The organism is Streptomyces sp. NPDC002092, assembly GCF_053593775.1.
In genome coordinates this window covers 54980-148764 of sequence record NZ_JBSFDG010000003.1, presented here as the reverse complement: position 1 = coordinate 148764, position 93785 = coordinate 54980, and the positions used below count along the sequence as shown (strand labels likewise).

The following is a 93785-nucleotide window of genomic DNA, read 5'->3' as shown; positions in this document are numbered from 1 at the left end:
GTATCTGCTCGTACTTCCTGGTCGGCCACTACTGGGAGACCCCCATCGGCCCGCACCGCACCGCTCAGCTCAGCGTCTTCAACGCACTGGCCGAGTACGGCTCAAGCTCATCACTCCGCCCGGCCAACACCTTCGCCGCCCACTCAGGATCCTGCAGCAACGCCCGCCCGACAGCGACGAAGTCGTACTCCTCCCGCTCCAGCCGGTCCAGAAGGTCATCGATCCCCCGGATCGGCGATCCCTCTCCGGCGAACCCGCGGATGAAGTCCCCGTCGAGCCCCACCGACCCGACGGTGATGGTCGGCCGGCCCGTCAGCTTCTTCGTCCACCCGGCCAGGTTGAGGTCGGAGCCCTCGAACTCCGGCAGCCAGTACCGCCGCGTGGAGGCATGGAACGCATCCACACCCGCGGCGGCCAACGGCGCGAGGATCGCCTCCAGCTCCTCCGGCGTCTCGGCGAGACGCGCGTCGTACGCCTCCTGCTTCCACTGCGAGTACCGGAACAGAATCGGGAACTCCGGCGACACAGCCTCCCGTACGGCCGCCACGATCTCCGCCGCGAACTTCGTACGGGCCACGGCGTCGCCGCCGTACGCGTCCGTACGCCGGTTGGTGCCGGCCCACAGGAACTGGTCGAGGAGGTAGCCGTGCGCGCCGTGCAGTTCGATGCCGTCGAAGCCGATGCGCTCGGCGGCGACCGCGGACTCGACGAACGCACCGATGACGGCGTCTATGTCGGCCTGCGTCATGGGCGTCGCGTCCTCGACACCGGTGACGCGCAGACCGGAGGGGCCGTGCGAGGGGGCGTCCGGGTAGGGGCCGTCGCCCTCGTTGCGGACCGTGCCGATGTGCCACAGCTGCGGAACGATCGTGCCGCCTGCCGCATGCACCGCCTCGGCGACCTTCTGCCAGCCCGCGAGCTGCTCCTCGCCGTGGAACCGGGGCACGCGGCGGCTGTTGCCGGCCGACTCGTGGCCGACGTACGTGCCCTCGGTGACGATCAGGCCGACACCGGCGGCGGCCCGGCGGGCGTAGTACGAGACCACGTCCTCGCCGGGGATGCCGTCCGGGGAGAACATGCGCGTCATGGGCGCCATGACGATGCGGTTGGGGACGGTCAGGCCGTTGATCGCGGTGGGCCGGGAGAGGACCTCGGCGGCGCGGGAGGGGGCGGTGGTCACGTGGGTGGGCTCCTCGTGCGGTGGCTGCGTTAACCGACAGGTATGTGCACACGCATTGTTGCACCCACTTAAGCAAATCTCCTATGACCTCGAACACGCCCGAGGGCGGCACCCCCTGTCTCCAGGGAGCGCCGCCCTCGGTTGGAACCCGGATCAGCCGGAGGCCGATCAGAAGTCCATGTCACCGCCCGGCATACCGCCACCGGCGGGCGCGGCGGCCTTCTCCGGCTTGTCGGCGATGACGGCCTCGGTGGTGAGGAAGAGCGCGGCGATGGAGGCGGCGTTCTGCAGGGCAGAGCGCGTGACCTTCGCCGGGTCGATGATGCCTTCCTTGACCAGGTCGACGTACTCGCCGGTCGCGGCGTTCAGGCCGTGGCCCGGGGTCAGGTTGCGAACCTTCTCCACCACGACGCCGCCCTCGAGGCCGGCGTTGACGGCGATCTGCTTCAGCGGAGCCTCGAGCGCGATGCGCACGGCGTTGGCGCCGGTCGCCTCGTCACCCTCCAGGTCCAGCTTCTCGAAGACCGAGGACGCCTGGATGAGCGCCACGCCACCACCGGCGACGATGCCCTCCTCGACGGCGGCCTTGGCGTTGCGGACGGCGTCCTCGATGCGGTGCTTGCGCTCCTTGAGCTCCACCTCGGTGGCGGCACCGGCCTTGATGACCGCGACACCGCCGGCGAGCTTCGCCAGGCGCTCCTGCAGCTTCTCGCGGTCGTAGTCCGAGTCGCTGTTCTCGATCTCGGCACGGATCTGGTTGACCCGGCCCTGCACCTGCTCCGTGGAGCCGGCACCGTCGACGATGGTGGTCTCGTCCTTGGTGATGACCACCTTGCGGGCGCGGCCCAGCAGGTCGAGGGAGGTGTTCTCGAGCTTGAGACCGACCTCCTCGGAGATGACCTCGCCGCCGGTGAGGATGGCGATGTCGTTCAGCATCGCCTTGCGGCGGTCGCCGAAGCCGGGGGCCTTGACCGCGACGGACTTGAAGGTGCCGCGGATCTTGTTGACGACCAGGGTCGACAGGGCCTCGCCCTCGACGTCCTCGGCGATGATCAGCAGCGGCTTGCCCGACTGCATGACCTTCTCCAGGAGCGGGAGCAGGTCCTTGACGGAACCGATCTTGGAGTTGGCGATCAGGATGTACGGGTCGTCGAGCGACGCCTCCATCCGCTCCATGTCGGTGGCGAAGTACGCCGAGATGTAGCCCTTGTCGAAGCGCATACCCTCGGTGAGCTCCAGCTCCAGACCGAAGGTCTGGGACTCCTCGACGGTGATGACGCCTTCCTTGCCGACCTTGTCCATCGCCTCGGCGATGAGCTCGCCGATCTGGGTGTCGGCGGCGGAGATGGAGGCCGTGGAGGCGATCTGCTCCTTGGTCTCGACATCCTTGGCCTGCTCGAGCAGGGCACCGGAGACGGCCTCGACGGCCTTCTCGATACCGCGCTTGAGGGCCATCGGGTTGGCGCCGGCGGCTACGTTGCGCAGGCCCTCCTTGACCAGGGCCTGGGCGAGAACGGTCGCGGTGGTCGTACCGTCACCGGCGACGTCGTCCGTCTTCTTGGCGACTTCCTTGACCAGCTCGGCGCCGATCTTCTCGTACGGGTCCTCGAGCTCGATCTCCTTGGCGATGGAGACACCATCGTTGGTGATCGTGGGGGCGCCCCACTTCTTCTCGAGGACGACGTTGCGGCCCTTGGGGCCGAGCGTCACCTTCACGGCGTCCGCGAGCTGGTTCATGCCGCGCTCGAGGCCGCGCCGCGCCTCCTCGTCGAACGCGATGATCTTGGCCATGTGAAGTGGTCCCTCCAGGACTGGGGGTGATTCCTTCGGACCGCGCCCGCGCCCGCGACGGACGGCTCGCCGACCCGTGGGTTCCTTGCCCCACCCGGCCTGCGGGCCTCACCGACCCGGTCCATCTTTGTCACTCTCACCTTCAGAGTGCTAACGCCAATGATTAGCACTCGCCCCCGTCGAGTGCAAGCGCCCCTCGGAGGCTGGGCCCGCCCGCCCGACCCGGCCCGGGACATGCCGAAGGGCCCGTACCCAGGAGGTACGAGCCCTTCGATCAAGAACAGAAGAACGTCGCTGCAGTTAACCCGGCGCGTGCTTCAGCTGGTCGCCAGACGGACCATGTCCGCCTGCGGCCCCTTCTGGCCCTGCGAGATCTCGAAATCGACCCGCTGACCCTCTTCCAGGGTGCGGTAGCCGTCCATCTGAATCGCACTGTAGTGGACGAAAACATCCGCACCACCGTCGACCGCGATGAAGCCGTACCCCTTCTCCGCGTTGAACCACTTGACGGTGCCCTGAGCCATGCCTAACTCCCCTATTACTGGCCCTTGCACAGATCCACACTTCGCGGATCCGGGTCAGACCTCACCCCCCACGGTTGGGGGCGTGCGCCGGAACGCGTCGACCGCGGCTGAATGTATCTGTCCAACTGCCGTCTGCAACAGGTCAATCGGACGAGAATTCCGGGCACGACCGGTCGCGACTTTAGGGAGAATTCGCCCGAATTCAGGGCAAGTCGGGCCCCATAAATGGAGCATAAGACGCAAAAAACCTGCACACTTTGGCTACTTCTCGCTGCCCGAGAAGCAAGAACTCATATGCATGCGGCAAGCGGAGTCGAGCAGGTTCCCCAACTGTACCGTGCTCAACCATGCAGAATTGCCCCCTCCGCTTCTCTCACGGAGGGGGCAATTCGATGAACTCTTCGTAACCGCCGTTACCGACGGTAATAATCGGTCGTCCGACCTGTTTCCGGTCAGCCTCCGGCGACGGCCGGGATGATCGAGACGCCCGCCCCGTCCGGAGTCGCCGTCTCCAGCCCCTGCTCGAACCGCACGTCGTCGTCGTTCACATACACGTTGACGAACCGCCGCAGCTTGCCCTGGTCGTCGAGAACCCGCGCGGCGATCCCGGTGTGGTTCTTCTCCAGATCGGCGATGACCTCGCCGAGAGTGCCGCCTTCAGCGGTGACCTCGGCCTGCCCGCCGGTGTAGGTACGCAGGATGGTGGGGATACGAACGTTGACGCTCATGCTTTAAGACCTCCGGTCAGGTGGAGCGCCCCACAGGGGCGCGGGGCTGTGTCCATTTGCGGCTCCGCCGCGGGGCGCGACCAGCCCCCGCGGCCCGCAGACGAACAACTACCTACTTACGCCAGCCCAGCCTCACGGAACGACTCCAGGCTGGGGCGAATCGTCGCCGTAAGCCCCGTACCCGCCACCGCGTCCAACGTCTTCAGGCCGTCACCGGTGTTCAGGACGACCGTCGTCAGGGTCGGGTCCAGCAGACCGTTCTCGATCAACTTGCGGGTCACACCCACGGTCACCCCACCGGCGGTCTCCGCGAAGATCCCCTCGGTCCGGGCGAGCAGCCGAATCGCATCGACGATCTGCTCGTCGTTGACATCCTCCACCGCCCCACCCGTACGGCGAGCGATGTCGAGGACATAAGGACCATCCGCCGGGTTACCGATCGCCAGCGACTTGGCGATCGTGTTCGGCTTCTGCGGCCGTACGACGTCGTGCCCCGCCTTGTACGCGACGGAGACAGGGCTGCACCCCTCGGCCTGCGCCCCGAAGATCTTGTACGGCTTGTCCTCGACGAGCCCGAGCTTGATCAGCTCCTGCAGCCCCTTGTCGATCTTCGTGAGCTGCGAGCCGGAGGCGATCGGCACGACCAGCTGGTCCGGCAGCCGCCAGCCGAGCTGCTCGCAGATCTCGTACGCCAGGGTCTTGGAGCCCTCCGCGTAGTACGGCCGCAGGTTGACGTTGACGAAGCCCCAGCCCTCGCCGGCCGGGTCGCCGATCAGCTCGGAGCAGAAGCGGTTCACATCGTCGTAGTTGCCCTCGATGCCGACGAGCTCGCCGCCGTAGACCGCGGCCATGACGACCTTGCCCTGCTCCAGGTCGTGCGGGATGAACACGCAGGAACGGAAGCCGGCGCGGGCGGCCGCGGCACCCACCGCACCGGCCAGGTTGCCGGTGGACGAGCAGGACAGGGTGGTGAAGTCGAAGGCGCGCGCGGCCTCGATGGCCTGGGCGACGACCCGGTCCTTGAAGGAGTGCGTCGGGTTGCCGGAGTCGTCCTTCACGAAGAGCTTGCCGGCGTCGACGCCCAGCTCGCGGGCGAGGTTGTCGGCCTTGACGAGCTTGGTCCAACCGGGGTTGATGTTGGGCTTGTCCGCCACGTCCGCCGGGACGGGCAGCAGGGGCGCGTAACGCCAGATGTTCGCGGGACCCGCCTCGATCTGCTTGCGGAGCTCCTCGGTGTCGTAGGCCGAGAAGTCGTACGCGATCTCGAGCGGGCCGAAACACTCCTCGCAGGCGAAGACCGGGCCGAGGGGCACCTGGTGACCGCACTCGCGGCAGGAGAGCGCCGCGGCGGGACCGAGGTCGACGGTCGTGGAGTCGGTGGTGCTTGCAACAGTCTGCGCAGCCATGTGAGGCGAGGCCCTTTCTCCTCATCTTCCTCACGACGCATCTCGCCGTGAGACGGATTTGGCACCTTCCCTAGCCGGGAGCCTCGCGGAACGATCAGCATCGATCGGTACGAGACCGGCTGGAGGGTTGCCGGGGCTTCATCGGGCCGTATCCCTCTGCCCCTCTGGATGAGCGGTATGCGGTTGTTTGACTCGTTCAACGCGGGACGACCCCCGACATGCGATGGTCACCAGCGTTGTTCAAGACTGTAACCGAAGGCCAGGACAGTTGAGATAGTCGTCCGAACCGCGAGATGGATCACACGATGATCCGGTTCTCGCCGAGAGAACGCAGAGGAGCCGCCTACGTGCTGGAAGAAGTCGAGCGCTGGCTGAGCACCCGCTCCTGGTCCCTGACCGACCGCCCCCTCCACCAGATCCTCGCCGCCAAGCAGCGCACGGGACAGTCGGTCAGCGTCGTGCTGCCCGCGCTCAACGAGGAGGAGACGGTCGGCGACATCGTCGCGATCATCCGTCACGACCTGATGCAGCAGGTTCCGCTCGTCGACGAGATCGTCGTCGTCGACTCCGGGTCCACCGACCATACGTCCGAGGTCGCCGCGGCGGCCGGGGCCAGGGTCGTCCACCGTGACGACATCCTGCCCCGCATCCCGACCGTCCCCGGCAAGGGCGAGGTGCTGTGGCGCTCGCTCCTGGTCACCGGCGGGGACATCGTCTGCTTCATCGACGCCGACCTGAAGGAGTTCTCCTCCGACTTCGTCTCCGGGATCGTCGGCCCGCTGCTCACCGAGCCGGGGGTCGACCTGGTCAAGGGCATGTACGACCGTCCGCTGGCCGGCGCCCAGGGCCAGGGCGGCCGGGTCACCGAGCTGATGGCGCGCCCGCTGCTCAACATGCACTGGCCGCAGCTGGCGGGCTTCGTGCAGCCGCTCGGCGGCGAGTACGCGGCCCGCCGCAGCCTGCTGGAACAGCTGCCGTTCCCCGTCGGGTACGGCGTCGAGCTGGGCATGCTGGTCGACGCCCTGCACCTGGTGGGCCTCGACGCGCTCGCCCAGGTCGACGTCGGGGTGCGCAAACACCGCCATCAGGACGGGCAGGCGCTGGGCCGGATGTCCGCCGCGATCTACCGCACGGCACAGCTGAGACTGGCCCGCGGTCATCTCATCCGTCCCTCCCTCACCCAGTTCGAACGGGGCGAGGACGGCTTCGAGCCGCGCACCTACTCCGTGGACACGGAGGAGCGGCCGCCGATGGTGGAGATCGCGGAGTACGCGTCGCGCAAGGTCGCCTGAGGCGGCGCGTTACGGGGTGCAGGCGGTGTATACGGTCCACCCGCAGAGCGCAGACGTACGTTTGAGCGTTTACGGGCCGGGCTAGGTTGAGGCGTATGGCTTCCACGCACGGCGCAGGTCACCACGCTGGTCATCAGGTGCTGGTCGCATCCAACCGCGGCCCGGTCTCGTACGAGGTGCAGGAGGACGGCTCGCTGGCCGCCAGGCGCGGCGGCGGCGGGCTGGTCTCCGGCCTGTCCGCGATCGGGCCCGACGCGGACGCCCTGTGGGTGTGCTCGGCGCTGTCCGACGGCGACCGCGAGGCGGTACGGCGCGGGGTCGGCGAGGACGGGGTGCGGATGCTCGACATCCCGGCCGACGTGCACGCCGACGCGTACAACGGCATCGCGAACTCAGTGCTGTGGTTCGTGCACCACATGCTGTACCAGACGCCGCTTGAGCCGGTCTTCGACGCGGAGTTCCGCCGGCAGTGGGCGTCGTACGAGACCTACAACCGGGCCTTCGCCGAGGCGCTGGCCCAGGAGGCGGCCGAGGGCGCGGCGGTGCTGGTGCAGGACTACCACCTGTGCCTGGTGCCGGGCATGCTCCGCGAGCTCCGTCCCGACCTGCGCATCGGGCACTTCTCGCACACGCCGTGGGCGCCTTTGGACTACTTCCGGATGCTGCCGGACGACATCGCCGAGCAGCTTCTGCAGGGCATGCTGGGCGCCGACCGGCTGGGCTTCCTGACCCGGCGCTGGGCGGACGCGTTCACGGCGTGCGCCACGGCGGTGGTGGGCGGCCTCGGAGGCACGGAGATCGGCGTGCACGGCCTGGGCGCCGACGCGGACTTCCTGCGCAAGCGCTCGCACGAGGCGGACGTCGACGAGCGGATGGCTGCCTTGCGGGCACAGATCGGCGAAGGCCGGAAGACGATCGTGCGCGTCGACCGCACCGAGCTGTCCAAGAACATCGTGCGCGGGCTGCTGGCGTTCAAGCAGCTGCTCGACGACCACCCCGAGTGGCGGGAGCAGGTCGTGCACGTCGCCTTCGCCTACCCGTCGCGGCAGGACCTGGCCGTGTACCGGGACTACATGGCCGAGGTGCAGAGGCTAGCGGAGGACATCAACTCCCGGTACGGAACGCCGGATTGGACCCCCGTCGTGCTCCACCTCAAGGACGACTTCGCCCGCTCGCTGGCCGCGTACCGGCTGGGGGACGTGGCCCTGGTGAACCCCATCCGGGACGGCATGAACCTGGTCGCGAAGGAGGTGCCGGTCGTCTCCGACGAGGGCTGCGCGCTGGTCCTGTCGCGGGAGGCGGGGGCGTACGAGGAGCTGGCCGAGGATGCGCTGACGGTGAATCCGTACGACGTGATGGCTACGGCGGAGGCGCTGCACACCGCGTTGCGCCTGCCGGCGGCTGAGCGGGCCGAGCGCAGCAAGCGGCTCGCCGCCGCGGCCACGGCGTTGCCGCCGGCGCAGTGGTTTCTTGATCAGCTGGAGGCCTTGCGAGGCTGAGGCCTGGGGGCTGCCGCCCCCAGGCCCCCGCTTTCTCGGCCCTCAAGGGGCCTTGTCCTCAAACGCCGGACGGGCTGAAAGATCTAGCTGCCCCGCCAGGGCTCGCAGCAGGCGTACGACTCCCTCCGGGCCGTCCACCACCAGGTCCGCTCGTTCCCGTAGTTCCGTCACCTCGTCGCTGCCGCTGCAGACCAGGAGGCCGGGGGTGCCGTCGGAGCGGAGTTTGTCGACGGCGGCGAAGGCGGGGAGGTCGCCGAGGTCGTCGCCGGCGTAGAGGACCGCCGAGGCGTCGATCTCGCGGACGTACTCCAGGAGGGCCACGCCCTTGTCGGTGCCCGGGGGGCGCAGTTCGAGGACCAGACGGCCGGGTTCGACGATCAGGCCGTGGCGGGTGGCGAGGTCGGTGAGGGGGTCGCGCAGGGCCTCGAAGGCGGCCTGGGGGTCCACGGCGCGGCGGGTGTGGACCGCTACGGCGCGGCCCTTCTCCTCGATCCAGGTGCCCTGCCAGGCGCCGATGCGGTCGAGGAAGCCGGGGAGTTCGGCGCGGACCGCGGCCACGCCGGGGTGGGGGGCGGGTGCGCTGACGTTGCCGCTGACCGCGTCCCAGCGTTCGGCGCCGTAGTGGCCGAGGACGACCAGGTGCTCCAGGCCGGGGACGCCCGCGAAGCCGCCGTGCCGCACGGCGACGCCGGCCGGGCGGCCGGTGACCACCGCGACGGAGGCGATCCGCGGGGCGAGGGCGGCGAGCGCGGGCACCGCCTCCGGGTGCGCGCGGGCCTGCTCGGGGTCCGCCACGATCGGGGCCAGGGTGCCGTCGAAGTCCAGGCCGACCACCGTCTTCGCGGGGTTCGCGAGGATCGCGGCGAGCCCGTCCCGGCCTGCCTGCGTGGCGGGCGTCGGCAGGGGGTCCATGGAGTGCGTCGAGTCCGTGTCCGTATGGGTGCCCATACGGTGACCATAACCGCGCAGGGCAGGGCGCACCCATGGCTCAGGGGAGCGCCGGCCGTCAGCGTTCCGCGCGGCGGGTCTCGCGCACCCTGCGCAACCTGTTCACCGTCACCGGGTCGTGGGCGAGGGCCCGCTCGTCGTCCAGCAGGGCGTTGAGCAGCTGGTAGTAGCGGACGGGAGCCAGGCCCAGCTCCTCGCGTATGGCGCGCTCCTTGGCGCCGGGGCCCGCAAAGCCCCGGCGTTCGAGCGCGAGGACTGCCCGCTCCCGGTCGCCCAGAGGCTCGCGCGGCTCGCGGCCTCCCCGCTGCTCCTGGTCCATGTCCTGAACCGTAACGCCCGCCACTGACAGCGCCCGCGCCTAGTGCGAGTTCTCCGCCATGGACGCCGTCGACTCCAGCTGCGCGAGGGTGGCCGCGGGGTTGCCGCCGGGGGCCACCGCGTTGCCTATGTGCTTCTTGACGGCCGCGGCGACCGAGGCCCACGAGGTCTTGTCGACGGGGTAGAGCTCGGACAGCGGCAGCTGCTTCAGGAACGGCTCCAGGGTGGCGTCCTGCTTGCCCGTGCTCATCACGTCGGAGGCGGAGGTGGTGACCGGCAGCAGATCGTACTCGCGGGAGAAGGCGAGCACGTTCTTCTGGCTGTAGACGAAGTCGAGGAACTTGCCGACCTGCTCGGCGTGTCCGTTCTTCTTGAAGGCCATCATCCAGTCGGCGACACCCATCGCGTTCTTGCTCTGGCCGTCCTTGCCGGGCATCGGCACCATGCCGAACTTCACGCCCTTCTGCGCGGCGATCTTCATCAGCGAGGGGTGCCCGTTGAGCATGCCGACCTCGCCCTTGGCGAAGGCGGCGAAGGCGGTCGCGCGGTTGAGGCTGCCGGGCGCGACGGGACCGGTCAGGCCCTTGTCGACCAGGTCGTCCTTGAGCCAGTTGAAGGTGTCGACGTTCTGCGCGGAGTCGATGCCGTAGGTGCCGACGGTGTCGGTGTAACCGCCGCCGCCGCTCAGCAGCCACTGCATCGTCTCGGCCTGCGCCTCCTCCGGGCCGAGCGGCAGCGCGTACGGGAACTTCACACCGCGCGCCTTGAGCACCTTGGCGTCGGCGGCGAGGTCGTTCCAGGTCTTCGGAGGGGTGAGGCCGGCGTTCTTGAAGAGGGTCTTGTTGTAGAAGAGCAGCCGCGTGGAGGCGGCGAACGGCAGACCGTACTGCACGCCCTTCACCTGCCCGGCGGTGGCCAGCTGCGAGGCGAAGTCGGCCTGGGTGCTGATGGAGAGCATGTCGTCGGCCGAGTAGAGCAGGCCCTTGTTCGCGTAGTCGGCGTACGCGCCTATCTGCGCCATGTCGGGCGCCTTGCCCGCGTCGACCAGCTCCTTGACCTTGCGGTCCACGTCGTTCCAGGAGTACACGGTGACGTCGATCTTCACACCGGAGTGCTTGCTCTCGTACTCCCTGACCAGGCGGTCCCAGTACTTCTGGGAGCTGTTGGCGGCGGAGTCGCCGTAGTCCGCGGCGATCAGCTTCAGAGTGACGTCCCCCGAGCCGCCGCCGGTCAGGCCGCAGCCGCCGAGGACCGCCGTCATGCCCAGTGCGGACACCGCCGCGATCGTTCCTGTCCTGCCCCGCCGCTGCACTGCTGTTGACCCCAACCCTACTGTCTCGCTGTTCAACATGTGGACACGATAGGTCTACACCACGTGAGTGGACTAGACCTCTTGCGGGTCCTCGGGCCACACTGTCCCCCGTGAGACATGTCATCGCCCTGGATGTGGGCGGCACCGGGATGAAGGCCGCGCTGGTCGCACAGGACGGCGCCCTCCTCCACCAGGCCCGCCGGGCGACCGGCCGCGAGCGCGGGCCGGAAGCGGTCGTCGAGGGCATCCTCGACTTCGCCGCCGACCTCAGCGCGCACGGCGCCGAGCACTTCGGCGAGCCCGCGTCCGCCGCCGGCGTCGCCGTCCCCGGCATCGTCGACGCCGACCGGGGCGTCGCCTCCTACGCGGCCAACCTCGGCTGGCGCGACGTCCCCCTGCGCGACCTGCTCGCGAAGCGGCTGGGCATCCCGGTCGCCCTCGGCCACGACGTACGCACCGGCGGTCTTGCGGAGGGCCGCATCGGCGCCGGGCAGGGCGCCGACCGCTTCCTCTTCGTCCCCCTCGGCACCGGCATCGCGGGCGCGATCGGCATCGCGGGCCGGGTGGAGGCGGGCGCGCACGGCTTCGCGGGCGAGATCGGCCACATCGTCGTACGGCCCGGGGGCAGCCCCTGTCCGTGCGGCCAGCGGGGCTGCCTGGAGCGCTACGCCTCCGCGGCGGCCGTGACCGAGGCCTGGGCGGCGGCGTGTGGAGATCCGGATGCGGACGCCGCCGACTGCGCGAAGGCAGTCGCGTCCGGCGACCCGAACGCCGTACGGGTCTGGCAGCACGCGATCGACGCCCTGGCCGACGGTTTGGTCACCGCCCTCACCTTGCTGGACCCCCGCACCCTGATCATCGGCGGCGGGCTGGCGGAGGCCGGGGAAACCTTGTTCACACCGCTACGGGATGCCGTCCGCGTCCGGGTCACCTTCCAGAAACTGCCGACCATCGCCCCCGCGGCCCTGGGGGACACGGCCGGTTGCCTCGGTGCCGGGCTACTGGCCTGGGATCTCCTAGCCACTACTGACAGCACGGAGGAGCCGACGTGACGCCACTCCCCTCAGGGGCGCGGGGAACTGCGCGACAAGCCACACACAACCCGCAGCCCGCGACCGGCACAGCCCCCCTCGTTCTGTCCGGCGCCAACGTAGTCCTCCCCACCGGAACGGTCGAACACGGCCGAGTGGTCATCGAGGGCACGCGCATCGCCGGAAGCGCCCCAGAGAACGCCCAGGTCATCGACCTGTCCGGCTGCACGCTAGTGCCCGGCTTCGTGGACCTCCACAACCACGGCGGCGGCGGAGCCTCCTTCTCCGGTTCTCCGGACGACGTCCTCACAGCCATCCGCACCCACCGCCACCACGGCACCACCACCCTCGTCGCCTCGACCGTCACCGACGACATGGACTTCCTGGTCAAGCAGGCCGGGATGCTCAGCGAGTTGGCCGAGCAGGGCGACATCGCCGGCATCCACTTCGAAGGGCCGTTCATCTCGCCGTGCCGCAAGGGCGCCCACTCCGAGGCGCTCCTGCGCGACCCCGACCCGGCGGAAGTCCGCAAGCTGATCGACGCGGCGCGCGGGAAGGCCAAGATGGTCACCCTCGCCACCGAACTCCCCGGCGGCATCGACTCCGTACGCCTCCTCGCCGAACACGGCGTCATCGCGGCGATCGGCCACACCGACGCGACGTACGAGCAGACGGTGGAGGCGATCGAGGCGGGCGCGACGGTCGCCACGCACCTCTTCAACGCGATGCCGCAGATCGGTCACCGCGCGCCCGGCCCGATCACCGCCCTCCTCGAAGACGACCGCATCACCGTCGAACTCATCAACGACGGCACACATCTGCACCCGGCCTCCTTCCAGCTTGCGTTCCACCACGCGGGAGCGGACCGCGTCGCACTGATCACCGACGCGATGGACGCGGCCGGTGTCGGCGACGGCCGCTACCTCCTCGGCCCCCTGGAGGTCGAGGTCAGCGAAGGCGTCGCCCGGCTTGTCGAAGGTGGCACCATCGCCGGCTCCACGCTCACCCTCGACCGCGCCTTCAAGCGCGCGGTGACGGTCGACGGGCTCGCGGTGGAGGACGTCGTCGCCGCCATCTCCGCCAACCCGGCGCGGTTGCTCGGCATGGACGACGCCATCGGCTCCCTGGAGCCCGGAAAGTACGCCGACCTGGTGGTTCTGGACCATCAATTCGACCTCAAAGGCGTGATGCGCCGGGGCGAATGGGTGGTGGATCCCCAACTGGGCTGAAGTGTCCCGCTGTTGGAGGCGGCGGCTGTCCTGCGAAACTAGGACGGCCGCCGTCCGTTTCGGCGCGCGTACAGCATTGGTCTTCGGGGGAGGTCGGCCCAGGTGATCCTCACGGTCACGCTGAACACCGCTCTCGACCTCACCTACCGCGTACCGGCGCTCAAGCCGCACTCCTCGCACCGGATCACCGACGTGACCGAACGGCCCGGCGGCAAGGGCGTGAACGTGGCGCGCGTGCTCGCGGCCCTCGGCCACGAGGTGACGGTCACCGGCTTCGCGGGCGGCGCCACGGGCCGCACGGTCCGGGACCTGCTGGCCGCCACCCCCGGTCTGGTGGACGCCCTCGTCCCGGTCGCGGGTCCGACAAGGCGCACGATCGCGCTGGTGGACGACCGGACCGGCGACACCACGCAGCTCAACGAACCGGGCCCCACCATCAGCCCCGCCGAGTGGTGCGCCTTCCAGGAGGCCTACGAGGGCCTGCTCGCGCCGGCGTCCGCGGTGGCCCTGTGCGGCAGCCTGCCGCCCGGGGTGCCGGTGGGCGCGTACGCCGGGCTGATACGGCTCGCGAAGGCGGCCGGGGTGCCCGTGCTCCTGGACACCAGCGGCGAGCCCCTGCGCCGCGGAGTCGCGGCCCGCCCGGACATGGTCAAACCCAACACCGAAGAACTGGCCGAACTCACCGGCTCCCACGACCCCCTGCGCGGCGCCCAGGACGCCCGGCGCCGGGGCGCCCGGTCGGTGGTCGCCTCCCTCGGCACGAACGGCCTCCTGGCGGTCACCCCGGAAGGCCGCTGGCACGCCACCCCACCCGCCCGCCTCCACGGCAACCCGACGGGCGCGGGCGACTCGGCGGTGGCGGGCCTGCTGTCGGGCTTGGCGGAACAACTCCCATGGCCGGACCGGCTGTCCCGGGCGGTGGCGTTGTCGGCGGCGACCGTACTGGCGCCGGTGGCGGGGGAGTTCGACCGGGGGGCCTACGAGGAGCTGGTGGGGCGGGTGGCGGTGACCGGGGAGGTCAGCGCGGCTTGAAACCGGCGCCTAGTTCTTGACGTGGCCCTTCTTCAGGTACAGCTGGTCGAGCAGGATGTTGCACTTGTCGCCGGCCTGGCAGGTCAGGGTGAGCGTATTGGAGCCCTGCTTGAGGTCGGGGTACGCGAAGCTCGTCATCCAGGCCTTGGCCGGGTCGGTCGCGCCCGTGAAGTTGCGGAAGTTGAACTTGCTGCCGAACGTCTTGCCGTTGACGGTGAGGGTCATCGACTGATCGTCGCCGGCGTTGTTGAACCGCGCGAAGAGCGTGTACGCGCCGCCCTCGGCAAGGTTGTCGATGGTCCAGGTCACCGAGGCGCCGACGTTGTTGAGATTGCCCACATACGTTCCGCCAGCCGCCAGGGCGCCCTGGACATCCGACGCCTTCGCCGCGCCACCGCCCAGCTGAAGATCCTTCGCATCGGACTTCGGCAGCTCCGCCGAAGCGCTGCTGCTCGCCGACTGACTCGGCTGCGAGCTCTGCGAAGTGGACGGCGTGCCGGAGGAGCCGCCGCCCGCCTTGTCGTTCTTGGAGTTGTCGTTCATCATCGCCACGCCGATGCCGATCACGACCGCGGCGACCACCGCGATCGCGCCGATCAGCAGGCCCTTGGTGTTCGGGCCGCGGCGACCGCCACCGCCGCTGTACGCCGGCTGCTGCGGGGCCGTGGGAGCGCCGCCGCCGGGAAGGGTCTCCGGCGCCGCGTAGTGCGCGCTCGGCTGGCCGTAGGCGGCCTGCTGCTGCGGCGCCTGGCCGTAGGCGGCCGTCTGCTGGACCTGGGCCGGCTGGCCGTACTGGCGCTGGCCGACCGCGCGGTTCCGGTTGACGGAGCCCGGGTAGCCGTAGCCGCCGCCACCGGACGGGGGCTGCGCGCCGTTGGCCTGCCCGTCGGCGTAGAGGTAGCCGAACGGGTCGTCGTCCTCGGGCGTGCTGGCGCCGTTGTTGCCGGACGTCATCTCCGTGGTACTCCTCAGCGGTGCGGGTCGAACGCGATACGTGGGGTCAGAATGGCGAGCCTACCCGCTCCCGCTGCCCCAAACGGGTGACTCGGATCGCATCGGTCCGCGGACCCGGCCCCTGACCTGGAGATCAGCCCGCGCGTCTGTGCTGTTTGGGACGAGATCGTTTCTCTACGTACATCCGCTCGTCGGCAGACTTCAACACTTCGTCCGCGGTCATGCCGCAGTGCGCCCACCCGATGCCGAAGCTGGCGCCCACGCGGACGGCCCGTCCCTCGGCGCGGATCGGCTGGATGATCTCGTTGCGCAGGCGTACGGCCAGGTCCTGGGCGTCGGCACGGCCGAGCCCGTCGGCGAGGATGACGAACTCGTCACCGCCGAGCCGCGCGACCGTGTCGCCGTCGCGCACCGCCCGCGACAGCCGCCGGGCGACCTCGATGAGAACTGCGTCACCCGCGTTGTGCCCGAACCGGTCGTTGATCGACTTGAAGCCGTCGAGGTCGCAGAAGAGGACCGCGAGCCCCTTGGTGCCGTCGTCGTGCTCGCTCTGTGGGGCGGCGGTGTGCACATGGTGGTCGTAGCCGTCGAACACCTCGACGCCGCCGCCGGGCCGGAAGTCGAAGCCGTGGCCGCCCGCGTCGTAGACGGGATGGCCGTACGCCGCGTCCAGGGACTCCAGGGCGCCGGGGTGCCCGGCGCGCTGACAGAGGCGGGAGGAGAGGCGGGAGCGCAGCTCGGCGGAGTTCGGCAGGCCGGTGAGCGAGTCGTGGGAGGCACGGTGGGCGAGCTGCAGCTCGCGCCGCTTGCGATCCTCTATGTCCTCGACGTGGGTGAGCAGGAAGCGGGGCCCGTCGGCGGCGTCCGCGACGACGGAGTTACGGAGGGAGACCCAGACGTACGTGCCGTCTCGACGACCGAGCCGGAGCTCCGCCCGTCCGCCCTCCGCCGAGGTCCTCAGCAGGGTGCCGATGTCCTCGGGGTGGACGAGGTCGGAGAAGGCGTAGCGGCGCATCGCGGAGGCGGGGCGGCCGAGCAGGCGGCACAGTGCGTCGTTGGTCCGCAGGATCCGGCCGTGCTGGTCGCCGCCCATCTCGGCGATCGCCATGCCGGAGGGGGCGTACTCGAAGGCCTGCCTGAAGCTTTCCTCACTCGCCCGCAGGGCCTGCTGGTCCCTTTCGAGTCTGACCAGTGCCCGCTGCATATTCGCACGTAGACGCGCGTTGCTGATCGCGATGGCGGCCTGGAACGCATACATCTGGAGCGCTTCGCGACCCCATGCGCCGGGCCGCCGGCCGTTGCGCGGCCGGTCCACGGACAGGACGCCGATCAGCTCACCGCAGCTGCCGCCGGGCGAGGGGGGCGTGTACATGGGGGCGAACAGCCGGTCCGAGGGGTGCCACTCGTCGTCGAAGCGGGGCGCGGGGCCGTCGGTGTACCACTGCGGGACGTCGTCGTCGTCGAGGACCCAGCCCTCGGTGTGCGGTATGAAGACCAGGTCGTCCCAGTGCTCGCCCATGCTCAGGCGGCGCTCCCAGGACTCCCGGGAGCCGACCCGGCCGGTGATGAGCGCCTCGGCCGCGGGGTTGCCGGCGAAGGCGGCGACGACGAGGTCTCCGTCCGGACGTACGAGATTGACGCACGCCAGCTCGTAACCGAGGCCTTTGACCACGCCGTCGGCGACCGTCTGCAGTGTGTCCGCCAGACTTCGGGCCGTGTTCATGTCAGCCATGACCTGGTGAAGTTGTCGCAGGGTCGCAAGACGGACGTACGGCTCCGACTCGGTCTCCATGCTCGCCCTCCCCCCGAGACCTCGCAGCGAATCAAGGGTTCTCATCGGCGTATCGTCATTGGCAGCTTCCCAGCCACTGAATCACAGCGCGCTGCCCACTCGGTACACAGGGTCAACAATTAGTGCCTCTTGTGACTCAAGTCACAGCTAAAGATGAACAATTGAGTGGTGTTTCTGCGTTTTCCCTATGCGTTTACTGAACGCAAACTTTGTGGGGATGTGAAGAAGCCTCCGCCGCTGGTCCTAGGTCCGGTATCGGCCCGGGGCCCGATGCGGCGGGCACAGGGCGGACACTAGCGTCTCGGAACGTGCCGAACACTCCCGCAGCCACGTTCCCGACCACTGCCCCGCCCGCCTCCGGGCATGCTGAGGGGGTGAGCAACGAGGAGTTCCGCGCCGCCATGTCCCGGCTGGCCGCGGGTGTGGTCCTGGTGACCGCGCAGGAGCCGCCGCTCGACCCGGAGGACCCGACGGCCCCGGGCGGCGAGGACGTCGGCATGACGGCGACGGCCTTCATGTCCGTCTCGCTGGACCCGCCCCTGGTCCTGGTCAGCCTGCGCGAGGGCTCCCGCATGGACGACCTGCTCGACGAGCAGCCCCTGTGGGCGGTCTCGGTCCTCTCCGAGAGCCAGCGTCACATCGCGGGCCGCTTCGCCATGAAGGGCCGCATCAGCGACCGCCTGCTCTTCGAGGACATCCCGTACGTCCGCGGGGAGGCGACCGGCGCCCCCTTGGTGGGCGGCGCCCTGGCCACACTGGAATGCCGCACGGAACAGCGGGTCCGGGCCGGCGACCACACGCTCGTGATCGGCCGAGTGCTGACAGCGGGGGTACCGAGCGCGGACGGGGGCCCGCTGGCTTACTTCCGGGGGCGGTACCGGCAGTTGGGCTGAACCGGGCACTTGGCGTGCGGCATTTCAGCCCGTCCGGCGTTTGAGGACGAGGCCGTTCAGGCAGACCTCCCCTGGTCCACCAGGGTGACGTCCTGCTCCGCCACCCGTGCAGCGTCCAGCACGATGTCGATGACAGCGATCCGGTCCCGTACGAACGTGAAGGCCAACGTCCGGTCCAGCCGCCCTTCGATGAACACCGCCAACCCGGTGACACCGTCGACCAGCGCAGGCCGCGAAACCGCTGCGAAGTGTCGGAAGCTGGACGCACCCTTGGCGACCGCTGCCGCCCCCGTAGTCACACCGACATCGGTGCGCGCGACGACGTCCGGGTCGAGCAACTCGACCAGGGCGTCGAAGTCACCCTCCCGCGCGGCCGCCAGAAACGCGTCCACGACCTCCCGCTGCCGCACCCGGTCGGCATCGTGCGCCTCAGCCCCCTGCACCCGCCGCCGCGCCCGACTGGCCAACTGCCGCGCCGCCGCAGGACTCCGCCCCACGATCTCTGCGACCTCCTCGTACGACACGGCAAACAGGTCGTGCAGCACGAACGCCAGCCGCTCAGCAGGCGTCAACGTCTCGAGTACGACGAGCAGCGCAACCCCGACCGAGTCGGCAAGCAGCGCATCCTGCTCGGGATCGCCGGCGAGGACCTCCCGCACGCGCGCGGTGCCCGTCCCGCCCTCCAATGGCTCCTCCGCCCGCGATTTGCGCGAGCGCAGCATGTCCAGACAGACCCGGCCGACGACGGTCGTGAGCCAGCCACCCAGATTGTCCACCTGCCGTGCGTCGGTACGACTGAGCCGGAACCAAGCCTCCTGCACCGCGTCATCAGCCTCGGCGCCGGAACCGAGCATTCGGTAGGCGACGGCCCGCAGATGACTCCGATGTGATTCGAATCGCCGGGCAAGAAATTCCTTCTCCGCCGGAAGGTCGTTCGGAACTTCGCTTTCGCTCATCGCCACAGCGCTCCCCGCTCACAGGTCCGTTGCCGGTTCTCACCGACATGACGGACGGGGAGGCGGGGATGTGACAAAGGACGTTCTACGAATAAGTGGGGGCCTTTCCGCGCCCGACCCTACGACCAGTCCCGCCCGGACCGCCCCCGCTTCGTATCGGAGCGCTGCTTCTTCTCCCGCAACCGCCGCTCATTGATCCCGCGCGGAATACGGGTCGGCCGCCGCGGCTTGGGCGGCGGCGCGCTGGCCTCGGCGAGGAGGGCCGCGAGCCGTACGGCGGCGGTCTCGCGATTGCGCCACTGGGACCGGTGCTCGGAGGCGCGTACGACTACAACCCCGTCGACGAGCCGGCCGGCGAGCCGCTCCAGCGCCCGCGCCTTCCACACCTCGGGCAGGGCTTCGGTCCTCGCGAGGTCGAAGCGCAGCTCCACCTGCGAGTCACTGGTGTTGACGTGCTGCCCGCCGGGCCCTGACGACCGCGAGAAACGCCACATGAGCTCGGCCTCGGGGAGCGAGACGGAGCCGCGGATGAGGTAGGGACCGGACATGCCGTCCATGGTTGCGCAGCTGACCGGCACACGTCACGCGAATAACGTTCACCCCGTGTTCGGTAAAGAAAGTAAAGACACGTGGAACCTTCGGCGCCCCTCTTGGCGTTGGTACAGGTAGCTGTAGCTTCAAGCCCGTACGTCGTACCGCCGTACGCAAACGAGGGAAAGGACTCCCAACCATGGCTGTAAGCCTGTCCAAGGGTGGCAACGTCTCGCTCACCAAGGAGGCTCCGGGCCTGACCGCCGTCACCGTGGGCCTCGGCTGGGACGTCCGCACCACCACCGGCACGGACTTCGACCTCGACGCCTCCGCGATCGCGGTCAACGCTCAGGGCAAGGTCTTCTCCGACGCCCACTTCGTCTTCTTCAACAACAAGCAGACCCCGGACAACACCATCGTCCACACCGGTGACAACCGCACCGGCGAGGGCGAGGGCGACGACGAGGCGATCAACGTCAACCTGGCGGGCCTCCCGGCCGACATCGACAAGATCGTCTTCCCGGTCTCCATCTACGACGCGGAGAACCGCTCGCAGAACTTCGGCCAGGTCCGCAACGCCTACATCCGCATCATCAACCAGGCCGGCGGCGCCGAGATCGCCCGCTACGACCTCTCCGAGGACGCGGCCACGGAGACGGCCATGGTCTTCGGCGAGCTCTACCGCAACGGCGCGGAGTGGAAGTTCCGCGCGGTCGGCCAGGGCTACGCCTCTGGTCTGGTGGGCATCGCGCAGGACTTCGGCGTGAACGTCTGACGCACGCCGCAGAGCGGTCTCGGGGTCCTCGGTCGTCGATACCGAGGGCCCTGCCGCACCCCTGCGTCTAGAGATCCTCGGGCAACAGCCGGAACGCCTTGTGCCCGGTCAGAGGCCGCAGCATGCGGAAGTGGCCGTCCGAGGTGAACATGACGTCCGTTCGGTATGCGGCGGCAAGGGCGACGTTCATCGCGTCTGTCAGGCCAACTCTCCTGCCGCCGTCGGCATCCCGGTAACCCTCAGCAACAGCGACGGCGGCGCTCAAGTGCGTGCTCACATGCGGCACTTCGAATCGTCGGGTCACCACGTTGCGTTCGATGAACCGTGCCGCCACGACAGCTTTCTCGGCTCCGGCCCGCGTAGCGATCAGGTAGTCCAGCTCCGCCAGGACCATCGGGGAGACGATGAGGTGGCTGATCGAAGCCAGGGCCTTTTTATGCTGGTCATGGCCGGCCAGCCTCGGGTCCAGGAGCCGGTACAGGGCATTGGTGTCGGCGATGGCGACGAGGCTCAATCTCCCATCCCCCTGAGCGTGTCCACGATCTCGTCGTCGGTGAGGTCGGGAAGGCCGAGGTCAGGAAGGTCGATCTCCCCCATCGGATCAGTCGGATACGCCGGGATGTCATCCGCCTTGATCGGCACGACCCGAGCAACGGCTACGCCGTTCTTCGTGACGGTGATGGTCTCCCCGCGTGCGGCCGCAGCGAGTATCTGCGAGGACTTCTGGTTGAACTCACGGGCGGTCGTCTCCATGTAGTACAGGTTACTACCTCCTCGTCAACCAGACCGGCGGAGCCGAGATGCTCCGGCTCCGTGCCCGTCAGGCCTGCACACGAAGGCGGACCAGGTGGTCGGGCTGACGGTGAGGCGGGGGCCGTCGAGGTTCTTGGAGTCGCGGATGTGGATGGTGCGGGGGGCTACCGCGATCTCGACGCAGGACTCGCCGTCGGTGCCGCTGCTTTGACTGCTCTTGAACCGGTCCAGCGCCACTTCGACGCAGGAGTTGCCGTCATTCCCAAGACCCTCACCGCCCGCTTCCCCGAGGCGCGACCCGTATCGCCGCCGCCCTGCGCGAACTGGAAGCCAACGGCTACCTGCGCCGCGAACGCACCCGCACCCCCGGCGGCCGTATCGTCACCCGCACCGTCTCCTGCAACCAGCCGGGCCGTCACGGCCGAGCCGACCACCTCCGCGCCCCGCCAGACCCACCCGCCCGAAAAAGACCCCACCCAACCCCCTCCCCCCGGTACCGCAGCCGTCCTACGCCTCCCCCACCCTCATCCAGCAGGCCACCGACGTCCTCGCGGATCTCCACCGCCACGACCGGGCCCTTGCTGCCCACGATCGCCGACTGGACGATCTCCACGGACGACCTGCCCCGCTACCAGCCCATCGGCCGGTAGTACCCCAGCACCGCCGCCAACTGCGCAAACCACTCCCCCAGCTGCGCCCTCGGCTTCGCCTGCACCACGCACTCGTAGAACTGGCCGCTCGGCAGCACCACCGCCACCATCAGAGCCTTGCCGTTCGGGCTCGCCTTGTAGTGGATGCTGCCGATCTCCTGCCAGGAGAACTCGATGGCCGCACCGTGATCCTCGAAGGCGACGCCCGCGAAGTCGACCACGACCGAGTTGTGGACGTCGACCGCCATGAACTCCGGCCCTTGCGCAGGCGGTTGGGGTTGCGGATTCGGGGCGGCGTACTGAGGGGGCGGCGGGCCGAAACCGGCCGGGGCCGTGGCAGGTGGGTGCGGCGGCGGGGGCGGTGGCTGCTGACCGTACTGGGGCTGATGGCCGTACGGCGGCTGCGGCGGTGTCGTCATGGTCTTCCGTCCCCGGAATCGTGGTGTGGCTTCCGGGAAATCTTCCCAAAGGTCAGCACATGGTCTTCGACCCCGCCCGCATGAGCCGCACCGCGCCCGTGCACCATGCCGAGGTGGACTGGACGACCTTGGCCGGAACCGGACTCGGCGCGCTCATCGGCGTCGGCTCGACCCTGCTCGCCGACCGCGCTCGCTGGCGACGCGACGCGACGGAACGCGACCGTCAGGAACGCAGGGACATCTACGTGACCTGCCTGACGAAGTACCGGCTGGCCTACGAAGCCATGCACGCAACCGCACGCGCACACCAGCGACGGGACACCCTGGACACGGCCGTACGGGAGGCGTTCCGCACCTCGGGCTGCGACGAGGTCCGCGAATCGGCCCTGATCTGCGCGCCGCAGGAGATGTCAGACGTCCTGGAAGCCGTCTACGGCACTCTGCGGGAGCTGCAGGATATCTTCGCCACAGGTGACCCGGCCCTCGACTCCCCCGAGTTCCAGGAGCAACGGCTCAAGCACGGCCGGGCGGTCTGGGCGGCGCGGGCGGCGATGCGGGCCGATCTCGAGCGACGGGTGTGACGGCCGGATCGTCCCTCTCTCGGCCTGCTCTCGTGGACTCCTCAGGGGCGGTCCGGCTTCCCCTCCCCGTACAGCCAGTCCTTCCAGATCTCCTTGAAGTCCTTGTCCGGTGCCTTCTTCTCGACGTACGCGGTGAAGTCGTCGGTGTCCGCGTTGCCGTGGCGGTGGGCGGCGGCCCAGCCCTGGATGATGTCGTAGAAGGTGTCGTCTCCGACGGTCTGCCGGATCTTGTGCAGGACCATCGCGCCGCGCTCGTAGACGGGGCTGTCGGAGATGTGCGCCGCATCGCTCGGCTCGGCCGGCGGGAAGGCCCACATGTCCTTGTCGCCGTCGTTGTAGCGGGACTCGAAGGTCTCCTGGCAGGTGTCGCCGCCGTGGTCCTCGTCCCACAGCCACTCCGCGTACGTCGCGAAGCCCTCGTTGAGCCACATGTCCCGCCAGCTCTTCGGGGTGACCGAGTCGCCGTACCACTGGTGGGCCAGTTCGTGGACCAGGGTCCCGGTGTCGGGGGCGCCGGGGAAGACCGGCCGGTTCTGGGTCTCCAGGGCGTACCCGGCGTCGTCCGGGCGGTCGACGATCGCTCCCGTGGAGGAGAAGGGGTACGGCCCGAAGTTGTCCTCCTCCCACTCGATGATCTCGGGGAGCTGCGCGAGCACCTTCCGGCTCGCGTCCGCCTCGGTCGGGTCGACGGCGACGTACACGGGCAGGTGCTTGCTGCCGACGGTGTACCGGCTGATGTCGTAGTGGCCGATGGCGAGGGTGGCGAGATAGGTCGCCATCGGTTCGGCGGTGTGCCAGGTGTAGGTCGTACGGCCGGCGCTGCTCGTCTCGCCCGTCAGTTCCCCGTTGGACACGGCCTGCAGGCCCTTCGGGACGGTGACGGCGAGGTCGTACGACGCCTTGTCGGAGGGGTGGTCGTTGCCGGGGAACCACGCCATGGAGCCGGTGGGTTCGCCGAGTGCGAGCGCGCCGTCGGCGGTGCGCAGCCAGCCCTCCTCCGACTCGTCGGGGTCGGTGATGGTCACCGGGCTGCCGGAGTAGCGGACGGTGATCCGGAAGGTCTCCCGGGCGCGGAGGTCGTCGTGCGGGCGGACGGTGAGCTCCTGCCCGGTGCGGTTCCAGCGGGCGCGTCTGCCCTCCACGGTGACCTCGTCGACGTGCAGTCCCTTGAGGTCGAGGTTGAAGGCGGAGAGGTCCTGGGTGGCGCGGGCGGTGATGGTCGCGGTGCCGGTGAGGCGGTGCCCGCCGGCGGGGTCGTAGGCGAGCTTCAGGTCGTAGTGGCCGACGTCGTATCCGCCGTTGCCCACCTTCGGGAAGTACGGGTCACGCAGGCCGGAGCCGCCCGGAGTGCCGTGGACGCCGCCGTCGCACGCCGTCACGGCCGGGACCAGGAGCACGGCGAGGGCGCAGAGAACTGCGGGGGCTCGACGGACCATGGGGGCGCGGAGAGCTGCGGGGACAACGGGTACGGGTCTGGGCACGCCGGTGATCCTATGGCGGCGTGACACCATCTCGTACGTGCTCGACATCGGCTATGCCCTCTCCAACCGTTTCCCGGATCCCCCGCAGACGGACTACCGCCGCGCGGACGTCCATGCCCTGCGGCACGACCTGTTCTGCGGTGACGTCTATCTCGCCGACACCAAGGCGGACCGGGAACTGTCCACAGCCTGGGGATGGGTGCCGGTGCTCGACTTCGCGTGGGCGCTGTGCGACATCGTGGAGCGCATCGACCGCGACCCGGCGGGCTCCCGCGCGTCGCGGCCCCAGCGGGCCGAGCTCGACTTCACCGAGTCGACCGACCGCATGCTCTTCGAGCGGCGCTTCGGGTGGGTGGACGTGGAGGCCGACTGGATGCCGGCGGAGGAGCCGCCGCTCTCCTTTGCCCACAGTGAACTGCGGCGCGAAGCGCGGGATTTTCTGCATGATCTGATTGCCGATCTGGTCGATCTGCATGAGGATCTTGGGGAGAATCCGGCGATCTGGACGCTGCAGGCCCGGTTTCCCAGGTTGCCGTGAGCTGGCGCGGCCGTCCTGGGGGCTGCCGCCCCCAGACCCCCGCTTTCGGCCTGAACGGCCTTGTCCTCAAACGCCGGACGGGCTGAAAGATCAAACCCCCGCCCGTGAAGATCAAGCCCCCGCGGGGAAAGACCGAGCCGACGAACCCCGAAAAGTCCCCGTCCCTCAGCCCTCCACCCGAATCCCCATAGCCGCCGCGAGCACCGGCGCCAGGTCCACCAGCTGCCCCGGACTGATCACCGCCCCCGCCAGCCGGTCCACCCCCCGCGCGATGCCGAGTTCGGCCGCCGCTCTGAGGTCCACGTCCTTCAGTTCCGCCGCGGTGAGGTCCGCCTCCTTCAGGACGCAGTCCACGAACTCCACGCGCTCGAGGCGGGCGCCCCCGAAGTCCGGCTCCACCAGCACGCAGCTCTCGAAGACGACGTCCTTGAGTCTGGCCGCGCGCAGGTTCAGGTAGTCGATCTTGCCGCCGCGGATCACCACCCGCTCCAGCACCGCCCCGTGCAGCTGCACGCCTCCGAGGCGGGCGTCGACCACCTCGACGTCACGCAGGGTGGCCTCGGCGAGGTTGGTGCCGACCCCGCGCAGCCCCGTCAGGACCGAGTCGAGGATCCGGGCGTGCTGCAGCCCCGTCTCGTCCAGCGCGCACCCCGTCAGCGCGCAGTCCATGAAGCGGGCACCCCCGCCGTCCTGCCCCGCGAGGTCCGCCTCCCGGAACTCCAGCCCGTCGTAGTCCCCGTCCGGCTCCAACTCGCCGCCCTCGAAAGGCTCCAGCGCAGGCAGCCGCACCTCCGGCCGCCGCGCCCCCTTCACCGCCGTACCGCTGGAGCCGCCCATCCCGCCCGCCTCTCTCCTCGCCATGCCCCCCATGGTGCACTCCACCACTGACAACGGCTCTGACCAGGCAGAACGCCGCCCATGTCACATTCCGGGGGCCCGATCCGTCGTATCCACAGAAAGGCGGACCGAAGCGAGGGAGACCCGAACGGCCGTACGGGCACCCTCGACAGGCCGGGCACCGGTGTCACTGGCGCTCGGCCGCCGGGCCACCGGCCCCCTTGACCTCAAGAATGCTTGAGGTTGAAGGCTGGGGTGCCTGACAAGCAATCGATGGGGGATCCAGCATGCACGCCATCCGGCTCCACGCCTTCGGCCCCGCCGAGAACCTCCGCTACGAGGAGATGGCGGACCCGCTGCCGGGTCCGGGCCAGGTCCGTATCGCCGTAGCGGCGGCGGGAGTGCACCTGCTCGACACCGCCCTCCGTGAGGGCGAGCAGGGACCGCTCCCCGAGCCGACCCGGCTGCCCACCGTGCCGGGCCGCGAGGTCGCCGGCTTCGTCGAGTCGCTCGGCGAGGGCGTCGCCGCGCTGTGGCTCGGCAGGCGCGTGGCCGCCCACCTCGGATTCGCCCCGGGAGGCTACGCCGAGCTGGCCGTCACCGAGGTCGACCGCGTGCACGAGATCCCCGCCAACCTGGACTTCGCCGCGGCCGTCGCCATGATCGGAACAGGGCGTACGGCGATGGGGATCGTGCAGTTCGCGGAGCTCGGCCCGGACGCCGTGGCCGTGATCCCGGCCGCCGCGGGCGGCATCGGCACCCTGCTCGTGCAGTACGCGAAGAACGCCGGCGCCACCGTCGTCGGTCTGGCGGGCGGCCCGGAGAAGACGGCGCGCGTGGCGGCCAACGGCGCCGACCTCGCCGTCGACTACAGCGACCCTGGATAGCCGGACAAGGTCCGCGCCCATCTGGACGGACGTCCCGCCACCGTCGTCCTCGACGGCGTGGGCGGCGAGGTCGCCCGCCACAGCACACGGCTCCTCGGCCCCGGCGGCAGACACCTCGTCTTCGGCTGGTCGGCCGCGGGCATCCGCGGCGGCGGGCCCTATCTCGTGGACGGCGTCTCCGAACGGGTCCTCGGCCCCGTGATGATGCGGAAGGCCGGCGGCCCCAACCCCGTACAGACCCTGGAACTGCGCGCCCTCGCCGAAGCAGCCGCGGGCAGGCTGACCCCCGCCGTGCAGCGCTTCCCGCTCGCCGAGGCGGCGGCCGCGCACCGTGCGCTCGAGACGCGCGGAACGACCGGAAAGGTGGTACTGGAGCCATGACCAGGCACAAGGCATCCGCAGATGCGATACGTACCGATTCATGGTCTTCTGACCGAGTGAGCGTCACCCGTACAGGCGAAGCCACCCCTCCCGTGGACGCCGACCCCCGCCGCTGGTGGGGCCTGGTGATCATCGCGCTCGCGCAGCTCATGGTCGTCCTCGACGCGACCATCGTGAACATCGCCCTCCCCTCCGCACAGCGCGACCTGGGCATGTCCGACGGCAACCGCCAGTGGGTGATCACCGCCTACACGCTGGCCTTCGGCGGTCTGCTCCTGCTCGGCGGCCGCATCGCGGACCTGGTGGGGCGCAAGCGGACGTTCGTCTTCGGGCTGATCGGCTTCGCCGCCGCCTCCGCGCTCGGCGGGGCCGCCACCGGTTCCGGCATGCTCTTCGGCGCCCGCGCGCTGCAGGGGATCTTCGCCGCCGTCCTCGCGCCCTCCGCGCTGTCCCTGCTCACCACGACCTTCACCGACCCGAAGGAACGCGGAAAGGCCTTCGGCATCTACGGCGCCCTGGCCGGCAGCGGTTCGGCGATCGGGTTCATCGTCGGCGGGCTGCTCACCGAGTACCTGAACTGGCGCTGGTGCCTGTACGTCAACGTGCCCATCGCGATCGTCGCCGTCTTCGGTGCCTTCGCGCTGCTGCACGACCGTCCGGGCCACAAGGGCGCCCGCCTCGACGTGCCGGGTGCGGTGCTGGGCTGCGGCGGACTGGTCGCGATCGTCTACGGCTTCAGCGAGGCCGAGCCGAGGGGCTGGACCGACCCCCTGGTGCTGGCGCTGTTCGCGGTCGGCGTCGCACTCCTGGTCGCCTTCGTGTGGTGGCAGAACCGGGCCCCGATGCCCCTGCTTCCGCTGCACATCGTCAAGGACCGCAACCGGGCGGGCTGCTTCCTGACGATGATGCTCGCCGTGATCGGCATGTTCGGGCTGTTCCTGTTCATGACCTACTACCTGCAGGTGGTGCTCGGCTACTCGCCGGTGAAGACCGGTCTGGCCTATCTGCCGCTGACCGCCGCGATCATCACCGGCTCCACCCAGATCTCCGCCCGGCTGCTGCAGCACGTGGCGCCACGGATGCTGATGGTCCCCGGCATGGTCCTCGCGTCCGGCGGCATGATGCTCCTGACCCGGATGACCACCCACTCGTCGTACGCGACCGAGGTCATGCCCGGTCTGATCCTGATGGGTCTCGGCATGGGTCTGACCTTCATGCCGGTCTTCGCGACCGCGACCGCGGGCGTCGCCCCGCACGACTCCGGTGTGACCTCGGCGACCGTCAACACCTCGCAGCAGGTGGGCGGTTCCATCGGTACGGCCCTGCTGAACACCATCGCCACCACCAGCAGCACCGCCTACATCGCCGCCCACCTCCACAACCCGGCGCAGAAGGCCCTGATCGCCAAGGAGGGCGTCGTGCACGGCTACACGGTCGCCATCTGGTGGGCCGCCGGGATCATGCTGCTGGCGGGGCTGGTGGCCGGGCTGATGGTGACGGCAAAGGCCCCGAAGCACGGGGCGCCGGCCCAGGAAGCCGTACCGGAGCCGGTGGCGTAGGACCGCCCGCTAAAGCGGGGAGGGGCCGCTCGGACCGCGGGCCCCTCCCCTTACCGCCGCCAGCGGGAGCGCCCCTTCAGGGGCGCGGGGCTGTATCGATATGCGGCTCCGCCGCGCGGGCGCGACCAGCCACAACGGCGCCGCAGACAATCAACGACCCATCGCGGCACCCCAGTGCGGAGCGCTACCGCAACCGACGCACGTCGATGGCCCAGATCCCCCGCCCATGCGTCGCCGCATACAGCCGCCCGTCCGGACCGGTCCGCAACTGCGTTCCCGTGAATGCAATCAGAGGGTGAAAAATCCTCAGTGCCGCCCCGCCACCTTATCGGCGAACTGCGCCAGCTTCGAGGACTCCGCGCTGTACGTGGCGCGTTCCCGCCGGTCGGCGGCCCGGTAGGTGGCGTACATCCCCTGCACCCCGAGCCACCGCAACGGCTCCGGCTCCCACTTGCGCACCTTGTGCCCGACCCATGGCAGATCGGTCAGCTCCGTCCGGCCGCCCTGCCCCGAGTCGAACTGCACCAGGTCCCTGAGCGTCCGCGCCGCGAGATTCGTCGTCGCCACCCCGGAGCCGACATAGCCGCCCGCCCAGCCGAGCCCCGTCGACCGGTCCAGGGTCACCGTCGCGCACCAGTCCCGCGGCACCCCGAGCACCCCCGACCAGGCGTGCTCGATCCCCACCCCCGCCAGCGAAGGGAAGAACCGCACCAGGATCTCCCGCAGCGCCTCGACCGTCTCCGCCTGCGTCCGCCCGTCGTTGTCGGTCCTCGAACCGAAGCGGTACGGCACTCCGCGCCCGCCGAGCGCGATCCGCCCGTCGGCGGTCCGCTGCGCGTACATGTAGGCGTGCGCCATGTCCCCGAGCGTCTCCAGCCCGTTCCAGCCCACCGACTCCCACTCCCCGGCGGTGAGCGGCTCGGTCGCGATCATCGAGGAGTTCATGGGCAGCCAGGTGCGCCGCTGCCCCTTCAGGCGCGCGGTGAAGCCCTCCGTGCAGCGCAGGACGTAGGGCGCCCGGACCGTCCCGTACGGCGTCACCGCATGCTTGGGCCGGATCTCCGCCACCGGCGTCAGCTCGTGGATCGTCACCCCGAGCGCCTCGACGGCGGCCGCCAGCCCCTTCACCAGCTTCACCGGGTGCAGCCGCGCCCCGTGCGGGGTCCAGGTCGATCCGACCGCGTCCGCGACCCGGATCCGCTCGGCGGTCTCCCCTGCGCCGTACAGCTCACGGTCCTTCTCCCCGTACGACAGTTCGAGCTCGTGAAAGGCCTTGAGCCGCGCCAACTGGGCGGGTGTGGTGGCGACTTCGAGCACGCCGCCCTTGTGGATGTCGGCCTCGATGCCCTCCTCGCGCGCCGCCCGGACGACCTCGTCCACGGTCTCGTTCATGGCCTTCTGCAGCCGTACGGCGGCCTCCCTCCCGTGCAGTTTCGCGTACCGGTCGCGCCCGGCGATCCCGTTGTACAGCCAGCCGCCGTTGCGCCCAGAGGCCCCGTACCCGCAGAACTTCTGCTCCAGGACGGTGATACGGAGGAAGGGCGCCGCCTTCTTCAGGTAGTACGCGGTCCACAGTCCCGTGTACCCGCCCCCGACGATCACGACGTCGGCGGACGCGTCACCGCCGAGCGGCTCCCGCACCGCCGGGAAACCGTCGTCCGCGTACCAGTGGGAGATACCGCCGTTCACGACACTGCTCACCGAGCTGCTCATGGCCGGAAAGCTAACCCCTGAGGTCCGAAACTGTCTCCCTCGGATCCCACGCGGGCCCCCGTCCCATGACCAGCGGATAACACGCGAGCCCGATCAGCACCGACACGAAATGCCCGAGGTCGGTGAAGGTCGGCGAGTCCGCGAGCGGTTCCCCGTACACGAAGAACACCCCCGCCAGATACAGATACCGCCAGGGCGCCGCGATCCGGTAGGCCAGCACCCCCACCACCCCTGCGAGGGCGTAACTCACCCCGATATCAAGAGTATTGACGGCCGAGTGCTTCACCACCCCGTCCTGCACCGCCCTCAGCAGGGCTCCCTCGCTGATCAGCGTCGCCAGCACATGGGCGGCCACGCACACCATCAGCCACCGCAGCGTCCCCAGCCACCGCTCGGCCTGCGCATGGAAGACGGTGTACTGGAAGGCCACGTAGAGGAACTCATACGGAAACCAGTCGCCCCCGTCGATCCACATCGCGCTCTGCAGGAGCACCCGCCCGGGGTCGTTCGACAGCTCATGGATGTTCGTGGACCGCTGCCGCAGGAACTCCTGCTCGAAGTGCGGCGACATGTGGTGCAACGCGACGGTGGTGACGAACAGGACGGCCAGCCAGAGATACGTGCCCGGCGCGCTGCAGACGTAGGCCCACACCCTCTGCCCGAGCCCCCGGTCAATTCGCATGAGGCGATTCACGCACGTAAGTATCGTCGCAAGGGTGATCGACATTCCGGGTGAGCTGGCAGCGGCACAGGAGAAGTTCAACGGCGCTGCGGGACGGGCCTTCATCGCGGGCCTGCCGCGCCTGGCAGAGGAGTTCCTCGATCTCTGGGAGCTACGACTGGACGGGCGCCCCATGCACGGAGTCACCGCCCTCGTCCTCCCGGTCCTGCGCTCCGACGACACCCCTGCCGTGCTGAAGCTGCAACTGCTGGACGAGGAGAGCGTGGGCGAGCCGGTGGCCCTGCGCCTGTGGGACGGCGACGGCGCGGTCCGCCTCCTCGCCCACGACGAGACGACCCACAGCATGCTCCTGGAACGCCTCGACCACACCCGCATGCTCGCGCGGCTCCCCGACACCCGCGAGGCCGTCCTGGTCATCGCCCGCCTGCTGGCCCATCTGACCGCCACCCCGGCCCCGCAAGGCATGCGCCGCCTCGGCGACATCACCCAGGCCATGCTGGACCGGACCCCCCGGGCACTGAAACGCATCCCGGACCCCGAAACCCGCAGCCTGGTCGCGGACTGCGCGGCCGCCGTACGAGAAGTCGTGGACGAACCGGGCGACCGCCTCCTCCACTGGGACCTGCACGACGAGAACGTCCTGGCCGCGGACCGCGCCCCCTGGCTCGCCATCGACCCCAAACCCCTGGCGGGCGACCCCGGCTTCGAACTCTGGCCGGCCCTCGCCAACCGCTTCGACACCGACGAGATCCGCTGGCGCTTCGACGCGATGACGGACGTACTCGGCCTGGACCGCGCACGCGCGCGTGCCTGGACGCTGGGCAGACTCCTGCAGAACACCCTCTGGGACGTGGAGGACGGCCGCGCACCGGAGCCCAGCGACCTGGAAATAGCCAGGCGGCTGCGCACCCAGGCCTGAAGACGACCCACGCGTACCCTCACGGATGTGATCCGCGAAGCAAACCCCGCAGACATCCCCGTCATCCACACCCTGATCCGCGAACTCGCCGCCTACGAGAAGGCCCCGGACGAGGCGAGGGCCACCGAGGCCCAGCTCCGCGACGCCCTCTTCGGCGACCACCCCGCCGCCTACGCCCACATCGCCACCGACGACACCACCGGAACGCCGGTCGGCTTCGCCCTCTGGTTCCTCAACTTCTCCACCTGGCGCGGTGTCCACGGCATCTACCTGGAGGACCTCTACGTCCGCCCCACCGCCAGAGGCGCCGGCCACGGCAGAGCCCTCCTCACAGAGCTGGCCCGCATCTGCACGGAGCGCGGCTACGAGCGCCTCGAATGGTCCGTCCTGAACTGGAACACCCCGGCCATCGCCTTCTACGAGTCCCTCGGCGCCCGCCCGCTGGACGAGTGGACGGTGTACCGACTGACGGACGACGCGCTCAAGAAGCTGGCCGGCCGGCACAGCTGACGCCGGGAAGGGCAAAAGCCCAGGCCGGATTGCTCCTGACCTGGGCGAGAAGCGGCAGCGCGGCTGCTCAGAGGGCCTTGCTGTTGCAGCCCATGTCCGAACCGAGGTGGGAGGGCTGGGCACCCGGGTCGCCTTCGCCGTTCAGCGCGCCGCCCAGCAGGCCGTTGAGGGCGCCGAGGCTGCCGATGACGTCGACGTTCATGTCGTGCGAGCGGCACTCGATGTCCTGCGTGACGTCGATGTCGTGCCCCGGCTCGCCGTGTGCGAAGGCCGGGCCGACCCCGAAGGCGCCGATGCTGCCGAGGACAGCGGCGCCCACGATGGCGGCCTTCTGAAGCTTGCGCATTTCTTCTCCATTGATCGAGCGGAAGTGATCTGCAGCAGATCGAGTTGGGACGACGGACAACCAGCGGGAGGCCATCAGCCGAGTCGGGGCAGACCCAGGTTCCCGACGGGAGGAGCCGCAACCTGTCCGAGACCGAGCCCGGGCACCTGCGGTGCTGCGCTGGCGGGCGAGACCAGCGGGTCGATGAGCGGGTTCACCTGGGGGTTGAACTGCGGGTTCACCTGGGGGGCGACATGCGGAGCCGGCTCGGGGTTGAAGACCTGGGGCATGGCGACCTGCGGGGCGACCTTCGGCATGACCTCGGGCGACGACTGCGGGGCGACCTGCGGCTGAACCAGCGGCTGCTGCTGCGGCGCGGCCTGCGGGGCGGACGCCGGCGCACCGGCCTGCGCACCACCCACGGACGAGGCGACGGCGGTGGCCTGGCTCGGCTGCGGCGCGGCCTGCGGGGCGGGCGCCTGGGGCACGTACTGCGGCGCCGGCTGGGCGTAGGACTGCGGGCCACCGGACTGCGCGGTGCTGTCCGCGGTGGACGCGGCAACGGCCCGCGCCGGAGCGCTCTGCGGGGGTGCCGGGTAGTACTGGGGAGCCGGGGCCGGGTAGTACTGCGGGGGCGGTGCCGGGGCCGGGTAGTAGGCGGGCGCCGGGGCCGCGTACTGCGGCGCCGGGTAGTACGCGGGCGCCGGGGCCGGGTAGTAGGGGGCAGCCGGAGCGCCACCGGGGTACCCGGGGTAAGCGTCGGCATGGCTGACGCCGGCGCCGATGGCGGACAGACCGCCGGCCGCTGCTACGACGAGCGCGGCCTTGTGAATCTTTCGCATGGAACCCTCGGCCCTTCAATACCTGTGCAGGGAAATCCGTTGTATTCAGTGCTGTGTTGCGTGCGCTCAGTCTGATGTTCACGCCGGAGCCGACAGCGGATCCCCTTGCCCCTCTCACCGGTTCATGGTCGCTGCCCTCTCCCTGCTGGCAACGACATTTCCTTCTGCGCGGTCACGGGATCGAGAATTCCGTCACCCATTTGGAATTGATCGGATAACCGGTCCGCCGGGGGCGAATGGGTGACTGCTCCCCGACTGCCGTGACTGGCCCGGAACTTGCTTCGTTCCCCACGGGGACAGAGCGAAGACCCATCACCCACCGCAGCCGCCCAGGGCAGCAAGAGCAGCCACAACTCCACTGGCTCATCTGCTATTTCAGTACGTCCATGCCAGGTCAATGAAGGGCCGAAGGTTCCATGCGCAAGTTCCAGCACGTCGCGCTCGTCGTAGCAGCGGCCGGCGGTCTGTCCGCCATCGGCGTCGGCCCCAGTGTCGCCGACACTCCCGTCGCCTACGGCAACAGCGCCCCGCCCCCGGGCCCCGCCATGGCCGGCGCCTTCACCGCCACCCAGGCCACCGCCCACGCCTCCGGTGGACCCGCCCAGCGACAGGCGGCCCCGGCGCAGCCCGCCGAGGTTGCCCCGCAGGTCAATCCGCAGTTCAACCCGCAGATCAACCCGCACATCTCCTCGCCGTCGGCCCCGGCGCAGTCCGGCGGCAACGCCGACCAGCTCAACCTCTTCCGCCCGGCCCAGGAGTGCAGCCCGCAGTCCGTGCTCAACGCGAACCTCCCGGTCGCCGTGCTCGCCGCCGCCGAGACCAAGGGCGTCGCCTGCACCCAGGCCAACAGCCAGGCGAACGCCCTCGCCAAGGCCCACTAGGAGAGACCTCGGCCCACCGGGATCGCCGTACGACTTCAGGGAGCTGCCGCAACAAGATCACAGGACACGGCGCGTCGCTAGGTGATTGTCGGTTATTTCCTATTATTCTCCGTAACTGTAAGAAGTCGATCTGTTACGGATCGCACCCACTCACTCCACCGGAGATGACATGCACCAGCTTCGCAAGGCTGCCGTCCTGGTCGCCGCCCTCAGCACCGTCGGACTCCTCGGTGCCGGCACCGCTCAGGCTCACGACGACGGGGGCAAGGGCGGCAAGGGCGGCGACAAGTTCAACGTGCTGCAGAGCTCCAACTGCAAGTCGCACGACCTGAACGTCGACGTCCTCGGCCAGGTCGGCATCCTCAACGGCCTGCTCGGCAACGCGCTCAACGGCGAGGGCAACGCCGGAGGCCAGGACACCCACATCGGCTCGAGCATGGGCTGCAACAACAGCGCCTTCTAGTCGAATGACGGTCGCATAGACGGCCGAGAGCGGGAAGCAGGTCCCGGCACCGAGCTCCAGACTCGGTGCCGGGGCCCCATTTTTTTGTCACGCCAGTGATATTTCCGGGCATCGACCAGGGCAGTGAGGATCATCCCGAATTCGGCGCGCCGCACAGTCTTTTACGGGTATTTCTTATTAGCCTCCGTAACTGCACGAAGTCGATCCGTCACGGATCGCATCCACTTCACTCCACCGGAGATGTCATGCACAAGCTTCGCAAGGCTGCCGTCCTGGTCGCTGCCCTCAGCAGCGTCGGACTCCTGAGCGCCGGCGCCGCCCACGCCGATCAGGGCGGCTTCGGCTCGGGCGAAGGCGGCCATCGCGGCGGTGGCGTCAACATTCTGCAGAGCACCACCTGCCGTTCGCACGACGCCAACGTCGACGTCCTCGGCCAGGTCGGCATCCTCAACGGCGTCGCGGGCAACCTGCTGAACGGCGAGGGCAACCCGGGCGCCCAGGACACCCACCTGGGCTCGGACATGGGCTGCAACAACAGCGTCGGCAAGTAGCCGGCAAGTAAGCCGGAAAGTCAGAACAGTCCTCGGTGCCCCGGCCGGTCGGCCGGGGCACCCGGGCTTTCACAGGGCCGGAATGCCGAAATGCCGGATCGGGAGTCGCCCCGGTCCGGCACTCGTCGATCGCACCTCAGAAATCGAAGTGCGGGGTCGTGACACGGGGCGCCGTGACATGAGGCGCCGTGACATGGAACGCCCTGATGTGGGGCCGCTTGAACCCCTTGGGCGTCGGGGCCTTGTTGGTGCAGTCCACCACCGGCCCGACATGCGTCGACCCGTTGTTGAGCATGCCGTCCTCGGGCAGCACCAGTCGCGGGCGCGAGATCGTCGAGCAGCTCTGCGACTGCTTGACGACGAAGGTGCCGTGCTTGCCCTTGTGGATGCTCTCGCTCTTGTGCACGCAGACGGTTTCCCCTGCCGCGTTGGTCTTGCAGTCACGCGGGTTCTCGTCCGCCTGCGCGTGCACGGCCCCGACACAGATCACGGCGAGACTTCCGAGGATTCCCGAGACGGTTGCGATTTTCTGCCGACTGAACATGCGCTGTGTTCCTTTGATCGATATATCGGTACAGCCCGGACGCGCACCCTGATGGGTTCACTGCGCGTCCGGGCTGCCTTTGCCGTTGAGGGTTTTGTTCAGGTCGTTGCGCCAGGGGCTTCTTTACCTGGAGCCGTACGGGGTGGCGTACTGCGGCGCGTACTGCGGCGCCGCCTGGGGGGCGGCGTACTGAGGCGCGTACTGCGGCGCGGCAATGTACTGGGGGGCGACGTACTGGGGCACGAAGTACTGGGGCGCGGGCTGAGGTGCGGCCATCGGGGCGGCCTGCGGCGCGGCCGGCGGCGCGAAGTTGACGTTCATCGGCGCGAAGTACGGAGCGGCCTGCGGGGCAGCATACGGAGCCGCCTGCGGGGCGTCGTGCGGAGCCCATCCCCCGCCGCCGCCGTAGGCCACAGCGTTGGCCTGCGAGGAAGCCACCGCGGTGGCCCCGCCGCCCCAGCCGTCGGTGGCGCTGCTGACGCCGGCCCCGAGGGCGGAGAGCCCCGCGACCGCTGCAATCACTGCCGCGGCGCGCTGAAACTTGCGCATGATTAGACCCTTTCCTAGCTGGGCGGGAAGCCCTGGCTCGACTACTTAATGTGAGCATATACACACGAAACGTAGTCATTTGGGATCTTGGGCCCTTCTGTGCACCGTGTCGGCTTATGCCAAAGCAGCCTTCCGCCCGCTCGGCCGCGGACTCGGAGAGGGAAAGGGATGTTGCAGGACGGGCAGTTGATGATGCGGTTCGGTCGCGCACTCGGCGCTCTCCCGTAAAACGACGATTCCCCCGGCCCAAGTCACGGGCGGGAAGCGGCAGTCACCCATCTGCCGCGGGCAGAGATAAAACGGCACAGAAAAAGCGGACGGCCGGTCCGGGTCGCCCCGGTCCGGCCGTCCGCCGCTTGGAAGTGCGGGCCTCAGCCCAGCAGGCCACCGGGCAGTTCCGAGGGGGTGTCCTTGTCGTCGACCCCAGCAGCGTTGGGGGAACAGGTCACCTCGGGGCCGATCTTGGTGCTCCCGCTGTTCAGCAGGGGGATGACGGGCAGCTCCATGGGCGTCTGCGGGGTGCAGGTGTTGGCCCGGCGGACGATGAAGTCCTCACCGTCGGACGTCTTGCCCGCGAACCGCTGGACACACGTGACGTCGCCCGACGCGCTCACCGTGCAGGCTCCCGGGCCCGCCGCCGCATACGCCTGAGTGGCTCCGGTGCAGGTCACGGCGAGGCCGCACAGAAGCCCCGAGACGGCCGCGATCTTCTTCCTACTGAGCATGTGATCCGTTTCCTTTGTGAGGGGCACCCGGGCGCCGTGCGCCGCGGACCGGCCCGTTTCGCCTACGAAGTGAAGGGCTGACCTGCCGAAGGAACTTCCAGTGCCATCACGAACGCATGCGGGCCACCGGCGCGGCCTCGCGCTCCGGGCGGCCACACGTGAACGGGCCCCTGCGGGGGGTGACCCCGAGGGGCTCGCGGAAAGCGTCGCGCACGATTACGAAGTGAAGGCGTTGTTGAACTGACCGCAGGTGGTGTCGAAGGTCTCGGAGAGACCGAGCACGCCGATCGGGAGGTCGCCGTCGGCCACGGTCTGCGGACTGCACTCCTGGTACGGCCGGTAGTGCTCCGTCACCTTCGGCTTGGTGTCGCGAACGTGGCCGTGGCCGTGGGCGTAGGCGGTGCCGGCGCCGGCACCGATGACGGAGAGACCGCCAGCCGCCACTGCTGCTGCGATCATGGCCTGTTGAAGCTTGCGCATGAAACCCTCGGTCCTTCATTGCCTGGATGTCGAGGCAGATTGCCTACTGTGACTGGACGAACACTAGCAGTAACAACTAGGTATTCCACACTGCCGGATATCCCGTGTCCACTCGACGCGCGGCAACTCCGGCTTACGCAAAGTCCGTTCGAAGGAGCGCGTATTCTCCCCGTACGAGAATGGGGGCCACTCGCCCCCGGCCGGGATGAACTCCGGTTTCTCGAGCGCGACTTGTTCGTATGTTGAAATGCCCGGACGAGTGAATAGCGGTGTCCCGCAGACCGATTGGCGCACATCCGCCGATCACTCAATCCACTCAAAAGTGGGAACACCCCATGTTCCGGGTATCTCCTTTCGCGGTCGCGGCATTCCCTTGATCGGGTCCGCCCGATTCGGGCTCCAACTTCGACAGGAGACGCCCGTGCGAATCACCGACATCCAGCGCTGCGAAGTCCGGCCAGGACGGCTCGTCGAGTGGGCGCTCAGTCCGGCGACCGTCACCGTGGCGGCGGCCCTTCCGGAGGACCCCCGGCCGCCGGCGTACGTCCAGGAGTCGCACATCAGGACCGCCCGATCGGTGCACGAGGACGGCCTGTTCGTGCCGACCTGGGTCGGTACGGCATTCGACATCCCGGGCAGGATCGACCTCGACGCCCTGCAGGACGCACTGCGCAGCTGGACGCTCCGGCACGAGACGCTGCGCAGCGGATTCCGCTGGGACGGCGACGAGATGCGCCGTTTCACGCTCGCCACCGAGGACGTGTCCCTCCACCGGGAGGACATCGGCGACTTCCCCGACGCGACGCGGCTCGTCCAGCACCTCCAGGACCGCTTCGATTCCTCCGCGAGCGCGCTGAGCTGGCCCAACTTCCTCTACGCGGCGGTCGTCAGGGACGACGGCGCGAGCCTGTACATCGCCTTCGACCACAGCAATGTCGACTCCTACTCCATCCAGCGCATGCCCGCCGAGATCAACGAGCTCTACACGGCGGCCGCCGAGGGACGCCCCGTGGAGGAGTCACCGGTCGGCAGCTACGTCGACTTCTGCGAGATCGAGCGCGCGGACGCGGACCGGATCGACGGCACCCACGCCATCGTCGGCCGCTGGCGGGACTTCATCCGGCGGTGCAACGGCAAGCTGCCCAACTTCCCCGTCGACCTGGGCGTCGAGCCCGGCGGTGACCTGCCCAGGCAGAAGCTGATGCGCGAGATGCTCGTCGACGCGGACGCCGCCGCGGCGTTCGAGTCGTACTGCCGGCCCTTCGGCGGCAGCCTCGTCGGCGTCCTGGCCGCCACCAGCCTCATCGTCCACGAGATCGGCAAACAGCCCGTCTACCGCGCCGTCGTGCCCTTCCACACCCGGGTGAAGTCCAAGTGGTCCAACTCCGTGGGCTGGTACGTCGGCGGCGCCCCGATCGAGGTCGCCATCGACGAGGCACCCGATTTCCCCACCGCGCTGACCGCCGTGCGCGCCGAACTGCAGGCCAACAGGTCGCTGGCGCGCATGCCGCTCGCCCGCGTACTGCGGCTGCTCGGCGAGGACTTCCGGCCGACCTCGCCCGACCTGTACTCGATCGTCTCGTTCGTCGACGCACGAGGCATCCCCGGGGCCGAGCGCTGGGACGAGCTGGCGGCCTACGGACTGGTGCGGGTGTCCTACGGCGACCAGGTGTGCATCTGGCTGAACCGGCTGCACGAGGGGCTGTGGTTCACCTGCCGCTACCCCGACACCGACATCGCGTACAAGAACATGCGGCTGTACGTCGAGCGGCTGCGGGACGTCATCCTCACCGTGGCCGGCGAGCAGCGCGCCAGCGAACTCGCACCGCACGACCTTGCCGGGTGAACGCACGAACAGGGGCGGCCCCGCATGGGACCGCCCCTGTTCACCGAGCCCCCTGTCGGATTCGAACCGACGACCTTCGCTTTACAAGAGCGGCGCTCTGACCAGCTGAGCTAAGGAGGCCTGCACGCAAGCTTCGCGTGCGTGCCCGTGCAGTGTACCCAGGTCCCGGCCGGCCCCTGTCGAAAATTTCCGCGAAGTTCACAGGCCCGGGGGTACTGACAGATCAGGCGAACGCCAGGTAGCGTCCTGAGCCAGTTCACCCTCGTGGACTACACCACCACCTTCCTACAACGGATCGTCCGGCACGTTCCTGCCGGTAGAAGGGGGCCCATCACCATGGCCACTGTTACGTTCGACAAGGCGACCCGGATCTACCCGGGCACCGAGAAGCCCGCCGTCGACGGTCTGGAGATCGAAGTCGGGGACGGCGAGTTCCTCGTCCTCGTCGGTCCGTCCGGCTGCGGCAAGTCCACCTCGCTCCGCATGCTCGCGGGGCTCGAGGACGTGAACGCCGGCGCCATCCGCATCGGTGACCGCGACGTCACGCACCTGCCGCCGAAGGACCGGGACATCGCCATGGTGTTCCAGAACTACGCGCTGTACCCGCACATGACCGTCGCCGACAACATGGGCTTCGCGCTCAAGATCGCCGGCGTCAACAAGGCAGAGATCCGCAAGAAGGTCGAAGAGGCCGCGAAGATCCTCGACCTCACCGAGTACCTGGACCGCAAGCCGAAGGCCCTCTCCGGTGGTCAGCGTCAGCGTGTCGCGATGGGCCGCGCCATCGTCCGTGAGCCGCAGGTCTTCCTCATGGACGAGCCGCTGTCCAACCTGGACGCCAAGCTCCGTGTGTCCACCCGTACGCAGATCGCGTCGCTGCAGCGCCGTCTCGGCATCACCACCGTCTACGTCACCCACGACCAGGTCGAGGCCATGACGATGGGCGACCGCGTGGCCGTGCTCAAGGACGGTCTGCTCCAGCAGGTCGACTCGCCGCGCAACATGTACGACAAGCCCGCCAACCTCTTCGTCGCCGGCTTCATCGGCTCCCCCGCCATGAACCTGGTCGAGGTCCCGATCACCGACGGCGGCGTGAAGTTCGGCAACAGCGTCGTCCCGGTCAACCGTGACGCCCTGAAGGCCGCCTCCGACAAGGGCGACCGCACCGTCACCGTCGGTGTCCGTCCCGAGCACTTCGACATCGTCGAGGAGGGTGGCGGCGTCGCCGCCACCCTGTCGAAGGACACCGAGGACAAGCCGGCCGGTCTCGCGGTCTCCGTGAACGTCGTCGAGGAGCTCGGCGCCGACGGCTACGTCTACGGCACCGCCGAGGTCGGCGGCGAGACCAAGGACCTGGTCGTGCGTGTCGAGGGCCGCCGGGTGCCGGAGAAGGGCTCGACCCTGCACGTGGTGCCCCGCCCGGGCGAGACCCACGTGTTCTCGACCTCCACGGGTGAGCGTCTCACCGACTGAGGCCACTCGGCCGACCGGCAACTTCCGAAACACCCATCCCGGGTAATTCACCCAGGTTGACGAAGATGGGCCCCGCAGACCCCTGCGGGGCCCCTCTCGTTGTCGATATTTACCCCGGCACATCGGTCATTTCGAGCACCGTGCGTCAACTTCACGCCCGATCCGAAGCGGCTTTTCGTCCCCCGAATTGATTACTAAATGTCGCCAAATCATCACCTGGCGCTACTCTCACTCGCGTGAAGCACTCCACTAACCAACAGACGCGACGCGGCCGGGGCCCCGCCCGCCGGATCGGCCGCACGCTCGCCCTTGTCCTGCCCGTCGTCCTGGTGCTTTCCGGGACCCTCGCGGTCACCCGAGTCAACTGGACGGGAAACCCCTCGGACTCGGTGCTCACCGCCTCCGACGCGTCCGACATCACCTCGGACGCCAAGGCCGCCCACCGCGCCCCCGAGGACGTGCTGCGCGACAAGCTCCTGGGCGAGCTCCAGGAGGAGGACCCGGGCACGGTCCTCACGCACCTGCAGCAGGCCGTGAACGAGCGCCCGTCGCTCGCAAAGCACTGCGTGTCCATCGCCCGGTCCCTGGGCCGCGCCGCGGTCCGCATGTACGGCCCCACACGCGCCCAGTCGTACGCCCGCCCGGTCTGCGACACGTCCTTCGCCTCGGGCGTCGCCGCCGCGCTCAGCTGAGCCGGGACCCGTCCCTCCTCCGCCGTGGACCCTATGGACGGTTCGGAGGAGGGTAACGGCTGATTAAGGAACGGCGGCAGGCTCCGGGCGTGGGCGGGACGCACCGTACAGTTCGGTCATGACCCATCCGAGCGCCGCGTCCCGCCCCGTTCAAGCCGTCGTCCTGGCAGGTGGCCAGGGCTCACGGCTGCGTCCGTACACCGACGACCGGCCCAAGCCGATGGTCGAGATCCCCGGTACGGGGACTCCGATCATCGGCCATCAGCTTGTCTGGCTGGCCGAGGAGGGCGTGACGGACGTGGTGGTCAGCTGCGGCCATCTCGCCGAGGTGCTGCAGGACTGGCTGAACTCCGCCGACCTGCCGGTGAAGGTGACGACGGTCGTCGAGACGGAGCCGCTCGGACGGGGCGGCGGGCTGAAGTACGCCGCCGCCCATCTCCCGCACCCTGACCAGCCCTGGTACGCCACCAACGGCGACATCTGGACCCGGTTCTCGCTGCGGGACATGGCCGACTTCCACACGGAGCGCGACGCGGTCGCGACGCTGGCCCTGGCCCGGCCGCGCATCCCGTGGGGCGCGGTGAAGACGGACGGCTTCGGGCACATCACGGACTTCATCGAGGCGCCGCCGTCGACGTTCGAGATCAACGCGGGTGTGTACGTCTTCTCTTCCGAGTTCGCTGATCTGCTTCCGGAGCGGGGGGATCACGAGCGTACGACGTTTCCCCATCTGGCTCGTGAGCGGCGGCTGGCCGGGTTCACGATCCCGCAGGGGGCGTACTGGCGCGCCATCGACACGGCCAAGGACCTGACCGAGGCGGCGAAGGAGCTGGCCGCTCTGGGGCGGTGAGAGCTCGGGGGGTGCGGTTGTTTTTCGGCTGCCGGGTCGGTGGGGGTTGATCGCGCAGTTCCCCGCGCCCCTTCGGGGCGCTACAGCACCGCATGTCGAAAAGGTCCCGCACGTTTTTGTGCGGGACCTTTTCGTATGGACCCGGTAGCCGTCGGCCTGGTTCAGCCCAGTAGGCCGCCCACCAGGCCTGGCTCGCCGGAGGAGGAGCCTCCGGAACTCGTGCCGCCTTCTCCGCCGCCGGAGGTGGGGCCGGAGCTGGTGCTGGGGGCGCCGCCGGACGGTGAGGAGTGCTGGCGCGGGGTGCGGCCCGCGGTGCCCTGGGTCTGGCTGGGGGCGCCGCCGGTCGCGGTGGCGCCCGGTGTGGTCGCCGCGCCGGAGGGCGTGGAACCGGCGGTGGCGCCGTGGCTCGGCGTCTTCGAGGCCGAGGGCGACTGGCTGTGCCGCTTGTGCGGCTCCTGCGGGAGCGGGGATCCCGGCAGTTCGTTGCGCGGGGCCTCGCCGGGACCGGGGACGATGACACGGTCGGCGTCGCGGACCGCACCGCCGAGCAGTGAGCCCACGAGCAGGGTCAGGCCGGTCACGATCGCCGTGATGAGGGCGCCGCGGCGCAGGACGTAGGCGCGCAGGTCCCAGATGTCGGAGGCGGGTCCCAGACGCCGCCAGGCGCTGCCGGCGAGGCGGCCGTCGACGGAGTAGACGGGGGCGCCGGCGATGATCAGCGGGGACCAGGCGGCGAGGTAGATGATGTCGGGGGCGTCGTAGGCGGGAACGGTCTTCCAGCTGACGGTGACGATCAGCGCGGCCGACAGCAGTGCGCCGAAGACGGCGGCGACCCGCTGCCAGCAGCCCAGCACCGTGAGCACGCCGACGACGACCTGTGCGAAGGCGATGACCAGGCCGGAGCCGACGGGGTGCTGCAGGGCGAACTGCCGCAGCGGCTCGGCGACCTCCCACGGGTGCAGGGTGTTCAGCCACTTGACCATGGAGCCGCGCTTGCCGCCGTCGAAGTAGACGGGGTCGCACAGCTTGCCCATGCCGGCGTAGATGGAGATGAAGCCGAGGAAGATGCGCAGGGGCAGCAGGACGACGCCGAGGTTCATCCGGCGGCCCGGGTAGTAGGCGTGCCGTGCCGGGTCGACGGCCTGGCGCCTGGCGGGCCGGTCGGCGTCCTCCTCGTCGAATTCGCCGAACTCGTCGGAGTCGTCGAACCCCTCGGGGTCGTCGAAGTCCTCGCGGTCGTCGAAGTCCTCGAACTGCCGGCCGCCGTAGGCCTGTTCCTCGTCGTAACCGCTGCCGGCGGTGCGCATGCCGGGCAGGAGGCGGGTGCCGACGACGTCGCCCGCGGGGCGGCCGCGCTGGGCGCCGACGATCGGGGTCTCTACGGTCTGTTCCAGCTCGTCGTAGGCCTCGTCGTAGCCGCCGACCTCCACGCGCGGGATGACCTGGGTGGCTCCCGCGTCGACGGACTGGTCGTCGCCGTGCCGGACGCTGCCGCCGCGCACGGCCTGGAGCAGGCGGTGCGCGCCGGTGTCGTCGGGGGCCGACCTGCCGCTCCAGACGACCGGCCGACGGCGGGCGCCCGCGCCCGCTCGGCTCGCGGCGGTACCGGCGGCGGGCGTGCGGGTGGCGTCCTGGGTGGCGGTCAAGTGCCGTGCGATCCGCGGCGATCGGGTGCGGGCCGAGGCGCCGAGCTGCACACGGAAGCTCGCATGATTGACGATGACCTGCGCCGGATCGCTCGGCACCTTCACCATGCTCAGCGCGGGAGCGTCATCGAATCCCGACGGGCCGTCCCCCGGGGGCGTGCGGGGTGTTCTGGTGTCCACACTCATCTAACCGAGTGACGTGTCGTTAGGACACTGCTTTGACCCGCCGGATGTGTCCGGATCGCGTCAACGTTGTCCGGGACGCCCAGATTGACCCGCACGAGTGATGGCGCGAACGCGTGTTCAGCCGGCGACTCCCGTCAGACCCGCCGCCGAGCCGCCTCGTACAGCACGATCCCGGCCGCCACGCCCGCGTTCAGCGACTCGGCGCCGCCCGGCATCGGAATCCGCACCCGGAAGTCGCAGGTCTCGCCGACGAGCCGGGACAGGCCCTTGCCCTCGCTGCCGACCACGATCACGACCGGGCCATGCAGGGCCTCCAGTTCACCGATCTCGTGCTCACCGTCGGCGGCGAGGCCGACGACCGCGATGCCCTGCTTCTTGTACGCCTCCAGGGCGCGCGTCAGGTTGGTGGCGCGGGCGACGGGCGTACGGGCGGCGGTGCCGGCGGACGTCTTCCAGGCGCCGGCCGTCATACCGGCCGCGCGCCGCTCGGGGACGACCACGCCGTGGCCGCCGAAGGCGGAGACGGAACGGACGACGGCACCCAGGTTGCGCGGGTCGGTCACGCCGTCGAGGGCGACGATCAGCGGGTCCTCGCCCTCGTCGTAGGCGGCGCTCGCCAGGTCCTCGGGGTGGGCGTACTCGTACGGCGGGACCTGGAGGACGAGCCCCTGGTGGTTGAGGCCGTTGGTCATGCGGTCGAGCTCGGGGCGGGGGGCCTCCATGAGGTTGATCCCGCCGCGCTCGGCGGCCAGTTGGAGGGCCTCGCGGACACGCTCGTCGTTGTCGATGAACTGCTGGACGTAGAGCGTGGAGGCGGGCACGCCCTCGCGCAGCGCCTCGACCACCGGGTTGCGGCCCACGACCAGTTCGGACGACGACTTGCCGCCGCGGCCGCGCGGCACGGGACGGCGCTGCGTCTGCTTTGCCTTGGCGGTCGCGATGCGGTTCTTCTTGTGCCCCTTGCGCATCTCGGCGGGCGGGGTCGGGCCCTTGCCCTCCAGGCCCTTGCGCCGCTGGCCGCCACTGCCGACCTGCGCGCCCTTCTTGCCGGACATGCGGCGGTTGTTGGCTGCCATGACCTACCTGTCTGCTCTCAATAAGGGGGAAGTGTGCGTTCGTACGTCTATGAAGTGTGCCGCCCGGACGGCCGGGCGGCACAATCGATCTTCTGATCAGCTGCGCGCTCAGCGGGGGCCGAGGCTCCAGCGGGGACCCTGCGGGCCGTCCTCGATGGCGAGACCCGACTGGCCCAGCTGGTCACGGATGGCGTCCGCGGTGGCCCAGTCCTTGCGGCCGCGGGCCGCCTCGCGCTGGTCGAGGACCAGGCGTACGAGGCTGTCGACCACGCCGTGCAGATCGTCACCGCGGTCGGCCTCGCCGGCCCAGTGCTCGTCGAGCGGGTCGAGCCCGAGGACGCCGAGCATGGCGCGCACCTCGGCGAGGCGGGCCACGGCGGCTTCCTTGTCGTCGGCGGCGAGGGCGGAGTTCCCCTGCCGGACCGTGGTGTGCACGATCGCCAGGGCCTGCGGCACGCCCAGGTCGTCGTCCATCGCCTCGGCGAAGGCGGGCGGCACCTCGGCGGACGGCTCGACGGGACCGGCCTTCTCCACCACGCGCTGGATGAAGCCCTCGATGCGCGCGAACGCCGACTCGGCCTCGCGCAGCGACTCCTCGCTGTACTCGATCATCGAGCGGTAGTGCGGGGTGCCGAGGTAGTAGCGCAGCACGATCGGGCGCCAGGTCTTGACCATCTCGGAGACGAGGACGCTGTTGCCCAGCGACTTCGACATCTTGTCGCCCGCCATGGTCACCCAGGCGTTGTGCACCCAGTACTGCGCGAAGTCGTCGCCGAAGGCCTTGGCCTGGGCGATCTCGTTCTCGTGGTGCGGGAAGATCAGGTCGAGTCCGCCGCCGTGGATGTCGAAGGCGGTGCCCAGGTACTTGTGCGCCATGGCCGAGCACTCCAGGTGCCAGCCGGGACGGCCCCGGCCCCAAGGCGTCGCCCAGGTCGGCTCGCCCGGCTTGGCCGACTTCCACATGGCGAAGTCGCGCGGGTCGCGCTTGCCGGTCTCGCCGGTGCCCGAGGGCTGCTGGAGGTTGTCGAGTTCCTGCCGCGACAGCTCCAGGTAGCCCGGGAAGGAGCGCACGTCGAAGTAGACGTTGCCGTCCACCTCGTAGGCGTGTCCGCGCTCGATGAGGCCCTGCATCATCTCGACCATCTCGGTGACATGGCCGGTCGCCCGCGGTTCGTACGTCGGCGGGAGGCAGCCGAGCGCGGTGTAACCGTCGTTGAACGCGCGCTCGTTCTCGTAACCGATCGACCACCAGGGGCGGTTCTGCTCGGCCGCCTTCGCGATGATCTTGTCGTCGATGTCCGTGACGTTCCTGATGAACGTCACGTCATAGCCGCGGTATTCGAACCAGCGGCGCATGATGTCGAAGTTGAGGCCCGACCGGATGTGCCCGATGTGCGGGGCCGCCTGCACGGTGGCACCACAGAGGTAGATCGAGACACAACCCGGTGTGAGCGGGGCGAAGTCACGGATCTGCCGGGCGTTGGTGTCGTACAGGCGAATGGTCACCACTCCAGGGTAGTGGGCGCGGGGCAGTGCCTTGCGCCCCTTCCGCTCAAGGGGGACGGTTTCGTGACGTTCACCCCCGTCCGGCCCGCACCACCAGTGCCGTCGCGATCGCCATCAGGCCCTCTTCGCGGCCGGGGAAACCGAGCCCGTCCGTCGTGGCGCCCGATACCGACACCGGTGCTCCGGCCGCCTCGGACAGCAGCTTCTGCGCCTCGTCGCGGCGCTTGCCGATCTTCGGGCGGGGGCCGACCACCTGAACGGCGACGTTGCCGATGCGGAAGCCCGCCTCGCGGACGATGCGGGCGGCCTCCGTGAGGAGGGTGACGCCGGAGGCGCCCGACCACTCGGGGCGGCCGGTGCCGAAGTGCTGTCCCAGGTCGCCGAGGCCGGCGGCGGAGAAGAGCGCGTTGCACGCGGCGTGTGCGACGACGTCCGCGTCGGAGTGGCCGGCCAGACCGGGGCCCTCGCCCTCCCACTTCAGGCCCGCGCACCACAGCTCGCGGCCCTCCTCGAAGGCGTGGATGTCGGTGCCGATGCCGACCTGGGGCAGCGGCCCGTCGAAGGAGTCAGAAGCCATCGTTCAGCCTCCGGCGGGCCAGGACCGCCTCCGCCAGGACCAGGTCCAGCGGGCGCGTGACCTTGAAGGCCTCCTCGTGGCCGGGTACGGCCACGACCTGCAGGCCCAGCTGCTCGATCATGCCGGCGTCGTCGGTGACGTCGCCGGTCACGGTCTCGTGGGCGTGGACGAGCGTGGCCCGTTCGAAGCCCTGGGGGGTCTGCACGGCGCGCAGGCGGGAGCGCTCCGGGGTGGCCACCACCGGCTCCGGCTCGCCCGGTGCCGCCGCCGGTTCGACCTCCTTGACGGTGTCGGCGAGGGGCAGCGCGGGCACGACGGCCGGCGCACCTTCCCGGACGGCCTCGATCACGGCGTCCACCGTGTCCACCGGGACCAGCGGCCGTGCCGCGTCGTGCACCAGCACGATGTCGTAGCCGGGCGGCAGGGCGTCGAGGCCGAGTTTCACGGACTCCTGGCGCGAGTCGCCGCCCGGGACGACGAGGAAGTCGGTCCGCTCGGGCAGCGCATGGGCGTCGAGAAGCGACTTGACCTCGGGCGCGCCGTCGGGCGGCGCCACGACGACGACCAGGGAGACCGCGCGGGACGCGGCCATGGCCCGCACGGCATGGATGAGCATGGGCGTGCCGCCCAGCGCGCGGAGCGCCTTGGGGGCGCCCGGACCGAGGCGTACACCCCGTCCGGCGGCCGGAATCACCGCTGCCGTACGGGTTCCGGCGGGCGAAGGGCGCGAATCGTCAGACATCGGTTCCTGTCAGGTTTGTGTGCTGGCCTTGCGTGGGTATGGCCTGGGAAGTGCCGGGCGCGACGCCTTGACCGGACCCTTCCGTGACACCGGTCGAGCCAGCTGCCCGGGCCCGGCACGCCAAGTATCGCGGGGGAACCTCCCCGACTGTGACGATGTACGCAAGGCGCCTGGGTATGAACATGCCGCAGCGCCCGGCGACATGAAATACGTCATCGGGCACCGCGGCATTTCAATGTACTGAGTGCTGAAGCGGGCTTGCGCCTGCTGTCAGGTTCAGGACGCGAGAACCTCGTCGAGCAGAGCCTCGGCCTTGTCCTCGTTCGTGTTCTCCGCGAGGGCGAGTTCGCTCACCAGGATCTGGCGGGCCTTGGCGAGCATCCGCTTCTCGCCGGCGGACAGTCCGCGCTCGCGCTCACGACGCCACAGGTCACGCACTACTTCCGCGACCTTGATGACATCGCCGGAGGCGAGCTTCTCCAGGTTTGCCTTGTAACGACGGGACCAGTTCGTGGGCTCCTCGGCATACGGCGCGCGCAGCACCTCGAAGACCCGGTCCAGCCCGTCCTGACCGACCACATCACGTACGCCGACGAACTCCGCATTGTCCGCTGGCACACGTACCGTCAGGTCACCCTGGGCGACCTTCAGCACCAAGTAGGTCTTGTCCACGCCTTTGATCTGGCGAGTTTCGATGGCCTCGATCAGCGCGGCCCCGTGATGGGGATAGACCACGGTGTCGCCAACCTTGAACGTCATGTGACAGGTACCCCTTCCGTGGCTATCCAGGGTAACACGGAAACCGCGGGTTCTGAATGGCGTTTTCGCAGGTCAGGGCATATCTCGGGGCTTGACAACAGCAACAGGAACGTGCTGCGCGGGCCCCGCGGAAGAAGGTATTCGCAGGTGGGAGCGGCTCTCCGGGGGAGGAGAAACGCGTACGTTACACACATCCGGAGGTCCCTCCAAGGGGAGGAACATCCGCATATGTCCGGTTCCAAGTGTGCGACTTCCGCTACTCCGTTCGGTGTCAGGAGTCGCTTCCGCGTCGATTCCGGAATTGATCACGGGCACCCGACTGCGTGGCCTGTTGTTCTGTGGCTTGTTCCGTGTGGTGATCAATTCCGGGGGTGGCTGCGCATTCCTTCACGGAAATTTTGCGCCCCGTCGGACGGGGTATGCCGGGGGACTTATGCGAATGCCGGACGGGCGTGGCCTACCCCCTGTGGACTACTCGCTGGTGAGCCATGCCGGGGCCACAGGGAGGGTCGGGTGCGGCGACTCGGGGGCGGCTCGGTAACCTAAGGCCGCTGACAGACACTTAGGGCGGCTTTACGGGTCGCCACGCTCGAGTCAAGGAGTTGCCGCCGCCGTGAGCAGCAGCCTTCGACGCGGTGCCCTCGCCGCCGCCGCCATCGCGTTCTCGATCGCCTCGCTCGCCGCGTGCGGCGCGGGCGGCGACGCCCAGACGCTGCAGGTCAAGCCGGACAACGCGGCGGCCAAGGTCGGGAAACTGAAGGTCCAGAACGTCCTGATCATCACGCAGCCCGACCTGCAGTCGACGGGTCCCGCCGCGATCGCCGCGACCCTCTTCAACAATGGGGACACCCCGGAGACGCTGGACTCGATCACACTGCCCGGGACCGGCAAGAGCGCCGAGCTCAAGCCCGCCAAGGGCAAGGGTCCGCTGACCGTCCCGGCCCACGGTTCCCTCGTGATCGGCGGCCAGGGCAACGCCTCGGCCTCCCTGCCCAGCAGCCGCGAGGCCGTCCAGGACGGCAACGCGCAGCAGATCACCTTCACCTTCAGCCAGACCGGCGCGGTGAGCCTGCGGGCGTTCGTGGTGCCGTCCGACAGCTACTTCAAGAAGTGGGGGCCGAGCGAGGTCCCGACGGGCGTGCCGAGCACCAGCCCCTCGCCGAGCAAGAGCACGACGGCGTCCCCGAACCCGTCCGCCTCGAAGCCGTCCACGTCGGCCACCCCGACCGACGCGGCCTCCGCGAGCGTCTCGCCGTCGAAGCCGGCCGCCAGGCACTGAGCACGCGTACGAGTACGACGAAGGGCGGGACCTCACCAGGAGGTCCCGCCCTTCGCCGTAAGGCCCGATGGTCGGCCTACGGCTCGAACTTGTAACCCAGGCCACGCACCGTCACCAGGTACCTCGGCGCCCCGGGGTCCGGCTCGATCTTGGCGCGCAGGCGTTTGACGTGGACGTCGAGGGTCTTGGTGTCGCCGACGTAGTCGGCACCCCAGACGCGGTCGATGAGCTGCATGCGGGTCAGGACCCGGCCGGCGTTGCGCAGGAGCATCTCCAGCAGGTCGAACTCCTTGAGGGGCAGGTCGACCTTGGAGCCCGAGACCGTGACCACATGGCGGTCCACGTCCATGCGGACCGGGCCGGCCTCCAGGGCGGCCGGGGTGACCTCCTCGGGCTCGCCGCGGCGCCGCAGGACGGCCCGGATGCGGGCGACCAGCTCACGCGAGGAGAACGGCTTGGTGACATAGTCATCGGCTCCTATCTCCAGGCCGACCACCTTGTCGATCTCGCTGTCCTTGGCGGTCACCATGATGACGGGGACGTTGGAGCGGCCGCGCAGCTGACGGCACACCTCGGTGCCCGGCAGCCCGGGCAGCATCAGGTCGAGGAGGACGAGGTCGGCGCCGTTGCGCTCGAACTCGTCGAGTCCGTCGGGGCCCGTGGTCGCCACTGCGACCTCGAAGCCCTCCTTGCGGAGCATGTACGACAGGGCGTCGGAGAAGGACTCCTCGTCCTCGACGACAAGCACTCGGGTCACGGAAGGACCTCCGGGGCAGGAAGCGGTTCGTACGGGGATGACTGGGGGGTGTTTCGGTCGGCCTCGTCGTCGAGATCGTCCGGGTCGGGGTGGTGCTGCGCGCGGTCGCGGGCAGCACCCGCCTCCGGCAGCCTCAGGGTGAACGTGGAGCCCTGACCCTCGGAGCTCCACACCGTGACCTCCCCGCCGTGCGAGGCGGCCACGTGCTTGACGATCGCGAGTCCCAGCCCCGTGCCGCCGGTGGCACGGGAGCGGGCGGGGTCCACGCGGTAGAAGCGCTCGAAGATGCGCTCCTTGTCCTTGTCGGAGATGCCGATGCCCTGGTCGGTCACGGCGACCTCGATGTGGTCACCGCCGGGCGCGGTCACCCGGCGGGCTGCTATGCCCACGCGGGTGCGGGCGGGCGAGTAGTTGACGGCGTTCTCGACAAGGTTGCCCAGGGCGGCGGCCAGCTGACCCCTGTTGCCCCAGACGTGCAGGTCGGCGGTGCCGCCGGCGGCCATGGTGATCTGCTTGGCGCCGGCCTGGTGGCGGCAGCGGTCGATGGCCTCGGCGACCAGTTCGTCCACGCGGACGGGTTCGGCGTCCTCGAGGGGGTCGTCGTTCTGCACCCGGGACAGGTCGATGAGTTCCTGCACCAGGCTGGTGAGCCGGGTGGCCTCGATCTGCATCCGGCCGGCGAAGCGCTCCACCGCCTCCGGGTCGTCCGAGGCGTCCATGACGGCCTCGGAGAGGAGGGAGAGAGCGCCGACGGGAGTCTTCAGCTCGTGGCTCACATTGGCGACGAAGTCGCGTCGTACCGCCTCGATGCGGCGGGCCTCGGTGAGGTCCTCGACCAGCAGGAGCACCAGCCGGGAGCCGAGCGGGGCCACGCGCGCGGAGACGGCGAGCGCGTCGCCGCCCCGCCCTGTGCCCCGCCGTGGCAGGTCCAGCTCGACCTGGCGTATCTCCCCGTCCCGCCGGGTGTCCCGGGCCATCTGCAGCATCGGTTCCACGGAGAGCCTGCCACCGCGGACCAGGCCCAGGGCGTACGCCGCGGAGCTGGCCTTGACGACCGCGTCGGCCTCGTCGAGGACGACGGCCGAGGAACGGAGCACGGACAGGACGGTGTCCACACCCGGCGGAAGCACCGGGTCCGTGTGCAGGGAGGTGCGGGTGGGGCGTTTCTGCTCCCGCTCGCTCCAGCGGAACGCCAGCATGGCGATCACGCCGGTGAGCACCCCGGCGATCGCTGCCGCTGCGGCGACCGCCGCGTTCACGTCCATGCAAACAGGTTAGGCATGGGGTACGACATCACCACAGCCGTCGAGGTGCGAGCTCGAACACTCGTCGCCCAGAGTTCACCTTGGAGCCAGTGATGGTTCATTTGGGATGACGGAAACGGACGCGTGCGGGCCGGAACGTGGGAGCGTGGGGTGCGAAGCGCCGTTTTTGAACTGCCGGTTTTCGGCCGACGGACGCACGAGCCCCTGCCCCCGGCAGCCCCGAAGGACACGTAAGAGAGGGATCCCTGATGCGGGACGCGTACCACGAGGAACTGGATTCGATCGGCGACGGTCTGGTGGAGATGGCCCGGCTGGTCGGGTCGGCGATCGGGCGCGCCACGACCGCCATCCTCGACTCCGACCTCAAGCTGGCCGAGAACGTGATCGAGGCCGACAAGAAGGTCGACCAGCTCCAGCACGACCTCGAGGCCCGGGCCATAGCCCTGCTGGCCCGTCAGCAGCCGGTGGCCACGGATCTCCGTATCGTCGTCACCTCGCTCCGCATGTCGGCCGACCTGGAGCGTTCGGGCGACCTGGCGCAGCATGTCGCGAAGCTCGCCCGCCTCCGCTTCCCGGAGCGTGCGATCCCGCACGACCTGCACGCGACCATCCTGGAGATGGGCCAGCTCGCGCAGCGCCTGATGGCCAAGGCGGCCGAGGTGATCATCACCAAGGACGTCGACCTGGCGCTCCAGCTGGAGCAGGACGACGACGAGATGGACCTGCTGCACCGCACCCTCTTCCAGCACCTGCTGGACGACCGCTGGCAGCACGGCATCGAGACGGCGGTGGACGTCACCCTCCTCGGCCGCTACTACGAGCGGTTCGCCGACCACGCGGTGTCGGTCGCCAAGCGCGTGGTGTTCCTGGTGACGGGTGAGCACGCGGACGAGCTGCAGGCCGACGTCCAGCCGGAGATCCAGCCGGTGGGCGGGGGCGACGGGGCGTAGAGCCGAGGGATCCCGGGGGGCGTGAACGCCGACTGCAGGGCGTGTGGACGCCACAGTGCGCCGTTGATGCGCCCGGCAGAGCGGGCATGCAATGGGCACAGGCACCAGCCTCTAGGCCTCCAGGAGGACCCATGGCCGAAGCCCCCACCACGCCCGACCCGACGCAGGAGCGCGAGACGGACCAGCCCGCCGAGATCAAGAGCCTCCCGCTCTTCGGCGCGTGCGGCTGCGGCTCGGGCTGCGGCTGCGGGTGCCAGTCGGGTAATCCCTGTCAGTGCGGTTGACGGCGTACGGCTGTTCCAGCGGTGAAGGGTCCCGGTCTTTGTGCCGGGGCCCTTCTCAGCGTTCGCCCGCGCCGTCGTACGGGCGCAGCATGGAGAGGTCGGAAGGAGGTGCGGCGTCATGGCGCAGTTCATGGACGTACACCACGGGATGAAGGGCATCACGGCCGAGCAGCTGCAACAGGCCCACCAGGCGGACCTCGCCATAGAGGAGGACGAGGGCGTCCACTTCGAAAAGGCCTGGGCGGACCCCGAGTCCGGCACGGTCTACTGCCTCTCGGAGGCCCCCTCGGCGGAGGCGGTGCAGCGCATCCACGAGCGGTCGGGTCACAGGGCGGACGAGGTGCATGCGGTGCCGCTGTCGGTCTGACCTCGACGCGTGATCTGCGAACGGCCCCCTGCCTGCGGGAGTACGCGGGCAGGGGGCCGTGACCGTAGGGGGTGCACCCGGTAGAAAGCGCGGCTCATTCGCCCTTCTGGGTGAACATGGCGATCAGGTCGCGGGCGGTGTTGGCCTCGGAGTCGATCCCGGGCATCTCGCCGCCCTCGAAGGTTGCGGCCTCGGCGCTGCGGGGGAACATGGCCTGTTCGTACTCGGTGAGCGCGGCCTCGGTGTCGTCCGGGTGCGCGGCTATGGCCTTGCCGAGTTCAGCGCCGTCGAGCATGGCGAGGTTGGCGCCCTCGCCGTTGGGGGCCTGGAGGTGGGCGGCGTCGCCGAGCAGGGTCACGCCCGGCACCCGGTCCCAGCGGTGCCCGGTCGGCAGGGCGTGCAGGGAACGCAGGACCGGGGCGGTGTCGCTGTCGGTGATCAGCCCGGTGAGTTCCCGCGCCCAGCCCTCGAACTCGGCCGCGATCCGTGCGGTCGCCGCGGCGGCATCGGTGAAGTCGATCGCGGCGAACCAGTCCAGCGGCTTGGCCAGCGCCACGTACATGTGCAGGGTGTCGCCGCTCTCCCGGTGGGCGAAGATCTCCCTGCCCGGCGAGGGCGCGATCATCATCCCGCCGCCGACCGCCTTCGCGGCGGCGGGATGCCGGGTGTCGGCCTCGTACAGATAGGTCTCGACGAACGACGTGCCGGTGTACGTGGGTGTGGCGTCGGAGAGCAACGGCCGGACCCGTGACCATGCGCCGTCCGCACCGACCAGCAGGCTGGTGACGAGAGTCGTGCCGTTCGCGAAGGTCACCTCGTGGCGCCCCTCGCCGAGGGCACGCGTGCCGCTGACCTTGTGCCCCCACCGGATGGTGCCCGCCGGGAGCGAGTCGATCAGCATCTGCCGCAGCTCGCCGCGCATCGCCTCGGGGCGTCCGCCGTTGCCGTCGTCCTCCTTGTCGAGCAGGACGGTCCCGTCCGGGTCGAGGACCCGCATCGCCTCGCGGCCCTCCAGGACGATGGCGCGGAACTCGTCCATCAGACCGGCGGCCTGGAGGGCGAGCTGCCCGTTGTAGTCGTGGATGTCGAGCATCCCGCCCTGTGCGCGGGCCGACGGGGAGGTCTCCGCCTCGTAGACGGTGGCCGGGATGCCGTGGACGTGCAGAACGCGGGCGAGCGTGAGTCCGCCGAGTCCGGCGCCGATGATCGTGACAGGTGTGCGCATGGTGACTCCTCAGGGATACGGGCCGCCCGGCGAGCTCCGGGCGGCCCCGTCCCTGGAAGGTGTCAGCCCCCGCCGACGTGCCGCCTACATCGCACCGACAGCCACCGACGACTCGCCTGCATCCGCCCGACAGCGATCGGACTGGCCCAGAAAATCGAACACATGCTTGAATTTGGCCATGCGACCGTTTCCCGACGACCTCGCCCAGGCGCAGCAGGACTGGAGCGCCACCTACCGCCGGCTCGCGGAGCACCCCGGCCGCACCGAGTTGCGCCGGCGGCTGCACCGGTTGTCGGCCCAGCTGTACTTCCACCCCTACTGGCAACAACGGCGTCCGAGCCCCGCAGCCTGGTGGGAACTGCGTGACCTGGGACGATCACACGGAACCGCCGGTGAGCGGGTTCCTCGATGACACGCTGGAGTGCAGGCCCGGACATCCCGGATGATCCTGAAGGCATGGCCGGACCGATTCGCGTGATCGTGCACCCACCGTCACCCACGGGAGGCCGACGCGTGCGCGTGGACGGCGAGATCCTCGGGCTGGCGTACAACGTGGCCGACGTCGCGGAGTTCCTCCGCCGGGCGGGGTTGGAGATCGACCCGGCGGACGTGGCGCACTCGCCGTGGATCGACTGGCGGGGAGTGGGGCCGGAACACTGGGGCCCGGAGGCGTGACGGAAGCCGCGGGTGATGAAGAGGCTCCCTGACTGCGCCTACAGCTGTCAGAAGTCGTACGGCTTCTTGGTGCTCCAGTTCAGCACGTCGGCCTCGTTCCAGCTGAACTGCTGCTTCTGGCTCTTCATGACGACGGAGTAGAAGGGGCCGTCGTGACCGCCCGCGCCCCGCAGCGCGATGGCCAGCGACTGCGCCGTGTGGTGCTTCGAGCCGTAGTCGAAGAGGTTCACCGCGCTGTATGCCGTGCCTTTGGGCTGGAGCGTGATGTGCTTGTCGCCGCCCGGGTTGTCCTTCTTCGAGTGCGGCAGCGCGACGTTGTGGACGTTCCAGTCGAGCACCACGTCCGGGTACGAGGTGACCCAGCAGGGCTTGGTGCCCTCGTTCACCGCGTTGATCAGCAGGTGGTCGCCCTGCTGACCGGCGAACCGGTGCACGGCGGTGACCAGCATCTCGTCTCCGCGGCACGGCTGGGCGCCGGCCGTCGTGCCCGTGCCCGCGGTCTCGTCCGTCCCGCCCTGCGCGGACGCCGGGCTCACCCCCTTCTTCGCGTTGCCACCGCTGGCGGCCTGCTCCGCGCTGCCCTTGCCGTCCCCGTTGGACACCGGCCGGCTCTGCGCGGTACCGGCGGCGTGGTCGCCGATCGCCGCCTTCGAGCCGTCGCCGGAGCCGCCGCAGGCGGTCAGGCCCAGCGCCAGCGCGCCGGTGACGGCGGCCAGGACGGCGGAACGGGCGATACGGCGCGTACGGTGCGTGGTCATGTTGAAAGCTCCCCCATGGTCTGCTGTTTCGCTGCACCCCATGAGATGACGCCCCGGCAGGCACCGTTCAGTCGGTTCTGTCCGCATTCGGTAACAGCAACTGAGCCCGGACACACCGGAGTTCAGAACCGGCTGACGCCCCAGCGCCCCCAGCACAGCAACAAGCCCCCTGCCCGCGGCGCGCAACCACAGGCAGGGGGCTTGATGAGTACGGGTTACTTCTTCTTGCCCTGGTTCTTGACCGCCTCGATGGCCGCCGCAGCCGCCTCCGGGTCGAGGTACTTGCCGCCGGGGGTGACCGGCTTGAAGTCGGCGTCGAGCTCGTAGTACAGCGGGATGCCGGTCGGGATGTTCAGGCCCGCGATGTCCGCGTCCGAGATGCCGTCCAGGTGCTTGACCAGGGCGCGGAGGCTGTTGCCGTGGGCGGCGACGAGGACCGTGCGGCCGGCCAGGAGGTCCGGGACGATGCCGTCGTACCAGTACGGGAGCATGCGGACGACGACGTCCTTCAGGCACTCCGTGCGGGGGCGCAGCTCCGGCGGGATCGACGCGTAGCGCGGGTCGGAGGACTGGGAGAACTCCGTGCCGTCCTCAAGGGGCGGGGGCGGGGTGTCGTACGAGCGGCGCCACAGCATGAACTGCTCCTCGCCGAACTCCGCGAGGGTCTGCGCCTTGTCCTTGCCCTGGAGGGCGCCGTAGTGGCGCTCGTTCAGGCGCCAGCTGCGGTGGACCGGGATCCAGTGGCGGTCCGCGGACTCCAGCGCGAGCTGCGCCGTGCGGATCGCGCGCTTCTGGAGGGACGTGTGGACCACGTCGGGGAGAAGGTCGGCGTCCTTCAGGAGCTCGCCACCGCGGACTGCCTCCTTCTCGCCCTTCTCGTTCAGGTTCACGTCCACCCAGCCGGTGAACAGGTTCTTCGCGTTCCACTCGCTCTCGCCGTGGCGGAGGAGGATCAGCTTGTACGGTGCGTCGGCCATGTCCCAGAGCGTAATCCACGCATTCGGGCCACAGGAGGCCCGCCCAGCAGGCGGACAGTTGACGGCATCTGTTAATTGAGTGGCCGGGCCCCTCGGTCCGTGCGTAAGTTGTGTCTGCCGTCTGCGCCACTTACGTCCATGGGGGATCTTGATGCCAGTCGCCAGTCTGAGACGTGCAGCCCGGGAGACCGTCTCCGGACTGCCCCGCGAGTTCTGGTGGCTGTGGACGAGCACCCTCGTCAACCGGCTCGGGGCGTTCGTCGCCACCTTCATGGCTCTGTACCTGACGATCGACCGCGGCTACTCCGCCTCCTACGCCGGTCTCGTCGCGTCCCTGCACGGGCTCGGCGGGGTCGTCTCCTCGCTCGGGGGCGGAGTCATGAGCGACAGGCTCGGGCGGCGGCCCACCCTGCTGATCGCCCAGTCGTCCACTGCCGCCTCCGTCGCCCTCCTCGGGTTCGTGCACGATCCCGTCACCATCGCCGCCGTCGCCTTCCTCGTCGGCATGGCGTCCAACGCCTCCCGGCCCGCCGTCCAGGCGATGATGGCCGACATCGTGCGGCCCGAGGACCGGGTGCGGGCCTTCTCCCTCAACTACTGGGCCATCAACCTCGGGTTCGCCGTCTCCTCCATGTCTGCGGGCTTCATCGCCGAGTTCAGCTATCTCGCCGGGTTTCTGATCGAGGCCGGGATGACCGCCCTCTGTGCGGTTGTCGTCTTTCTGAAGCTGCCCGAGTCCCGGCCGACGGCCACTGTCTCCAAGGGGGCGCGGGAGGATGCCGTCGGTCTCGGTGCCGTCATCCACGACAAGCGGTACATGGGGGTCGTCGGGCTGTCGTTCCTGGTCGCGCTCGTCTTTCAGCAGGGGTCCGTCGGGCTGCCCGTCGCCATGGGAGAGGCCGGGTTCACCCCCGCCGACTACGGCATGGCCATCGCCGTCAACGGCGTGCTGATCGTTGCGCTGCAGATCCCCGTCACACGGCTCATCGAGCGCCGGGATCCCCGGCGGCTGCTCGTCGTCTCGTCCCTGCTGGCCGGGTACGGCTTCGGGCTCACCGCCTTCGCCGGGTCGGTCGGCGTCTTCGCGCTCACCGTGTGCGTGTGGACTCTGGGCGAGATGGTCAACGCGCCGACGCAGACGGGGCTGGTCGTCCGGCTCTCACCTGTGCACGGACGGGGGCGCTACCAGGGCGTGTACACGCTGTCGTGGTCCCTCGCCGCGCTGGTCGCTCCGCTGATGTCCGGTGTCGTCATCGACCGGTTCGGGGCGGAGTGGCTGTGGGGGGTGTGCGCGGTCGTCGGCACGTTCGCGGCCATCGGATACGGCGCCCTGATGCGGCGGCTTCCGGCGTCGGAGCCGGCCGTTCCGGAGCAACCGCCACACGGCGGCCCGGCGTCCCAACCCATGCCGGAACAGAGCGGGCGCCGTTCCTCACTGCCGCCGAGGCCGAGCCCGGACTCGCCGACGGCTCACTGACGGGCGAAGCAGGTCTTCGAGGTTGACCGGCGGGGCGGCTCCGTCGCCGCTGAGGGGCCTGCCGGAGTTGCTTCGCAGGGAATGTGACACTTCGGCGATTATTGTTACGTTTCTGCGCCCACTACCCGGCGCGACGGCGACGTCATGAGGTGCCCGACGGTGCACATCGTGGCTGAGCTGGCGGCAAATGCGGCAACCGACGGCCGCGTACCGGGGCGTGACTTCCGGCTCACGCTCTACGTCGTCGGCGGCACCCTCCGCATCGAGGTCACCGACACACGGGTGACCGGCTGCCACCCGCCCAACTGCCCTCCGTCGACGCCGAGTCCGGCCGGGGGCTCGTGCTCGTCGATGCGCTGGCCGACCGTTGGGGCGCCGCACCGGGGCCGTATCCGCGCAAGACCGTCTGGGCCGAAGTCGCGCTCCCGGAACCAGTACCGTCACCGGAACCCGGCCCCCCGTGCTGCGGTGCCACGGGCGGCCTTCTCCAAGGAACTCGACGGTGAAAGAACCCCACCAAGCCCCAGCCCTCCCGCCCACAGCGCCCGCTAGGAAGAGTAGTCCCCGACGCCGGGCAGATCCCCGCCCCGCACCGAGAGCATCAGGACGCGGGGCGGGGAATCAAGCAACGCCCGGCACTCAGTGTCCGGAAACCTCAGTCGAAGGTTCCCTCGAGCTTGCCGAAGTCGGCGTCCCCCTTGACGTTGCCCACGTCGCTGGTCGGCCAGTCGTCGTGGCCGTCGGCGAGAGCCGGGGCCGCGCCTCCCAGCAGGACTGTCCCGGCGAGCGCGAGGGCGGCCAGCACGGCACGTGCACGCATGAGCGTCTCCTTCGGTAGGTGTGTGCTTGCCGGAGGTATGCCGCTCCGCCGCCGTGCGGGAAGCGGCACATGCCCACAAGCACCCGAATGCGGCCCCATGGCGCCACCCGCATGGGCGTAAGAGCAGCCATGACAAAGCCCTCCACCTGCGGTTGTCCGCCGGTGGAGGGCTTGTCGCCGTGGCTGTCGACCGGTGCCGGCGCTGTCAGGTCGCCGGCCGGTGGTCAGAAGCTGGCGTTCAGGCCGACCTGGTGCGGGAGGGCGCCGAAAGTGCCGCCGAGGGTGCCGAGGGCCGTCGCCTTGAGCGAGTCGAGCTCGGCCAGGGCGTCCGCGCTGCTGAGCGTCGTGGAGCCGGCGGTGAGGGAGACCTGCGGGGCCAGACCACCGGAGACGGCGTCGAGGTCGGCGTCGGAGATCTCGGCGGTCTGAACCTGGGGAGCGGAGTTCATGCTGAAACTGCCCTTCGCATGGATGTGCCAGAGGGGGAGCGGCCCCGCGGGGGGACAGAAGGCGGGGCTCGGTGCGCAGGATCAAACCACGGAGCGTGCCCGGCATCCAGTGCGAAGGCGCCCGGAGCTGAGCAGTTGAAACGGTCTGCCACCCAAGCGTGTGGGCATGCACACGAATTGGAGGCAGCTTCTCTACACCGAGCGCCGCACAGGAAGCCGCCAGGTGTTGCCCCGGCTGCCGCGAACAGGACAACTCCACACCAACGGAACTCATTCGCGCCGGAGTTGCGCATGGTTGCGCATTCACTGTGCAGATTCGGTCACGGATGCATCCGCGCGCCTTTCAGCACCTTGTCCACAGCGTTCTTCGGGCCGTGGACCGCCATCCCCACCAGGTCCAGATCGCGCGTCCCCACGGCCCGTACCGCCGCCCGGTTGTCGCGGTCGTTGCCTGTGGCGAACAAGTCGGACGTGAACAGCGACCGCGGCAGGGCCCGGGACAGCGCGCGCCCGTGGGCCGCCGTCAGCGTCTCCTTCGTTCCCTCGAAGACCAGTACCGGCTGGCGGAACATCGGCAGGTACTGGACGCCGTCCGCGTCCTCGTACGGCTCGCCGATCACCTCGGGAACCGCCGTCCCCAGGCCGCTGACCAGGAACGCGGTCACGTTCAGCCGCTGCCAGGGCTCCAGGTCCTCCCGCAGCAGGACGGCGATCTTGGTGTCGAAGGGCATCGGTTCAGTGCTCATGCACCGAGACTGCCGACCGTCGCACGGCCCCGTCTTGTACGTTCTTTGCATGGCCGCTCAGCGCCCCCGGCAGGAGGTCTCCGCCTGGCGCCCCCGGATACCCGGCGTCGTGGAGGTCTTCCACGCGCACTTCACCGAGTACGCCTACCCGATGCACGTCCACGAGGCGTGGACGCTGCTCATCGTGGACGACGGCGCCGTCCGGTACGACCTCGACCGGCATGAGCACGGCACCCCGCACGACACGGTCACCCTCCTCCCGCCGCACGTACCGCACAACGGCTCCCCCGCCACCCCGCACGGCTTCCGCAAGCGTGTCCTCTATCTCGACGGCACGCATCTGCGCGACGACCTCATCGGGGCCGCCGTGGACCAGCCGGACCTGCGCGACCCCGTGCTGCGCCGGCGCGTCGGGCAGTTGCACACCGCGCTCGCGCACGCCGGGGACGAGCTGGAGGCCGAGAGCAGGCTGACGTTCATCGGGGAGCGGCTGCGCTCCCGGCTGCGGCCGAGCTCCGGTGCCGACACCCCGCGGCCCGATCCCGTCCTCGCCCGCCGCCTGCGCGAACTCCTCGACGAGCGTGTCGTCGACGGCCTCACCCTCGACGAGGCCGCGGGGCTCGTGCACGCCCATCCCGCGCATCTCGTACGGGCTTTCAGCACCGCCTACGGCATCGCACCGCACCAGTACCTGAACTCCCGCCGCGTCGACCGCGCCCGCCGGCTCCTGCTCGACGGCCGGTCGCCGGGGGAGGTCGCAACCGCCACCGGGTTCTTCGACCAGTCCCATCTCACCCGGCATTTCCGGAAGTTGGTGGGAGTGACCCCGGGGCGTTATGCGAAGAAAATGTGACAAGGGCACCCATGCTCCACCCGCGACCGTATCTTCCGGCTCATGGACTGGCATGAGTGGCACCACGCGTACGACTCACCTGACTCCTATTTCGCCCGACGCCTGGCCCTCGTCCAAGAACGCGTCCGGCTCGCCCTCGACGAAGCCCCGCCCGGCCCGCTCACCGCAGTGAGCCTCTGCGCCGGCCAGGGCCGCGATCTGATCGGTGTGCTCCACGACCACCCCCGACGGGCCGACGTCCGGGCCCGGCTGGTCGAACTGGACGAACGCAACGTCACGGTGGCACGGGCTGCGGCGCGCGCCGCGGGGCTGCCGGACGTCGAAGTCCTCGCCGGGGACGCCTCACTGACCGACCACTACGCTCCTGTCGCGCCCGCCGACCTGGTCCTTGTCTGCGGGGTGCTCGGCAACCTGGTCGACGCCGACGTCGAGCGGACGATCGACCACCTCACGCAACTGTGCCGACCCGGCGGCACGGTCGTCTGGACCCGCACCCGGCACTTCGAGCCCGACCTGGTGCCCCAGATCTGCGCCTGGCTGGAGGAACGGGACTTCAAGCGGCTGTGGGTCTCCGACCCCAGCCTCGGCTACGGCGTCGGAGCCCACCGCTTCGCCGGTGAGCCCCGACCGCTGAATCCCGGGCAGCGCATGTTCGACTTCATCGGCTACGACACCCTCCGCAGGGGCTGAGCAGCAGCCCGAGCCGGCCTACAGCTCGCGCTGCGCCTGGTACAGGTTCCGTGGCCGGACCTCGTTCGTCGTGGGATACAGCTCCAGCCGCGCATGCAGGTCCCCGGTGAAGTCCGGCACGTCGGTCTGGTCGAACTCCGTGACCTCGTTGACGCCGACGGTCGCGGAGTACGGCGCGAGTCCGTCGATCTTCACCAGGCCCGCCCTGCCGTTCGTCACGCGGACGTTCCAGTGGGTGAAGCGGGCGCCGTAGAGAGGGCCTGCGTTCGCGTCGCCGCCGTGGCGGCCGTTGTTGTCGACGGTGATGTCGGTGCGGACGTTCGCGAAGGGCAGGCCCCGGTGGGAGTCGAAGGTGCCCATCTGCATGGTGCCGCGCGACCAGACGTTGTAGGAGGACAGGCCCTCGACGTTGATGCCGTGCAACTGCGTCCCGTCCGGGGCCGGGACCGTGCGCTGTTCGATCGTGAAGTCCTCGATCAGGTTGTCGTGCGAGCCCTCCCGGCAGAAGTAGGGGTGGTGCTCGCCGCGGCCGCCGACCCTGGTGCGGCGCAGGGTGCAGGAGGACGCGGCGATCAGGCCGAAGCCGTTGTCGACGTTGCGTACGGTCACGTCGTCCACCCAGCAGTCGTACGCGCACTGCAGGGCGACGCCGTTGTAGCCCTTGTCGAGGAGGTGCGGCGACTGGGGGGTCTCCATCACGTCGAGGGTGAGGCCTTCGACGCCCGATCCGGTCAACTCACGTACATGTGTGGTGAATTGAGGGTCCCATTCGGGGCGCAGGTCGAGCGGGAGCGGGCGCTCCAGCGTGACCTTGCGGCCGCGGACACGGGCCACCCGGACCGGCCACTCATAGGGGACGTACGACAGCAGTTTGGTCTTGTCCTGCCAGTAGTACGCCGCCGGTCCTGGGCCGCCGCCCGACATGTGCTGGAGGAGGGTGTGGCCGGCGTCGTCCCCGACGCGCAGCAGGACCAGGCGGCCGGGGCACAGCCGTGAGGGGTCGGCGACCGTCACCGTCCAGTCCCCTTGCCGCGCGGGCTCCACGGCCGTCAAGGGCTCCCACTCGTCCCGCTTGTTGCCGGTCCAGCCTTCGAAGGGCCAGGCCTGGGCCCTGATGGCGGCGACCAGTGATTCCCAACGGGCCTGTGGGGCCAGCCAGATCAGGCCGCCCGCCCAGGACCAGGCGGACTTGGTGCCGCCGTACCGGGAGCCGTAGACACCGATCAGCTCGGTGAGGCTTTTCGTCGCGTACAACGTCGTACGGCCGCTTCCGGCGCCGCGCAGCACGACGTTGTCGCACCCGATGTGGATGAGGCCGTCGATGCGGAAGGTCCCCGGCGGGATGGTGACGGTGCCGCCGCCGGCCCTCCCGGCGGCGGCGACGGCACGGTTGATCGCGGGGGCGCAGTCGGTCGAACCGCCCGCCTCGGCGCCGTAGTCGCGTACGTCGGCCACGGCGGGGCGGCGGGGGATGCGCGCCGCCCCGCGCAGGCAGCCGGCCCGGCCGACGTAAGGGATCTGCGGGTGGGTGAAGGGGGTGCGGGTGAACTCCCGCCAGATGCCGGGGACCTGGCCGCCGGTCGGGGCGGCGGAGGCGCGTGTGCCGGTCGCCGCGGCGGCGGCCACAGCGGTGGCGCCGGCGAGGAGACTCCGTCTGGTCATGCCCTGGTGCGCCGTGCTCATTCCGTACGTCCTTTCCATGCGGCTCTTCATGGATGTGAACGACGTTCAGATTTGCGTCGGCCGTGAGCATGCCATGAGGGACCGTGGTCGGAAAGGGGGCGTGCGGGAGTTATTCAGCAGTGCGCTGGGTCAGGTGCGTGAACGCGTCCAGGTTGCGCGTCGACTCTCCCCGCGCCACCCGCCAGGCGTACTCCTTGCGGATCGCGGACGCGAAGCCGAGCTCCAGCAGGGTGTTGAAACTGCCGTCCGCCGCCTCCAGGACCTGGCCGAGGAGGCGATCGATCTCGTCAGGGGTGACGGCGGAGTGGGGGAGCTTGCCCGCGACGTAGATGTCGCCGAGCTGGTCGACCGCGTAACTCACGCCGTACAGCTTGAGATTGCGTTCCAGCAGCCAGCGGTGGACGCCGGGCTCGTTCTCGTCGGGGTGGCGGATGACGAACGCGTTGAGGGACAGGGAGTGGCGGCCGACCAGGAGGGAGACGGTCGTCTTCAGCTTCCGGGTGCCGGGCAGCTGTACGACGTAGTTGCCGGGGGCGGGGCTCTCCCATTCGAGTTCGGCGTCCTTCAGGACGCCCTCGATCACCTGGGCGGCTTTCTCTGCATCAGCCATGGTGGGAGCGTACGCGACGCCGGTACGACTGCATCGCGGCCGTGTAGACGTCCGCCGTGGTGGCGGCCGCGGTGTCCCAGCCGAAGGACCGGGCGTGCTTGGCGGCGGCCGCGCCCATGCGGGACGGGAGCGTCGGATCGTCGGCGAATTCGGACAGCACGCGCGCGTAGTCGGCCGGATGGTGGCCTCGTACGAGGAAACCGGTCTCCCGGTCGCTCACGGCCACCGGAAGACCGCCGACCGAGGCCGCGAGCACCGGTGTGCCGGCCGCCTGCGCCTCGATGGCGACCAGGCCGAAGGACTCGCTGTAGGACGGCATGACAAGGACGGACGCGGCGCGGAACCAGTCCGCGAGCTGGTCCTGGCCGACCGGCGGGCGGAAGCGCACCACGTCCGCGATGCCCAGGCGGGCAGCGAGTTTCTGCAGGCCCTCGGGCTTGGCGAGGCCGCTGCCGCTGGGGCCGCCGACGACCGGTACGACGATGCGGGAGCGCAGCTCGGGGCGCTCGTCGAGGAGGACGGCGACCGCGCGCAGCAGCACGTCCGGGGCCTTCAGGGGCTGGATGCGGCCCGCGAAGAGGGGGATCAGGGCGTCCTGCGGGAGGTCGAGGCGGGCGCGGGCGGCGGCGCGGCCGTCGGCCGGGCGGAAGCGGTCCAGGTTGACGCCCGGGTGGACCACGGCGACCTTGCCGGGGTCGGCGCTGTAGTGCCGTACCAGCTCGTCGGCCTCCTCCGCCGTGTTGGCGATGAGCCGGTCGGCCGCCTCGACGATCTGGGTCTCGCCGATCACGCGGGCCGCGGGCTCGGGGGTGTCGCCGTCGGCCAGGTTGGCGTTCTTGACCTTGGCCATGGTGTGCATGGCATGCACCAGGGGGGCGCCCCAGCGCTGGGCGGCGAGCCAGCCGACGTGGCCGGAGAGCCAGTAGTGGGAGTGCACGAGGTCGTAGTAGCCGGGACGGTGGCCCGCCCAGGCCTGCATCACCCCGTGCGTGAAGGCACACAGCTGCGCCGGCAGCTCCTCCTTCGCCAGTCCCTCGTACGGGCCCGCGTCGACGTGGCGGACGAGGACACCAGGGGCCAGCTCGACACTCGGAGGGAGGGCGGCCGTGGTCGCGCGCGTGAAGATCTCGACCTCGATGTTGATCGCGGCGAGGCGCTGCGCGAGCTCCACGATGTAGACGTTCATGCCGCCGGCGTCGCCCGTGCCGGGCTGGTGGAGCGGTGAGGTGTGCACGGAGAGCATGGCGACGCGGCGCGGGCGGCGGTGCAGCCTCAGCCGCGGGGGCGCCTGCTGGGAGCGTCGCCCGAGCCTGCTGACGTACTGGCTCACGTGGCGTTCCTCCTTGTGCGGGCATGCCTGGGGGAGGGTGTGGGGCGCCCTCCAAGGGAGGCAACAGCGCGGGGAGGGGTTCCCATCCCCGGCGGAGCCGATTTTGCCGAGGCGTTACCGGAGATCGCTCAACCGTTCGACGCTGAGGTGCGTGGGGTCGCGTGCCGTCCGCATACCCTCGTAGGCATGACTTCCCGCGCCACGCCCCGCCCTGTGGGAACCGTGACGCGCGGGACGACCAACCCCAACCGGCTGCGCCGCATGGACCGCTGGATCGCGGCCACGCACGGCGCCGAGCTGCGCCGCGCCGCCGATCCCGTCGCCGTCGACCTCGGCTACGGCGCCGCCCCCTGGACGGCCGTCGAACTCCTCACCCGGCTCCGCACGGCGGCGCCCCGCACGCGCGTGGTCGGCGTCGAGATCGAACCGGCCCGGGTGACGGCGGCCAAGCCGTACGAGCGCGACGGGCTCGCCTTCCGGCACGGCGGGTTCGAGATCCCCCTCCCCCAGCGGCCGCATCTCGTCCGCGCGGCCAACGTGCTGCGCCAGTACGACGAGGCCGAGGTCGCCGCGGTGTGGCAGCGGCTGTGCGCCCGGCTGGCCCCGGCGACCGCGCGCTCCCGCGGCGGGCTGCTGGTCGAGGGGACCTGTGACGAGATCGGGCGACGGCACGTGTGGGTCGCACTCGGCCCCGAGGGGCCGCGGACGGTCACCTTCGCCACCCGGCTCGGCTCCCTGGACCGGCCCTCGGACCTCGCCGAACGCCTCCCCAAGGCGCTCATCCACCGCAATGTCCCCGGTGAACCCGTGCACGCCTTCCTGCGTGACTTCGACCGCGCCTGGTCCGCCGCCGCGCCCTACGCCTCCTACGGCGCCCGCCAGCGCTGGATCCGTGCGGTGCGGGATCTGACGGCCGACTGGCCGGTGACGGACGGGGCCGGGCGGTGGCGGCAGGGCGAAGTGACGGTGACCTGGGAGGCGTTGGCGCCCCGCAGCTGACCGGCCTTCACCCCTGACCTGCGGGGAACGATCTCCGTGAGTCGTTCGTCACAAAGGCGGGGAGATCGCGTACGGCACCGGGGAAGGGGGGAAATCCGACGTGCGTGCAGCTCTGTCGGTTTGCGCGTCGGCGTGGCACGATCCCTCAGACATCGTAAGTTACTGACGGTAAATCAGGTTTGGGGGTAGCGGTATGGGTACGGGCAAGCGCGGCCTCATCGCGATGGCCGTGACCGTGGTCTGCGCGGTCACCGTGCTGGCGGCGCCGGGGACGGCGTTCGCGAATGCCGGCCGGACGCCCTCCCCCAGCACCTCTCCCTCCCCGGACCCCTCCGCCTCCGCGACTCCCGTGCCGAGCAAGGACCTTGAGGCGATCCGCGAGAAGCTCGACCAGCTCTACCACGACGCCGCCGTCGCCACGGACGCGTACAACGCGGCCGAGGAGAAGGCCAAGCAGCAGTCCGCCGCGATCGTCGACCTGGCGCAGAAGATCGTCAAGGGACAGCAGAGGCTGGACCAGTTGAAGCAGCGGGCGGGCGCCGCGGCCGCCGCCCAGTACCGCACCGGCGGCCTGCCCGACGAGGCCCAGCTGCTGCTCAGCGACAACCCGCAGCAGTTCCTCGACGGCGCGGGCCGGGTGCTGGAGGGCGAGCGCGCGACCAAGGGCCTGATCGTGGAAATGACCCGCACCCAGCAGGACTTGAAGCAGTACGCCGCGGACGCCGCCGACCAGTGGAACAAGCTGGAGGCGGGCCGCAAGGCGAAGGACGCCGCCCGGAAGAAGATCAAGCAGCAGATCGCGGCCGCCGAGAAGCTCGAGAGCCGGCTGGAGAAGAAGGAGAAGGAGCGCCTCGCCGAGCTGGAGCAGGAGGCCGCCCTCCAGGCACAGACCGCCTGGCTCGACTCCGGGATCCTCGACGAGATCAACGGCAAGGCGTCCGAACTGGGCAAGAAGGCGGTCGCGTACGCCACGGCGCAGATCGGAAAACCGTACGAATGGGGCGCCGAGGGCCCGGAGACCTACGACTGCTCGGGGCTCACCTCACAGGCGTGGGCGGCCGCGGGGCACGCCATTCCGCGCACCTCGCAGGAGCAGTGGAAGCAGTTGCAGCACGTCGGCATCAAGGACATGCGGCCCGGCGACCTCATCATCTACTTCGACGACGCCAGCCATGTCGGGATGTACATCGGCGACGGCGCCATCGTGCACGCCCCGCGGCCGGGGCGGACGGTGACGATCACGGGGGCGGGGTCCATGCCGATCCTCGGGGTGGTGCGGCCGGACGCATAGGGAGGGCTGCCGGGCGGGCGCGTGAACCCCGTCACGTGACCCACTGCACGCTGAACACCCCGGCAAACCCAGGGTGGACGTGACGTTCGTCATTCCTGCCCCGTGCCCCTCCTGTCCAACTGCGATACGGATCGCGGCATATGACAGTGGCGCCTGGCCAAGCAGCGTGTCTCACGCCATTCCTTTACGGCGCCGGCACCCGCTATGGTCCCCGTCGGTGGATCGAGATCTCTCGCTCCGCCTGCCCTCGGGGGGAGGGAAGGAACTCAACAAGATGCCCGTACCCATACCGCGGCAGAGAGCGATCCCGGCCGCGGAGAGTGGTCAGGCGCAGGCCGCGCAACAAGGCGGCACCTCCACGGACCAGACCCCGCGCAAGGAAGCCACGGTCGACAAGAACGCCGCCACCGCCACGAACCTGACGCTGCTGCTGATCGAGGACGATCCCGGCGGCTCCACCGTCATACCCGAGCTGCAGGACTCGGCCGGCCGTCCGATCCGCGTCCGCGCCGCCCGCAACCTCACCGAGGCCGCGCGGCTGCTGACCGACGACGTCCACTGCATCCTGCTGGACCTCGCGCTGCCCGCCCCCGGCCGCAGCGATGACGACGACGAGCTCGCCGTGCTCAAGCACGTACTGGAGCTCGCGCCCCGGCACGCCGTCCTCGCGCTCACCGCGTCCGGTGACGCCGAGCGCGCCGCCGAGGCGGTGCGGGTCGGCGCCCAGGACTACCTCTTCCGGGACGAACTGGACGGCCGGCTGCTGAGCCGGGCGATCCGCTACGCCGTGGAGCGGAAGCGTTCCGACACGGCCGAGCGGCGGCTCGCCGAGGGCCGGGTGCGGGCGCAGGAGAACCGGCGGCTGGAGCGGGGGCTGCTCCCCACACCGCTGCTGGAGGGCTCGTCGCTGCGGTTCGCCGCGCGGTACCGGCCAGGGCGGTCGCGGGCGCTGCTCGGGGGTGACTTCTACGACGTCGTACGGACGCCGGACGGCACCGTGCACGCCATGATCGGCGACGTCTGCGGGCACGGCCCGGACGAGGCGGCGCTCGGCGTGGAGCTGCGGATCGCCTGGCGGGCGCTCACCCTGGCGGGACTGTGCGGTGACGAGCTGCTCGGGACGCTGCAGCAGGTGCTGGAGCACGAGCGGTCCGACGACGAGATCTTCGCGACCCTCTGCACGGTGGACATCTCGCCGGACGAGCGGCAGGCCGGGCTGTGTCTGGCCGGGCATCCGTCGCCGCTGATCGCCCGGCCGGGGCGGCCGGCGAAGCTGCTGCCGTACGACAACAACGGGCCGGCCCTCGGACTGCTGCCGGGGGCGCGGTGGCCTCGGATGCAGGTCGAGTTGGGGCGGGAGTGGAGCCTGATGCTCTACACCGACGGGTTGATCGAGGGGCGGATCGGGGAGGGGCGCCTGGAGCGGCTGGGGCAGGACGGAATGGTGGAGATGGTTCGGCGGCAGTTGGCCGAGGGGCTGCGGGGCGAAGCCTTGCTTCGGGCCGCCGTGAACGAGGTTCGTGAGCTCAATGGGGGCGAGCTGACGGATGACGTGGCGGTGCTGCTGCTGGACCGGGGGGTCTGAGCGGAGGCTCGCCGCGCTCCCCCGACCGGTGGTTGTCAGCGGCCGCCGTTGTAGGGGCCGTACGGGCCGTCGCTGCTGCTGCCGCCCTTGCGGCGCCCGAATCCGCCGCCCGAGACCTGCTTGAGAGCCGGGCGTACGTCCACGAAGAAGACGATCGTGGCGACGAGGCCCGCGATCTGCAGGAAGAGCATCGGCACCAGTAGGTTCACCGCGACCGCGATGCCAAGGATGATCAGCCAGAAGACCTTGTTCTGCTTGTCGGCGGCGCGGTACGCGTCGTCGCGGAACAGCGCGGCCATCACCAGCGCCACAACGGCGAGGACCAGCATGGCCAGAAAGAGCAGCCCCAGGAACCCTGCGAAGCCCTGCATCAGCACTACGTCCACCACCCGACTCGGCTTGTCCCTACGCGGTCACCGTACCCGTTCCCGAACACCGGCTACCCGCACAACGGGCCGGGCGCTCCAGGAGTGCCCGACCCGTTACCGATCACCCGTCCGTGTTACTTCGCGGGCGGCGTCGTCTTCTTGGCGGTGGTGGTGGTCTTGCGGGCCGGCGCCTTCTTGGCGGCGGGCTTCTTCGCCGTAGCGGGGGTGGCCGTGGCCTCGGCCGGCTTGGCGGCGTCCTCCTTGGCCGCGACCGGCTCGGCCTTCGGCTCGACGGCGATGGCGAGGTCCTCGATCTCCTCGGCCGCCTCGCCGCGCCAGGTCTTCACGGCCTGCTCGCCGTGCTCGGCGACCTTCTCGTAGGTCTCGCGGGCCTTCACGGCGTACTCGGCGGCGACGCCGACACCGCGCAGCGCGAGGTCCTGGGCGGACTCGCCGAGCTTCTTCAGGTCGGCGTCGATGGTGGAGCCGAGCTTCTTGATGTCACCGTCGATGGTCGCCAGGAACTCGGTGACCTTGGCCTGGAGGTTCTCCTGGGTCTCCTTGACCTTGGCGCCGGCCTCCTTGGCGCGGGCCTGGGCCTTCTCCTGGACGGCCTTCGGGTCGGTGGTGCGGACGGCCTCGAAACGGGCCGGGGCCTCGGCGCGCAGCTGCTCCACGAGGCCGGGCACCTTCTTGGCCTGCTGAAGGGCCAGGTCGGCGGTGCCGGCGGCGAAGTAGAGCGGCGTCGGGTCGCTGAGGGTCTTGCGGAGGTCGTCGGTGATGGCCATGGTGATGGTCCTCCGGGGTCGCTTGCAGCTGAGGGTTTTGGTGGCCGCAGGCAGCGTGGCCGGTCTGCTCAACCGGTGGGCCGCTGCGGGTCGTGCGGTTCGGCATCGTTGCCGTCGGACGTGCGGGTGCGGCGCGTGGCGGACCTGCGTCCGCCGGCCGTGCGGGTCTTGCGGGTACGGCGCTCACCGGTCTGCTCGCCGTCGTCCTCGCGGGGGCGGCGTATCGCAGCGTCGGTGTCCTGAACGTCCCGGGCGTCCGTGGCGCCCTGGCCGGGCTCGGCGGACAGGACCACCGCGCCGGCCTCCAAGGGCGCCTCGGTCACCTCGTCCGCCGCGCCGGCGATCCCGAACCCGTTCTCCTTGCGGAAGGACTCGTAGATCTGGAGCAGCACCTGCTTCTGCCGCTCGTTCAGCGTGGGATCGGCGAGGATGACGGCACGCGTCTCCACCTCGTCCCGGTCCCGCTCGGCGTCGAGGATGCCGGCGCGGACGTACAGCGTCTCGGCGGAGATCCGCAGCGCCTTGGCGACCTGCTGCAACACCTCCGCGCTCGGCTTGCGCAGCCCGCGCTCGATCTGGCTCAGATACGGATTGGACACCCCGGCGGCGTCGGCGAGCTGCCTGAGCGACAGCTGCGCGGTGCGCCGCTGCTCGCGCAGGTATTCGCCGAGATTGCCGACGTTGAGCGATGCCATGCCTCCACCTTGCACCATCGCCGCTAACTATTGCAAGCAGCCGCTTGCAATAGTGCGCCATGCCACTCGGGAGGGTGCATCGGCCCGGGGCCGGGCGCTCTCACGCCGGGCGCCCCGAGCGTCAGCGCCCGGCGCGCCGGTCCCTGAGCCACTCCTCCAGTGCGGCGAAGTCCGCGTCGGTGAGCCCGTACCGGTGGTCGACCCGGTGCAGCAGGGCGGGCGCCGGATGGTGTGCGGCGACCCAGGCACGGTCGGCGGGGGTGATCTCGTCGTCGACCCAGACGAAGGGGCGGCCGTCCGCCCGGGCCACCAGGGGCCGGGTCTTCCAGTGCAACGGCGTCGCCGGCTCGTCCTCGTCCGGCCAGTCCACCGACGGCAGCGGGGGCAGGCCGAGCCAGGGCGCGACGCACACGTTCGCGTCGTCCAGCCAGGTCGTCGCCCACACCAGCTCGCAGTCCAGCGCCGCGAGTCGCGCGCCGAGCGCGGGGTCGATGCGCTTCAGGAGCGGCTGCCCGGCGACCGCCGCCCGCGGCAGCGGAAAGCGCGGCTCGTACGACGGATACGGGTGCGCCGAGCCGAACGGGATCAGCGTTCCGTCGATGTCGAGGAAGAGCAGCATCAGCCCTGGAAACCCTGCTCCGCCAGGATCTTGTCGATGCGTGCCCGGTGTGCCGCCTCCCACGCGTCCAGCGACTCGTCGGCCTCCTTCGCGAGCTTGGCCCGGGCGGCCGTGAGCACCTCGGCACCGCGGGCGGCGGGCACGCAGACGACGCCCTCCTCGTCGGCCACGACGATGTCGCCCGCCTCGACCCGTACGCCACCGCACGTCACCGGCTCACCCAGCGGCCGTACGACCGACTTGGCGCCCGGGATCGGGATGACACCGCGGGCGAACACCGGGAACCGTGCCTCCCGCACCTCGGCGAGATCGCGGATCAGCCCGTCGAGCACGAAGGCCGCGACGCCGCGCCGCTGGGCGACGGCACAGACGTTGCCGCCCGCGAGCGCCCGGTCCAGGTCCCCGGACTCCACGACGACGACCGATCCGGGCCCGGCGCGGTGGATGGCCGCGTGCAGCATCAGGTTGTCGCCGGGCGGGCAGCTGACGGTGAAGGCCGGTCCGGCCACCCGCCCGTGCGGCCCCCACAGGGGACGGATCCCGATGTCCATGACCTGTCCGCGGCCCAGGAGGTCGGCAAGGGTGGTGGTGGGAACGGCCCGGAACTCGGTGGCGTCAGTCATACGTCTGACGTTATCGTCCGGTGCATGACTGCCGGGTCGGCCTTGTGCCGTGAGCGAGTTGGGTGCCCGGCCTCTGAGTGAGGCCAGGGCGGGCGCGAAGCCCGCCTCTTTCTCTGCGCCGCCTTCGCATCCTTCGGAAGACACCAGCTGCAGAGAAAGAAGAGAATGCCCAACGACGACAACAAGAAGTTCATCGACTTCAATCAGCAGGTCATCGACGAGTTCCGCGCCCACCACGGCCGCGTCGGCGGCCCCTTCGAGGGCGGCCGGCTGCTCCTGCTGACCACCACCGGCGCCCGCACCGGCACCCCGCACACCACTCCCGTCGCCTACTTCCCCGACGGCGGCTGGGGGTCCCCCCACGCCTTTAAGCAGTGGGGGAGCGTCCTGGTCATCGCCTCCGCGGCCGGCTCCCCCAAGCACCCGGACTGGTACCACAACCTCCTCGCCCACCCCCGCGTCACCGTGGAGAGCGGTGTGTTCACGTACGAGGCCGAGGCCGTCGTACTGGCCGGCGAGGAGCGGGAGCAGGCCTGGGCGCGGGCGGTGGAGGCCGACCCGGGCTGGGCCGAGTACCAGAGGAAGACCGAGCGGATCATCCCGGTGGTCGCCCTGCACGCGATCACGAACGGCGGCCCCGGGAAGATCAACGCCTCCTCGCCGGGCGAGGCGATCAAGGTGGTGCACGACGCCTTCCGCCGTGAACTCGCCCTGATCCGCAAGGAGATGGCGGCCGGCAACGGCACCCTCGGCGCCCAGCTGCGCGTCAACTGCCTGACCTTCTGCCAGGGACTGCACAACCACCACACCGGCGAGGACACGATGATGTTCCCGTTCCTCTCCGACCGCCGCCCCGAGGCGAACCCGGTGCTCACACGCCTGAGCGAGGAGCACGAGCGGATCGCCGTCCTGGTGGCGGAGCTGCGCCGCGCGCTTGCCGACGAGGACCCGGCCGCGGCCCGTGCCGAGGTCGAGCGCCTCACCCTCGACCTCGAAGCCCATCTGACGTACGAGGAGCAGGAGTTGATCCCCCTCCTCGACGCCCCGGCCTGACCCGCGGGCGGCCGCCGCCGGCCTCGGCCCTCCGGGCTAGAACGGCAGCGGCCGCCCGTGCACCACCTCCAGCCGCGACACCGCCCGCGTCAGCACGACATACAGCCGGTGCAGCCCGCGCGCCTCCCCCTCCGCGATCGCCGCGGGCTCGACGGCGACGACATGGTCGTACTCCAGTCCCTTGACGAGCGCCGCCGGTACGACGGTCACGCGGGCGCCCAACTCCTCCGGTCCCGCGGCCCTGATCCCGGCCGCGCCGAGCGCCTGTGTCACCCGGTCCACATCGACGTCGGCGGCGACGACCCCGACCGATCCCTCATGCCCGATCGCATCGCGTACGGCGTCCACGACCGCACCCGGCAGATCGGCCCCCGCCTCCCGCACCCTCAGCTCGCCGTCCCTGCGCAGGGACCGCCCCGCCGGAACTTCGACGTCCAGCCGCTCCAGCAGTCGGTTGGCGAGTGCGACGACGGCCCGCGGCACCCGGAACCCGGTGGTCAGCGGCACCACGGCCGCGTCCGGTTTCCCCAGGTGCCGCAGGACCGTGTCCCAGGAGCGCGCCGCCCAGGGCGTGGTCCCCTGCGCCAGATCGCCGAGCACCGTGAGCGACCCGAACGGCGCGCGCCGCGCGATGGCCCGGCACTCCATCGGGGAGAGGTCCTGCGCCTCGTCGACGACGACATGGCCATAGCCCTCCGGATGCGCGACGAGCCCGGCGACCTCGTCGAGAAGCACCAGGTCGGCGGCCGACCAGCGAGCCGACTTCCACGACCGCGGAGGCTTGGCCCACAGCAGTGCCCGCTGCTCGTCGTCGTCCAGCAGCCCGTCGGCGGCGACAGCCAACATCCGTTCATCTGCGAGTATTTGGGCAACGACCTCCTCGGGCCGCACCCGCGGCCACACGGCGTCGACATACGCCCCGACCGCCCGCGCCCGCGAGATCTTCTGCACCCAGGCGTTCGACTGCGGCCCGGCCCGCCGCTCGGCCTGCGCCTGAATGCACCGCACGACCCGCATCCGCACCCGCTCACGCCCGATCCCGTACGGCGGCTCCTCACGCCGTACGCCCTCGACGATCCGCACGAGTTCGCCGGCCCCGACCCGCCACCGGTACGAACCGTCGTCCACGGAAAGGGGCTCGACCCCGTCACCGGACACATGCGCGTACAGCGCCCGGCGCAGCACCTGAGCCATCCGGGCGTCGTGCTTGACGACGGCGGCCCGCTCGCTGTCGGTCGCCCTGACCGGGTGCGCGGCGATCTCCTCCTGGAGGGTCGACTGCCGTACGCCGGTCTCGCCGAGGGCGGGGAGCACCTGGGAGATGTAGGAGAGGAAGGTCCGGTTGGGCCCGAGGATGAGCAGCCCGCCGCGCTTCATGCGCTGCGGATGGGTGTAGAGGAGGTAGGCGGCCCGGTGCAGCCCGACGGCGGTCTTTCCGGTGCCGGGAGCGCCCTGCACGCACACGGAGACGCCCAGGTCCCCTCGTACGAGGTCGTCCTGCTCGGGCTGGATGGTCGCCGCGATGTCCCGCATGGGGCCGACCCGGGGCCGTTCGATCTCCCGGGCGACGATGTCGCTCGCCCGGGACTCGCCCCGGTCGAGGTGCTCGTCCTCCAGACCGGTGAGGTCGGCGGAGTCACCGCGGCTGCCGGGGGCCCAGCCGAACCTGCGCCGGACCGCGACGCCCTGCGGGTCGCCGGCGCTCGCCTGGTAGAAGGCGCGGGAGACGGGCGCCCGCCAGTCGACGACGAGCGGCGGGGCGGCGACGTCCTCGCTGATCCGCAGCCGGCCGATGTGCAGCGACTGCTCGGCGGTGTCCAGCCGCCCGAAGAACAACGGCCCCTCGGGCAGCTCCCGCATCTCCTTCGCCCGACTGCGCAGCCGGTACCCCAGCACCTCGGCGTCCGCACCGGAGGCGGAGACGTCCTCGCCGGTGACGACCTGCTCCTGGGCACCGTCGACCATGGCGCCGAGGGCGCTGCGGCAGCGGTCGTGATGGGCGCGCTCGCGCAGAAGGGACTCTCTCAGGGCGGGCGGGGCGGGATCGGCTGACGTCATGGACACGAGACTACCCAATTAACGTAACCGAGTTAAATATTTTACGGAGTCTCACTCGCTTGCTCGCTCAGGCGAGGTGCGGCAACCCGGCCGCCAGCACTCCGAACGCCCGCTCCGCCGCGGCCACGGCATCCGCCCGTACGTCCTCCACCCGCTCCCCCTCGGCGATCCGCCGCCAGTTGTCCATCGCGAGAATCCGCTGCACGGCAACGATCTGCCCGGCGGCGAGCCGCCCCTCCAGCCCACCGCCGAGGGCCTCGGCGAGCGCGGCCTCGGACCGTTCGAGGTGGGCGTAGGCGCGGGCGACCAGCGCGGGGGTTCCGTACAGCAGGGTGTGGAAAGCGAGCACCGCGGGATGGTCGTTGAGCCCGGTGACCGGATCACCCCGCTCCAGCCCGTCGAGAAAATGCCGCCGCAGCGCGGCGAGCGGCGCGGACCCCTCGGCGACGACCCGGGCGGCCTCCCCCTCGTGATCGGCGATCCGGTGCAGGACGAGATCCTCCTTCGCCGGGAAGTACCGAAAGAGGGTCGGCTTGGAGATCCCGGCGGCTGCGGCGACCTCGGCGACGGAGACGGCGTCGAATCCGCGCTCCAGGAACAGCCGGATGGCGATGTCCGACACCGTCTGATACATCCGCTGCTTCTTGCGCTCGCGCAGGCCGATCTCGCTCATGGCACGAGCGTACGGGTGTGTGTGCGGGGCGGGTCAGGGCTGTTTGTCCAGGACGCGGGTGAGATAGGGGTTCGCCGTCTTGGGGACGGGGAGGCCGAGGGCCGCCAGCGCGGCCTTCAGGGTCTCGCCGTAGGAGTCCACGGCCCGCCGGACGTTGGGGGCGTCGAGACCCACGCCGGTGACCAGCCGGTCGAGGTCGATGTACGCGGAGCGCACGAGCTCGATGCCGCGGTAGACACGCCAGTCCCAACGCCAGTTCCGCGTGCTTGCCGCGGGCAGCTGCTTCTCCCACCGGCCGAACATGCGCTCCCTGATCGCCTGCTTGGTCGGCGTCAGGTGTATATGACGGACCAACTCGTAGAGCGGATCGCCCACGAGGGCCATCTCCCAGTCGATGATGGTCAGGGCCCGATCGTCGTCGCGGCGCACCAGGTTCCACGGGTTGAGATCGCCGTGGAGCAGGGCGGGCTCACGGCGGTGCACCTTGTGCCGGGACAGCAGCTCCTGCAGTCGGTATGCATCGGGAAGCCCGAGCACTCGGGCCAGTTTCATCGACTCCTTCGGCAGGCTCCGGACCAGATCCACGAGTTCCTGTGTCAGCCACACGTAGAAGACGCCCTGGCCGACCGTGGGGTCGATCTCGCGGTAGTCCACCTTCGTCAGTTCGCAGAGCTGATCGACGAGTGCGTCCGCCTCGTACGGAAGGAGGCCCTTGACCGGGTGGCTGGGCCGTTCGTCCGGGGGCCGTCCTTCGTAGGTGTGGAGGGCGAAGGGCTCCTCCCGGTAGCTCGTGCCGAGAGCGAAGATCCGCGGTACCGCCACGTTCGCCTTCGATGCGTGGATCGCGAGCAGGACAGCGTGCTCGTTCAGGTGCCGCGCCTCCCTGGGGCAGACCCCGGGGAGTTTGCGCCGCACCACAAGGGGGTGGTCCGGGTGGCGCGGTACCTGAACCACCGTGTTGAGATGCGCGGTCCCCTTGAACACCCGGTCCGCCGCAGCGGCACCCTCGGCCAGCAGGGCGTCGCGCACATCGCTCTCCTGGAAACCATCAGGCAGGCTGACACGCTTGTCCCGCGTCCAGTCGAACGCCTTCGCGATCCAGTCGCGGCCGCTGACGTTACCGTCGTGGCGAGCGGCCAGCCACCGGAACAGCGCCCCCGAAATCTCGTCCTCCCTGGGCACCCGCCTGAGCCGGAGCGGCTCCGCCGCCGCCTCCAGCGCCCGGCGCACCTCGACCGTCGCCTCGTCCAGGCTCTTCTGGGTGAACGACAGCTCCAGCGACTGCGCGGCCCGCATGACATCCGGGTACACGGACTGCGCACGCTCGAAGTCGACGTAGTGGCGCAGATCGGAGGCGATGCCGTTCCCCGCACCGGGACGGTGGCGCCTCATGGCCGTCTCCCACGCGTCGATCACCTCGTCCCACTGGTGGGACGGGTAGCGCATACGCACCAGATGCGTCGCAAGGTCGTGCAGGGGATCCCCATAGGTCGCCAGTTCCCAGTCGACGCAAACTATGGGGGTGCTCCCGGGCTCGTAAGCCATGATCACGTTGTCGCGGTGCAGATCCGCGTGGAGCAGGTGGTAGGGCCGGCGGGCCATGGTGGGAACCCGGTCGGCGAATCCGAGGAGGGCTCTCTCCGGGATGCCGAGCGCCTTGAACAGACCTCCGTACCGGGCCCAGTTGCGCTTGCGGATCTGCTTGTCCGCCTCCAGGGCCAGGGTTTTCAGGAAGGCCTGGCTGTCGGTGTCGTCGGCGGGCCAGGCGGCAGGCAGCGACGGCAGCGCGGCCCGCCGTACCTGTGTCAGCCGGGCGAGCAGTTCGGTCAGCGCCTTGATCAGCAGGCCGTCGACGGGCTTACCGTTTCCGCAGATGGTGGACAGCGCAACGCCGTCCGCATAGCTGTGGATGGCGAATCCCGGGGCACTGTGCAGGCACCTGGGCACATGGGGCAGGGAGTCCCGCACGGCGTCGAGCACCGCCGCCTCGGACTGCCAGGTCCTGATCACCACGGGAAGGACGCCGGTGCGCCTTATCCGGACCATCACGGATGTGCCGGGCTCCTGGCCGACCAGGCGTGCCACGTTCTCCGACAGCCGGTGAACGTAGTTCAGGTTGTGATGTCCGTTGGACACCTGTGCCTTCGACTTGGCATCCGTGACGAACGCCAGGAAGGCAGCGGTTTGGTCGACCAAGGGTCGCTCCGGGTGACTCACGTTCGGTTGGGGAGAACACTTTGGCACCGTGTGATGTGCCGAACGACCGGAGTGGCGGTGGAGTGAGCACAGAGGGGTGGTTTGCCACTCATCCGCGTCAGGTCGTTCGAAGTCGGCTTGTACGCCTTCCCATATACGCACGCACGGGAGCGGTTGCTCGCACGATTGCGGCATGCTAGCGCACGGCTCTTGACCTACTCGGCAAGATGCGTCCAGACGGAGTCGAACCACTCCCGCATGCTGTCGACGAAAACGGTCCCCTCGGATTTCGGGTCGTCGGCGTCCTTGGCGTGATGCGTGAGAGTTGCGCCGAGACCCAGTACGTCGAGAGCGGCGACCTCTTCGCCGTCGTCGAGCATGATCTGCCGCTCTATCACCTTGTACGGCCCGTGCAGCGCCTCGACGCCGTTGACCAGATAGAGCTTGAACGTCGGGATCAGCGGCACACGCCGGATCTCAATGGATACGGACGGTACGAGCTTCTGGGTCTCCAGGTCCCTGAACAGCCTGGTCAGTGCCGCCGTGTAGTCCCGCGTGATGTTGTGCAGCCGATCCCTGAGACGCGAGTCTTTCCTGTCCCCCTTGACCTGCGGATACGGCAGGACAAGGGACTCGGAGGGCAGCAGCATGCGCAGGGCGATGCGCTGGGGAGCGATCTCGCGCCTGGGGATCCGCTCTGCCTGGAGCTGCATGTGCGCACTCAGCGACTCCGACGTCAACGTGTAGACGTCCAGGGCGACTTCGGGCTCCTCGAAAGCCCTGTCGAGCAGGGAATCGATCGTCTCGGTCACCGCATGCGGCCGGGGCTGCGAGGGCTGCGGACCTGGTGTCTTCACCACGCGTGAGCCGCTGCCCTGACGGGACTCGATCCACCCTTCATCAGCCAGCTCCCGCAGCACGCGCTGAACGGTGTCCCGGGACACCCCGAACTCCTCGGCCAGATCGCGCTGGGACGGCAGGAAGGAGCGAAGCGGATAGGTGTTGTCGACGATTCGAGCACGCAGTTGAGTGGCGACCCGGTGGAACGCCCTGCCGCCTACGTCACTGCCCTGCCGTTCACTCACACGGCGACCGTACCGCCGACCGGCCGCCGACACACCACTTTCAGTCAAGTCGCCTGTTACTCCGCCTAGTTGATTAGGGATCAATCAGGCAGGGCACATCCACATTACGACAACCGGTCCAATTGGACCGCAGACTGGACCGCAAACCGCAAAGTTCCAGGACAATGGCAGGAAGGTGGAGGGGCATGCTCCTGTTATCGGCACTCCGGGAGGCCCTCGGGCTCACCGTGGGATCCCTGGTGGCGGCAAAGCTGGGCATGCTGGGACTGCTGCTCCTGAGCACCCTCGCCGTGGGTATCCGTGCGCGTCACCAGGGGCTCGCCGTCGGCGCCGCCGTCATGCTCGTGCTGCTGATGACTCAGGCCTGAGCCCTGACCACCTTAAGCACCGGCTCCAGCGACTCCACCACCGTGGTGGCGCCCGCCCCGCGCAGCAGCTTCTCCTTGTGCTCGTTACGCGCGTAGCCGAGGAAAGGGATCCCGGCTTTGCGGGCCGCCTCGCAGTCGGTGGGGGTGTCGCCGATGAACAGGGCGCCGGTGGGGGCCACGCCCATGGCTGTCAGGGCGCGGTTGAGGTAGTGGGGGTGGGGCTTGAGGTACTGCAGGTCGTGGGTGCGGCCGTAGATGTGCGGCAGGAAGCAGTCGAGCAGGCCACGGCCGGCCAGGTAGGCCTGGACGACCTTCGGGGAGTTGTTCGTGGCTATCGCCAACCGTGCGCCGACCGCCGTCCAGGTGCGGATCAGCGGGTCGGCATACGGGGTCGGCTGGGCCTTGGGGACCGCCCGCAGTTCTTCCTGGGTGAGACGTTCCTCCACCTCCAGCACCAGGTCACTGTCGGGGTGCCGGCGGTCGACCGCTCGCAGTACGGCATGGGGGTCCTCGGTGTCCCGCTCGTCCTCCGTGAGGAGATCGTGCAGCCCCCGGCCTTCGAGCCAGTCCACCAGGTCGGTCGCGACCCCCTCGGCCGAGTGCCCGGCGAACAGCCGGCAGATCGGTCCGTCGAAGTCCCAGAGCACGACGCGGGCGTGCCCGATCAGCTCCTGCAGTCGCTCGGTCTGTGCCGCCATCGGATCAGTCTGCGTCGTATCACTAGTCACTAGGAGAGTGTCAGGTCCGTCGTGATGGTTTCCCAGAGGGCGTCGAACCACTTCTGTGATTCCTCCACGAACGCGGCGTCCCGTTGGCCGCCCTTTCGCTCGAAGGAGAAGAGGAGCGACTTGCCGCCGAGGGCGTCGTACATCTCGAGGGTTTCGCTGTCCCACTCCTCCTCCCGTTTGGTGATCATGTAGTACCCGATCAGCGCTTCAGAGCCATTGAGCAGGTAGAGCTTGACGGGCGGGGTGAACGGCAGCGCGCGGAAGGTGACCCGGACGTCGATGCCGTGCGTGGCGCGCAGGGCTTGGAGGTTGTGCTTCAGGACCTGGCCCTGGGCATTGCGCTGGGCGAGCCAGCGTTGGTGGACCGGGTCGTCGTCGCCGCGGCCGTCGACCGGCACCGGGAAGGCGAGCGTGATGTCCCGGGACGGCAGCAGGATGCGGACGTCGACCGACTCGGGGCGTATTTCACCCGCGTGGATGCGTCGAAGTGGCTCGCCGAGCGCCAGCATCAGCGTCTCGGCGGTCAGACAGGCGGCGTCGACTCGCACGTGCTGCACCGAGAACGCCTCCGTCAACCGCGGCGCCAGCCCCACCATGGTCGGCTGCGGCTCGCCCCGAGTGGGCGCCGGCGGCTCCGCGATCCGCGGTGGGCTTCCCTTGCTGACATTGCTGAGCAACCCGTCTTGCTGGAGGGCGCGCAGGGCCTGGCGGACCGCGCCGCGTTCCACGCCGAACTCGTCCGCCAGTTCGGCCTGGGTGGGCAGGCGGTCTCCGGCCTTGAGGTCACCGTTGTGGATCCGTTCCCGCAGGATGTCGGCGATCTCCTGGGGCGAGATCCTTCTGCTGCCGTTCACTGCCACGTTCTCCTGGGTCACGACCAAACGCTACAACTCGGATCCATCTACCGGGAGTTGTTTGTGACTTGTTTATAAGTAGCTGCCAAGTGGGGATAACTTAGCTGAAGTTGGTTGCCAACTTGGTTCAGTTGGTGGAAGTTTTGCTTCCCTTGAATCCGCCTCACCCCCACGCACCGTCCCGCCCGCGAAGCCCGAAGGGGGAACCACCATGCCCGTCCTCGCCCTCCTCTCCGCCGTCTTCGTCGTCGGCATCGAGCAGACCGTTCAGTGGAAGTACGGCGTCACCGGCATCATCGGTCTGCTGCTGCTCACCATAGGTATCAAGGCGAAGAACCCGGCCGTCAGCTCCATCGGGGCCGTCGTGCTCGCCCTGCTGGTCGCGGGGCCCGCTCTATGAGCGTAAGGCGACCCGCGGCCCGACCGGCCGCTGTCCCAGTCGCTGTGGGAGACGTCAGCCAGTGAGCACAAGCTCCGAACTGATCGTCTCCCACAGTGCGTTGAACCACAGGTGCGACTGCTCGACGAAGGTGGTGTCGCGCAGGCCGGCGCCCTGTTCGAAGGCGAACAGCATGGACTGGGTGCCCTCGGCGTCGTACATCTCCAGGTGCTCGTGGTCGATCTCCTCCTCGCGGCGCGTGAGCGTGTAGTACGCGAAGAGCGCCTCCATGCCGTTGAGCAGGTACAGCTTCACGGGCGGGGTGAAGGGCAACGAGCGGAAGGTGACGTCGACGTCGATGCCGTGGGTGGAGCGCAGAGCGAGCAGGTTGTGCCGCAGGACCTGGACCTGGGCGTTGCGGTGGGAGACCCAGCGGCGTTGCAGCCGGCCGTCCATGGCCGCGTCCACCGGCGTCGGGAAGGCCAGGTCGATGTCGCTGCTGGGCAGCAGGAGGCGGACGTCCACCTTGGCCGGTTTCAGCTGTCCGGCGTGGATCTGGCGCAGCGGTTCGCCGATCGCGAGGGTGAGGGACACCGAGGTGAGGCAGAGGGCGTCTATCTCCACGTGCGGTGCCGCGAACGCGGCCGCTATGCGCGGGGCCAGCGCCACCATGGTGGGCAGCGGCGGGGCTCCGGGGCCGGTCGGAGTGGAGCCCAGGCCCAGGTCGGGGGCCACGGTGGCGGGCGCGCCCTTGGAGACGTTGGTGAGCAGGTGCTCCGACTGCAGGATGCGCAGCGCCTGGCGTACGGCGCCGCGCTCGACGCCGAACTCGTCGGCCAGCCTGGCCTGGGTGGGCATGCGCTGGCCGGGACGGAGCTCGCCCGACCTGATCCGGGCACGCAGCTCGTCGGCCACTTCTCTGTGGGACTTCTGTGGCCGCTGCGACCTCTTCCGCCCATTGGCGGAGTCGTGTTTCGGGTCCACGACCGAACACTACAACTTCCCGCCATCTTTTGGCAGTTCCAGGGAAGGTGGTTATAAGCCGCTTCCAAGCGGAGATAAGTACAGGGAAGTTGGTCGCCAACTTCAACAACATGGTCAAACTTCAGGAGGGTTGGCCGTAACCAGGGGTCCGCATCCCTGTCCCGAAGGAGGGACCGCCATGCCGCTAGTCGCCCTCGCCGTCGCCGCTCTCGCCGTCGGATTCGAGAACCTCGTCCAGTGGAAGTACGGGCCGATGGGCATCATCGCCTTCGCCGCCCTGTCCATCGGACTCAAGGCCAGGAACACCACGATCAGCGGCATCGGAGCGGTCATCCTCGTGATGCTGCTCGCCCAGTCCGGCTGAGCCCCGGCGAGCCCGACGGGTTCGCCGAGCCAGGATCCGGCTGACCGGGCTCCCTTCCGGAGGGGAGCCGGGAGCCCGGCCAGTCTGCACCAAGCGCACAGCCACAACTGAACACCGACAACTGAACAGCTTCACCAGTACAGCCACAACTGAACAGCACGACCCGTGAAAGGCACGGTCACAACTGAAGAGCACAGCTACGGATGAGTCATCAGTCGTCGTCGGAAGGAAGGGGGCTCAGAACATGTCCGGGCACCAAGGCCGCCTGGACGTACGCAGCAGGGCGTCGGCCACTCGGGCGGCGCCCGCTCGTTCTTCCTGCACCCGGCCCAGCGCCGCGAGCCGCACGACCGACTCGTCGCCCAGCCACAGCCGCCCCAACTCGGCGATGCCGAGGGTGAGTTCGGCGCTCTCCGTGGTCGGCGTGCAGGAAGCGCCCTGCGCCGACACCTCCAGCCGGTAGCGGCCGCCCGCCAGGCCGGCGCGGTCGGCGACCTCCAGCACCAGGGAGCCCGACCCCTCGTACGTCCGCGACTCCAGCGCCCGTACGACATCCAGGATCCGCACCCACAGCCAGTCGGCCTGCGAAGTGATACGGGCGGACCTCGGGTCCGGGAGGAGGAGGGGGAGGAGGTCGTCCGGGGCCCGTTGGCCGCTCTTGACCTGGGTGACCCAGTCGATGGAGCAGAGATAGCTCCACAGGGCGCGCTCGGCGGCCGGGGTCGCCGCGATCAGGCTCCGTACGGTCGCCGTGTCCAGGGGCTGCTTGGCGTCGCCCCACTTGTCGTCGACCTCGTAGGCGACCAGGCCCTCGACCTCGCCGTCCGGGGCGCGGTACACGGCGAAGAACGGCTCGGTCCACTTCGGGTCGACCTGGACCTCGCCCGTGTGCTGCTGCCACCAGCGGTCGCCGCGGGTGACGGCGCCGGGGGTGGTGCGGCGGACGCGGTCGTGGAGTTCGGGGCCGAGCTTGCGTACGTCCTCGGGGTCCACGAGGTCGACACGGCCGCCGTCGGCCGGGCCGGACCAGCGGGGGTCGAGGCCTGTGCGCGGGACGTCCACGGTCCACTCGGCGGCCGTGGTGGCGGGGCCGAAGCCGTAGCGGCCGTAGATCGGGTACTCGGCGGCGATGAGCGTGGCCACGAGGTCGCCGCGCTCCTTCGCGGCCGCGAGGTCCCGGTTCATCATGCGGGTGAGCAGGCCGCGGCGGCGGTGGGTGGCGGTGACGGTGACCGCGGAGATGGCGTTGGCCGGGACGGGGGTACCGCCTACTGCGGTGACCTGCTGCTCGAAGGAGCGGAAGGTTGCTACGCAGCGGGGGCCGTCGAAGGCGCCGATGTATCGATTCGGCTCGAACTGGGGGCGGCGGGCTTCGAGTTCGGGTTCGCCGACCTGGGGCTGCTGCACGAACCCGACTTTTACGGCGCGGAGCCACTCGGGGAACTCGGGCTCGGTGATCGGGCGGACGTCGATGTCGGGGTGCGCCTGGGTCATGGGATCACGGTAGGTGCAGCGTGGGGTGGTGTCGCGTGGATTTTCCTCGCCCCCGCCGCCCCTACCCTTCCCGTCCCCAGGGGCTGCCGCCCCTTCGACCCCGCCAGGGGCTCCGCCCCTGAACCCCGGCGGGGACTGCGTCCCCTGCACCGCTCGCAGGGCTCCGCCCCTGCACCCCGTTTCGGGGCTCCGCCCCGGACCCCGATCGGCCTGAACGGCCTCGCCCTCAAACGCCGGACGGGCTGTGAGATGCGGGCCCGTACGCCGGACGGGCCGTGAGATGTGGGCTTCGCCTGGTCCGGCGCTACGTCGGGCACGGCCCGCGGGTGGTACCGCCCGGCGCGGGGTACGCAACGGCAACCCGGCGCCCCCGTTGTCCGCCTCGAAGGGCCACGGTGGTCAGGTGAGCAGGTCGTCGACCTGTGCCTCTCCCTCGCGGTAGCGGCGGGTGATTTCGCCGCTGCAGTCGTCCGTTGTGCGTTGGAGGCGTTGGCGCCTGAGGGACACCTGTTGCTCGTAGCGGACGAGTCGGCCCATTGCCGTGTTCAGTTCCAGGTCCGTGCGGGCGGCCAGGTCGGAGAGTTCGACCTCGGCGAGCATGTCCGCGGCCAGTCGGCCGTACTCCTCGTTGTACGGCGTTCCCAGCGTCACATGCCGGGCGGAGGAGCGGTGGCGGGCCGGGGCGTCCGTGAGGATCTCCGGGAGCCGTTCGACCACGGAGCCCGCACCCGCCGGGGAGCGGCGGGCCAGTTCCGCCCGCAGGATGTCGATACGGCCCTGCAGCAGCCGCCGTACATAACTGAGGTCGGCCTCCTCGCGCTGGGTGTCCCGGCGCAGGGTGCGCAGCTCGGGCAGGCTCAGCAAGGCCAGGTCGTGCATGGGCGGCCCCGCGGGCAGTTGCGGGCCGCCCGGGCCCTCGCCACCGCCCCCGCCGGTCGCGCTGTCCGGGCTGTCCGTCCGCTGAGTGGGCGGACGCATCGGCGTTCGCTCCCCCGTACGAATCAATGAGACTGCCCCAGGAGGCTGCCCAATACTCGATGTGCTCATGTGCCTCAACCGTCCCCTCGACCGGCGTGTGCAAGCATCGTGCCACCCCAAGTGGCCGCTATGTGACCGAGTGCCCCCGATCGGCCCCAGATGGGGGGTTAAGGATCAATAAGAAGCCCTCCTCAGCCCCCTCGGACCTGATTCCGGGCGCACGGCATGATGGGTTCATGCGTGCAGTGGTGCAGAGAGTGGACGGCGCGAGTGTCGTCGTCGGCGGCGAGACGGTCGGCGAGATCATCGGCGAGGGGCTGTGTGTCCTCGTGGGGGTGACGCACGAGGACACCAAGGAGAAGGCCGCCCAACTCGCGCGCAAGCTGTGGTCGATCCGCATGCTCCAGGACGAGAAGTCCTGCAGTGACGTCGATGCGCCACTCCTGGTCATCAGCCAGTTCACGCTGTACGGGGACGCCCGCAAGGGACGTCGTCCCACCTGGAACGCCGCCGCCCCCGGCGATGTCGCCGAACCCCTCGTCGACGAGGTCGTCGCCCAGCTGCGGTCCCTCGGAGCGACGGTCGAGACCGGGCGCTTCGGCGCGCAGATGCGGGTCTCGCTGACCAACGACGGACCCTTCACCGTGCTCGTGGAGATCTAGCGCCGGCCACTGCGCCTACGGTTCTACGACCGTCTCCTGCGCGGCCGCCGTGTCCCCCGCCACCAGCCGCGCGTCCACCGGCACGTTGCGCTTCACCAGCGCCAGTGCGACCGGGCCCAGCTCGTGGTGGCGTACGGAGGTCGTGATGAAGCCGATCTTGCGGCCGTCGGGGTCCTCGTCCGCGAGGCGGATCTCCGTGCCGGGGGTGGGGAGGTGGACCTCGCTGCCGTCCAGGTGCAGGAAGACCAGGCGGCGCGGCGGCTTCCCCAGGTTCTGCACCCGCGCCACCGTCTCCTGGCCCCGGTAGCAGCCCTTCTGGAGATGCACCGCCGTACCGATCCAGCCCAGCTCGTGCGGGATGGTGCGGTGGTCGGTCTCGAAGCCCAGCCGCGGGCGGTGGTGTTCGACGCGCAGGGCCTCGTAGGCCAGGATTCCGGCGGGCGGGCCGGCCTTCTCCGCGTACGACTCGAGGTCCGTGCGCGGGAGGAACAGGTCGCGGCCGTACGGCGTCTCGCGTACGGCGACGCCCTCCGGCACCTCCGCGATCGAACCGGCCGGCAGGTGCACGACCGCGAACTCGGCCGTCCGGTCGGCGACTTCGACCTTGTAGAAGAACTTCATCGACTCCAGGTACGCGATCAGTGCGTCCTGGGTCCCCGGCTCGACATGCGCCCAGACCGTCTCGCCGTCGTCGACCAGATACAGCGCATGCTCGATGTGCCCGTGCGCGGACAGGATCAGCGCCTCGGTGGCCTGGCCGGCCGGGAGGTCGCTGACGTGCTGGGTGAGGAGCAGGTGCAGCCACATCAGGCGGTCCTCGCCGGTGACGGTGACGACCCCGCGGTGCGAGAGATCGACGAAGCCGGTGCCGTCGGCGAGGGCGCGCTGCTCGCGGAACAGTTCGCCGTAGTGGGCGGCGACGCCTTCGTCCACGCCCTCGGCGGGGACGGCGCCGGGCAGGGACAGGAGGGGGCTCTTCATATGCCCAAGCCTACGACTCGGTAGTTGAACTCTTCAGCGAGCAGTCCCGGCATCTGCCGAAGATCGCGAAGTGCTTCATGTCCGTCTCGAAGCCGAACTCCCGCCGCAGCTTCGCGGTGAACTCGGCGGCCACCGACACATCGGCCTCGATCACGTTCTGGCAGTCCCGGCAGACCAGGTGGATGTGGTGGTGACGGTCGGCGAGGTGGTACGTCGGTGCCCCGTGCCCGAGGTGGGCGTGGCTGACGAGGCCCAGCTCCTCCAGCAGCTCCAGCGTCCGGTAGACGGTGGAAATGTTGACCCCCGACGCCGTCTTCTTCACTTCCGTGAGGATGTCGTCGGGGGTCGCGTGCTCCAGGGCGTCCACGGCTTCGAGCACGAGTTGCCGCTGCGGCGTCAGCCGGTAGCCGCGCTGCCTGAGGTCGCTCTTCCAGTCGGTGCTCACCACACCGAAGAGTCTAGAACTACTTGTACTTGTCAGAACTACCTGAAAAACGCGACGGGGCTGCTCGATGCGGCCGGACTACTTGAAGAACGCGATGCCGTCGTCCGGCATGTCGTCCGGCAGGGCCTTGGCCCAGCGCTCGACGTCCTCCGGGGTGACGACCTTCTTCAGGTGCGCCGACATGTACGGGCGCAGCTCGACCTCGGGGGTCTGCTTCTCGCCGACCCACATGAGGTCGCTCTTGACGTAGCCGTACAGACGCTTGCCGCCGCTGTACGGGCCGGAGGCGGCCGTCCGGGCCACCGCGTCCGTGACCAGGTCGATCTGCGGCTTCTTGTCGGCCATCTCGCCGTACCAGATCTCGACGACGCCGTCGTCGCGGACCATCGTCACCTCGACCTTGCGGTCGGCGTCGATGCGCCAGAAGCCGTGCTCGGACTCCAGCGGGCGGACCTTGTTGCCGTCGTTGTCCAGCACCCAGGTGCGGGACTGGTACTCCAGGAAGTCCCGGCCGTCATGGCTGAAGGTGACCTCCTGCCCGAAGTTGCACTTCTCGGCACCGGGGAAGTCGTGCACGCCCGCGCCCGCCCAGCTGCCGAGCAGGAAGGCGAGGGGGACGAGGTCCTTGTGGAGGTCGGACGGGATCTCGATCATGGGTCGGCAGTTCCTTGGTGGGACCTTGATGGGGGTCAGCGCTGGCCCTGGTACAGCTTCTTCACGGTCAGCCCGGCGAAGGCGAGGACGCCGACGCAGACCAGGACCAGCAGGGCTTCGAAGAATGCCTCAAGCACGGGGTGCTCCTTGATGAGCTGAGGATGGGCGGTACACAAAGGCCGGGCCCCAGCTTACGCGGCCGGGGCCCGGCACTCCTTGTGAGGTACGCCCAAGCGGGACTCGGGCGGACGTCAGCCGAGCAGCTCGCTCTGCAGGGCCACCGTCTGCCGGAACGGTACGGCCTGCGCCGCGCCCTTCCTGGACTGCAGGATCACCGCGAGGACGTCACCGGCGGAGAGGTATCCCTGCCGGGTCTGCTCGGCGCCGCGCGGCCTCTTCTCGATGTAGACGGAGTAGTTGACGTTGTGGTCGTGGGCCTCGGCCGGGAAGTCCGTGTCGAAGACCAAGCCGTCCGTGCCGCGCAGCGGATGTCGGGGGCCGTCGATCGGGGCCTCGTGGGAGAACAGATCTTCGACGACCTCCGCCGTGCCGAACTGCAGCAGGTAGACGCGGGTGCGCGTGCCGTCCGGTGTGGTCCAGCCGCGGGCCGCGATGTGCCGCAGACCACGGTCGACGAACTCCTGCCGCAGGTCCTCGCGGGCGGACCCCGGCGGGTACTCGGCCAGGAAGTCCTTCGTCGCCAGCCAGCCGTCCTTGCCGCGCAGCTTCTGGTCCTGCACGGCTCCCTCGGGTGCGGGCAGGACGAGTTCACGCAGGTCGGCGTAGTGGGCACCGGCCGTGTTGTCCTCGGCGAAGGGCCCCGGGCTGCCGGAGGGCAGCGGCGGCCTGACGAGCGTCGGGTAGTCCCAGCGCCCGTCCGACTGCGTCGCCAGTCCCGGTACGTCGGTCCGCTTCATCGACGTGATGCCGTACGCCGTGCCCGCACCGGCCGCCGCGAACACCACGACGGCGGCGGTCCAGCGCAGGGCCGCGCGCAGGAGGCGGCGGTTCTTCTTCGCCGGGGCAGGGGCCGGGTCCTGGACCGGGGCCGGTGGCTCGTGGGACGGGACCACGACGGCCGGCGGCTCGGCCAGCACTGCCGGCTCGGTGTGCACGACGGGCTCGGTCTGCACTGTGGGCTCGGTCTGCTCGGTCATACGGCCTCTCCGGGCTCGGCGATGCGGTCGAGCTGGTCCTTCAGGAGCTCCGCGATCCCCTTGGAGTCGAACGGCTTGACTCCGTCCGCGGTGACGGTGACCAGCACGTTCCCCCGGTAGGCGGAGCAGAACATCGCCTCGAGGTCCTCGCCGGAGTCCTTGGGCGGCAGGAAGCACGCGGCTTCCTTGTAGCCCTCGACCTTCGGGCCCTTGCGGAAGACGTCGAGCCTGTCGAGGAACTCGTTCTGGGACGCCGAGATGTTCCGGACGGCGGCCCTGTCCTTCATCTGGGACAGCTGGATGTTCACGGCGACGGCGGTGTCCGAGAAGAACTCGCTGCCGGCCCCCTTGACGTAGCTGCGCATCGCCATGCCCTCGATGTGCTGCTTGTCGATCAGCTTCTCCAGCTGTCTGCGCTGGGTACGCGGCAGGTTCCGCAGCGACTCCTTGCGCAGGGCGGTGGCCTGGGCACCGCTGAGCTCGGTGTCGGCGGCGAAATTGCCGAGGTCGGGGCCGCGTTGCCAGCCGTCGGTGTAGGTCAGGAGCATCCCGGAGAGCCCCTTGGCGCGGGCTTTCTTCTCGCTGTCGGCGCTCTTCTGCTTCGGGAACTCCCAGACGGCCGCACCGGCGTCGCGATCGGCGCCGTTCACGGTGACGACGGTGTAGCCGACGCCGACGGCCACTGCCACGGCGAGCAGGGCGGACCCGGCGACGGCGGCGACACGGCCGCGACGGCGGGGCTTGCCGACGGGGGCAGCGGGCTGCTCGGAAGCGCCGGTGGGCTCGACCGGCTCAACCGGCTCGACCGGCTCGACCGGCTCGACCGGCTCGACCGGCTCGCTGACGTTCTCGCTCACAGCCGCTCCATCTGCCGCTCGGCCAGGTCCATGATCCTGGCCTTGGTGATCGGCTTGGTGTCGTAGATCCAGACCTCCATGGCGATGTCACCGCGGTAGGCGTGGGCCTCCGCGCTGTACAGCGGCACATAGCCGGCCTTGGTGTCCGGACGGTTGTGGACGTACGCCATTCCGCTCCCCGTCCCGGGGACGGACCAGCTGTCGGTGGCGGACTTCCGGTCCGCCCAGTACCGGCTGTTGTCGCTGGAGTGGGCGGCCTCCAGGGCCTCCTGCTGGCGGAACTGGACCAGCCGGATCTCCACCGTCTGTCTGCCGTCGGTCTCCCAGCCGGTGACGGCCGCGCGGCGGAACTCGTCGCGGACGAGGTTGCCGAACATGGTGCCGGGCTTCTCGAAGTCCTCGGCGTACTCGGTCAGGTCCATCCAGCCGTCGCCGCCGCCCAGCCAGGCCGCCGTCTTCGCGCCGCCCGGCTTCTTCAGCAGCAGCTTGCGCAGGTCACCGTCGGTCTTGACCTGGCGGTCCTGGGCGGCGGAGAGCGGCTCGGGTGCCTTGCCCGTCGCCTGGGCGAGCTTCGGCTGGGACAGCGGAGGCAGGGCCGTCGGGCTGCGGTCGGCCTGGATCAGATAGCCGGTGCAGGTGCCGGTGACCACGCCGAGGAGTGCGGCGCCGGCGATGAGCAGAGCGGCGCGGCCGCGGCGGCCGGGCACGGCGGGCGCATCCGGCGCAACCTCCGCAACCTCCGCAACCTCCGCAACCTCCGCAACCGGGGCTTCGACCACCTCTTCGGGTACTTCCAACACGTCCCCCCACAAACTTGAAGCGCGCATTCCGTACGCGCGCTCACAGGAGACCCATGGGCGACACCGCTGGTTGTAGGGGCGTTGATTACGATTCGGCCATGGCGAAGAAGCTCGTGATCAAGGTGACGGCGGGGGCCGATGCGCCCGAGCGGTGCTCGCAGGCGTTCACGGTGGCGGCGGTGGCCGTGGCCAGTGGAGTCGATGTCTCCCTGTGGCTGACCGGCGAGTCCGCATGGTTCGCCCTGCCGGGCCGCGCCGCCGAGTTCGAACTCCCGCACGCGGCCCCGCTGCCCGACCTGCTCGACGCGGTCCTCGCCGCCGGCCAGGTCACCCTGTGCACCCAGTGCGCGGCCCGCCGGGACATCACGGAGAAGGACGTCATCGAGGGCGTACGGATCGCGGGGGCGCAGGTGTTCGTTCAGGAGGCCCTGGGGGACGAGACGCAGGCTCTCGTCTACTGAGACGGTCTACGGAGCCGGTCTACTGAGCCGGACCCCTGGGGCCGGCCCACCGAGCCGCTAGGGCCTCGGGCGCTTCTTGCCGTCCAGCTCGTCCCACCACTCGTCGGACTTCGGGTCGCCGGATGGATCGTCCCACCAGCGGTCGTCCGGTCCCCGGCGGTTGGCGACCATGGCGGCCACCGGGGGGATGACCATCGCCACCACGCACATCCCGACCGCCACCGGGACCGACCAGATGCGTACGACTCCCCAGGCCAGGACGAACAGCGTGATGCAGGTGCCCATCATGGCGAAATAAACGTGACGCCGACGTGCCAGCATGCTTCCAGCGTAGGCCCGGGCACACCGGTTCGGCGCGGACGCCGAGTCCTCAGACACCCGCAGCTGCAGGGCCGGCCGCCCCGCACGCCGAAGGGCCGCACCCCGGAGGGTGCGGCCCTTGGACGGTCGGCGGGTCAGACCGCGATCGCGACCTCCGCGAGGCCGCCCTGCTCGGCGACGACCGTGCGGTCCGCGGTGGCGCCGGGGACGAGGGCGCGTACGGTCCAGGTGCCCTCGGCGGCGTAGAAGCGGAACTGCCCGGTGGCGGAGGTCGGGACCTCCGCGGTGAACTCTCCGGTCGAGTCCAGCAGGCGCACGTAGCCGACGACGGGCTCGCCGTCCTTCGTCACCTGGCCCTGGATGGTGGTCTCACCGGGCTTGATCGTCGAGGCGTCCGGGCCGCCGGCCTTCGCTCCACACATGTCTTTCTCCAAGAGGGGTCTGACCGGAGGAAGGCCGGTCGGGATTTGCGGGTGGGGTCTTACTTGTTGGCGCCGAGCTCGATCGGGACGCCGACGAGGCTGCCGTACTCGGTCCACGAGCCGTCGTAGTTCTTGACGTTCTCGACACCGAGCAGCTCGTGCAGGACGAACCAGGTCAGGGCCGAGCGCTCACCGATGCGGCAGTAGGCGATGGTGTCCTTGGACAGGTCCACCTGCTCCTCGGCGTAGAGCTCCTTGAGCTCGTCGTCCGACTTGAAGGTGCCGTCGTCGTTGGCGTTCTTCGACCACGGGATGTTGCGCGCGGACGGGACGTGACCCGGACGCTGCGACTGCTCCTGCGGCAGGTGCGCGGGAGCGAGCAGCTTGCCGGAGAACTCGTCGGGCGAACGGACGTCGACCAGGTTGTGCGAGCCGATCGCGGCGACGACGTCGTCACGGAAGGCACGGATCGCCGTGTTCTGGGGCTTGGCCTTGTAGGTGGTCTCGGTGCGCTCCGGGACCTCCTCGACCAGCTCGCGGGCGTCCAGCTCCCACTTCTTGCGGCCACCGTCGAGCAGCTTGACGCTCTCGTGGCCGTACAGCTTGAAGTACCAGTAGGCGTAGGACGCGAACCAGTTGTTGTTGCCGCCGTAGAGGATCACCAGCGTGTCGTTGGCGATGCCCTTGGCGGACAGGAGCTTCTCGAAGCCCTCCTGGTCGATGAAGTCGCGGCGGACCGGGTCCTGAAGGTCCTTGGTCCAGTCGATGCGGATCGCGTTCCTGATGTGGTTCTTCTCGTAGGCGGACGTGTCCTCGTCCACCTCCACGATCGCG

At 69.8% G+C, this 93785-nt stretch carries 102 protein-coding genes, 1 tRNA gene, 2 pseudogenes and 1 riboswitch (1 of these 106 cut by a window edge); of the genes and pseudogenes, 38 read left to right on the top strand and 67 right to left on the bottom strand.

All coding sequences use genetic code 11. The annotated features are described in order from the left end of the window. Window positions 1-64 precede the first annotated feature (64 nt). The 5 genes from ACWCRD_RS08130 to thrC form a co-directional block, all read right to left on the bottom strand. The gene (locus ACWCRD_RS08130) at window positions 65-1180 is read right to left on the bottom strand and encodes an NADH:flavin oxidoreductase (RefSeq protein WP_450965099.1); all 1116 of its coding nucleotides are present in this window, start codon (window positions 1178-1180) and stop codon (window positions 65-67) included. Between the two features lie 168 nt (window positions 1181-1348). Then, window positions 1349-2971, bottom strand: coding sequence for a chaperonin GroEL (gene groL / locus ACWCRD_RS08125; protein ID WP_115907423.1), 1623 nt, complete (start codon window positions 2969-2971; stop codon window positions 1349-1351). Between the two features lie 317 nt (window positions 2972-3288). Continuing rightward, window positions 3289-3495: a cold-shock protein gene (locus ACWCRD_RS08120; RefSeq protein WP_019057200.1), complete on the bottom strand. Its 207-nt coding sequence runs from the start codon at window positions 3493-3495 to the stop codon at window positions 3289-3291. Window positions 3496-3947: 452 nt separating this feature from the next. After that, window positions 3948-4223, bottom strand: a complete 276-nt coding sequence (locus ACWCRD_RS08115) for a MoaD/ThiS family protein (protein WP_030941262.1) — start codon at window positions 4221-4223, stop codon at window positions 3948-3950. 116 nt (window positions 4224-4339) lie between these two features. After that, window positions 4340-5629: a threonine synthase gene (gene thrC, locus ACWCRD_RS08110; RefSeq protein WP_450965098.1), complete on the bottom strand. Its 1290-nt coding sequence runs from the start codon at window positions 5627-5629 to the stop codon at window positions 4340-4342. Window positions 5630-5647: 18 nt separating this feature from the next. Continuing rightward, window positions 5648-5804: riboswitch (SAM riboswitch) on the bottom strand. 172 nt (window positions 5805-5976) lie between these two features. Here thrC and ACWCRD_RS08105 point away from each other — a divergent pair. After that, window positions 5977-6921 (top strand): glucosyl-3-phosphoglycerate synthase, encoded by a 945-nt coding sequence (locus tag ACWCRD_RS08105; RefSeq protein WP_450965097.1) that lies wholly within the window; start codon window positions 5977-5979, stop codon window positions 6919-6921. Window positions 6922-7016: 95 nt separating this feature from the next. Further along, window positions 7017-8420: an alpha,alpha-trehalose-phosphate synthase (UDP-forming) gene (locus tag ACWCRD_RS08100; protein ID WP_450965096.1), complete on the top strand. Its 1404-nt coding sequence runs from the start codon at window positions 7017-7019 to the stop codon at window positions 8418-8420. A gap of 42 nt (window positions 8421-8462) precedes the next feature. On the opposite strand, the gene otsB is transcribed toward ACWCRD_RS08100, so the two are convergent. Genes otsB through ACWCRD_RS08085 form a run of 3 tightly spaced genes read right to left on the bottom strand, consistent with a single transcriptional unit; the run spans window position 8463 to window position 11037 of the window. Then, the gene (gene otsB, locus ACWCRD_RS08095; RefSeq protein ID WP_450965095.1) at window positions 8463-9368 is read right to left on the bottom strand and encodes a trehalose-phosphatase; all 906 of its coding nucleotides are present in this window, start codon (window positions 9366-9368) and stop codon (window positions 8463-8465) included. 58 nt (window positions 9369-9426) lie between these two features. Further along, a complete protein-coding gene (locus ACWCRD_RS08090; RefSeq protein ID WP_450965094.1) occupies window positions 9427-9687 on the bottom strand; it encodes a DUF3263 domain-containing protein in 261 nt (86 codons plus the stop codon). A 39-nt stretch (window positions 9688-9726) separates the two neighbouring features. Then, a complete protein-coding gene (locus tag ACWCRD_RS08085) occupies window positions 9727-11037 on the bottom strand; it encodes an ABC transporter substrate-binding protein (protein WP_450965093.1) in 1311 nt (436 codons plus the stop codon). Between the two features lie 71 nt (window positions 11038-11108). Here ACWCRD_RS08085 and ACWCRD_RS08080 point away from each other — a divergent pair, with 71 nt between their 5' ends. From ACWCRD_RS08080 to ACWCRD_RS08070, 3 genes are all read left to right on the top strand, one after another. Beyond that, window positions 11109-12050, top strand: coding sequence for an ROK family protein (locus tag ACWCRD_RS08080; protein WP_450965092.1), 942 nt, complete (start codon window positions 11109-11111; stop codon window positions 12048-12050). An 83-nt stretch (window positions 12051-12133) separates the two neighbouring features. After that, a complete protein-coding gene (gene nagA / locus ACWCRD_RS08075) occupies window positions 12134-13258 on the top strand; it encodes an N-acetylglucosamine-6-phosphate deacetylase (protein ID WP_450965414.1) in 1125 nt (374 codons plus the stop codon). A 102-nt stretch (window positions 13259-13360) separates the two neighbouring features. Beyond that, window positions 13361-14290 carry a 1-phosphofructokinase family hexose kinase gene (locus ACWCRD_RS08070; RefSeq protein WP_450965091.1) on the top strand — a complete coding sequence of 310 codons (930 nt, stop codon included), beginning with the start codon at window positions 13361-13363 and terminating at the stop codon, window positions 14288-14290. A 9-nt stretch (window positions 14291-14299) separates the two neighbouring features. Here ACWCRD_RS08070 and ACWCRD_RS08065 read toward each other — a convergent pair whose 3' ends face one another. Further along, window positions 14300-15244 (bottom strand): carbohydrate-binding protein, encoded by a 945-nt coding sequence (locus ACWCRD_RS08065; RefSeq protein WP_450965090.1) that lies wholly within the window; start codon window positions 15242-15244, stop codon window positions 14300-14302. Between the two features lie 133 nt (window positions 15245-15377). After that, complete coding sequence (gene cdgB, locus ACWCRD_RS08060) at window positions 15378-17036, bottom strand: diguanylate cyclase CdgB (RefSeq protein ID WP_450965089.1); 1659 nt, start codon at window positions 17034-17036, stop codon at window positions 15378-15380. A 308-nt stretch (window positions 17037-17344) separates the two neighbouring features. Between cdgB and ACWCRD_RS08055 the strand changes: the two genes are divergently transcribed. After that, on the top strand, window positions 17345-17929 hold the full coding sequence (locus ACWCRD_RS08055) for a flavin reductase family protein (protein WP_450965088.1): 585 nt from the start codon (window positions 17345-17347) through the stop codon (window positions 17927-17929). 56 nt (window positions 17930-17985) lie between these two features. Here the strand turns inward: ACWCRD_RS08055 and ACWCRD_RS08050 are convergent, their stop codons facing one another. Then, window positions 17986-18885, bottom strand: a complete 900-nt coding sequence (locus ACWCRD_RS08050) for a sigma-70 family RNA polymerase sigma factor (RefSeq protein ID WP_450965087.1) — start codon at window positions 18883-18885, stop codon at window positions 17986-17988. Between the two features lie 119 nt (window positions 18886-19004). Then, window positions 19005-19442 (bottom strand): alternative ribosome rescue aminoacyl-tRNA hydrolase ArfB, encoded by a 438-nt coding sequence (arfB, locus tag ACWCRD_RS08045; RefSeq protein WP_450965086.1) that lies wholly within the window; start codon window positions 19440-19442, stop codon window positions 19005-19007. A 173-nt stretch (window positions 19443-19615) separates the two neighbouring features. Between arfB and ACWCRD_RS08040 the strand changes: the two genes are divergently transcribed. Then, window positions 19616-20191 carry a TerD family protein gene (locus tag ACWCRD_RS08040; protein ID WP_351480735.1) on the top strand — a complete coding sequence of 192 codons (576 nt, stop codon included), beginning with the start codon at window positions 19616-19618 and terminating at the stop codon, window positions 20189-20191. Window positions 20192-20258: 67 nt separating this feature from the next. On the opposite strand, the gene ACWCRD_RS08035 is transcribed toward ACWCRD_RS08040, so the two are convergent. The 4 genes from ACWCRD_RS08035 to ACWCRD_RS08020 all read right to left on the bottom strand — a co-directional run bounded on the left by ACWCRD_RS08035 (window position 20259) and on the right by ACWCRD_RS08020 (window position 21842). Then, complete coding sequence (locus ACWCRD_RS08035; protein ID WP_450965085.1) at window positions 20259-20705, bottom strand: PIN domain-containing protein; 447 nt, start codon at window positions 20703-20705, stop codon at window positions 20259-20261. Continuing rightward, window positions 20702-20944 (bottom strand): type II toxin-antitoxin system Phd/YefM family antitoxin, encoded by a 243-nt coding sequence (locus ACWCRD_RS08030; protein WP_450965084.1) that lies wholly within the window; start codon window positions 20942-20944, stop codon window positions 20702-20704. The genes ACWCRD_RS08035 and ACWCRD_RS08030 overlap by 4 nt, the downstream gene beginning before the upstream one ends. A gap of 24 nt (window positions 20945-20968) precedes the next feature. After that, window positions 20969-21181, bottom strand: coding sequence for a DUF397 domain-containing protein (locus ACWCRD_RS08025; protein ID WP_450965083.1), 213 nt, complete (start codon window positions 21179-21181; stop codon window positions 20969-20971). 391 nt (window positions 21182-21572) lie between these two features. Then, window positions 21573-21842 carry a hypothetical protein gene (locus ACWCRD_RS08020; protein WP_450965082.1) on the bottom strand — a complete coding sequence of 90 codons (270 nt, stop codon included), beginning with the start codon at window positions 21840-21842 and terminating at the stop codon, window positions 21573-21575. Between the two features lie 230 nt (window positions 21843-22072). Between ACWCRD_RS08020 and ACWCRD_RS08015 the strand changes: the two genes are divergently transcribed. After that, on the top strand, window positions 22073-22594 hold the full coding sequence (locus ACWCRD_RS08015; RefSeq protein WP_450965081.1) for a hypothetical protein: 522 nt from the start codon (window positions 22073-22075) through the stop codon (window positions 22592-22594). A gap of 41 nt (window positions 22595-22635) precedes the next feature. Here ACWCRD_RS08015 and ACWCRD_RS08010 read toward each other — a convergent pair whose 3' ends face one another. Further along, window positions 22636-24030, bottom strand: a complete 1395-nt coding sequence (locus ACWCRD_RS08010) for a M1 family metallopeptidase (protein ID WP_450965413.1) — start codon at window positions 24028-24030, stop codon at window positions 22636-22638. Window positions 24031-24112: 82 nt separating this feature from the next. On the opposite strand from ACWCRD_RS08010, the gene ACWCRD_RS08005 reads away from it, so the two are divergent. Further along, entirely contained in the window at window positions 24113-24613 is a 501-nt protein-coding gene (locus ACWCRD_RS08005) for a hypothetical protein (RefSeq protein WP_450965080.1), read from the top strand. Between the two features lie 165 nt (window positions 24614-24778). Here the strand turns inward: ACWCRD_RS08005 and ACWCRD_RS08000 are convergent, their stop codons facing one another. Further along, window positions 24779-25474 carry a pentapeptide repeat-containing protein gene (locus tag ACWCRD_RS08000; RefSeq protein ID WP_450965079.1) on the bottom strand — a complete coding sequence of 232 codons (696 nt, stop codon included), beginning with the start codon at window positions 25472-25474 and terminating at the stop codon, window positions 24779-24781. Window positions 25475-25737: 263 nt separating this feature from the next. Between ACWCRD_RS08000 and ACWCRD_RS07995 the strand changes: the two are divergent. Both ACWCRD_RS07995 and ACWCRD_RS07990 read left to right on the top strand, forming a co-directional pair. Continuing rightward, a pseudogene (locus tag ACWCRD_RS07995) lies at window positions 25738-26718 on the top strand (zinc-binding dehydrogenase). A 56-nt stretch (window positions 26719-26774) separates the two neighbouring features. Next, window positions 26775-28277: an MFS transporter gene (locus ACWCRD_RS07990; RefSeq protein ID WP_450965078.1), complete on the top strand. Its 1503-nt coding sequence runs from the start codon at window positions 26775-26777 to the stop codon at window positions 28275-28277. Between the two features lie 306 nt (window positions 28278-28583). Here ACWCRD_RS07990 and ACWCRD_RS07985 read toward each other — a convergent pair whose 3' ends face one another. Then, on the bottom strand, window positions 28584-29990 hold the full coding sequence (locus tag ACWCRD_RS07985) for an NAD(P)/FAD-dependent oxidoreductase (protein WP_450965077.1): 1407 nt from the start codon (window positions 29988-29990) through the stop codon (window positions 28584-28586). Between the two features lie 10 nt (window positions 29991-30000). Beyond that, the gene (locus ACWCRD_RS07980; protein WP_450965076.1) at window positions 30001-30672 is read right to left on the bottom strand and encodes a rhomboid-like protein; all 672 of its coding nucleotides are present in this window, start codon (window positions 30670-30672) and stop codon (window positions 30001-30003) included. On the opposite strand from ACWCRD_RS07980, the gene ACWCRD_RS07975 reads away from it, so the two are divergent. Beyond that, window positions 30671-31591: an aminoglycoside phosphotransferase family protein gene (locus ACWCRD_RS07975; protein ID WP_450965075.1), complete on the top strand. Its 921-nt coding sequence runs from the start codon at window positions 30671-30673 to the stop codon at window positions 31589-31591. The genes ACWCRD_RS07980 and ACWCRD_RS07975 overlap by 2 nt on opposite strands. Window positions 31592-31618: 27 nt before the next feature. After that, entirely contained in the window at window positions 31619-32101 is a 483-nt protein-coding gene (locus ACWCRD_RS07970) for an N-acetyltransferase family protein (protein WP_450965074.1), read from the top strand. 67 nt (window positions 32102-32168) lie between these two features. On the opposite strand, the gene ACWCRD_RS07965 is transcribed toward ACWCRD_RS07970, so the two are convergent. Next, window positions 32169-32447 carry a hypothetical protein gene (locus ACWCRD_RS07965; protein WP_450965073.1) on the bottom strand — a complete coding sequence of 93 codons (279 nt, stop codon included), beginning with the start codon at window positions 32445-32447 and terminating at the stop codon, window positions 32169-32171. A 74-nt stretch (window positions 32448-32521) separates the two neighbouring features. Continuing rightward, entirely contained in the window at window positions 32522-33268 is a 747-nt protein-coding gene (locus ACWCRD_RS07960) for a hypothetical protein (protein ID WP_450965072.1), read from the bottom strand. A 416-nt stretch (window positions 33269-33684) separates the two neighbouring features. Here ACWCRD_RS07960 and ACWCRD_RS07955 point away from each other — a divergent pair, with 416 nt between their 5' ends. The 3 genes from ACWCRD_RS07955 to ACWCRD_RS07945 all read left to right on the top strand — a co-directional run bounded on the left by ACWCRD_RS07955 (window position 33685) and on the right by ACWCRD_RS07945 (window position 35163). After that, entirely contained in the window at window positions 33685-34149 is a 465-nt protein-coding gene (locus tag ACWCRD_RS07955; protein ID WP_450965071.1) for a hypothetical protein, read from the top strand. 169 nt (window positions 34150-34318) lie between these two features. Further along, on the top strand, window positions 34319-34612 hold the full coding sequence (locus tag ACWCRD_RS07950; protein ID WP_030941334.1) for a hypothetical protein: 294 nt from the start codon (window positions 34319-34321) through the stop codon (window positions 34610-34612). Window positions 34613-34857: 245 nt separating this feature from the next. After that, window positions 34858-35163 (top strand): hypothetical protein, encoded by a 306-nt coding sequence (locus ACWCRD_RS07945; protein ID WP_450965070.1) that lies wholly within the window; start codon window positions 34858-34860, stop codon window positions 35161-35163. Window positions 35164-35299: 136 nt separating this feature from the next. On the opposite strand, the gene ACWCRD_RS07940 is transcribed toward ACWCRD_RS07945, so the two are convergent. From ACWCRD_RS07940 to ACWCRD_RS07925, 4 genes are all read right to left on the bottom strand, one after another. Next, complete coding sequence (locus ACWCRD_RS07940) at window positions 35300-35707, bottom strand: hypothetical protein (RefSeq protein ID WP_450965069.1); 408 nt, start codon at window positions 35705-35707, stop codon at window positions 35300-35302. A gap of 123 nt (window positions 35708-35830) precedes the next feature. Further along, window positions 35831-36256 (bottom strand): hypothetical protein, encoded by a 426-nt coding sequence (locus ACWCRD_RS07935; protein WP_450965068.1) that lies wholly within the window; start codon window positions 36254-36256, stop codon window positions 35831-35833. Window positions 36257-36627: 371 nt separating this feature from the next. Beyond that, window positions 36628-36981, bottom strand: coding sequence for a hypothetical protein (locus tag ACWCRD_RS07930; protein WP_450965067.1), 354 nt, complete (start codon window positions 36979-36981; stop codon window positions 36628-36630). 216 nt (window positions 36982-37197) lie between these two features. Beyond that, complete coding sequence (locus tag ACWCRD_RS07925; RefSeq protein WP_450965066.1) at window positions 37198-37461, bottom strand: hypothetical protein; 264 nt, start codon at window positions 37459-37461, stop codon at window positions 37198-37200. Between the two features lie 421 nt (window positions 37462-37882). On the opposite strand from ACWCRD_RS07925, the gene ACWCRD_RS07920 reads away from it, so the two are divergent. Then, window positions 37883-39307 carry a condensation domain-containing protein gene (locus tag ACWCRD_RS07920; RefSeq protein ID WP_450965065.1) on the top strand — a complete coding sequence of 475 codons (1425 nt, stop codon included), beginning with the start codon at window positions 37883-37885 and terminating at the stop codon, window positions 39305-39307. A gap of 46 nt (window positions 39308-39353) precedes the next feature. Here ACWCRD_RS07920 and ACWCRD_RS07915 read toward each other — a convergent pair. Then, window positions 39354-39427, bottom strand: a tRNA-Thr gene (locus ACWCRD_RS07915). 216 nt (window positions 39428-39643) lie between these two features. On the opposite strand from ACWCRD_RS07915, the gene ACWCRD_RS07910 reads away from it, so the two are divergent. The 3 genes from ACWCRD_RS07910 to ACWCRD_RS07900 all read left to right on the top strand — a co-directional run bounded on the left by ACWCRD_RS07910 (window position 39644) and on the right by ACWCRD_RS07900 (window position 42322). Further along, entirely contained in the window at window positions 39644-40780 is a 1137-nt protein-coding gene (locus tag ACWCRD_RS07910) for an ABC transporter ATP-binding protein (RefSeq protein ID WP_450965064.1), read from the top strand. A gap of 236 nt (window positions 40781-41016) precedes the next feature. Continuing rightward, window positions 41017-41472 carry a hypothetical protein gene (locus ACWCRD_RS07905; protein WP_344399556.1) on the top strand — a complete coding sequence of 152 codons (456 nt, stop codon included), beginning with the start codon at window positions 41017-41019 and terminating at the stop codon, window positions 41470-41472. A gap of 118 nt (window positions 41473-41590) precedes the next feature. Continuing rightward, on the top strand, window positions 41591-42322 hold the full coding sequence (locus ACWCRD_RS07900) for a nucleotidyltransferase family protein (protein WP_450965063.1): 732 nt from the start codon (window positions 41591-41593) through the stop codon (window positions 42320-42322). A 161-nt stretch (window positions 42323-42483) separates the two neighbouring features. Here the strand turns inward: ACWCRD_RS07900 and ACWCRD_RS07895 are convergent, their stop codons facing one another. The 6 genes from ACWCRD_RS07895 to ACWCRD_RS07870 form a co-directional block, all read right to left on the bottom strand. After that, window positions 42484-44154, bottom strand: a complete 1671-nt coding sequence (locus ACWCRD_RS07895) for a DoxX family membrane protein (protein WP_450965062.1) — start codon at window positions 44152-44154, stop codon at window positions 42484-42486. Between the two features lie 134 nt (window positions 44155-44288). After that, the gene (gene rlmB / locus ACWCRD_RS07890; RefSeq protein ID WP_450965061.1) at window positions 44289-45230 is read right to left on the bottom strand and encodes a 23S rRNA (guanosine(2251)-2'-O)-methyltransferase RlmB; all 942 of its coding nucleotides are present in this window, start codon (window positions 45228-45230) and stop codon (window positions 44289-44291) included. A gap of 108 nt (window positions 45231-45338) precedes the next feature. Continuing rightward, complete coding sequence (gene cysS / locus ACWCRD_RS07885) at window positions 45339-46736, bottom strand: cysteine--tRNA ligase (RefSeq protein ID WP_450965060.1); 1398 nt, start codon at window positions 46734-46736, stop codon at window positions 45339-45341. Window positions 46737-46806: 70 nt separating this feature from the next. Continuing rightward, on the bottom strand, window positions 46807-47313 hold the full coding sequence (ispF, locus tag ACWCRD_RS07880) for a 2-C-methyl-D-erythritol 2,4-cyclodiphosphate synthase (protein ID WP_450965059.1): 507 nt from the start codon (window positions 47311-47313) through the stop codon (window positions 46807-46809). Continuing rightward, window positions 47303-48055, bottom strand: coding sequence for a 2-C-methyl-D-erythritol 4-phosphate cytidylyltransferase (gene ispD / locus ACWCRD_RS07875; protein ID WP_450760443.1), 753 nt, complete (start codon window positions 48053-48055; stop codon window positions 47303-47305). Before ispD ends, ispF begins: the two co-directional genes overlap by 11 nt. A 276-nt stretch (window positions 48056-48331) precedes the next feature. Continuing rightward, the gene (locus ACWCRD_RS07870) at window positions 48332-48814 is read right to left on the bottom strand and encodes a CarD family transcriptional regulator (protein ID WP_003953493.1); all 483 of its coding nucleotides are present in this window, start codon (window positions 48812-48814) and stop codon (window positions 48332-48334) included. Window positions 48815-49427: 613 nt separating this feature from the next. Between ACWCRD_RS07870 and ACWCRD_RS07865 the strand changes: the two genes are divergently transcribed. After that, the gene (locus tag ACWCRD_RS07865) at window positions 49428-50093 is read left to right on the top strand and encodes a DUF461 domain-containing protein (protein ID WP_450965058.1); all 666 of its coding nucleotides are present in this window, start codon (window positions 49428-49430) and stop codon (window positions 50091-50093) included. A 76-nt stretch (window positions 50094-50169) separates the two neighbouring features. Here ACWCRD_RS07865 and ACWCRD_RS07860 read toward each other — a convergent pair whose 3' ends face one another. Further along, window positions 50170-50850, bottom strand: coding sequence for a response regulator transcription factor (locus ACWCRD_RS07860; RefSeq protein ID WP_015659563.1), 681 nt, complete (start codon window positions 50848-50850; stop codon window positions 50170-50172). Beyond that, window positions 50847-52115: a sensor histidine kinase gene (locus tag ACWCRD_RS07855; RefSeq protein WP_450965057.1), complete on the bottom strand. Its 1269-nt coding sequence runs from the start codon at window positions 52113-52115 to the stop codon at window positions 50847-50849. Before ACWCRD_RS07855 ends, ACWCRD_RS07860 begins: the two co-directional genes overlap by 4 nt. Window positions 52116-52363: 248 nt before the next feature. Between ACWCRD_RS07855 and phoU the strand changes: the two genes are divergently transcribed. After that, on the top strand, window positions 52364-53065 hold the full coding sequence (gene phoU / locus ACWCRD_RS07850; protein ID WP_450965056.1) for a phosphate signaling complex protein PhoU: 702 nt from the start codon (window positions 52364-52366) through the stop codon (window positions 53063-53065). 402 nt (window positions 53066-53467) lie between these two features. Continuing rightward, on the top strand, window positions 53468-53716 hold the full coding sequence (locus ACWCRD_RS07845; protein ID WP_450965055.1) for an SCO4226 family nickel-binding protein: 249 nt from the start codon (window positions 53468-53470) through the stop codon (window positions 53714-53716). 94 nt (window positions 53717-53810) lie between these two features. On the opposite strand, the gene ACWCRD_RS07840 is transcribed toward ACWCRD_RS07845, so the two are convergent. Then, window positions 53811-54941, bottom strand: coding sequence for an FAD-dependent oxidoreductase (locus ACWCRD_RS07840; RefSeq protein ID WP_450965054.1), 1131 nt, complete (start codon window positions 54939-54941; stop codon window positions 53811-53813). A gap of 178 nt (window positions 54942-55119) precedes the next feature. Here ACWCRD_RS07840 and ACWCRD_RS07835 point away from each other — a divergent pair, with 178 nt between their 5' ends. Both ACWCRD_RS07835 and ACWCRD_RS07830 read left to right on the top strand, forming a co-directional pair. Next, on the top strand, window positions 55120-55353 hold the full coding sequence (locus ACWCRD_RS07835) for a hypothetical protein (protein ID WP_450965053.1): 234 nt from the start codon (window positions 55120-55122) through the stop codon (window positions 55351-55353). Between the two features lie 44 nt (window positions 55354-55397). Further along, a complete protein-coding gene (locus tag ACWCRD_RS07830) occupies window positions 55398-55616 on the top strand; it encodes a hypothetical protein (RefSeq protein WP_344399543.1) in 219 nt (72 codons plus the stop codon). A gap of 47 nt (window positions 55617-55663) precedes the next feature. Here the strand turns inward: ACWCRD_RS07830 and ACWCRD_RS07825 are convergent, their stop codons facing one another. Further along, a complete protein-coding gene (locus tag ACWCRD_RS07825) occupies window positions 55664-56374 on the bottom strand; it encodes a DUF4232 domain-containing protein (protein ID WP_450965052.1) in 711 nt (236 codons plus the stop codon). A gap of 215 nt (window positions 56375-56589) precedes the next feature. Beyond that, window positions 56590-57351, bottom strand: coding sequence for a phosphoglyceromutase (locus tag ACWCRD_RS07820; protein WP_450965051.1), 762 nt, complete (start codon window positions 57349-57351; stop codon window positions 56590-56592). Window positions 57352-57502: 151 nt separating this feature from the next. Between ACWCRD_RS07820 and ACWCRD_RS07815 the strand changes: the two genes are divergently transcribed. Further along, window positions 57503-58828, top strand: a complete 1326-nt coding sequence (locus tag ACWCRD_RS07815) for an MDR family MFS transporter (protein WP_450965050.1) — start codon at window positions 57503-57505, stop codon at window positions 58826-58828. A gap of 162 nt (window positions 58829-58990) precedes the next feature. Continuing rightward, a pseudogene (locus ACWCRD_RS07810) lies at window positions 58991-59334 on the top strand (ATP-binding protein); the annotation flags it as partial. 149 nt (window positions 59335-59483) lie between these two features. Here ACWCRD_RS07810 and ACWCRD_RS07805 read toward each other — a convergent pair. The 3 genes from ACWCRD_RS07805 to ACWCRD_RS07795 all read right to left on the bottom strand — a co-directional run bounded on the left by ACWCRD_RS07805 (window position 59484) and on the right by ACWCRD_RS07795 (window position 60894). Beyond that, window positions 59484-59648: a hypothetical protein gene (locus ACWCRD_RS07805; RefSeq protein ID WP_450965049.1), complete on the bottom strand. Its 165-nt coding sequence runs from the start codon at window positions 59646-59648 to the stop codon at window positions 59484-59486. Window positions 59649-59872: 224 nt separating this feature from the next. Next, a complete protein-coding gene (locus tag ACWCRD_RS07800; RefSeq protein ID WP_450965048.1) occupies window positions 59873-60097 on the bottom strand; it encodes a hypothetical protein in 225 nt (74 codons plus the stop codon). A gap of 320 nt (window positions 60098-60417) precedes the next feature. Next, window positions 60418-60894 carry a DUF2000 family protein gene (locus tag ACWCRD_RS07795; RefSeq protein WP_450965047.1) on the bottom strand — a complete coding sequence of 159 codons (477 nt, stop codon included), beginning with the start codon at window positions 60892-60894 and terminating at the stop codon, window positions 60418-60420. On the opposite strand from ACWCRD_RS07795, the gene ACWCRD_RS07790 reads away from it, so the two are divergent. After that, the gene (locus tag ACWCRD_RS07790) at window positions 60893-61696 is read left to right on the top strand and encodes an AraC family transcriptional regulator (RefSeq protein ID WP_450965046.1); all 804 of its coding nucleotides are present in this window, start codon (window positions 60893-60895) and stop codon (window positions 61694-61696) included. The genes ACWCRD_RS07795 and ACWCRD_RS07790 overlap by 2 nt on opposite strands. A gap of 42 nt (window positions 61697-61738) precedes the next feature. After that, window positions 61739-62386 carry a class I SAM-dependent methyltransferase gene (locus tag ACWCRD_RS07785; protein WP_450965045.1) on the top strand — a complete coding sequence of 216 codons (648 nt, stop codon included), beginning with the start codon at window positions 61739-61741 and terminating at the stop codon, window positions 62384-62386. 18 nt (window positions 62387-62404) lie between these two features. Here ACWCRD_RS07785 and ACWCRD_RS07780 read toward each other — a convergent pair whose 3' ends face one another. The 3 genes from ACWCRD_RS07780 to mshA form a co-directional block, all read right to left on the bottom strand. Then, complete coding sequence (locus ACWCRD_RS07780) at window positions 62405-64069, bottom strand: glycosyl hydrolase family 28-related protein (protein WP_450965044.1); 1665 nt, start codon at window positions 64067-64069, stop codon at window positions 62405-62407. Window positions 64070-64178: 109 nt separating this feature from the next. Next, window positions 64179-64679 (bottom strand): YbjN domain-containing protein, encoded by a 501-nt coding sequence (locus ACWCRD_RS07775; RefSeq protein WP_450965043.1) that lies wholly within the window; start codon window positions 64677-64679, stop codon window positions 64179-64181. Next, a complete protein-coding gene (gene mshA, locus ACWCRD_RS07770; protein ID WP_450965042.1) occupies window positions 64672-66009 on the bottom strand; it encodes a D-inositol-3-phosphate glycosyltransferase in 1338 nt (445 codons plus the stop codon). The genes ACWCRD_RS07775 and mshA overlap by 8 nt, the downstream gene beginning before the upstream one ends. A gap of 186 nt (window positions 66010-66195) precedes the next feature. Here mshA and ACWCRD_RS07765 point away from each other — a divergent pair, with 186 nt between their 5' ends. The 3 genes from ACWCRD_RS07765 to ACWCRD_RS07755 all read left to right on the top strand — a co-directional run bounded on the left by ACWCRD_RS07765 (window position 66196) and on the right by ACWCRD_RS07755 (window position 69884). Next, the gene (locus ACWCRD_RS07765) at window positions 66196-67008 is read left to right on the top strand and encodes a class I SAM-dependent methyltransferase (protein ID WP_450965041.1); all 813 of its coding nucleotides are present in this window, start codon (window positions 66196-66198) and stop codon (window positions 67006-67008) included. 193 nt (window positions 67009-67201) lie between these two features. Then, complete coding sequence (locus ACWCRD_RS07760) at window positions 67202-68299, top strand: NlpC/P60 family protein (RefSeq protein WP_450965040.1); 1098 nt, start codon at window positions 67202-67204, stop codon at window positions 68297-68299. Window positions 68300-68573: 274 nt separating this feature from the next. After that, a complete protein-coding gene (locus ACWCRD_RS07755) occupies window positions 68574-69884 on the top strand; it encodes a PP2C family protein-serine/threonine phosphatase (protein WP_450965039.1) in 1311 nt (436 codons plus the stop codon). A 35-nt stretch (window positions 69885-69919) separates the two neighbouring features. Here the strand turns inward: ACWCRD_RS07755 and ACWCRD_RS07750 are convergent, their stop codons facing one another. The 5 genes from ACWCRD_RS07750 to ACWCRD_RS07730 all read right to left on the bottom strand — a co-directional run bounded on the left by ACWCRD_RS07750 (window position 69920) and on the right by ACWCRD_RS07730 (window position 72977). Next, on the bottom strand, window positions 69920-70255 hold the full coding sequence (locus tag ACWCRD_RS07750; RefSeq protein ID WP_450965412.1) for a DUF2516 family protein: 336 nt from the start codon (window positions 70253-70255) through the stop codon (window positions 69920-69922). Between the two features lie 131 nt (window positions 70256-70386). Continuing rightward, window positions 70387-71040, bottom strand: coding sequence for a hypothetical protein (locus ACWCRD_RS07745; protein ID WP_450965038.1), 654 nt, complete (start codon window positions 71038-71040; stop codon window positions 70387-70389). 68 nt (window positions 71041-71108) lie between these two features. Next, window positions 71109-71735: a helix-turn-helix domain-containing protein gene (locus ACWCRD_RS07740; protein WP_450965037.1), complete on the bottom strand. Its 627-nt coding sequence runs from the start codon at window positions 71733-71735 to the stop codon at window positions 71109-71111. 121 nt (window positions 71736-71856) lie between these two features. Next, window positions 71857-72354 carry an HAD domain-containing protein gene (locus ACWCRD_RS07735; protein WP_450965036.1) on the bottom strand — a complete coding sequence of 166 codons (498 nt, stop codon included), beginning with the start codon at window positions 72352-72354 and terminating at the stop codon, window positions 71857-71859. Beyond that, complete coding sequence (locus tag ACWCRD_RS07730; RefSeq protein WP_450965035.1) at window positions 72354-72977, bottom strand: RraA family protein; 624 nt, start codon at window positions 72975-72977, stop codon at window positions 72354-72356. The genes ACWCRD_RS07735 and ACWCRD_RS07730 overlap by 1 nt, the downstream gene beginning before the upstream one ends. A gap of 165 nt (window positions 72978-73142) precedes the next feature. Between ACWCRD_RS07730 and ACWCRD_RS07725 the strand changes: the two genes are divergently transcribed. After that, the gene (locus ACWCRD_RS07725) at window positions 73143-74030 is read left to right on the top strand and encodes a nitroreductase/quinone reductase family protein (protein ID WP_450965034.1); all 888 of its coding nucleotides are present in this window, start codon (window positions 73143-73145) and stop codon (window positions 74028-74030) included. 36 nt (window positions 74031-74066) lie between these two features. Here ACWCRD_RS07725 and ACWCRD_RS07720 read toward each other — a convergent pair whose 3' ends face one another. From ACWCRD_RS07720 to ACWCRD_RS07705, 4 genes are all read right to left on the bottom strand, one after another. Beyond that, the gene (locus ACWCRD_RS07720) at window positions 74067-76088 is read right to left on the bottom strand and encodes a HelD family protein (RefSeq protein WP_450965033.1); all 2022 of its coding nucleotides are present in this window, start codon (window positions 76086-76088) and stop codon (window positions 74067-74069) included. A gap of 67 nt (window positions 76089-76155) precedes the next feature. Continuing rightward, window positions 76156-76761, bottom strand: a complete 606-nt coding sequence (locus ACWCRD_RS07715) for a TetR family transcriptional regulator (protein WP_450965032.1) — start codon at window positions 76759-76761, stop codon at window positions 76156-76158. Window positions 76762-76794: 33 nt separating this feature from the next. Further along, on the bottom strand, window positions 76795-78957 hold the full coding sequence (locus ACWCRD_RS07710; protein WP_450965031.1) for a phosphotransferase: 2163 nt from the start codon (window positions 78955-78957) through the stop codon (window positions 76795-76797). Between the two features lie 215 nt (window positions 78958-79172). Next, window positions 79173-80042 carry a GntR family transcriptional regulator gene (locus ACWCRD_RS07705; protein ID WP_450965030.1) on the bottom strand — a complete coding sequence of 290 codons (870 nt, stop codon included), beginning with the start codon at window positions 80040-80042 and terminating at the stop codon, window positions 79173-79175. Between the two features lie 185 nt (window positions 80043-80227). On the opposite strand from ACWCRD_RS07705, the gene ACWCRD_RS07700 reads away from it, so the two are divergent. Further along, complete coding sequence (locus ACWCRD_RS07700; protein ID WP_450965029.1) at window positions 80228-80410, top strand: hypothetical protein; 183 nt, start codon at window positions 80228-80230, stop codon at window positions 80408-80410. On the opposite strand, the gene ACWCRD_RS07695 is transcribed toward ACWCRD_RS07700, so the two are convergent. Together ACWCRD_RS07695 and ACWCRD_RS07690 are read right to left on the bottom strand one after the other, a co-directional pair. Beyond that, on the bottom strand, window positions 80401-81189 hold the full coding sequence (locus ACWCRD_RS07695; RefSeq protein ID WP_450965028.1) for an HAD family hydrolase: 789 nt from the start codon (window positions 81187-81189) through the stop codon (window positions 80401-80403). The genes ACWCRD_RS07700 and ACWCRD_RS07695 overlap by 10 nt on opposite strands. After that, window positions 81138-82019: a GntR family transcriptional regulator gene (locus ACWCRD_RS07690; RefSeq protein WP_450965027.1), complete on the bottom strand. Its 882-nt coding sequence runs from the start codon at window positions 82017-82019 to the stop codon at window positions 81138-81140. The genes ACWCRD_RS07695 and ACWCRD_RS07690 overlap by 52 nt, the downstream gene beginning before the upstream one ends. A gap of 184 nt (window positions 82020-82203) precedes the next feature. On the opposite strand from ACWCRD_RS07690, the gene ACWCRD_RS07685 reads away from it, so the two are divergent. After that, entirely contained in the window at window positions 82204-82392 is a 189-nt protein-coding gene (locus ACWCRD_RS07685; protein ID WP_030941504.1) for a hypothetical protein, read from the top strand. Window positions 82393-82446: 54 nt separating this feature from the next. Here ACWCRD_RS07685 and ACWCRD_RS07680 read toward each other — a convergent pair whose 3' ends face one another. Continuing rightward, window positions 82447-83286, bottom strand: coding sequence for a winged helix-turn-helix domain-containing protein (locus ACWCRD_RS07680; protein ID WP_450965026.1), 840 nt, complete (start codon window positions 83284-83286; stop codon window positions 82447-82449). Between the two features lie 247 nt (window positions 83287-83533). On the opposite strand from ACWCRD_RS07680, the gene ACWCRD_RS07675 reads away from it, so the two are divergent. Then, the gene (locus ACWCRD_RS07675; protein ID WP_450965025.1) at window positions 83534-83719 is read left to right on the top strand and encodes a hypothetical protein; all 186 of its coding nucleotides are present in this window, start codon (window positions 83534-83536) and stop codon (window positions 83717-83719) included. A 237-nt stretch (window positions 83720-83956) separates the two neighbouring features. Here ACWCRD_RS07675 and ACWCRD_RS07670 read toward each other — a convergent pair whose 3' ends face one another. Together ACWCRD_RS07670 and ACWCRD_RS07665 are read right to left on the bottom strand one after the other, a co-directional pair. Continuing rightward, on the bottom strand, window positions 83957-85213 hold the full coding sequence (locus tag ACWCRD_RS07670; RefSeq protein WP_450965024.1) for a GNAT family N-acetyltransferase: 1257 nt from the start codon (window positions 85211-85213) through the stop codon (window positions 83957-83959). A 399-nt stretch (window positions 85214-85612) separates the two neighbouring features. Continuing rightward, window positions 85613-86260 carry an RsiG family protein gene (locus ACWCRD_RS07665; protein WP_450965023.1) on the bottom strand — a complete coding sequence of 216 codons (648 nt, stop codon included), beginning with the start codon at window positions 86258-86260 and terminating at the stop codon, window positions 85613-85615. 167 nt (window positions 86261-86427) lie between these two features. Between ACWCRD_RS07665 and dtd the strand changes: the two genes are divergently transcribed. Next, window positions 86428-86853 (top strand): D-aminoacyl-tRNA deacylase, encoded by a 426-nt coding sequence (gene dtd / locus ACWCRD_RS07660; protein ID WP_450965022.1) that lies wholly within the window; start codon window positions 86428-86430, stop codon window positions 86851-86853. 15 nt (window positions 86854-86868) lie between these two features. Here dtd and ygfZ read toward each other — a convergent pair whose 3' ends face one another. The 6 genes from ygfZ to ACWCRD_RS07630 all read right to left on the bottom strand — a co-directional run bounded on the left by ygfZ (window position 86869) and on the right by ACWCRD_RS07630 (window position 91774). Then, window positions 86869-87834: a CAF17-like 4Fe-4S cluster assembly/insertion protein YgfZ gene (gene ygfZ / locus ACWCRD_RS07655; RefSeq protein WP_450965021.1), complete on the bottom strand. Its 966-nt coding sequence runs from the start codon at window positions 87832-87834 to the stop codon at window positions 86869-86871. A gap of 10 nt (window positions 87835-87844) precedes the next feature. Further along, entirely contained in the window at window positions 87845-88282 is a 438-nt protein-coding gene (locus ACWCRD_RS07650) for a Fur family transcriptional regulator (RefSeq protein WP_099929821.1), read from the bottom strand. 75 nt (window positions 88283-88357) lie between these two features. Beyond that, complete coding sequence (locus ACWCRD_RS07645; RefSeq protein ID WP_344399504.1) at window positions 88358-88933, bottom strand: FABP family protein; 576 nt, start codon at window positions 88931-88933, stop codon at window positions 88358-88360. 251 nt (window positions 88934-89184) lie between these two features. Beyond that, entirely contained in the window at window positions 89185-90090 is a 906-nt protein-coding gene (locus ACWCRD_RS07640) for a hypothetical protein (RefSeq protein WP_450965020.1), read from the bottom strand. Next, a complete protein-coding gene (locus ACWCRD_RS07635; protein WP_450965019.1) occupies window positions 90087-90947 on the bottom strand; it encodes a hypothetical protein in 861 nt (286 codons plus the stop codon). The genes ACWCRD_RS07640 and ACWCRD_RS07635 overlap by 4 nt, the downstream gene beginning before the upstream one ends. Next, entirely contained in the window at window positions 90944-91774 is an 831-nt protein-coding gene (locus ACWCRD_RS07630) for a hypothetical protein (RefSeq protein ID WP_450965018.1), read from the bottom strand. The genes ACWCRD_RS07635 and ACWCRD_RS07630 overlap by 4 nt, the downstream gene beginning before the upstream one ends. A 71-nt stretch (window positions 91775-91845) precedes the next feature. Between ACWCRD_RS07630 and ACWCRD_RS07625 the strand changes: the two genes are divergently transcribed. Further along, entirely contained in the window at window positions 91846-92208 is a 363-nt protein-coding gene (locus tag ACWCRD_RS07625; protein WP_450965017.1) for a DsrE family protein, read from the top strand. A 57-nt stretch (window positions 92209-92265) separates the two neighbouring features. Here ACWCRD_RS07625 and ACWCRD_RS07620 read toward each other — a convergent pair whose 3' ends face one another. The 3 genes from ACWCRD_RS07620 to ACWCRD_RS07610 all read right to left on the bottom strand — a co-directional run. Next, entirely contained in the window at window positions 92266-92529 is a 264-nt protein-coding gene (locus tag ACWCRD_RS07620) for a DUF3099 domain-containing protein (RefSeq protein WP_099929824.1), read from the bottom strand. Window positions 92530-92663: 134 nt separating this feature from the next. Further along, window positions 92664-92951: a DUF1416 domain-containing protein gene (locus tag ACWCRD_RS07615; protein ID WP_030052146.1), complete on the bottom strand. Its 288-nt coding sequence runs from the start codon at window positions 92949-92951 to the stop codon at window positions 92664-92666. Window positions 92952-93010: 59 nt separating this feature from the next. Next, window positions 93011-93785, bottom strand: the 3' portion of a protein-coding gene (locus tag ACWCRD_RS07610) for a sulfurtransferase (RefSeq protein WP_450965016.1). Its footprint extends 65 nt past the window's final position; the window shows 775 of its 840 coding nt (coding positions 66-840); its start codon lies beyond the right edge, outside the window; it ends in the stop codon at window positions 93011-93013.

Excerpts from the sequence above, each read along its gene's own strand:
- ACWCRD_RS08050 (WP_450965087.1), bottom strand. The coding sequence starts at position 18,885 with ATGAGCGAAAGCGAAGTTCCGAACGACCTTCCGGCGGAGAAGGAATTT.
- ACWCRD_RS07625 (WP_450965017.1), top strand. The coding sequence starts at position 91,846 with ATGGCGAAGAAGCTCGTGATCAAGGTGACGGCGGGGGCCGATGCGCCC.
- ACWCRD_RS07955 (WP_450965071.1), top strand. The coding sequence starts at position 33,685 with ATGCGCAAGTTCCAGCACGTCGCGCTCGTCGTAGCAGCGGCCGGCGGT.
- ACWCRD_RS07750 (WP_450965412.1), bottom strand. The coding sequence starts at position 70,255 with ATGCAGGGCTTCGCAGGGTTCCTGGGGCTGCTCTTTCTGGCCATGCTG.
- ACWCRD_RS07845 (WP_450965055.1), top strand. The coding sequence starts at position 53,468 with ATGGCGCAGTTCATGGACGTACACCACGGGATGAAGGGCATCACGGCC.
- ACWCRD_RS07700 (WP_450965029.1), top strand. The coding sequence starts at position 80,228 with ATGCTCCTGTTATCGGCACTCCGGGAGGCCCTCGGGCTCACCGTGGGA.
- ACWCRD_RS07740 (WP_450965037.1), bottom strand. The coding sequence starts at position 71,735 with ATGGCATCGCTCAACGTCGGCAATCTCGGCGAATACCTGCGCGAGCAG.
- ACWCRD_RS07985 (WP_450965077.1), bottom strand. The coding sequence starts at position 29,990 with ATGAGCAGCTCGGTGAGCAGTGTCGTGAACGGCGGTATCTCCCACTGG.
- ACWCRD_RS07925 (WP_450965066.1), bottom strand. The coding sequence starts at position 37,461 with ATGCGCAAGCTTCAACAGGCCATGATCGCAGCAGCAGTGGCGGCTGGC.
- thrC (WP_450965098.1), bottom strand. The coding sequence starts at position 5,629 with ATGGCTGCGCAGACTGTTGCAAGCACCACCGACTCCACGACCGTCGAC.
- ACWCRD_RS08000 (WP_450965079.1), bottom strand. The coding sequence starts at position 25,474 with ATGGCGAGGAGAGAGGCGGGCGGGATGGGCGGCTCCAGCGGTACGGCG.
- ACWCRD_RS07640 (WP_450965020.1), bottom strand. The coding sequence starts at position 90,090 with ATGACCGAGCAGACCGAGCCCACAGTGCAGACCGAGCCCGTCGTGCAC.
- arfB (WP_450965086.1), bottom strand. The coding sequence starts at position 19,442 with ATGGACGGCATGTCCGGTCCCTACCTCATCCGCGGCTCCGTCTCGCTC.
- ACWCRD_RS07725 (WP_450965034.1), top strand. The coding sequence starts at position 73,143 with ATGCCCAACGACGACAACAAGAAGTTCATCGACTTCAATCAGCAGGTC.
- ACWCRD_RS07855 (WP_450965057.1), bottom strand. The coding sequence starts at position 52,115 with ATGGACGTGAACGCGGCGGTCGCCGCAGCGGCAGCGATCGCCGGGGTG.
- ACWCRD_RS08015 (WP_450965081.1), top strand. The coding sequence starts at position 22,073 with ATGGTCTTCGACCCCGCCCGCATGAGCCGCACCGCGCCCGTGCACCAT.
- ACWCRD_RS07815 (WP_450965050.1), top strand. The coding sequence starts at position 57,503 with ATGCCAGTCGCCAGTCTGAGACGTGCAGCCCGGGAGACCGTCTCCGGA.
- phoU (WP_450965056.1), top strand. The coding sequence starts at position 52,364 with ATGCGGGACGCGTACCACGAGGAACTGGATTCGATCGGCGACGGTCTG.
- dtd (WP_450965022.1), top strand. The coding sequence starts at position 86,428 with ATGCGTGCAGTGGTGCAGAGAGTGGACGGCGCGAGTGTCGTCGTCGGC.
- ACWCRD_RS08010 (WP_450965413.1), bottom strand. The coding sequence starts at position 24,030 with ATGGTCCGTCGAGCCCCCGCAGTTCTCTGCGCCCTCGCCGTGCTCCTG.
- ACWCRD_RS07840 (WP_450965054.1), bottom strand. The coding sequence starts at position 54,941 with ATGCGCACACCTGTCACGATCATCGGCGCCGGACTCGGCGGACTCACG.
- ACWCRD_RS07780 (WP_450965044.1), bottom strand. The coding sequence starts at position 64,069 with ATGAGCACGGCGCACCAGGGCATGACCAGACGGAGTCTCCTCGCCGGC.
- ACWCRD_RS07730 (WP_450965035.1), bottom strand. The coding sequence starts at position 72,977 with ATGACTGACGCCACCGAGTTCCGGGCCGTTCCCACCACCACCCTTGCC.
- ACWCRD_RS08030 (WP_450965084.1), bottom strand. The coding sequence starts at position 20,944 with ATGGAGACGACCGCCCGTGAGTTCAACCAGAAGTCCTCGCAGATACTC.
- ACWCRD_RS07950 (WP_030941334.1), top strand. The coding sequence starts at position 34,319 with ATGCACCAGCTTCGCAAGGCTGCCGTCCTGGTCGCCGCCCTCAGCACC.
- ACWCRD_RS07800 (WP_450965048.1), bottom strand. The coding sequence starts at position 60,097 with ATGAACTCCGCTCCCCAGGTTCAGACCGCCGAGATCTCCGACGCCGAC.
- ACWCRD_RS07645 (WP_344399504.1), bottom strand. The coding sequence starts at position 88,933 with ATGATCGAGATCCCGTCCGACCTCCACAAGGACCTCGTCCCCCTCGCC.
- ACWCRD_RS07870 (WP_003953493.1), bottom strand. The coding sequence starts at position 48,814 with ATGACGTTCAAGGTTGGCGACACCGTGGTCTATCCCCATCACGGGGCC.
- ACWCRD_RS07980 (WP_450965076.1), bottom strand. The coding sequence starts at position 30,672 with ATGCGAATTGACCGGGGGCTCGGGCAGAGGGTGTGGGCCTACGTCTGC.
- ACWCRD_RS07830 (WP_344399543.1), top strand. The coding sequence starts at position 55,398 with ATGGCCGGACCGATTCGCGTGATCGTGCACCCACCGTCACCCACGGGA.
- ACWCRD_RS08100 (WP_450965096.1), top strand. The coding sequence starts at position 7,017 with ATGGCTTCCACGCACGGCGCAGGTCACCACGCTGGTCATCAGGTGCTG.
- ACWCRD_RS07795 (WP_450965047.1), bottom strand. The coding sequence starts at position 60,894 with ATGCAAAGAACGTACAAGACGGGGCCGTGCGACGGTCGGCAGTCTCGG.
- groL (WP_115907423.1), bottom strand. The coding sequence starts at position 2,971 with ATGGCCAAGATCATCGCGTTCGACGAGGAGGCGCGGCGCGGCCTCGAG.
- ACWCRD_RS07805 (WP_450965049.1), bottom strand. The coding sequence starts at position 59,648 with ATGCGTGCACGTGCCGTGCTGGCCGCCCTCGCGCTCGCCGGGACAGTC.
- ispF (WP_450965059.1), bottom strand. The coding sequence starts at position 47,313 with ATGGCTTCTGACTCCTTCGACGGGCCGCTGCCCCAGGTCGGCATCGGC.
- ACWCRD_RS07820 (WP_450965051.1), bottom strand. The coding sequence starts at position 57,351 with ATGGCCGACGCACCGTACAAGCTGATCCTCCTCCGCCACGGCGAGAGC.
- ACWCRD_RS07835 (WP_450965053.1), top strand. The coding sequence starts at position 55,120 with ATGCGACCGTTTCCCGACGACCTCGCCCAGGCGCAGCAGGACTGGAGC.
- ACWCRD_RS08020 (WP_450965082.1), bottom strand. The coding sequence starts at position 21,842 with ATGGCGGTCGACGTCCACAACTCGGTCGTGGTCGACTTCGCGGGCGTC.
- ACWCRD_RS07735 (WP_450965036.1), bottom strand. The coding sequence starts at position 72,354 with ATGCTGCTCTTCCTCGACATCGACGGAACGCTGATCCCGTTCGGCTCG.
- ACWCRD_RS07760 (WP_450965040.1), top strand. The coding sequence starts at position 67,202 with ATGGGTACGGGCAAGCGCGGCCTCATCGCGATGGCCGTGACCGTGGTC.
- ACWCRD_RS07715 (WP_450965032.1), bottom strand. The coding sequence starts at position 76,761 with ATGAGCGAGATCGGCCTGCGCGAGCGCAAGAAGCAGCGGATGTATCAG.
- ACWCRD_RS07745 (WP_450965038.1), bottom strand. The coding sequence starts at position 71,040 with ATGGCCATCACCGACGACCTCCGCAAGACCCTCAGCGACCCGACGCCG.
- ACWCRD_RS07965 (WP_450965073.1), bottom strand. The coding sequence starts at position 32,447 with ATGCGCAAGCTTCAGAAGGCCGCCATCGTGGGCGCCGCTGTCCTCGGC.
- ACWCRD_RS07615 (WP_030052146.1), bottom strand. The coding sequence starts at position 92,951 with ATGTGTGGAGCGAAGGCCGGCGGCCCGGACGCCTCGACGATCAAGCCC.
- ACWCRD_RS07940 (WP_450965069.1), bottom strand. The coding sequence starts at position 35,707 with ATGTTCAGTCGGCAGAAAATCGCAACCGTCTCGGGAATCCTCGGAAGT.
- ACWCRD_RS07665 (WP_450965023.1), bottom strand. The coding sequence starts at position 86,260 with ATGAGCACATCGAGTATTGGGCAGCCTCCTGGGGCAGTCTCATTGATT.
- ACWCRD_RS07790 (WP_450965046.1), top strand. The coding sequence starts at position 60,893 with ATGGCCGCTCAGCGCCCCCGGCAGGAGGTCTCCGCCTGGCGCCCCCGG.
- ACWCRD_RS08115 (WP_030941262.1), bottom strand. The coding sequence starts at position 4,223 with ATGAGCGTCAACGTTCGTATCCCCACCATCCTGCGTACCTACACCGGC.
- ACWCRD_RS07895 (WP_450965062.1), bottom strand. The coding sequence starts at position 44,154 with ATGAGTGTGGACACCAGAACACCCCGCACGCCCCCGGGGGACGGCCCG.
- ACWCRD_RS07775 (WP_450965043.1), bottom strand. The coding sequence starts at position 64,679 with ATGGCTGATGCAGAGAAAGCCGCCCAGGTGATCGAGGGCGTCCTGAAG.
- ACWCRD_RS08120 (WP_019057200.1), bottom strand. The coding sequence starts at position 3,495 with ATGGCTCAGGGCACCGTCAAGTGGTTCAACGCGGAGAAGGGGTACGGC.
- ACWCRD_RS07975 (WP_450965075.1), top strand. The coding sequence starts at position 30,671 with ATGAGGCGATTCACGCACGTAAGTATCGTCGCAAGGGTGATCGACATT.
- rlmB (WP_450965061.1), bottom strand. The coding sequence starts at position 45,230 with ATGGCAGCCAACAACCGCCGCATGTCCGGCAAGAAGGGCGCGCAGGTC.
- ACWCRD_RS07945 (WP_450965070.1), top strand. The coding sequence starts at position 34,858 with ATGCACAAGCTTCGCAAGGCTGCCGTCCTGGTCGCTGCCCTCAGCAGC.
- ACWCRD_RS07675 (WP_450965025.1), top strand. The coding sequence starts at position 83,534 with ATGCCGCTAGTCGCCCTCGCCGTCGCCGCTCTCGCCGTCGGATTCGAG.
- ACWCRD_RS07930 (WP_450965067.1), bottom strand. The coding sequence starts at position 36,981 with ATGCTCAGTAGGAAGAAGATCGCGGCCGTCTCGGGGCTTCTGTGCGGC.
- ACWCRD_RS07670 (WP_450965024.1), bottom strand. The coding sequence starts at position 85,213 with ATGACCCAGGCGCACCCCGACATCGACGTCCGCCCGATCACCGAGCCC.
- ACWCRD_RS08090 (WP_450965094.1), bottom strand. The coding sequence starts at position 9,687 with ATGGACCAGGAGCAGCGGGGAGGCCGCGAGCCGCGCGAGCCTCTGGGC.
- ACWCRD_RS07620 (WP_099929824.1), bottom strand. The coding sequence starts at position 92,529 with ATGCTGGCACGTCGGCGTCACGTTTATTTCGCCATGATGGGCACCTGC.
- ispD (WP_450760443.1), bottom strand. The coding sequence starts at position 48,055 with ATGTCTGACGATTCGCGCCCTTCGCCCGCCGGAACCCGTACGGCAGCG.
- ACWCRD_RS08085 (WP_450965093.1), bottom strand. The coding sequence starts at position 11,037 with ATGTTGAACAGCGAGACAGTAGGGTTGGGGTCAACAGCAGTGCAGCGG.
- cdgB (WP_450965089.1), bottom strand. The coding sequence starts at position 17,036 with ATGGAGACCGAGTCGGAGCCGTACGTCCGTCTTGCGACCCTGCGACAA.
- ACWCRD_RS07755 (WP_450965039.1), top strand. The coding sequence starts at position 68,574 with ATGCCCGTACCCATACCGCGGCAGAGAGCGATCCCGGCCGCGGAGAGT.
- ACWCRD_RS07900 (WP_450965063.1), top strand. The coding sequence starts at position 41,591 with ATGACCCATCCGAGCGCCGCGTCCCGCCCCGTTCAAGCCGTCGTCCTG.
- otsB (WP_450965095.1), bottom strand. The coding sequence starts at position 9,368 with ATGGGCACCCATACGGACACGGACTCGACGCACTCCATGGACCCCCTG.
- ACWCRD_RS07685 (WP_030941504.1), top strand. The coding sequence starts at position 82,204 with ATGCCCGTCCTCGCCCTCCTCTCCGCCGTCTTCGTCGTCGGCATCGAG.
- ACWCRD_RS07825 (WP_450965052.1), bottom strand. The coding sequence starts at position 56,374 with ATGACCACGCACCGTACGCGCCGTATCGCCCGTTCCGCCGTCCTGGCC.
- ACWCRD_RS07935 (WP_450965068.1), bottom strand. The coding sequence starts at position 36,256 with ATGCGCAAGTTTCAGCGCGCCGCGGCAGTGATTGCAGCGGTCGCGGGG.
- ACWCRD_RS07785 (WP_450965045.1), top strand. The coding sequence starts at position 61,739 with ATGGACTGGCATGAGTGGCACCACGCGTACGACTCACCTGACTCCTAT.
- ACWCRD_RS08065 (WP_450965090.1), bottom strand. The coding sequence starts at position 15,244 with ATGACGTCCGGCAACAACGGCGCCAGCACGCCCGAGGACGACGACCCG.
- ygfZ (WP_450965021.1), bottom strand. The coding sequence starts at position 87,834 with ATGAAGAGCCCCCTCCTGTCCCTGCCCGGCGCCGTCCCCGCCGAGGGC.
- ACWCRD_RS07720 (WP_450965033.1), bottom strand. The coding sequence starts at position 76,088 with ATGACGTCAGCCGATCCCGCCCCGCCCGCCCTGAGAGAGTCCCTTCTG.
- ACWCRD_RS07960 (WP_450965072.1), bottom strand. The coding sequence starts at position 33,268 with ATGCGAAAGATTCACAAGGCCGCGCTCGTCGTAGCAGCGGCCGGCGGT.
- ACWCRD_RS08040 (WP_351480735.1), top strand. The coding sequence starts at position 19,616 with ATGGCTGTAAGCCTGTCCAAGGGTGGCAACGTCTCGCTCACCAAGGAG.
- ACWCRD_RS07765 (WP_450965041.1), top strand. The coding sequence starts at position 66,196 with ATGACTTCCCGCGCCACGCCCCGCCCTGTGGGAACCGTGACGCGCGGG.
- ACWCRD_RS07910 (WP_450965064.1), top strand. The coding sequence starts at position 39,644 with ATGGCCACTGTTACGTTCGACAAGGCGACCCGGATCTACCCGGGCACC.
- ACWCRD_RS07630 (WP_450965018.1), bottom strand. The coding sequence starts at position 91,774 with ATGCGCGCTTCAAGTTTGTGGGGGGACGTGTTGGAAGTACCCGAAGAG.